121 protein-coding genes, 1 other RNA gene and 1 pseudogene (2 of these 123 cut by a window edge) are annotated in these 109,289 nt (G+C 63.0%); 78 read left to right on the top strand and 45 right to left on the bottom strand.

Annotated elements, in window-relative coordinates; all coding sequences use genetic code 11:
• Both acs and ACVCMJ_RS07140 read left to right on the top strand, forming a co-directional pair.
• Window positions 1-1,149 carry the 3' portion of an acetate--CoA ligase gene (gene acs, locus ACVCMJ_RS07145; RefSeq protein ID WP_447080743.1) on the top strand. 900 nt of this gene lie to the left of the window's left edge, so 1,149 of the gene's 2,049 nt are visible here — the last part of the coding sequence; its start codon lies beyond the left edge, outside the window; its stop codon occupies window positions 1,147-1,149.
• 153 nt (window positions 1,150-1,302) lie between these two features.
• A complete protein-coding gene (locus tag ACVCMJ_RS07140; RefSeq protein ID WP_447080742.1) occupies window positions 1,303-1,506 on the top strand; it encodes a hypothetical protein in 204 nt (67 codons plus the stop codon).
• 37 nt (window positions 1,507-1,543) lie between these two features.
• On the opposite strand, the gene ACVCMJ_RS07135 is transcribed toward ACVCMJ_RS07140, so the two are convergent.
• On the bottom strand, window positions 1,544-3,193 hold the full coding sequence (locus tag ACVCMJ_RS07135; RefSeq protein WP_447080741.1) for an electron transfer flavoprotein-ubiquinone oxidoreductase: 1,650 nt from the start codon (window positions 3,191-3,193) through the stop codon (window positions 1,544-1,546).
• 167 nt (window positions 3,194-3,360) lie between these two features.
• On the opposite strand from ACVCMJ_RS07135, the gene ACVCMJ_RS07130 reads away from it, so the two are divergent.
• The 8 genes from ACVCMJ_RS07130 to ftsB all read left to right on the top strand — a co-directional run bounded on the left by ACVCMJ_RS07130 (window position 3,361) and on the right by ftsB (window position 11,363).
• Window positions 3,361-3,771, top strand: coding sequence for an acyl-CoA thioesterase (locus ACVCMJ_RS07130; RefSeq protein WP_447080740.1), 411 nt, complete (start codon window positions 3,361-3,363; stop codon window positions 3,769-3,771).
• A gap of 83 nt (window positions 3,772-3,854) precedes the next feature.
• Entirely contained in the window at window positions 3,855-4,553 is a 699-nt protein-coding gene (locus ACVCMJ_RS07125) for a CoA transferase subunit A (protein ID WP_447080739.1), read from the top strand.
• A gap of 11 nt (window positions 4,554-4,564) precedes the next feature.
• Entirely contained in the window at window positions 4,565-5,218 is a 654-nt protein-coding gene (locus ACVCMJ_RS07120; protein WP_447080738.1) for a CoA transferase subunit B, read from the top strand.
• Between the two features lie 11 nt (window positions 5,219-5,229).
• Window positions 5,230-7,029, top strand: coding sequence for an aminopeptidase P family protein (locus ACVCMJ_RS07115; RefSeq protein WP_447080737.1), 1,800 nt, complete (start codon window positions 5,230-5,232; stop codon window positions 7,027-7,029).
• Window positions 7,030-7,074: 45 nt separating this feature from the next.
• Window positions 7,075-8,727, top strand: coding sequence for a CTP synthase (locus ACVCMJ_RS07110; RefSeq protein ID WP_447080736.1), 1,653 nt, complete (start codon window positions 7,075-7,077; stop codon window positions 8,725-8,727).
• A gap of 9 nt (window positions 8,728-8,736) precedes the next feature.
• Entirely contained in the window at window positions 8,737-9,588 is an 852-nt protein-coding gene (gene kdsA, locus ACVCMJ_RS07105; RefSeq protein WP_447080735.1) for a 3-deoxy-8-phosphooctulonate synthase, read from the top strand.
• Window positions 9,589-9,745: 157 nt separating this feature from the next.
• Complete coding sequence (gene eno, locus ACVCMJ_RS07100) at window positions 9,746-11,032, top strand: phosphopyruvate hydratase (protein ID WP_447080734.1); 1,287 nt, start codon at window positions 9,746-9,748, stop codon at window positions 11,030-11,032.
• A gap of 19 nt (window positions 11,033-11,051) precedes the next feature.
• Window positions 11,052-11,363 (top strand): cell division protein FtsB, encoded by a 312-nt coding sequence (ftsB, locus tag ACVCMJ_RS07095; RefSeq protein WP_447080733.1) that lies wholly within the window; start codon window positions 11,052-11,054, stop codon window positions 11,361-11,363.
• Window positions 11,364-11,659: 296 nt separating this feature from the next.
• On the opposite strand, the gene ACVCMJ_RS07090 is transcribed toward ftsB, so the two are convergent.
• From ACVCMJ_RS07090 to rpmB, 12 genes are all read right to left on the bottom strand, one after another.
• On the bottom strand, window positions 11,660-12,646 hold the full coding sequence (locus tag ACVCMJ_RS07090; RefSeq protein WP_447080732.1) for a hypothetical protein: 987 nt from the start codon (window positions 12,644-12,646) through the stop codon (window positions 11,660-11,662).
• Between the two features lie 218 nt (window positions 12,647-12,864).
• Window positions 12,865-13,803 carry an Hsp33 family molecular chaperone HslO gene (hslO, locus tag ACVCMJ_RS07085; RefSeq protein WP_447080731.1) on the bottom strand — a complete coding sequence of 313 codons (939 nt, stop codon included), beginning with the start codon at window positions 13,801-13,803 and terminating at the stop codon, window positions 12,865-12,867.
• A 20-nt stretch (window positions 13,804-13,823) separates the two neighbouring features.
• The gene (locus ACVCMJ_RS07080; protein WP_447080730.1) at window positions 13,824-14,351 is read right to left on the bottom strand and encodes an RDD family protein; all 528 of its coding nucleotides are present in this window, start codon (window positions 14,349-14,351) and stop codon (window positions 13,824-13,826) included.
• 147 nt (window positions 14,352-14,498) lie between these two features.
• Complete coding sequence (locus ACVCMJ_RS07075; protein WP_447080729.1) at window positions 14,499-14,690, bottom strand: hypothetical protein; 192 nt, start codon at window positions 14,688-14,690, stop codon at window positions 14,499-14,501.
• A gap of 129 nt (window positions 14,691-14,819) precedes the next feature.
• A complete protein-coding gene (locus ACVCMJ_RS07070) occupies window positions 14,820-16,415 on the bottom strand; it encodes a THUMP domain-containing class I SAM-dependent RNA methyltransferase (protein ID WP_447080728.1) in 1,596 nt (531 codons plus the stop codon).
• A gap of 6 nt (window positions 16,416-16,421) precedes the next feature.
• A complete protein-coding gene (locus tag ACVCMJ_RS07065; protein WP_447080727.1) occupies window positions 16,422-16,877 on the bottom strand; it encodes a CopD family protein in 456 nt (151 codons plus the stop codon).
• The gene (locus ACVCMJ_RS07060) at window positions 16,841-18,100 is read right to left on the bottom strand and encodes a glutamate-5-semialdehyde dehydrogenase (RefSeq protein ID WP_447080726.1); all 1,260 of its coding nucleotides are present in this window, start codon (window positions 18,098-18,100) and stop codon (window positions 16,841-16,843) included. The genes ACVCMJ_RS07065 and ACVCMJ_RS07060 overlap by 37 nt, the downstream gene beginning before the upstream one ends.
• Window positions 18,101-18,128: 28 nt before the next feature.
• Window positions 18,129-19,181 (bottom strand): DNA polymerase III subunit delta, encoded by a 1,053-nt coding sequence (holA, locus tag ACVCMJ_RS07055; protein WP_447080725.1) that lies wholly within the window; start codon window positions 19,179-19,181, stop codon window positions 18,129-18,131.
• Window positions 19,178-19,810, bottom strand: a complete 633-nt coding sequence (locus ACVCMJ_RS07050; protein WP_447080724.1) for an LPS-assembly lipoprotein LptE — start codon at window positions 19,808-19,810, stop codon at window positions 19,178-19,180. The genes holA and ACVCMJ_RS07050 overlap by 4 nt, the downstream gene beginning before the upstream one ends.
• A 5-nt stretch (window positions 19,811-19,815) precedes the next feature.
• Window positions 19,816-22,467, bottom strand: a complete 2,652-nt coding sequence (gene leuS / locus ACVCMJ_RS07045) for a leucine--tRNA ligase (RefSeq protein WP_447080723.1) — start codon at window positions 22,465-22,467, stop codon at window positions 19,816-19,818.
• 143 nt (window positions 22,468-22,610) lie between these two features.
• A complete protein-coding gene (gene rpmG, locus ACVCMJ_RS07040; RefSeq protein WP_291769992.1) occupies window positions 22,611-22,778 on the bottom strand; it encodes a 50S ribosomal protein L33 in 168 nt (55 codons plus the stop codon).
• 21 nt (window positions 22,779-22,799) lie between these two features.
• Entirely contained in the window at window positions 22,800-23,036 is a 237-nt protein-coding gene (rpmB, locus tag ACVCMJ_RS07035; RefSeq protein ID WP_066453342.1) for a 50S ribosomal protein L28, read from the bottom strand.
• Between the two features lie 291 nt (window positions 23,037-23,327).
• Between rpmB and ACVCMJ_RS07030 the strand changes: the two genes are divergently transcribed.
• From ACVCMJ_RS07030 to ACVCMJ_RS07015, 4 genes are all read left to right on the top strand, one after another.
• Complete coding sequence (locus tag ACVCMJ_RS07030; protein ID WP_447082692.1) at window positions 23,328-24,539, top strand: class I SAM-dependent methyltransferase; 1,212 nt, start codon at window positions 23,328-23,330, stop codon at window positions 24,537-24,539.
• Window positions 24,540-24,877: 338 nt separating this feature from the next.
• A complete protein-coding gene (locus ACVCMJ_RS07025; protein WP_447080722.1) occupies window positions 24,878-25,927 on the top strand; it encodes an ABC transporter substrate-binding protein in 1,050 nt (349 codons plus the stop codon).
• 10 nt (window positions 25,928-25,937) lie between these two features.
• Window positions 25,938-26,792, top strand: a complete 855-nt coding sequence (locus ACVCMJ_RS07020; RefSeq protein WP_447080721.1) for an ABC transporter permease — start codon at window positions 25,938-25,940, stop codon at window positions 26,790-26,792.
• Window position 26,793: 1 nt separating this feature from the next.
• Window positions 26,794-27,996: a quaternary amine ABC transporter ATP-binding protein gene (locus ACVCMJ_RS07015; RefSeq protein WP_447080720.1), complete on the top strand. Its 1,203-nt coding sequence runs from the start codon at window positions 26,794-26,796 to the stop codon at window positions 27,994-27,996.
• 108 nt (window positions 27,997-28,104) lie between these two features.
• Here the strand turns inward: ACVCMJ_RS07015 and ACVCMJ_RS07010 are convergent, their stop codons facing one another.
• The 4 genes from ACVCMJ_RS07010 to radC all read right to left on the bottom strand — a co-directional run bounded on the left by ACVCMJ_RS07010 (window position 28,105) and on the right by radC (window position 32,527).
• Entirely contained in the window at window positions 28,105-29,505 is a 1,401-nt protein-coding gene (locus tag ACVCMJ_RS07010) for an MATE family efflux transporter (RefSeq protein ID WP_447080719.1), read from the bottom strand.
• Window positions 29,502-31,256, bottom strand: a complete 1,755-nt coding sequence (locus ACVCMJ_RS07005) for an ArnT family glycosyltransferase (RefSeq protein WP_447080718.1) — start codon at window positions 31,254-31,256, stop codon at window positions 29,502-29,504. Before ACVCMJ_RS07005 ends, ACVCMJ_RS07010 begins: the two co-directional genes overlap by 4 nt.
• Before the next feature lie 119 nt (window positions 31,257-31,375).
• On the bottom strand, window positions 31,376-31,636 hold the full coding sequence (locus tag ACVCMJ_RS07000) for a type B 50S ribosomal protein L31 (protein ID WP_447080717.1): 261 nt from the start codon (window positions 31,634-31,636) through the stop codon (window positions 31,376-31,378).
• A gap of 213 nt (window positions 31,637-31,849) precedes the next feature.
• Complete coding sequence (radC, locus tag ACVCMJ_RS06995; RefSeq protein WP_447080716.1) at window positions 31,850-32,527, bottom strand: RadC family protein; 678 nt, start codon at window positions 32,525-32,527, stop codon at window positions 31,850-31,852.
• A gap of 51 nt (window positions 32,528-32,578) precedes the next feature.
• On the opposite strand from radC, the gene ACVCMJ_RS06990 reads away from it, so the two are divergent.
• From ACVCMJ_RS06990 to ACVCMJ_RS06980, 3 genes are all read left to right on the top strand, one after another.
• Entirely contained in the window at window positions 32,579-33,055 is a 477-nt protein-coding gene (locus ACVCMJ_RS06990) for an FKBP-type peptidyl-prolyl cis-trans isomerase (RefSeq protein ID WP_447080715.1), read from the top strand.
• Window positions 33,052-34,056 (top strand): 4-hydroxy-3-methylbut-2-enyl diphosphate reductase, encoded by a 1,005-nt coding sequence (ispH, locus tag ACVCMJ_RS06985; RefSeq protein WP_447080714.1) that lies wholly within the window; start codon window positions 33,052-33,054, stop codon window positions 34,054-34,056. The genes ACVCMJ_RS06990 and ispH overlap by 4 nt, the downstream gene beginning before the upstream one ends.
• Before the next feature lie 75 nt (window positions 34,057-34,131).
• A complete protein-coding gene (locus tag ACVCMJ_RS06980) occupies window positions 34,132-35,565 on the top strand; it encodes a YdgA family protein (RefSeq protein WP_447080713.1) in 1,434 nt (477 codons plus the stop codon).
• Between the two features lie 49 nt (window positions 35,566-35,614).
• Here the strand turns inward: ACVCMJ_RS06980 and ACVCMJ_RS06975 are convergent, their stop codons facing one another.
• On the bottom strand, window positions 35,615-36,103 hold the full coding sequence (locus ACVCMJ_RS06975) for a hypothetical protein (protein ID WP_447080712.1): 489 nt from the start codon (window positions 36,101-36,103) through the stop codon (window positions 35,615-35,617).
• 412 nt (window positions 36,104-36,515) lie between these two features.
• On the opposite strand from ACVCMJ_RS06975, the gene ACVCMJ_RS06970 reads away from it, so the two are divergent.
• The 6 genes from ACVCMJ_RS06970 (at window position 36,516) to ACVCMJ_RS06945 (ending at window position 44,458) form a co-directional block, all read left to right on the top strand.
• Window positions 36,516-37,877, top strand: a complete 1,362-nt coding sequence (locus tag ACVCMJ_RS06970) for a substrate-binding protein (RefSeq protein WP_447080711.1) — start codon at window positions 36,516-36,518, stop codon at window positions 37,875-37,877.
• Window positions 37,878-37,965: 88 nt separating this feature from the next.
• A complete protein-coding gene (locus ACVCMJ_RS06965; protein ID WP_447080710.1) occupies window positions 37,966-38,832 on the top strand; it encodes a branched-chain amino acid ABC transporter permease in 867 nt (288 codons plus the stop codon).
• Window positions 38,829-40,718: a branched-chain amino acid ABC transporter ATP-binding protein/permease gene (locus ACVCMJ_RS06960; protein WP_447080709.1), complete on the top strand. Its 1,890-nt coding sequence runs from the start codon at window positions 38,829-38,831 to the stop codon at window positions 40,716-40,718. Before ACVCMJ_RS06965 ends, ACVCMJ_RS06960 begins: the two co-directional genes overlap by 4 nt.
• Window positions 40,705-41,409, top strand: coding sequence for an ABC transporter ATP-binding protein (locus ACVCMJ_RS06955; RefSeq protein ID WP_447080708.1), 705 nt, complete (start codon window positions 40,705-40,707; stop codon window positions 41,407-41,409). Before ACVCMJ_RS06960 ends, ACVCMJ_RS06955 begins: the two co-directional genes overlap by 14 nt.
• A gap of 108 nt (window positions 41,410-41,517) precedes the next feature.
• Window positions 41,518-42,165, top strand: a complete 648-nt coding sequence (gene ribA, locus ACVCMJ_RS06950; RefSeq protein ID WP_447080707.1) for a GTP cyclohydrolase II — start codon at window positions 41,518-41,520, stop codon at window positions 42,163-42,165.
• A gap of 238 nt (window positions 42,166-42,403) precedes the next feature.
• The gene (locus ACVCMJ_RS06945; RefSeq protein WP_447080706.1) at window positions 42,404-44,458 is read left to right on the top strand and encodes a putative bifunctional diguanylate cyclase/phosphodiesterase; all 2,055 of its coding nucleotides are present in this window, start codon (window positions 42,404-42,406) and stop codon (window positions 44,456-44,458) included.
• Window positions 44,459-44,469: 11 nt separating this feature from the next.
• Here ACVCMJ_RS06945 and ACVCMJ_RS06940 read toward each other — a convergent pair whose 3' ends face one another.
• The gene (locus ACVCMJ_RS06940) at window positions 44,470-46,053 is read right to left on the bottom strand and encodes a glycosyltransferase family 39 protein (protein WP_447080705.1); all 1,584 of its coding nucleotides are present in this window, start codon (window positions 46,051-46,053) and stop codon (window positions 44,470-44,472) included.
• A 58-nt stretch (window positions 46,054-46,111) separates the two neighbouring features.
• Here ACVCMJ_RS06940 and lipA point away from each other — a divergent pair, with 58 nt between their 5' ends.
• Complete coding sequence (gene lipA, locus ACVCMJ_RS06935; protein ID WP_447080704.1) at window positions 46,112-47,104, top strand: lipoyl synthase; 993 nt, start codon at window positions 46,112-46,114, stop codon at window positions 47,102-47,104.
• 72 nt (window positions 47,105-47,176) lie between these two features.
• On the opposite strand, the gene ACVCMJ_RS06930 is transcribed toward lipA, so the two are convergent.
• Window positions 47,177-48,085, bottom strand: coding sequence for a LysR family transcriptional regulator (locus ACVCMJ_RS06930; RefSeq protein WP_447080703.1), 909 nt, complete (start codon window positions 48,083-48,085; stop codon window positions 47,177-47,179).
• Window positions 48,086-48,177: 92 nt separating this feature from the next.
• On the opposite strand from ACVCMJ_RS06930, the gene ACVCMJ_RS06925 reads away from it, so the two are divergent.
• Entirely contained in the window at window positions 48,178-49,035 is an 858-nt protein-coding gene (locus ACVCMJ_RS06925; RefSeq protein ID WP_447080702.1) for a pirin family protein, read from the top strand.
• A gap of 114 nt (window positions 49,036-49,149) precedes the next feature.
• Here ACVCMJ_RS06925 and ACVCMJ_RS06920 read toward each other — a convergent pair whose 3' ends face one another.
• On the bottom strand, window positions 49,150-49,464 hold the full coding sequence (locus tag ACVCMJ_RS06920; RefSeq protein WP_447080701.1) for a hypothetical protein: 315 nt from the start codon (window positions 49,462-49,464) through the stop codon (window positions 49,150-49,152).
• A gap of 165 nt (window positions 49,465-49,629) precedes the next feature.
• On the bottom strand, window positions 49,630-50,298 hold the full coding sequence (locus ACVCMJ_RS06915) for a dienelactone hydrolase family protein (protein WP_447080700.1): 669 nt from the start codon (window positions 50,296-50,298) through the stop codon (window positions 49,630-49,632).
• A gap of 242 nt (window positions 50,299-50,540) precedes the next feature.
• Between ACVCMJ_RS06915 and fliD the strand changes: the two genes are divergently transcribed.
• Both fliD and ssrA read left to right on the top strand, forming a co-directional pair.
• Window positions 50,541-51,962 carry a flagellar filament capping protein FliD gene (gene fliD / locus ACVCMJ_RS06910; RefSeq protein ID WP_447080699.1) on the top strand — a complete coding sequence of 474 codons (1,422 nt, stop codon included), beginning with the start codon at window positions 50,541-50,543 and terminating at the stop codon, window positions 51,960-51,962.
• A 108-nt stretch (window positions 51,963-52,070) separates the two neighbouring features.
• Window positions 52,071-52,435, top strand: a transfer-messenger RNA (tmRNA) gene (gene ssrA / locus ACVCMJ_RS06905).
• A gap of 100 nt (window positions 52,436-52,535) precedes the next feature.
• Here the strand turns inward: ssrA and ACVCMJ_RS06900 are convergent.
• The 13 genes from ACVCMJ_RS06900 to ACVCMJ_RS06840 all read right to left on the bottom strand — a co-directional run bounded on the left by ACVCMJ_RS06900 (window position 52,536) and on the right by ACVCMJ_RS06840 (window position 60,398).
• Complete coding sequence (locus ACVCMJ_RS06900) at window positions 52,536-53,687, bottom strand: Arm DNA-binding domain-containing protein (RefSeq protein ID WP_447080698.1); 1,152 nt, start codon at window positions 53,685-53,687, stop codon at window positions 52,536-52,538.
• A 245-nt stretch (window positions 53,688-53,932) separates the two neighbouring features.
• Entirely contained in the window at window positions 53,933-54,226 is a 294-nt protein-coding gene (locus tag ACVCMJ_RS06895) for a hypothetical protein (protein ID WP_447080697.1), read from the bottom strand.
• Window positions 54,227-54,233: 7 nt separating this feature from the next.
• Entirely contained in the window at window positions 54,234-55,892 is a 1,659-nt protein-coding gene (locus ACVCMJ_RS06890) for a ParB/RepB/Spo0J family partition protein (RefSeq protein WP_447080696.1), read from the bottom strand.
• Between the two features lie 8 nt (window positions 55,893-55,900).
• The gene (ssb, locus tag ACVCMJ_RS06885; protein ID WP_447080695.1) at window positions 55,901-56,335 is read right to left on the bottom strand and encodes a single-stranded DNA-binding protein; all 435 of its coding nucleotides are present in this window, start codon (window positions 56,333-56,335) and stop codon (window positions 55,901-55,903) included.
• Window positions 56,319-57,401, bottom strand: coding sequence for a reverse transcriptase domain-containing protein (locus ACVCMJ_RS06880; RefSeq protein WP_447080694.1), 1,083 nt, complete (start codon window positions 57,399-57,401; stop codon window positions 56,319-56,321). The genes ssb and ACVCMJ_RS06880 overlap by 17 nt, the downstream gene beginning before the upstream one ends.
• Window positions 57,402-57,672: 271 nt before the next feature.
• Window positions 57,673-58,047, bottom strand: coding sequence for a four helix bundle protein (locus tag ACVCMJ_RS06875; protein WP_447080693.1), 375 nt, complete (start codon window positions 58,045-58,047; stop codon window positions 57,673-57,675).
• An 18-nt stretch (window positions 58,048-58,065) separates the two neighbouring features.
• The gene (locus ACVCMJ_RS06870) at window positions 58,066-58,524 is read right to left on the bottom strand and encodes a DUF1566 domain-containing protein (RefSeq protein ID WP_447080692.1); all 459 of its coding nucleotides are present in this window, start codon (window positions 58,522-58,524) and stop codon (window positions 58,066-58,068) included.
• A gap of 37 nt (window positions 58,525-58,561) precedes the next feature.
• A complete protein-coding gene (locus ACVCMJ_RS06865) occupies window positions 58,562-58,921 on the bottom strand; it encodes a DUF1566 domain-containing protein (protein ID WP_447080691.1) in 360 nt (119 codons plus the stop codon).
• A gap of 7 nt (window positions 58,922-58,928) precedes the next feature.
• Entirely contained in the window at window positions 58,929-59,282 is a 354-nt protein-coding gene (locus tag ACVCMJ_RS06860; protein ID WP_447080690.1) for a DUF3310 domain-containing protein, read from the bottom strand.
• On the bottom strand, window positions 59,279-59,470 hold the full coding sequence (locus tag ACVCMJ_RS06855; protein ID WP_447080689.1) for a hypothetical protein: 192 nt from the start codon (window positions 59,468-59,470) through the stop codon (window positions 59,279-59,281). Before ACVCMJ_RS06855 ends, ACVCMJ_RS06860 begins: the two co-directional genes overlap by 4 nt.
• Window positions 59,471-59,475: 5 nt before the next feature.
• Window positions 59,476-59,736, bottom strand: a complete 261-nt coding sequence (locus tag ACVCMJ_RS06850; protein WP_447080688.1) for a hypothetical protein — start codon at window positions 59,734-59,736, stop codon at window positions 59,476-59,478.
• A 113-nt stretch (window positions 59,737-59,849) separates the two neighbouring features.
• Window positions 59,850-60,107 (bottom strand): hypothetical protein, encoded by a 258-nt coding sequence (locus ACVCMJ_RS06845; protein WP_447080687.1) that lies wholly within the window; start codon window positions 60,105-60,107, stop codon window positions 59,850-59,852.
• Between the two features lie 66 nt (window positions 60,108-60,173).
• On the bottom strand, window positions 60,174-60,398 hold the full coding sequence (locus ACVCMJ_RS06840; RefSeq protein WP_447080686.1) for a hypothetical protein: 225 nt from the start codon (window positions 60,396-60,398) through the stop codon (window positions 60,174-60,176).
• Window positions 60,399-60,670: 272 nt separating this feature from the next.
• Between ACVCMJ_RS06840 and ACVCMJ_RS06835 the strand changes: the two genes are divergently transcribed.
• A complete protein-coding gene (locus tag ACVCMJ_RS06835) occupies window positions 60,671-60,934 on the top strand; it encodes an Arc family DNA-binding protein (RefSeq protein WP_447080685.1) in 264 nt (87 codons plus the stop codon).
• Between the two features lie 120 nt (window positions 60,935-61,054).
• On the opposite strand, the gene ACVCMJ_RS06830 is transcribed toward ACVCMJ_RS06835, so the two are convergent.
• The 3 genes from ACVCMJ_RS06830 to ACVCMJ_RS06820 form a co-directional block, all read right to left on the bottom strand.
• The gene (locus ACVCMJ_RS06830; RefSeq protein WP_447080684.1) at window positions 61,055-61,810 is read right to left on the bottom strand and encodes a hypothetical protein; all 756 of its coding nucleotides are present in this window, start codon (window positions 61,808-61,810) and stop codon (window positions 61,055-61,057) included.
• A 554-nt stretch (window positions 61,811-62,364) separates the two neighbouring features.
• Window positions 62,365-62,811, bottom strand: coding sequence for a PH domain-containing protein (locus ACVCMJ_RS06825; protein ID WP_447080683.1), 447 nt, complete (start codon window positions 62,809-62,811; stop codon window positions 62,365-62,367).
• 121 nt (window positions 62,812-62,932) lie between these two features.
• Window positions 62,933-63,349, bottom strand: a complete 417-nt coding sequence (locus ACVCMJ_RS06820; protein WP_447080682.1) for a hypothetical protein — start codon at window positions 63,347-63,349, stop codon at window positions 62,933-62,935.
• An 83-nt stretch (window positions 63,350-63,432) separates the two neighbouring features.
• Between ACVCMJ_RS06820 and ACVCMJ_RS06815 the strand changes: the two genes are divergently transcribed.
• Window positions 63,433-63,678, top strand: a complete 246-nt coding sequence (locus ACVCMJ_RS06815) for a Cro/CI family transcriptional regulator (protein WP_447080681.1) — start codon at window positions 63,433-63,435, stop codon at window positions 63,676-63,678.
• A gap of 36 nt (window positions 63,679-63,714) precedes the next feature.
• On the opposite strand, the gene ACVCMJ_RS06810 is transcribed toward ACVCMJ_RS06815, so the two are convergent.
• Window positions 63,715-63,939, bottom strand: a complete 225-nt coding sequence (locus ACVCMJ_RS06810; RefSeq protein WP_447080680.1) for a hypothetical protein — start codon at window positions 63,937-63,939, stop codon at window positions 63,715-63,717.
• Between the two features lie 304 nt (window positions 63,940-64,243).
• Here ACVCMJ_RS06810 and ACVCMJ_RS06805 point away from each other — a divergent pair, with 304 nt between their 5' ends.
• From ACVCMJ_RS06805 to ACVCMJ_RS06675, 27 genes are all read left to right on the top strand, one after another.
• Window positions 64,244-64,708: a phage regulatory CII family protein gene (locus tag ACVCMJ_RS06805; RefSeq protein ID WP_447080679.1), complete on the top strand. Its 465-nt coding sequence runs from the start codon at window positions 64,244-64,246 to the stop codon at window positions 64,706-64,708.
• Window positions 64,709-65,133: 425 nt separating this feature from the next.
• Entirely contained in the window at window positions 65,134-65,667 is a 534-nt protein-coding gene (locus tag ACVCMJ_RS06800) for a hypothetical protein (RefSeq protein ID WP_447080678.1), read from the top strand.
• A gap of 543 nt (window positions 65,668-66,210) precedes the next feature.
• On the top strand, window positions 66,211-66,429 hold the full coding sequence (locus tag ACVCMJ_RS06795) for a hypothetical protein (protein ID WP_447080677.1): 219 nt from the start codon (window positions 66,211-66,213) through the stop codon (window positions 66,427-66,429).
• A gap of 403 nt (window positions 66,430-66,832) precedes the next feature.
• Window positions 66,833-67,033, top strand: a complete 201-nt coding sequence (locus ACVCMJ_RS06790) for an HNH endonuclease (RefSeq protein WP_447080676.1) — start codon at window positions 66,833-66,835, stop codon at window positions 67,031-67,033.
• A 163-nt stretch (window positions 67,034-67,196) separates the two neighbouring features.
• Window positions 67,197-67,706: a P27 family phage terminase small subunit gene (locus ACVCMJ_RS06785; protein ID WP_447080675.1), complete on the top strand. Its 510-nt coding sequence runs from the start codon at window positions 67,197-67,199 to the stop codon at window positions 67,704-67,706.
• Entirely contained in the window at window positions 67,703-69,385 is a 1,683-nt protein-coding gene (locus ACVCMJ_RS06780) for a terminase large subunit (RefSeq protein WP_447080674.1), read from the top strand. The genes ACVCMJ_RS06785 and ACVCMJ_RS06780 overlap by 4 nt, the downstream gene beginning before the upstream one ends.
• Window positions 69,385-70,728 (top strand): phage portal protein, encoded by a 1,344-nt coding sequence (locus tag ACVCMJ_RS06775; protein ID WP_447080673.1) that lies wholly within the window; start codon window positions 69,385-69,387, stop codon window positions 70,726-70,728. Before ACVCMJ_RS06780 ends, ACVCMJ_RS06775 begins: the two co-directional genes overlap by 1 nt.
• Complete coding sequence (locus ACVCMJ_RS06770) at window positions 70,715-71,446, top strand: head maturation protease, ClpP-related (protein ID WP_447080672.1); 732 nt, start codon at window positions 70,715-70,717, stop codon at window positions 71,444-71,446. Before ACVCMJ_RS06775 ends, ACVCMJ_RS06770 begins: the two co-directional genes overlap by 14 nt.
• A 64-nt stretch (window positions 71,447-71,510) precedes the next feature.
• Window positions 71,511-72,722, top strand: a complete 1,212-nt coding sequence (locus tag ACVCMJ_RS06765) for a phage major capsid protein (RefSeq protein ID WP_447080671.1) — start codon at window positions 71,511-71,513, stop codon at window positions 72,720-72,722.
• A 44-nt stretch (window positions 72,723-72,766) separates the two neighbouring features.
• Window positions 72,767-73,102, top strand: a complete 336-nt coding sequence (locus ACVCMJ_RS06760) for a hypothetical protein (RefSeq protein WP_447080670.1) — start codon at window positions 72,767-72,769, stop codon at window positions 73,100-73,102.
• Window positions 73,102-73,527: a head-tail connector protein gene (locus ACVCMJ_RS06755; protein WP_447080669.1), complete on the top strand. Its 426-nt coding sequence runs from the start codon at window positions 73,102-73,104 to the stop codon at window positions 73,525-73,527. The genes ACVCMJ_RS06760 and ACVCMJ_RS06755 overlap by 1 nt, the downstream gene beginning before the upstream one ends.
• The gene (locus ACVCMJ_RS06750) at window positions 73,527-73,889 is read left to right on the top strand and encodes a phage head closure protein (RefSeq protein ID WP_447080668.1); all 363 of its coding nucleotides are present in this window, start codon (window positions 73,527-73,529) and stop codon (window positions 73,887-73,889) included. Before ACVCMJ_RS06755 ends, ACVCMJ_RS06750 begins: the two co-directional genes overlap by 1 nt.
• Entirely contained in the window at window positions 73,886-74,314 is a 429-nt protein-coding gene (locus tag ACVCMJ_RS06745; RefSeq protein ID WP_447080667.1) for an HK97 gp10 family phage protein, read from the top strand. Before ACVCMJ_RS06750 ends, ACVCMJ_RS06745 begins: the two co-directional genes overlap by 4 nt.
• Window positions 74,311-74,922, top strand: a complete 612-nt coding sequence (locus ACVCMJ_RS06740; protein ID WP_447080666.1) for a phage tail terminator protein — start codon at window positions 74,311-74,313, stop codon at window positions 74,920-74,922. The genes ACVCMJ_RS06745 and ACVCMJ_RS06740 overlap by 4 nt, the downstream gene beginning before the upstream one ends.
• On the top strand, window positions 74,919-75,104 hold the full coding sequence (locus ACVCMJ_RS06735; RefSeq protein ID WP_447080665.1) for a DUF2635 domain-containing protein: 186 nt from the start codon (window positions 74,919-74,921) through the stop codon (window positions 75,102-75,104). Before ACVCMJ_RS06740 ends, ACVCMJ_RS06735 begins: the two co-directional genes overlap by 4 nt.
• Window positions 75,105-75,106: 2 nt before the next feature.
• Window positions 75,107-76,603, top strand: a complete 1,497-nt coding sequence (locus ACVCMJ_RS06730; protein WP_447080664.1) for a phage tail sheath subtilisin-like domain-containing protein — start codon at window positions 75,107-75,109, stop codon at window positions 76,601-76,603.
• A gap of 62 nt (window positions 76,604-76,665) precedes the next feature.
• Window positions 76,666-77,019 (top strand): phage tail tube protein, encoded by a 354-nt coding sequence (locus ACVCMJ_RS06725; RefSeq protein ID WP_447080663.1) that lies wholly within the window; start codon window positions 76,666-76,668, stop codon window positions 77,017-77,019.
• Window positions 77,016-77,312: a phage tail assembly protein gene (locus ACVCMJ_RS06720; RefSeq protein WP_447080662.1), complete on the top strand. Its 297-nt coding sequence runs from the start codon at window positions 77,016-77,018 to the stop codon at window positions 77,310-77,312. The genes ACVCMJ_RS06725 and ACVCMJ_RS06720 overlap by 4 nt, the downstream gene beginning before the upstream one ends.
• Window positions 77,313-77,453: 141 nt before the next feature.
• Window positions 77,454-79,292 carry a phage tail tape measure protein gene (locus ACVCMJ_RS06715; RefSeq protein WP_447080661.1) on the top strand — a complete coding sequence of 613 codons (1,839 nt, stop codon included), beginning with the start codon at window positions 77,454-77,456 and terminating at the stop codon, window positions 79,290-79,292.
• Complete coding sequence (locus ACVCMJ_RS06710) at window positions 79,292-80,593, top strand: DNA circularization protein (RefSeq protein ID WP_447080660.1); 1,302 nt, start codon at window positions 79,292-79,294, stop codon at window positions 80,591-80,593. Before ACVCMJ_RS06715 ends, ACVCMJ_RS06710 begins: the two co-directional genes overlap by 1 nt.
• Window positions 80,594-80,595: 2 nt before the next feature.
• Window positions 80,596-81,693 (top strand): phage baseplate assembly protein, encoded by a 1,098-nt coding sequence (locus ACVCMJ_RS06705; protein WP_447080659.1) that lies wholly within the window; start codon window positions 80,596-80,598, stop codon window positions 81,691-81,693.
• Window positions 81,693-82,247, top strand: coding sequence for a phage baseplate assembly protein V (locus ACVCMJ_RS06700; protein ID WP_447080658.1), 555 nt, complete (start codon window positions 81,693-81,695; stop codon window positions 82,245-82,247). Before ACVCMJ_RS06705 ends, ACVCMJ_RS06700 begins: the two co-directional genes overlap by 1 nt.
• 2 nt (window positions 82,248-82,249) lie before the next feature.
• Window positions 82,250-82,651, top strand: coding sequence for a phage GP46 family protein (locus ACVCMJ_RS06695; protein WP_447080657.1), 402 nt, complete (start codon window positions 82,250-82,252; stop codon window positions 82,649-82,651).
• Window positions 82,641-83,687: a baseplate J/gp47 family protein gene (locus ACVCMJ_RS06690; RefSeq protein ID WP_447080656.1), complete on the top strand. Its 1,047-nt coding sequence runs from the start codon at window positions 82,641-82,643 to the stop codon at window positions 83,685-83,687. The genes ACVCMJ_RS06695 and ACVCMJ_RS06690 overlap by 11 nt, the downstream gene beginning before the upstream one ends.
• Complete coding sequence (locus ACVCMJ_RS06685; RefSeq protein ID WP_447080655.1) at window positions 83,678-84,274, top strand: YmfQ family protein; 597 nt, start codon at window positions 83,678-83,680, stop codon at window positions 84,272-84,274. The genes ACVCMJ_RS06690 and ACVCMJ_RS06685 overlap by 10 nt, the downstream gene beginning before the upstream one ends.
• Window positions 84,275-84,282: 8 nt before the next feature.
• The gene (locus ACVCMJ_RS06680) at window positions 84,283-85,257 is read left to right on the top strand and encodes a hypothetical protein (RefSeq protein WP_447080654.1); all 975 of its coding nucleotides are present in this window, start codon (window positions 84,283-84,285) and stop codon (window positions 85,255-85,257) included.
• 792 nt (window positions 85,258-86,049) lie between these two features.
• The gene (locus ACVCMJ_RS06675) at window positions 86,050-86,784 is read left to right on the top strand and encodes a DUF4376 domain-containing protein (RefSeq protein ID WP_447080653.1); all 735 of its coding nucleotides are present in this window, start codon (window positions 86,050-86,052) and stop codon (window positions 86,782-86,784) included.
• Here ACVCMJ_RS06675 and ACVCMJ_RS06670 read toward each other — a convergent pair.
• Window positions 86,767-87,753: a tyrosine-type recombinase/integrase gene (locus tag ACVCMJ_RS06670; protein ID WP_447080652.1), complete on the bottom strand. Its 987-nt coding sequence runs from the start codon at window positions 87,751-87,753 to the stop codon at window positions 86,767-86,769. The genes ACVCMJ_RS06675 and ACVCMJ_RS06670 overlap by 18 nt on opposite strands.
• Window positions 87,754-87,896: 143 nt before the next feature.
• Between ACVCMJ_RS06670 and ACVCMJ_RS06665 the strand changes: the two genes are divergently transcribed.
• From ACVCMJ_RS06665 to ACVCMJ_RS06645, 5 genes are all read left to right on the top strand, one after another.
• Window positions 87,897-88,178, top strand: coding sequence for an HP1 family phage holin (locus tag ACVCMJ_RS06665; RefSeq protein WP_447080651.1), 282 nt, complete (start codon window positions 87,897-87,899; stop codon window positions 88,176-88,178).
• A 40-nt stretch (window positions 88,179-88,218) separates the two neighbouring features.
• Window positions 88,219-88,641: a lysozyme gene (locus tag ACVCMJ_RS06660; RefSeq protein ID WP_447080650.1), complete on the top strand. Its 423-nt coding sequence runs from the start codon at window positions 88,219-88,221 to the stop codon at window positions 88,639-88,641.
• A 5-nt stretch (window positions 88,642-88,646) separates the two neighbouring features.
• Window positions 88,647-89,111: a DUF2514 family protein gene (locus tag ACVCMJ_RS06655; protein WP_447080649.1), complete on the top strand. Its 465-nt coding sequence runs from the start codon at window positions 88,647-88,649 to the stop codon at window positions 89,109-89,111.
• 223 nt (window positions 89,112-89,334) lie between these two features.
• Window positions 89,335-90,318 (top strand): hypothetical protein, encoded by a 984-nt coding sequence (locus ACVCMJ_RS06650; protein WP_447080648.1) that lies wholly within the window; start codon window positions 89,335-89,337, stop codon window positions 90,316-90,318.
• A 90-nt stretch (window positions 90,319-90,408) separates the two neighbouring features.
• Window positions 90,409-90,897: a hypothetical protein gene (locus tag ACVCMJ_RS06645; protein WP_447080647.1), complete on the top strand. Its 489-nt coding sequence runs from the start codon at window positions 90,409-90,411 to the stop codon at window positions 90,895-90,897.
• 159 nt (window positions 90,898-91,056) lie between these two features.
• Here the strand turns inward: ACVCMJ_RS06645 and ACVCMJ_RS06640 are convergent, their stop codons facing one another.
• Window positions 91,057-91,416 (bottom strand): Rap1a/Tai family immunity protein, encoded by a 360-nt coding sequence (locus ACVCMJ_RS06640; RefSeq protein WP_447080646.1) that lies wholly within the window; start codon window positions 91,414-91,416, stop codon window positions 91,057-91,059.
• Window positions 91,417-91,844: 428 nt separating this feature from the next.
• Between ACVCMJ_RS06640 and ACVCMJ_RS06635 the strand changes: the two genes are divergently transcribed.
• Complete coding sequence (locus tag ACVCMJ_RS06635; protein WP_447080645.1) at window positions 91,845-92,075, top strand: hypothetical protein; 231 nt, start codon at window positions 91,845-91,847, stop codon at window positions 92,073-92,075.
• Between the two features lie 3 nt (window positions 92,076-92,078).
• Window positions 92,079-92,459, top strand: coding sequence for a type II toxin-antitoxin system death-on-curing family toxin (locus ACVCMJ_RS06630; RefSeq protein WP_447080644.1), 381 nt, complete (start codon window positions 92,079-92,081; stop codon window positions 92,457-92,459).
• A gap of 409 nt (window positions 92,460-92,868) precedes the next feature.
• Here the strand turns inward: ACVCMJ_RS06630 and ACVCMJ_RS06625 are convergent, their stop codons facing one another.
• A complete protein-coding gene (locus tag ACVCMJ_RS06625) occupies window positions 92,869-93,210 on the bottom strand; it encodes a carboxymuconolactone decarboxylase family protein (RefSeq protein ID WP_447080643.1) in 342 nt (113 codons plus the stop codon).
• 591 nt (window positions 93,211-93,801) lie between these two features.
• Here ACVCMJ_RS06625 and ACVCMJ_RS06620 point away from each other — a divergent pair.
• Both ACVCMJ_RS06620 and ACVCMJ_RS06615 read left to right on the top strand, forming a co-directional pair.
• On the top strand, window positions 93,802-94,071 hold the full coding sequence (locus ACVCMJ_RS06620; protein WP_447080642.1) for a BrnT family toxin: 270 nt from the start codon (window positions 93,802-93,804) through the stop codon (window positions 94,069-94,071).
• Entirely contained in the window at window positions 94,055-94,327 is a 273-nt protein-coding gene (locus tag ACVCMJ_RS06615; protein WP_447080641.1) for a BrnA antitoxin family protein, read from the top strand. Before ACVCMJ_RS06620 ends, ACVCMJ_RS06615 begins: the two co-directional genes overlap by 17 nt.
• A gap of 84 nt (window positions 94,328-94,411) precedes the next feature.
• Here the strand turns inward: ACVCMJ_RS06615 and ACVCMJ_RS06610 are convergent, their stop codons facing one another.
• Window positions 94,412-94,600 carry a YqaE/Pmp3 family membrane protein gene (locus ACVCMJ_RS06610; protein ID WP_447080640.1) on the bottom strand — a complete coding sequence of 63 codons (189 nt, stop codon included), beginning with the start codon at window positions 94,598-94,600 and terminating at the stop codon, window positions 94,412-94,414.
• A gap of 193 nt (window positions 94,601-94,793) precedes the next feature.
• On the opposite strand from ACVCMJ_RS06610, the gene ACVCMJ_RS06605 reads away from it, so the two are divergent.
• A complete protein-coding gene (locus ACVCMJ_RS06605) occupies window positions 94,794-95,060 on the top strand; it encodes a hypothetical protein (RefSeq protein WP_447080639.1) in 267 nt (88 codons plus the stop codon).
• 3 nt (window positions 95,061-95,063) lie between these two features.
• Window positions 95,064-95,564, top strand: a complete 501-nt coding sequence (locus ACVCMJ_RS06600; RefSeq protein WP_447080638.1) for a YaiI/YqxD family protein — start codon at window positions 95,064-95,066, stop codon at window positions 95,562-95,564.
• 127 nt (window positions 95,565-95,691) lie between these two features.
• On the opposite strand, the gene ACVCMJ_RS06595 is transcribed toward ACVCMJ_RS06600, so the two are convergent.
• Entirely contained in the window at window positions 95,692-96,060 is a 369-nt protein-coding gene (locus ACVCMJ_RS06595; RefSeq protein WP_447080637.1) for a LysR substrate-binding domain-containing protein, read from the bottom strand.
• On the opposite strand from ACVCMJ_RS06595, the gene ACVCMJ_RS06590 reads away from it, so the two are divergent.
• The 3 genes and pseudogenes from ACVCMJ_RS06590 to ACVCMJ_RS06580 form a co-directional block, all read left to right on the top strand.
• The gene (locus ACVCMJ_RS06590) at window positions 96,044-96,418 is read left to right on the top strand and encodes a hypothetical protein (RefSeq protein ID WP_447080636.1); all 375 of its coding nucleotides are present in this window, start codon (window positions 96,044-96,046) and stop codon (window positions 96,416-96,418) included. The genes ACVCMJ_RS06595 and ACVCMJ_RS06590 overlap by 17 nt on opposite strands.
• Before the next feature lie 96 nt (window positions 96,419-96,514).
• On the top strand, window positions 96,515-97,531 hold the full coding sequence (locus ACVCMJ_RS06585; RefSeq protein ID WP_447080635.1) for an aldo/keto reductase: 1,017 nt from the start codon (window positions 96,515-96,517) through the stop codon (window positions 97,529-97,531).
• A gap of 116 nt (window positions 97,532-97,647) precedes the next feature.
• A pseudogene (locus ACVCMJ_RS06580) lies at window positions 97,648-97,833 on the top strand (alcohol dehydrogenase catalytic domain-containing protein); the annotation flags it as partial.
• Between the two features lie 105 nt (window positions 97,834-97,938).
• On the opposite strand, the gene ACVCMJ_RS06575 reads toward ACVCMJ_RS06580, so the two are convergent.
• Window positions 97,939-98,670, bottom strand: a complete 732-nt coding sequence (locus ACVCMJ_RS06575; protein ID WP_447080634.1) for a GntR family transcriptional regulator — start codon at window positions 98,668-98,670, stop codon at window positions 97,939-97,941.
• Window positions 98,671-98,827: 157 nt separating this feature from the next.
• Here ACVCMJ_RS06575 and ACVCMJ_RS06570 point away from each other — a divergent pair, with 157 nt between their 5' ends.
• The 8 genes from ACVCMJ_RS06570 to ACVCMJ_RS06535 all read left to right on the top strand — a co-directional run.
• On the top strand, window positions 98,828-99,874 hold the full coding sequence (locus ACVCMJ_RS06570) for an Ldh family oxidoreductase (protein WP_447080633.1): 1,047 nt from the start codon (window positions 98,828-98,830) through the stop codon (window positions 99,872-99,874).
• A 62-nt stretch (window positions 99,875-99,936) separates the two neighbouring features.
• Entirely contained in the window at window positions 99,937-101,127 is a 1,191-nt protein-coding gene (locus ACVCMJ_RS06565) for an iron-containing alcohol dehydrogenase (RefSeq protein ID WP_447080632.1), read from the top strand.
• A gap of 2 nt (window positions 101,128-101,129) precedes the next feature.
• Window positions 101,130-102,602: an NAD-dependent succinate-semialdehyde dehydrogenase gene (locus ACVCMJ_RS06560; protein WP_447082752.1), complete on the top strand. Its 1,473-nt coding sequence runs from the start codon at window positions 101,130-101,132 to the stop codon at window positions 102,600-102,602.
• A 118-nt stretch (window positions 102,603-102,720) separates the two neighbouring features.
• Complete coding sequence (locus ACVCMJ_RS06555; RefSeq protein ID WP_447080630.1) at window positions 102,721-103,692, top strand: TRAP transporter substrate-binding protein; 972 nt, start codon at window positions 102,721-102,723, stop codon at window positions 103,690-103,692.
• A gap of 230 nt (window positions 103,693-103,922) precedes the next feature.
• Window positions 103,923-104,432, top strand: a complete 510-nt coding sequence (locus tag ACVCMJ_RS06550; protein ID WP_447080629.1) for a TRAP transporter small permease — start codon at window positions 103,923-103,925, stop codon at window positions 104,430-104,432.
• Window positions 104,433-104,445: 13 nt separating this feature from the next.
• On the top strand, window positions 104,446-105,744 hold the full coding sequence (locus ACVCMJ_RS06545; protein ID WP_447080628.1) for a TRAP transporter large permease: 1,299 nt from the start codon (window positions 104,446-104,448) through the stop codon (window positions 105,742-105,744).
• Between the two features lie 35 nt (window positions 105,745-105,779).
• Entirely contained in the window at window positions 105,780-107,810 is a 2,031-nt protein-coding gene (locus ACVCMJ_RS06540) for a hydantoinase/oxoprolinase family protein (protein WP_447080627.1), read from the top strand.
• Window positions 107,807-109,289, top strand: partial view of a hydantoinase B/oxoprolinase family protein gene (locus tag ACVCMJ_RS06535; RefSeq protein ID WP_447080626.1) — the 5' portion only. 179 nt of this gene lie beyond the right edge of the window; the window shows 1,483 of its 1,662 coding nt (coding positions 1-1,483); it begins with the start codon at window positions 107,807-107,809; its stop codon lies off the right edge, out of view. The genes ACVCMJ_RS06540 and ACVCMJ_RS06535 overlap by 4 nt, the downstream gene beginning before the upstream one ends.

Raw genomic sequence — 109,289 nt, 5'->3', positions numbered from 1 at the left:
CACCGCACGGGCGGCTACCTGGCCTATGTGACCGGCACTTCAAAGTGGGTGCAGGACATTCATCCGGAAGACACCTACTGGTGCATGGCCGACATCGGCTGGATCACGGGTCACTCCTACATCGTCTACGGCCCACTGGCGCTGGCGGCCACCAGCGTGGTCTACGAAGGCGTGCCCACCTACCCGGACATGAACCGCCCGTGGCGCATTGCCGAGCAATTGGGCGTGAATATCTTCCATACCTCGCCGACCGCCGTCCGGGCACTGCGCCGCGTAGGGCCGGAAGAACCCATCAAGGGACCGCAGAACTTCAAGCACATGACGACGGTGGGCGAGCCCATCGAGCCCAGCGCCTGGCGCTGGTACTACGAGCAGATCGGCAAGGGCAAGGCGGTGATCTGCGATACCTGGTGGCAGACGGAAAACGGCGGCTTCCTGTGCAGCACGCTGCCGGCCCTGGACAAGATGAAGCCGGGGAGCGCCGGCCCGGCCTTGCCGGGCGTCTACCCGGTCATCTACGACGAAGACGGCAACGAGCTGCCGGCCGGCTCGAACAAGGCGGGCAACATGTGCATCCGCAACCCGTGGCCCGGAATCATTCAGACCATCTGGGGTGACGACAAACGCTTCGTGAAGACCTACTTCGAGCGCTATTGCAAGAACCCGGACAGCAAGGACTGGCGCGACTGGCCCTACATGTCGGGAGATGGCGCCATGCAGGCCCAGGACGGGTATTTCCGCATTCTGGGCCGTATCGACGACGTGATCAACGTATCCGGCCACCGCCTCGGGACCAAGGAGATCGAGTCGGCGTGCCTGACGGTGCCGGACGTGGCCGAGGCCGCGGTGGTGGCGGTCAACGACGAGATCAAGGGCAAGGTTCCGGAGGTCTACGTTTCGCTGGCGGCGGGATCGACGGCCTCTTCCGACGCCATCGTGAAGGCGGTCAATCAGGCTTGCGAGGACATCATCGGCAAGATCGCCAAGCCGAGCCGGGTGCACGTGGTGCCCGACATGCCCAAGACGCGGTCGGGCAAGATCATGCGCCGGGTGCTGGCGTCGATCTCCAATGGACGTGACGTGGGCGACGTGACCACGCTGGCCAACGCCTCGGTGGTGGAAGACATCCGCAAGCAGGTCCAGGGCTGACCCGCGAAAGCCGGCCCGCTCCGGTCACATGACTGAGGCAGGCCCGGCGGTCCGGCTCACCGGGCGGCTGTCCTCCCCGATTCCTGTCTACCCCTGGGGGCCTCGACCCCCGGGGGTAGAATGCATTCGGACGCACCAAAAAGGAACTGAACGATGACGCAGCTTGTGGACGACGAGGCCCGGCGGTTGCTGGCCGAGGCCGTGCGCGACGCCTGTGTGCGGGCCGCGCTGGATGGCTACGAGCAGGCCGGCATGAGCGGCCTGTGCGCCGAGGGCCGCTGGGAAATGGCGGTCGATTCGATGAGATCGCTGGATCTGGCAGCCGTGCTGCCCGCCCAGGCAAACGCCCAGACCTGAAGGCGGCCGCCGCCGGGCATGCCGGCGCCTGCTGGCTCTACATCCCGTTGTAGACCGGGCCCTCACCGCCCTGGGGCGTCACCCAGACGATGTTCTGAGTGGGATCCTTGATGTCGCAGGTCTTGCAGTGAACGCAGTTCTGCGCATTGATCTGCAGGCGGTCTCCGCCCGATTCGGTCTTCACGTATTCGTAGACCCCGGCGGGGCAGAAGCGCGCCTCCGGCCCCGCGTATTTCGCCAGGTTCACGGCCACGGGGACGGTGTCATCCTTCAGTGTCAGGTGGACCGGCTCGTTCTCGTCGTGGTGGGTGTTCGAGATGAATACCGAGCTGAGCCGATCAAAGGTCAGCTTGCCGTCGGGCTTGGGATACGAAATGCGCGGGCATTGCGAAGCGGGCTGCAGGCAGGCGTGATCGGGTTTGTCGTGATGAATGGTCCAGGGGATGTTGCCCTTCAGCAGCCACTGCTCCACCCCCGTCATCAGCGTCCCGACCGTGCGTCCTTTCTTGAACCACTGCTTGAAATTGCGCGATTTGTTCAGCTCGGCGTGCAGCCACGAACGCTCGAAAGCGGCCGGGTAGGCCGTAAGCTCGTCGTGGCGGCGGCCCGCCGCCACCGCCTCGAAGGCCGCCTCGGCGGCCAGCGCGCCGGTCTTGATCGCGGAATGGCTGCCCTTGATGCGGGATGCGTTCAACACGCCGGCCTCGCAACCCACGAGCACGCCGCCCGGAAAACACATTTTGGGCAACGAAAGCAGGCCGCCCGCCGTCAGCGACCGCGCGCCGTAGGCGATGCGCTTGCCGCCCTCGAACGTGGTCCGGATGGCCGGGTGCGTCTTGTAGCGTTGGAATTCGTCGAATGGGGACAGCCAGGGATTGGCATAGTCCAGCCCCACGACCAGCCCCACGGCGACGAGGTTATCGCGCAAGTGGTACAGGAACGAACCGCCGTAGGTGTCCGAGTCCAGCGGCCACCCGGCGGTGTGCATCACCAGCCCCGGATGGGCCTTCCCCGGCTCGACCTCCCAGAGTTCCTTCAGGCCGATGGCGTAGCTTTGCGGGTCGCGGCCGGCATCCAGGCGGAATTTTTCGATCAACTGGCGTCCGAGGTGGCCGCGCGAGCCTTCCGCAAAGATGGTGTAGCGGCCCAGCAGCTCCATTCCGGGCTGGTAGGCGTCCGTAGGCGTGCCGTCCCGCGCCACGCCCATGTCGCCGGTGACGATGCCGCGCACGGCCGTGCCGCTCTCGTCGTAGAGGATCTGCGCGGCGGCAAAGCCCGGGAATACGTCCACGCCCAGAGCCTCGGCCTGCTCGCCCAGCCAGCGCGTGACGTAACCCAGCCGGACGATGTAGTTGCCGTGGTTGCGGAAACAGTCCGGCAGCAGCCATGCCGGCGTGCTGCGGGAGGCGGTCTCTGTGAGAAACAGGAAACGGTCTTCCGTTACGGCGACATCCAGCGGCGCGCCCCGTTCCTTCCAGTCGGGGATCAATTCCGTCAGCGCGCGCGGATCCATGACGCAGCCCGAGAGCACCTGCGCGCCGATCTCGGCGGCCTTTTCCAGCACGCAGACGCTGACTTCCTGGCCACGTTCAGCAGCGAGCTGCTTGAGCCGAATGGCGGCCGACAGGCCGGCGGGTCCTCCGCCGACGACGACCACGTCGTATTCCATCGATTCGCGTTCAGTCATGGCTAGGTGGCTCCCGGAATGGATTGGCGTGGGGGGCCGGTGGGCCGATAGCCCCCGGTTGATTGCCGGCCATTGTATTGCAGATCGTTATACTGGCGCTTGTCACAGCCGCTGCCGCGGTCACCATCAGGAGTCGGGCGATGCCGTCGGAACCCATTGATATTCAAATGCCTTCCGGGGTCTTCGAATCCCGGATCGAGCTTCGGTGGGGCGACATGGACTCCCTGCATCACGTCAACAACACGCTCTACTTCCGCTATTTCGAGGAAGCCCGTGTTCGCCTGTTCGCCCGGATGCACCCGGACGGCTTTTCGCAGCGGGCCCTGGTGCTCGCCCACACCTCGTGTGATTTTCTCAAGCCTCTGTTGTATCCTGCCTCTGTCATCGTGGGGCTGAAACGGGCGCGCACGGGGCGCAGCAGCATGGAACTCGACGGCTGGATCGTGGATGCTGAAGACCGCCAGTGTGTTCATGCCCGGAGCCGCAACGTCCTGGTCTGTGTCGATGTGCGGACGCAGCGGCCGGTTCCCTGGACGCCCGATGAGCTCCAGGCCCTGCAGGGCTGTTTTTCTGAATGACGGGTGGTCATTTCGCGGGTTCCTGAACCCTGCGTGGGGCCGCCTCCGGATTCTTGGTTGATTGGTCTTGAAGGAAACGTCGTATGGATAAAGTCTATAAAACTGCCGCCGACGCATTGCGCGGCGTGGTGGCCGACGGTCAGATGATCGCCGTGGGCGGGTTTGGCCTGTGTGGCATTCCCGAAGCCCTGATTGCCGCACTGCGGGATTCTGGGGTGCATGATCTGACCTGCGTCAGCAACAACGCCGGGGTGGACGATTTCGGGCTGGGCAAGCTGCTGGGCACGCGCCAGATCCGGAAAATGATCGCGTCGTATGTCGGCGAGAACAAGGAATTCGAACGCCAGTTCCTGGCGGGCGAACTCGAACTCGAATTCACGCCCCAGGGCACGCTGGCCGAGAAGCTGCGCGCCGGTGGCGCCGGGATTCCGGCCTTCTTCACTGCAACCGGCGTGGGTACCGTAGTGGCCGAGGGCAAGGAAACTCGCGAATTCGATGGCCGCGCCTACCTGATGGAACGCTCCATTGTGCCGGACGTGTCGCTGGTCAAGGCCTGGAAGGCCGACCGCAGCGGCAACCTGCAGTTTCGCCGCACGGCCCGCAACTTCAACCCGAACGTCGCGATGGCGGGCAAGATCACCATCGTTGAAGTCGAGGAAATCGTCCCCACAGGCAGCTTCGATCCCGATGAGGTGCATCTGCCCGGCATTTTCGTGCATCGCATCGTACTCAATGCGCATCCCGAAAAGCGCATCGAACAACGTACTATCCGCAACGCATAAGGAGCACCACGATGGCATGGGATCGTGAACAGATGGCTGCGCGCGCAGCCAAGGAACTGAAAGACGGTTTTTATGTAAATCTGGGGATCGGACTGCCGACCATGGTGGCCAACTATGTCCCCAAGGGTATCGAGGTCTGGCTCCAGTCGGAAAACGGTCTGCTGGGTATCGGGCCGTTTCCCACCGATGACCAGGTCGACGCGGACCTGATCAATGCAGGCAAGCAGACGGTCACGACGCTCCCGGGTTCGTCGATCTTTGCGTCGGCGGATTCGTTTGCCATGATTCGCGGCGGAAAGATCAACATCGCCATCCTGGGGGCCATGCAGGTCTCCGAGAAGGGCGACCTGGCCAACTGGATGATTCCGGGGAAGAAGGTCAAGGGCATGGGCGGCGCCATGGATTTGGTCGCAGGCGTGGGCAAGGTCGTCGTGCTCATGGAGCACGTGGCACGCGCCAGGGATGGGTCCGAAAGCCTGAAGCTGCTCCCGGAATGCACTTTGCCGCTGACCGGCGTGGGCGTCGTGGATCTGGTCATCACTGACCTGGGTGTGATGGAAGTCACCCCCGATGGGCTGCGCCTGACCGAACTCGCTCCGGGCGTGACGGTGGACGAGATCAAGTCCAAGACAACCGCGAAACTGGACGTGTCGGCAGTCGCCTGAAGGAAGCTTGCATGAAACCCCTGGCAACGGCGGCCGCCCGCGTCGAAGCATTGCGTGGACAACTGGTACGGGCGGGCCTCCAGGCCTGCTGGGTGCCGACGGCTGATCCACATCTGTCGGAGTATCTTCCGGAGCACTGGATGGCGCGGGCCTGGCTGTCCGGGTTCGACGGCTCGGCGGGCGGCGTGCTGGTGACGGCGGATTTCGCCGGTCTCTGGACCGACAGCCGCTATTGGGTGCAGGCCGAGCATCAACTCCAGGGATCGGGCATCACGCTCATGCGGGCCGGGGCGCCGGACGTGCCGGATGTGCTGGCCTGGATGTGTGCCCATCTGCGGGCCGGGGATCGGGTGGCGGTGGACGGCCGGGTGCTGGATTGTGCCACCGCGCAGCGCTGGCACGATGCGCTGCCGGGCGCCGGGCTTTCCCTCGTGCTGGATCAGGACCCCGTGGGCGCTGTCTGGGCGGGGCGGCCGGTGCTCCCGCGGGCCCCGGTCTATGAACACCAGGCGCCTTATGCCTGCCGCTCCCGCGCCGACAATCTGGCTGCCGTGCGCCAGGCGATGCGGGCACATGGCGCGACGCTGCATCTGATTTCGTCGCTGGATGACATTGCGTGGCTGCTCAACCTGCGCGGCGCGGACGTCGGCCACAATCCGGTATTCCTCGCCCATGCGCTGGTGGCGGCCGACGAGGTCCATCTCTACGTGGCGCCCGGCAAGATTCCGGCGGACCTGGCGGCGGCGCTCGCTGCCGACGGGGTCGCGTTGCGCGACTATGAGGCGCTGGCGGCGGACCTGGCGGCGTTGCCCGTCAATACGGCGCTGCTCGTCGATCCGGCGCGGGTGACGGCCGGTACGCTATCGCACGCGGCACAGGCTCGCCTGGTCCAGGCCATCAACCCATCGCAGCTCCTGAAGTCCGTCAAGACCACCGCGGAGGCGCAGCACATCCGCGAAGCCATGGCCCAGGACGGTGCAGCGCTGTGCGAATTCTTCGCGTGGTTCGAGGCGGCGATGGCCGCCGGCGAATCCGTGAACGAGCTGGATGTGGATACCCACATCACGGCAGCGCGGGCGCGGCGGCCGGGATTCGTCACCACCAGCTTTGCCACCATTGCCGCCTTCAACGCCAATGGTGCCATGCCGCATTATCAGGCTAGCGCCGAGGCGTTTGCCCGGATCCATGGCGATGGGCTGCTGCTGATTGATTCCGGCGGACAGTATCCGGGCGGCACGACGGACATCACCCGGGTGGTGCCCGTGGGATCTCCATCACAGGCCCAGAAAGAGGATTTCACGACGGTGCTGCAAGGCCACATCGATCTCGCCATGGCCTGTTTCCCGGCAGGCACGCCGTCTTCGGTGCTGGATACGCTGGCGCGCATGCCCCTGTGGCGGCGGGGGCTGGATTATGGACACGGCACCGGGCATGGCGTGGGCTATTTCCTGAACGTCCATGAAGGCCCGCAGTCGATTTCGGTGCGGGGGCATGCCCGCCCCCACCAGGACATGCTGGCGGGGATGCTGACCTCCAACGAGCCGGGCTTGTACCGGCCGGGCCAGTGGGGCATCCGCATTGAAAGCCTGGTGCTGGCGGTGCCGGCCGAGCGCACGGAGTTCGGGGATTTCCTGCGGTTCGAGACGGTCACGCTGTGTCCCATCGACACTCGCTGTGTGGTGCGTGCCCAATTGTCGGACACCCAGCTCGCCTGGTTGAATGCCTATCATCGGCAGGTGCGCGAGCGGTTGTCGCCGTTGGTGTCGGGGGCGGCGCGGGATTGGCTGTTGGTTCGAACCGAACCGTTATAATCCAAATTTCCTGCTTCGCCCGGTGGTCCCGGGCGCCTATCCGACATGACCAAGTACGTATTCGTCACAGGGGGGGTGGTATCCTCCCTGGGCAAGGGCATTGCTGCGGCGTCACTCGCCGCGATCCTGGAATCCCGCGGGCTGCGGGTCACGATGCTGAAACTGGACCCCTACATCAATGTGGATCCGGGCACGATGAGCCCTTTTCAGCATGGCGAAGTCTTCGTGACCGAAGACGGTGCCGAAACCGACCTGGATCTCGGCCACTACGAGCGGTTCGTGTCGACCAAGATGCACAAGGTGAACAACTTCACCACCGGCCAGATCTACGAATCCGTGCTGCGCAAGGAGCGGCGGGGCGATTATCTGGGCAAGACGGTCCAGGTGATTCCGCATATCACCAACGAAATCCAGGACTTCGTGGCACGCGGGGCCAAGGCCGCCTGGAATGGCCAGGCCGACGTGGCCATCGTTGAAATCGGCGGCACGGTGGGCGACATTGAATCGCTGCCCTTCCTCGAGGCGGTGCGGCAGATGAGCCTGCGGCTGGGCCGCAACCAATGCGCTTTTGTCCACCTGACGCTGGTGCCGTTCATCGCTTCGGCGGGCGAGCTCAAGACCAAGCCCACCCAGCACTCGGTCCAGAAGCTGCGCGAGATCGGCATCTATCCCAACGCGCTGCTGTGCCGCGCCGATCGTCCCGTGCCGGAAGAGGAACGCGCCAAGATTTCACTGTTTTCCAATGTGCCCCAGGATGCCGTCATTTCCGTGGCCGACGCCGACTCCATCTACAAGATCCCGGCGATGCTGCATGAGCAGGGGCTGGACAGCCTGGTCTGCGACGCGCTGGCGCTGACGCCGCCGCCGGCGGATCTGACGGTCTGGGACCGGCTGGTGCACGACCTCGAAAACCCGCGTGATGCGGTCACCATCGGGATGGTCGGGAAATATGTGGATCTGACCGAATCCTATAAATCCCTGTCCGAGGCGCTGATCCACGCCGGGATCCACACCCATTCGCGGGTCCACATCGAATATCTGGATTCCGAGGAAATCGAACGGGACGGCACCGCCTGCCTGGCGGGCCTGGATGCGATCCTGGTGCCCGGGGGGTTCGGCAAGCGGGGCACCGAAGGCAAGATCAAGGCCATCCAGTACGCACGTGAAAACGGCATCCCCTATCTGGGCATTTGCCTGGGAATGCAGCTTGCGGTCGTGGAGTTCGCACGCCACGTTGCGGGTCTGGGCGGGGCCAACAGTACCGAATTCGATCCGTCGGCGCCCCATCCCGTGGTGGCGCTGATCACCGAATGGCAGGATCGCGAAGGCCGCGTCGAACACCGCGATGGCGAGTCGGATCTGGGGGGCACCATGCGCAAGGGCGCACAGCGCTGTCCGGTCCGCCCGGGTACGCGGGCTCACGAAATCTATGGCGACGAGGTCAACGAACGGCACCGCCATCGCTACGAAGTCAACAACGTCTATGTGAACCGGCTGGAGCAGGCCGGCATGGTCATCAGTGCCCGTACGCCGACCGAGAACCTGCCCGAGATCATGGAAATCCCCAGCCATCCATGGTTCGTGGGGGTGCAGTTCCACCCGGAGTTCACCTCGACGCCGCGCGATGGGCATCCGCTGTTCACCGGCTTTGTCCAGGCGGCCCTGGCCTATCAGCAGCGTCAGGCCACTCACTCGTAGGAGCCTTCCATGCAACTGTGTCACTTCGAGGCAGGCCTGGATCAGCCGCTGTTCGTGATCGCGGGCCCGTGCGTCATCGAGTCCCGCGAACTCGCGTTCGAGACGGCGGGCATCCTGAAGGAAATGACGCAGTCGCTGGGCATCCCCTTCATCTACAAAAGCTCGTTCGACAAGGCCAATCGCAGCTCCGAGACATCGTTTCGGGGCCCGGGCATGGATCGCGGCCTGGCCATTCTGGACGACGTGCGCAAGGCGCTCGATGTGCCCGTGCTGACGGATGTCCATGAGGCCGGCCAGGCGCGCGAAGTCGCCGCTGTGGCGGACGTCCTGCAGACGCCGGCCTTCCTGTGCCGCCAGACCGATTTCATCCACGCCTGTGCGGCCACCCTGAAGCCGGTCAACATCAAGAAGGGGCAGTTCCTGGCCCCCGAGGACATGATCCAGGTCGTGACCAAGGCACGCGCAGCCGCCATTGCCGCCGGCGGCGACGGGCAGAACATCATGGTGTGCGAACGCGGCGCTTCTTTTGGCTATCACAATCTGGTCTCGGACATGCGTTCGCTGGCCATCATGCGGGATACCGGCTGCCCGGTGGTGTTCGATGCCACCCATTCGGTGCAGTTGCCCGGCGGCCAGGGCACGCGATCCGGCGGGCAGCGGGAATTCGTGCCGGTCCTGGCGCGCGCCGCGGTCGCGGCTGGGGTGGCGGGAGTGTTCATGGAAACGCATCCCGACCCGGACAAGGCGCTGTCCGACGGGCCCAATGCGGTTCCGCTGGATCGGATGCGGGAGCTGCTGGAAACGCTGGTTGCGCTGGACCGCTGCGTCAAACAGGGCGGCGCCCTGCAGCGCGGCCTTTGATGGAGGTTGCGGCGTAGCCGCGCGGTACGATCGTTGCCCGCACGCAGGGCGAGCGCGGGGCGCCCGGTCATCGCGCATGGGGTCACCCAGCCCGAACCCGGTACAATACCCAGGACTTTCGAATCGTATCCACCCTCACAGGCAGGACTGTCAGACCATGAGTGCAATCGTAGACATCATCGGGCGCGAGATTCTGGACTCGCGCGGCAACCCCACCGTGGAATGCGACGTATTGCTGGAATCCGGCGCCATGGGCCGTGCCGCCGTGCCGTCGGGGGCGTCTACCGGCTCGCGCGAAGCCATCGAGCTTCGGGATGGCGACGGTTCCCGCTATTCGGGCAAGGGCGTCCTGCGTGCCGTGGAGCACGTGAATACCGAGATCTCCGAAGCGCTGATGGGGCTGGACGCCCAGGAACAGAGCTTCATCGACCGGATCCTGATCGACCTGGATGGCACGGAAGACAAGAGCCGCCTGGGCGCCAATGCGATTCTGGCGGCCAGCATGGCGGTGGCCCGGGCAGCCGCGGATGACGCCGGCCTGTCGCTGTACCGGTATTTCGGCGGCAGCGGCCCCATGCAGATGCCGGTGCCCATGATGAACGTCATCAACGGCGGCGCGCATGCCAACAACACGCTGGACCTGCAGGAGTTCATGATCCTGCCGGTGGGGGCCTCGAGCTTCCGCGAGGCCTTGCGCATGGGCGCGGAGGTCTTCCACGCCCTGAAAAAGATCATCGGCAAGGCCGGCATGTCCACGGCGGTGGGCGACGAGGGTGGTTTTGCGCCCAACGTGCCCAACCATGAGGCGGCGATCGAACTGATCCTGAAGGCGATCGGCGAGGCGGGCTACGAGGCGGGCACCCAGGTCCTGCTGGGTCTGGATTGCGCCAGTTCCGAGTTCTATCGGGATGGCAAATACCACCTGGCCGGCGAGGGCGGCATTTCGCTGAATTCGCGCGACTTCGCCAATCTGCTGGCCTCCTGGTGCGACAAGTATCCCATCGTGTCCATCGAAGACGGCATGGCCGAAGACGACTGGGACGGCTGGCGGCTGCTGACCGAACAGCTCGGACGCAAGGTCCAGCTCGTGGGCGACGACCTGTTCGTGACCAATACCCGGATCCTGCAAAAAGGCATCGCCGAGGGCGTCGCGAATTCCATCCTCATCAAGATCAACCAGATCGGGACGCTGACGGAAACCTTTGCCGCCATCGAAATGGCCAAACGAGCGGGTTATACGGCCATCATCTCGCACCGTTCGGGCGAGACCGAGGATTCCACGATCGCCGACATCGCCGTGGGGACCAACGCCATGCAGATCAAGACCGGTTCCCTGTCGCGCTCTGACCGGATGGCCAAATACAACCAGCTTCTGCGGATCGAGGAAGAGCTGGCCGAGGTCGCCGCCTACCCGGGCACGTCGGCTTTCTACAACCTGCGCTAAGCCAGCCCACACGGCCGCCATGCGCCTGCTCTGCCTGATTCTGCTGGCACTGACGCTCGCCACCCAGTATCCCCTGTGGTGGGGCAAGGGCGGGTGGCTGAGTCTGCGCAGCCTGCAGGCCCAGGTCGATGCCGAGTCCGACAACAATCAGGCGCTGACCGCCCGGAACAATGCCTTGGCCGCCGAGGTCCAGGACCTGAAGACCGGGACCTCCGCCGTCGAGGAACGGGCGCGCAACGAACTCAACATGATTCGCGAAGGCGAATATTTCGTGCAGATCTTGCCGCCCGAAAGCGCTTATTCCGCGAACCCCGGCTCCACCACCCGGTAGGTTGCACCGGCGGGCGCGGCTCGCACCGCATTGCCGATGCCCGGATCATCCGCCGCCATCACGGTGGTGGGGCATCTTGCCCGGACAGCGAATCTCTGCGGCTCCAAGGCCACGAACTCGTCCAACTGGACATTCTAGTGTCCCGTTTGGCTAATTCGAATACTTGTCTTCGGCGCCTGGGCTCGCCATACGGCGTTGCAAATCCTCGCGATAGCCACTGCTATCGCTGCGGTTTGCGCCTTGTCTGGCAAGCCCATGCATCCGAATATAAGTGCACAAATTAACCAAACGGGACACTAGGAGACGCAAGCGTCTTCGAGGACGGTCTCGCCGTCCGGATCGGTCGTTGATGTCGGATGCTCCCCGTCCGGGCCGGGTACGCCCGGCTCGTCGAAAGCGCCCGGGATGGCGTCCGCGCTGTCGGCTCCTTCGCCATTCGCACTACCCGTCCCGCCGCCATTTGTGCCGCCGGAGCCTCGGGCTGCCGGTGTGCCCGGAGTGGAGACGGCGGCATCCGCATCCGAGCGGGACGCCCGCGCCTGGAACGATAGTGCTTCATGGGTGATTCGGCCGTCGGGGAGATCCGGCCATGCGGCGGGGTGGGACTGCATGGCGACGGTCACCATCCGCCGGAAGGGCAGATACCCCGCCGCCATCCAGTGACGGTTGCGCGCATCCTGTGCCAGCGGTGCCAGCGATTTCAACAGCGCGGAAGCGCCGGGGAAAAGAGGCTTGTGGGGCCACCTCAGCGTGATCCTGAGCGTGTTCGCCTCGTAGATGGTGAGTCCGGACTGCGGTCCCCGACCCTGCGGCCATCCCCGGGCCTGTCGGGCGGCATGTTGCGCCGCCTGGTGATCATTGCGGATCAGCGCCTTCCCGCCGCCTCGCGATCCTTGCAGCGTGGGGTCGGCGTGGTCGCCAAAGGCTGCACGGCCCGGAAGCTGGATGGCGATGTGCCAGGGCCGGCCCAGGTCCCGGCGGCGTCTGGCCAGGATCGCGTGGACTTCGCCGGCTGCGGGGTGGATGCGGCGCAGGCCCTGTTCAAACGCGCGCGCCATGGCGTCGGGTTCGGCCTGGCGCGTGGCGCCGACGCGGGCCGCGTCCATCAGAATCAGGCTCAGCGACTGGCGAAGCTGCATCCAGTGCGCGAGCTCCACGCCGCCCAGTCCCAGCCAGATCACCGGAACGGCCGTTGCCAGGAACCCGATCAGCCCCAGGCCGCCTTGGGCGGGAGGCAACACGGCGCTGGGGTGCGGGTACGTTGTCGGGCGACTGATCTTCATGGCATCCATTCTCTCCCCGTGCCGACGCCGAGGGTACTGTGGAAACTTCGGCTGGATGAATCGGTCCCGCCAGGCGACCGTGGACGAATCCGTCGACCGCACGACGCCGCAATCGCTGCCGCTGTGGAGGGCGACACCCCGCAGTGGTGCTGCAAGCGGCCGGGATGAAGGTCAGCGTGCCGTCCGGGCAGCCCGCGGCACCGGGATCGCGGAGAGGCCTAATGCAGCCGGCCCGATCCGGATGTCGGCGGCTGCATGCCCTCGGCGAACAGGGCGGCGCAGTCCACGGCATCGAAGTCGTAGGGCTTGCCACAGAAGTTGCAGCCGATGTGAACGTGGCCCTGTTCGGCCAGGATGCCATCGATCTCGGCCCGACCCAGTGTGCGCAGCATGTTGGCCACGCGCTCGCGCGAGCAGGGGCAATGCCAGCGTACCGCCTGGGGCGCAAACGACACCAGGTCATCTTGCCAGAAGAGGCGGTGGATGAGCGTGTCCGCAGGCAGCTCCAGCAGTTCCGGGTCAGACACCGTATCAGCCAGCGTGATGCAGTGTTCCCAGGTCCGGTCGTCGTCTTCCGTATGCCGCTCGGGGGCGTGGCTGCCGCTGTGCTGGCTGCTGGGCATTCGCTGCAACAGCAGGCCGGCGCAGAACTGGTCGCTGGCCGCCAGCCAGAGCTGGGTGTCGAGCTGCTCGGAGTGCTTCATGTAGTATTCCAGCGCGTGCGCCACGCTTTCCCCCTCCAGCGGCACGATCCCCTGGTAGAGGCCCGCGCCTTCGCCGCGAGTGGCGGGATCCAGCATCACGGTGAAGCGGCCCTTGCCGTCCGGGTTCATGAGCGCCTGCAGGCCGGTATCCTCTGGCAGGTCGGCGGCGGCGTCTCTCAGGTGAGCCGTGGCTCGCAATTCCAGCCCACCGGTGCATTCGGCCACCATCAGGCTGACGGGGCCGCTGCCCTGGACCTGCAGGACCACGGAGCCGTCGAATTTCACGTTGCCGGCCAGCAGCACGCAAGCCGCGGACAGCTCGCCCAGCAGGCGAATCACGGCCGGGGGCAACGTCTGATGCGCCAGCCCCTCCTGCCAGGCTTGCGACAGCCTGAGCGACTGGATGCGGGTGCTGTGATCAGTGGTCAGGTATTTCTTGAGCGTGTCGGTCATGGATGTTTCCGGAGTGCCGCTCAGGGTGCGGACGCTGGGGCGGGCGGCTTCAGATCGTGCAGTTCGGTACCCAGCAGCCGGTCATGCAGGAACTGTCCCTGCGGGTCGAACCAGGTCCAGGCGAAGATGGAAAACGGCGCGAGGACGATGAGCATGTCGAACGCCGGCCAGTTCAGCGAACGGGAAATCGCGCCCACCACCAGGGCCGTGATCAGCGGCAGCGGCCAGATGAGCAGATACCGCAGCAGCAGCCGGGAGCCATGCAGCGGGCGGGCATCGCGGTCGGTCAGACGGATGGCCCAGGTCTTCATGGGCAGCGTCTGGCCGCCCCTGCGCCAGCAGGCGATAAAGTACAGGCCGATGGCCAGGAACAGGAAAGCCTGCCGGCTGTGGCGCAGCATCAGGCCGCTGCGGCTCTGCGTCAGCGTATCGAACACGTAGCCCGCCAAAAACACGACACCGAAGAGCAGGACGCCTTCGTACATCATGCAGGCCAATCGCCGCAGGCGCGCCGGGGCAGTCGGGACGGGCGAAGAGGTGTCAGGCATGGGTCGGGGCCTCTGGACAGGACAGGCGGGAAGCAGGCGCGATGAGGGGGATTATCCAGGCAAATCCTGGCGCTTCGAACCTGAAATTATCGCCCAGAAATGCAGAAGCCGCCCGGCAGGGGCGGCCTCGGTGTTCTGCCGGTACGCTCAGTGGGCGGTGCGGGCAGTGTGATGCATCAACTGGACTTCAGGCGCCTTGAACAAGCGGGCGATCTTGTGGAAGGTCCGCACGATCGCGCGGTCAAGGGCATAGCTTTGTTGATTATCGATCGCTTCCTGCAGGAGTTCGCGTTCCAGGGCGTCGGTCAGGCGGACGTCAATGCTTTCCAGGTTCTTCATAGCAAGCCTCTTTGCTTCAGAAAATGAGCGTTTCGCTCGAACTGAAAGCATTATAGGGTTAACCCTAATATGAAGCAAGCTCGGTGGTGGAAAAGAGACGTCCGTGTGGGACCCGGCGGCCTGTACGCTTCATGAGGCTTCGAGCTCCGCGGAGCCGCTGTCCAGAGTGTCGCGGTACCCGGCGCTCACGAGATCGAACTGGAACAGGCGGCAGTCCAGGTCCCCGTTGTACAGCGGGTGCCGCCGGCGCGCCTTGAGCCGCAGGTGCTTCGGGAAGTCCATGTCGCTGGTGATGACATTCAGCTGCCAGCCGCCATAGTGCCGTTTCAGGTGGGTGGCCCATTGTGGCCAGAGATCGGTGTCGTCTTCGGTCAGGCGCTCGCCGTAGGGCGGGTTGGTGACGATCCAGCCGGCGCTGTCGGGGGCCGGCATGTTCCGGGCATCGCAGACCTCGAAGCGGATGGCCTCGGGGGCCAGATGGGCGCGTTCCACGTTCGACCGGGCTGCGGCAATGGCGGCTGGCTGCAAATCACCGCCCACCAGCGGCTGCTCGAGCCGCGTGGCGATCCTCGCCCTGGCGTCCTCTTTCAGGTCGCGCCAGAGCCGCGCGTCATGGGGCCGCAGGCGCTCGAAGCCAAAGGGCCGCCAGATGCCGGGGGGCACACCCAGGGCGATCCAGGCGGCCTCGATCAGGATGGTGCCGCTGCCGCAAAACGGGTCCAGCAGAGGAGATTCCGGCGTCCAGTCGGACAGCGCGAGGAGTCCCGCGGCGAGGTTTTCCCGCAAGGGCGCCTCGCCCTTGTCCAGGCGCCAGCCGCGCTTGAAGAGCGACTCGCCGGAGACGTCCAGATACAGGGTGGCGGTGTGCGCGTCCAGAAACAGGTGGACCCGCGCGTCCGGGCGGACCGTGTCGATGTCCGGGCGGGCGCCCTCGCGCTCGCGCAGGCGGTCACAGATGCCGTCTTTGGCGCGCAGATTGCAGTATTGCAGGCTTTGCACCGGACTGCGGATGGCCGAGGTGTCCACGCGCAGTGTCTGCTCCGCACCGAACCAGCGCTCCCATGGGGTCTCGCGAGCCAGCTCCAGAATGTCGTCTTCGGTATGGATTTCCGCGTGCGCGACCTGCACCAGGATGCGCGTGGCCAGGCGCGAGTACAGGTTCGCGCGCAGGATGCCGGTCCAATCCGCATGGAAGTGGCAGCCGGCTCGGCCGGCCCGCACGGGCTCGTAGCCCAGCGCCTGGAGTTCCAGCGACAGGGCTTCCTCCAGCCCGTGGGGGCAGGGCGCGAAGACCGGAAAGGTTTCGGCGATGCGCGGCGTTCGGGCCGCCCGCGGCTTGCGCTCGACGCGGGGCACGGCAGGGCCTTCCGTCGGTATCGCCTCCATGCGCTCGGCTGGGGCGGGCAGCGGTGGTTCACGCCGGGGTTCCCTTCGGGGGCGGGGTCCGCCGGCGTGTGCGCCATGTGGCCGTTTGCGATCGTCGCCGCGCGGTGCGGCGCCGCCGCCCGCGGCGCGCGGTTGTTTGCGCTCCTCACCATTGGGCGCGGCGCGGCTGGCCGCGGCCGGCATCGCAGGACGGCTGGCTTGCTGGGCGTGCTGCTGCAGCGCGGCTTGCCGCGCACGCGCGCCGGAGCGCTGGCGTTCCTTGCGCTCGGGCGCCGGAGACGCGCTGCTTGGGGAGCGCGGTTTGACGCTCAAGGTCTTGCGGGAGGGTGTATCGCTCATGATGACTCAGAAGGGTTTGATGACCACCAGGATCAGGATCAACAGAAGCAGCACCACAGGAATCTCGTTGAACGCCCGGAAAAATCGGTGCGACCGGCTGCATGTGCCCGATTCAAAGGCGCGAAGGTAGTGCCGGCAGGCCAGGTGGTCGATGATCAGCAGTCCGACCAGCAGCAGCTTGGCGTGCATCCAGCCCTGCCCGTGACCGATGCCGTATCCCAGCCAGAGCCAGAGACCCATGACCAGCGCGAGGACGCCCAGCGGCGTCATGAACCGGTAGAGCCGCCGCGCCATTCCCAGCAAGGTGGCGCGGGTGCCCGAGTCGCTGGCCTGGGCCAGGTTGACGTAGATTCGCGGCAGATAGAACAGTCCGGCGAACCACGAGACGACGAAGAGAATGTGAAAGGTCTTGACCCAGAGCACGCTCAACCCCGCAACTGGCCATCGCCGGTCAGTACCCATTTCTGCATGGTGAGTCCTTCCAGGCCGACGGGACCGCGGGCGTGCAGGCGGTTGGTGGAAATGCCGATTTCCGCGCCCAGACCGTACTCGAACCCATCGGCAAAGCACGTCGGCAGGTTCACGTACACGGAACTGGAGTCGACTTCACGCTGAAAGCGCTGCGCGGCGGCCAGATCCTCGGTCACGATCGATTCGGTGTGCTCGGAACTGTAACGGGCGATGTGGTCCATCGCCTGTTCGAGCGAGTCCACCACACGCACGGCGAGAATGGGTGCGAGGAACTCGGTGGCCCAGTCTTCGTCGGTGGCCGGCACGGATTGCGGCAGCAAGGCCGCCGCGCGGGGATCGGCGCGCAGCTCCACCCCCAGTTCGGAGAAGCGGGCTCCGGCGCGTGGCAACCATTGGGGCGCAATGCGCTCGTGAACCAGCAGCGTTTCCATGGCCCCGCAAATCCCGGTGCGGTAGGTCTTCGCGTTGATGGCGATGGCCAGGGCCTTCTCGGGATCGGCGGCCTTGTCGACGTACAGGTGGCAGTTGCCTTCCAGGTGTTTGATGAGCGGCACGCGCGATTCCGCCGACAGCCTCGCGATCAGGCCTTTGCCGCCGCGCGGGATGATGACATCGATGAAGTCGGTCAGCGTGACCATTTCGCCCACTGCCGCCCGATCCGTCGTGGGGACGACCTGCACGGCGTGGGCGGGCAGCCCGGCGGCGCGCAGGCCCTCCTGGATGATTTCGCCCAACGCACGGTTCGAGTGGAACGCCTCGCTGCCGCCGCGCAGGATGGTCGCGTTGCCGGATTTCAGGCACAACGCGGCCGCATCGATGGTCACGTTGGGACGGGACTCGTAGATGATGCCGATGACGCCCAGCGGCACCCGCATCCGCGCCACGCGCATGCCGTTGGGCCGCGTGATGGTTTCGCTCAGGCTGCCGATGGGATCCGGCATGGCGGCGATCTGCGCCAGGCCTGTGGCCATGGTCTCCAGCGCTCTGTCCGACAGACGCAGGCGATCCATCAACGGCGCGGCCAGTTGCTGGTCGGCGGCGGCCTTCAAGTCATGGGCGTTTTGCGCCTGCAGCCAGGCGCGGCGGTTCCGCAATCCGTCGGCCATGGCCAGCAGCGCCATGGACTTTGCGGAACCCGGGGCCACGCGCAGCGCGCGCGCGGCCTCCCGGGCCTGGCGGCCCAGGGTCTGCATGGAAAAACCGCTGTCGTTCATAAAAAGCCTGCGTGTCATTCAGAGAGAGTCAGGGCCGTGGGAGTCCCGCCGTGGCCATGCGCATCACCAGTCTGGCAAGCTCATCCCAAGGGTCGCCGAGCCGGCCCGCAACCGGTACGCCTTTGATCATACGATCGATTTCGTGGACGTGGCGCAGCGCCAGCGGCCAGACTGCGGGCGGAATTCGCCGCAGCGCCTGGCGGGCCAGTTTTTCGCGGGCACCGAAGAGCCGGTTGGCCCGCAGACCGGCCTCCAGGCCCGCTGTTCCCAGGTCGCACAGCCGGCCCAGGATACGGATTTCTTCGCCCACGGCCCACAGGACGAGGAGCAGGGCCTCGCCCTCGGCGCGCAGGCCTTCGAGCACGGTCGAGGCGCGGTCAGCCTGTCCCAGCAGCATGGCGTCGCGCAGATCATAGAGATTGTAACGGGCGACGTTCAGCACGGCCGACTGGACCTGCTCCGTCGACAACGCGCCCGGCGGGTAGATCAGTGCGAGCTTCTGGATTTCCTGGTGGGCGGCCAGCAGATTGCCCTCGACTTTGTCAGCCAGCCAGGCCAAGGTTTCCGGGTCCGTGCTCTGTTCCTGGCGGTGCAGCCGATCGTCGATCCAGCCGGGCAGGTCGTCGCGCGCGATGCTGGGAATGTCGATCCAGCGCGCCTGCTGGCGCAGGGTGGTGGCCCACTTGCTTTGCTGTGTGGCGCGGTCCAGCGCCGGCAGCTGGATCAGGATGCGCACATCGGGCAGATGGCCGTCAGCAGCCATTGCCGCGAGGCCCACCAGTGCCTCGGCACCCGTCTTGCCCGGCTTGCCGCCCGGCAGGCTGATCTCCAGCAGTCGCAGGTCGCCGAACAGCGAGGTGTTTCGGGCCGCCGCGAGCACGGGGCTCCAGTCGCTGCGAGCGTCCATGACCCAGTGGCTGCGTTCGGTACAGCCCAGCCGGGTGGCGCTGGCGCGGAAGGCGTCCACCGTTTCGGTCAGCAGCAGGATTTCCTCGCCGGCCAGGACACAGCAGGCCGGGAGTTCCTGTGCTCGGGCCAATTGCTCCAGGCTGCGGTTGAAATCCCGAGCCCGGCTGCTCATCGGTACAACGAGCCGGGCATGCCGGGCATGCCGGTCGCGCCGGAATCCCGCCGCCGGCGGATTTCAGTCCCGGGGATGGGCGCCACGGGGAGGCTGTCGGCGCCGCGGTAGGCAGCCTGCACGTCCGGAGCGCTCATGCGGCGCAGGATCTGGTCGATCAGGCTGTTGCGCATGTCGCTGAAGGTGCGCGTGATTTCGCTGTCCTTCGCCTGGACGATGTTGACGTTGTATGGCAGTTCACGTACGCTGCGCAGCACGGTGGGCGCGAGCAGCACGTGGCCGGCCTTGTCCAGCAGTTCGAAGCTGAAGTTCAGATCCAGTTCATATTCGTCGACCTGGCCCTGGGGGTCGATCGAGAGTTGCCGCAGGCTCTGCTCGTCGGAAATCTGGTGCAGGTAGACCTCGGCCTCGTTCCGGTTTTCGACGAAGTGGGTATCGGGGGAATTGGCTTCCACGACACGTCGCAGACGCGCGCCGAAATCCGTGTCCAGATTGATGTTGGTGTAAAGAGTCTTGAAGGGCAGCGGTGTCGCGGCCTTCAGGTGAAAGCCGCAGGCGCTCAGGGCGGCCAGGCACGAAAGAGCCAGGCACAGCCTGCGCCTGCGTCGGAATTGTTCGGAAAAGGCCATGCGCGTCACCCCACCACGTTCACCAAGCGCCCCGGGACCACCACGATGCGCTTGGGAGAGCGGCCTTCGAGAAAGCGCTCAACGGCCTCGTGGCCGCGGGCCAGCGCGTCGATGGCGGACTTGTCGGCATCGTGGGGGACGGTGAGCTGGCCGCGCATCTTGCCGTTGACCTGCAGCACGAGATCCACGGTCTCGGCCTTCAGAGCCGACTCGTCGACATGCGGCCATGGCGCATCCAGCAGGTCGCCGAGCGTGTCCGCAAATCCCAGGTCGCGCCACAGCCGCCAGGTGATGTGAGGCACCACGGGATACAGCACGCGCAGCAAAATGGACGCCGATTCGGTTATTGCCGCGTCGTCGGCACCCTCGTGGGCGGCCGCCTCAATCGTGTTGAGCATCTTCATTGCCGTGGAGACCACGGTGTTGTACTGGATGCGCTGGTAGTCGTAATCGGCCTGCCGCAGCAGCGTGTGGATCTGGCGGCGCAGCGACGCACCCTGGTTGCCGAGTCCGCTCCAATCGGTCGTGGGAAGGCTGGCGCGGATGGCCTCGTGGTGGGCGTGACAGAATGCCCACAGCCGGCGCAGGAAGCGGTGTGCGCCTTCGACCCCCGAGTCCGACCATTCCAGCGTCTGTTCCGGCGGGCTGGCGAACATGACGAACAGCCGCGCTGTGTCGGCCCCCATGGTTTCGATCAACGACTGCGGATCGACGCCGTTGTTCTTGGACTTCGACATGGTTCCGATGCCGCCGTAGTCCACCATGGAACCGTCGGCCTTCAGGCGGGCTCCCGTGATGGCACCCTTGTCGTCGGTGATGTTCTCGACCTGGTCGGGCCAGAAGTATTCGATGCCGCCGCGTTCATTGCGCCGTGAATAGATATGGTTCAGGACCATGCCCTGGCATAGCAGCCGCGTGAACGGTTCGGAAAACTTCAGCAAGCCCAGGTCGCGCATCACGCGCGTCCAGAAGCGTGCGTACAGCAGGTGCAGCACGGCGTGCTCGATGCCGCCGATGTACTGGTCCATCGGCATCCAGTAATCGTTTCGAGCGTCGACCATGGCCTGGTCGTTGCCGGGCGAGGTGTAGCGCATGAAATACCAGGACGAGTCGATGAACGTGTCCATGGTGTCGGTTTCACGCCGCGCCGGCTTGCCGCAGCGCGGGCAATGGCAGGACAGGAAAGCCTCGTTCTTCGCCAGCGGGTTGCCGGTGCCGTCGGGCACCAGGTCTTCGGGCAACCGGACGGGCAGGTCCTTTTCCGGCACGGGAACGGGGCCGCAATCGGCGCAATGGATGATGGGGATCGGGGTTCCCCAGTAGCGCTGGCGCGAGATGCCCCAGTCGCGCAGGCGCCAGGTGGTGCGCAGCTCGCCCAGCCCCATCGCCTTGAGGTCGGCCGCCACGGCCTGGATGGCCGCGCCGGTGGTCAGGCCATCGTATTTTCCCGAGTTCACGGCATGGCCGATCTGCTTGTCGGCGTACCAGTCCTGCCATGCCTCGGTGGAGTATGTCTGGCCCTCGGCCGCGATGACCTGACGAATGGGCAGATCGTATTTGCGGGCGAAGGCAAAATCGCGCTCGTCGTGCGCGGGCACGCCCATGACGGCGCCGTCTCCGTAGCTCATGAGCACGTAGTTGCCCACCCAGACCGGGACCGGCTGGCCGGTCAGCGGGTGCGTGACCGTGAGCCCGGTAGGGAGGCCTTCTTTTTCGCGCGTGGCGAGCTCGGCTTCGGTCGTGCCGCCCTTCCGGCAGGCTTCGATGAAGGCGGCCAGTGCCGGGTCGGCCAGGGCCGCCTGCGTGGCGATCGGGTGCTCTGGCGCCACCGCGCAGAACGTCACGCCCATGATGGTGTCGGCACGTGTGGTGAAGACGTGCAGCAGCCCGTCCTGAATGAGCGCGCCACTGTTGTCGCGGATGTCGTGGCGGAAGGCGAAGCGCACGCCTTCGCTGCGGCCGATCCAGTTCTCCTGCATCAGACGCACCCGCTCGGGCCAGCCCGTCAGGCTCTCGTCTTCCAGCGACGACAACAGTTCGTCGGCGTAGTCAGTGATGCGCAGGTAGTAGCCGGGGATCTCTCGCTTTTCGACCAGCGCGCCCGAGCGCCAGCCACGCCCGTCGATCACCTGTTCGTTGGCCAGCACCGTCTGGTCCACCGGGTCCCAGTTGACCACCTGGGTCTTGCGGTAGGCGATGCCCTTTTCCAGCATCTTCAGGAACAGCCACTGGTTCCACTTGTAGTAGTGGGGGTCGCAGGCGCACATCTCGCGCGACCAGTCGATCGCGAGCCCCATGGCCTGCATCTGCTGCTTCATGTAGGCGATGTTGTCATACGTCCATTTGGCCGGCGGTACACCGTACTTCATGGCGGCGTTTTCGGCCGGCATGCCGAACGCGTCCCAGCCCATGGGCATGAGCACGTTGTATCCGCGCATGCGCAACTGGCGCGTCATCATGTCGTTGATGGTGTAGTTGCGCACGTGCCCCATGTGCAGCTTGCCGCTGGGGTAGGGCAGCATCGAGCAGGCGTAGAACTTCGGCTTTGGGGAACCATCCGCGCCGGTCGCGTTTTCCGTGACGCGGTAGACGTCGTCTGCACGCCAGTGTGCCTGGGTGTCGGATTCGACCTGGGTGTGGAGGTAACGTTCCTGCATGGGGCTGTCTGTGGAGTGAATGAGAAAAGGCAAGCCCTGCATTATAGGCTGTGGGGCCGGCGTCTGGTCCGGCAAAAAAAACCCCGCGACGAGTCGCGGGGTCTTCGAGAAACCGGTGAGACGGTCCGGCAGAGGCAGCCGGATTATTTCAGCTTGGTTTCCTTGTAGTCGACGTGCTTGCGCGCGACCGGATCGTACTTTTTGATCAGCATTTTTTCCGGCATGTTGCGTTTGTTTTTCGTCGTCGTGTAGAAGTGGCCCGTTCCCGCAGAGGATTCGAGCTTGATCTTTTCGCGAGCGCCTTTTGCCATGATGTGCTCCTATGCGGCCATTCAGGCCAGTTCGCCGCGTGCGCGCAGGTCGGCCAGAACGGAATCAATGCCGTTCTTGTCGATGGTGCGCAGGGCTTTGGTGGATACGCGAAGGCGCACCCAGCGATTCTCGGATTCGACCCAGAACCGGCGCGATTGCAGGTTGGGCAGGAAACGACGCTTGGTCTTGTTGTTCGCGTGCGAGACGTTGTTGCCCACCATTGGGCCTTTGCCGGTTACTTGGCATACGCGTGCCATGGTCCCACCTCTGTTTGTATGTCAGGAAAGCCCCGCATTCTATACCGAAAACCTCTGGTAAATCAAGCAGGTCCTCTAGAACGCCGGAGAGGCCGCGGGCGCGGTCGCGCAGCGAGCCCCACGAGGCTTCGCGGGGCGTACGGCCGCGCGAAGAGCCGGGAACGGGGAGCGCCCGGGGCGCCTGGAGACGCCGATATTTGGCGCTATATTAACAGGGTCCTTTTTGAACTGAGGGAGGCTCTGTTGACTGCGATCACGCCCATCATTGAGAAGAAACTCGGATCATTGCCCATGCCGGTCTCGCTGGAGATGCCGGACGGGGAGAAGATAGGTGCCGCTGATGCGACCATCCATCTGCGGATCAAGGATCCGTCGGTCCTGACCCACTTTGCGGCCGGCCAGGTCGGGGTGCTGGGCGAGGACTATGTCGAGGGAAAGTTCGATTTCGAGGGCTCCGTGCGCGACCTGATGCGCATGGCCGCCACCATCCTGCCGGGTTCCCCCATCGATGCTGCCCAGCTTGGCTGGCTCTCCGGATTCGTGCGGCGCATGATTTCGGTCTGGCACCATTCGATGGAGCGCGACGCGCGCCAGATCGAATTCCACTATGACTTGTCGGATGATTTCTACGCGCTGTGGCTGGATCCGCGGCGGGTGTACTCGTGTGCCTACTATAAGGAGCCTGACTACACGCTGGCCCAGGCCCAGGATGCCAAGCTCGACCATATTTGCCGCAAGCTGGCGCTGAAGCCGGGCGAGCGGTTTCTGGATTGTGGCGGCGGGTGGGGGGGGCTGATGCTGTGGGCCGCCGAAAACTATGACGTCGATGTGACGGGCATCACCTTGTCGCACAATCAGCATGCGTACGTGAACAATCTGATTCAGCAGAAGGGCCTGACCGGGCGCGTGCGCTTCGAACTGCTGGATTACCGCAAGCTGGACGAATCCAGGCCATTCGACAAGATCGCCTCGGTGGGGATGTTCGAACACGTGGGCCGCGCCCAGTTGACCGGGTATTTCGCCAAGCTGCGCCGCCTGGTGCGCCCGGGGGGCCTGATCATGAATCACGGCATCACGGCCGGTGGCCTGAGCAACACCGAACTGGGCAACGGAATGGGGGATTTCATCGAGAAGTTCATCTTTCCGGGCGGCGAGCTTTCCCACATCCACTATGTCCTGCAGACCATCTCCGAGGCCGGGCTGGAAATGGTGGACGTGGAGAACATCCGCCCGCACTATGCCCGCACGTTGTGGGCGTGGAGCGATGCGCTGGAACAGCACCTGGACGAGGCGCGCTCATTGCTGAATACACCGTCGGGGGAGCGCTCATTGCGCGCCTATCGCATGTACCTGGCCGGGTGCGCCATGGGATTCGAGCATGGCTGGGTCGCGTTGCACCAGATTCTGGCCCAGGATGTCCCCACCGGACGTTCAGACGAGCTCGACTACCGGCCGGATCTGTCCTACCCCTGGCGCCGCGACTATATGTACACGGACCGTTGATCCGCGCGGATCCGTGCCGTTTTCCGGTCCGCCGTCGGGCTGCCTGTTCGGTCGGACCGGGCGGGCGTCTCGCGGCGCGTCCGAGCCCGCGGGCGACCGGAAAACGGGATCAGGGTTTATTTTCTGCGATCCTGAGTGTAAAGTAACGCTTCTGCTGTAGTATTGGATGTCAATTCTGGCGGCGCCGATTCTGGCCCCGCCTGCCTACCCGGTGCCTTGTGGCACCTGCAGTGTCGGTATGTATTGGCGGCCCCCCTGGCCGTTTTCCGCACACCCTCCCCTAAGCTATGGCGTCGGATGCCCGCATCCGGCGTCTCCGTAACCCAAAGGAGGCTTCAATGTCTATTTTTCGTTCCCGGTCGTCGTGTGCGACTTCACCCCGGTCCGCTTTGCTGCCGGGTCTGGTACTGGCCACGTCGCTCGCCGTGCTGTCTGTGGCGCCTCTCGCGGCACAGGCGGCCGCCACTCCCGAATGCGAGCTGCAGCGCCCCATGCGCTTTGGCGGCATGAATTGGGAATCCAATCTCATGCTGGTGGAAATCGAACGCTTCATCGTCCGGCACGGCTACGGCTGCAAGACCGAGGTCCTGCCCACCGATACGCTGCTGGCACTGGCCTCGCTGGAGCGCGGCGATCTGGACGTCAACAGCGAGCTCTGGCTGAACAGTACGCTGGAGCCCTGGGACAAGGCAAAGGCGACCGGCAAGGTCAAGCGCATCGGCGACATCTTCAATGGCCGGGAGGCCTGGTACATCCCCAAATACACCGCCGAGCGCCTGCCGGGCCTGAAGAAGGCCTCCGATCTGCCGAAGTACTGGAAGGAATTCCAGGACCCCGAGGAACCGTCCAAGGGCCGCTTTTATACCTGCCCGGCCGGCTGGGCCTGCGAAATCATCAACGGCAACCTCTACAAGGCCCTGGGCTTGGAGAAAACCTACACGCTGTTTTCCCCCGGCACCGGCGCCACCCAGAAGGCCGCGTTGATGTCGGCGTACCAGCGCAAGCAGAACGTCGTGTTCTATTACTGGTCGCCGACTCCGCTGGTCGGGGCGCTGGACCTGGTGAAGCTGGAGCTTCCGCCCTACGATCCGGTCAAGCAGAAGTGCCTCACCGATGCCGACTGTCCCGATCCGCAGGCCACCGACTTCCCGGACAATCCGGTGTTCACGGCCGTGAACACCAAGTTCGCCGAGCAGGCGCCGAAGCTCATCGCCTTCCTGGCCAAAGTCAAGATCCCGCTGGCGGTCGAAAACGAAGCCATGGCCTATATGGAGAAGAACGAGGCCGAGCCCCGGGATACAGCGCTGTGGTTCCTGAAAAACAAGCAGGACGTCTGGACCCGGTGGCTTCCAGCGGACGTGACGGAACGGGTCAAGGCTGCACTCTGAGGAGGCGGCCATGTTCCCCGAACTGATTTCCGCGCGCGATCTGCAGCGGCCCATCGATGCGTTCGTCAATGGGCTGGTGAACCAGTATTCCGACGTTCTGCGGGCGCTGACCCAGCCGCTGCTGGACCTGCTGGTCTGGGCGGACCACCTGCTGCGGGATTCGCCCTGGTGGGCCATCATCGCGGTGATCATGGGCATCGCCTGGCTGGCCAGCCGCAAATGGCGATTCAGCCTTGCCATGGGAGCATTGCTGGCGCTCCTGGGAGCCATTGGCCTCTGGGAACCGTCCATGCAGACGCTCTCCCTGATGCTGGTGGCCGTGTCGATTTCCGTCCTGCTGGGGATCCCGATAGGGATCGCCATGGCAAGCTTTCGCGGGGTGCGCGCCGTGATGCTGCCGATTCTGGACGTCATGCAGACCATGCCGAGTTTCGTGTACCTGATCCCGGTGGTGATGCTGTTCAATCTGGGGAAGCTCGCAGCGCTGTTTGCCACCGTGATCTATGCCGTGCCGCCGGTCATCCGGCTCACCGATCTGGGTATCCGGCTGGTGGACGCCGAGGTGCTGGAGGCCTCCCGCGCGTTCGGTGCCAGTCGCAGCCGCCAGTTGTTCGGCGTGCAGCTTCCGCTGGCGCTGCCCAACATCATGGCCGGCATCAATCAAACCACCATGATGGCGCTGGCCATGGTCGTGATCGCTTCCATGATCGGGGTGCGCGGCCTGGGATACGAGGTGCTGCAAGGCATCAACCGCCTGCAGGTGGGCCGTGGCCTGCTGGCCGGGCTGGGCATCGTGATTCTGGCCATCATTTTCGACCGGATCACCCAGCAGTTCGGCCGACGCCGCCAATCGCGGGGGAGCTGACATGAACAAGATCGAAGTGCACAACATCTACAAGATCTTCGGACCTCGTCCAGAACGATGGATGGGAGCGGTGCGCGATGGAGCCTCCAAGGACGCCTTGCTGGAACGCAGTGGCCATACGCTGGGGCTGCGCAATATCAGCCTGTCGATCGAAGCCGGCCACATCCACGTCATCATGGGGCTTTCCGGTTCCGGCAAATCCACGTTGATTCGCCATTTCAACCGCCTGATCGAACCCAGCGCGGGGAAGATCCTGGTGGACGGCGTCGACGTGATGGGACTCAAGCCGAGAGAGCTCGAAAAGTTTCGCCAGCGGAAGATGAGCATGGTGTTCCAGCGCTTCGGGCTGATGCCGCACCGGACGGTGCTGGAGAACGCGGCCTACGGCCTGGCGGTGCAGGGCGTGCGCCGGGCGGAGCGCGAATCGCGGGCGCGCCAGTGGCTGGAACAGGTGGGCCTTTCCGGCTTCGAATCACAGTACCCGCACCAGCTCTCGGGCGGGATGCAGCAGCGGGTGGGCCTGGCCCGCGCACTGGCCACCGATGCGGAGATCCTGTTGATGGACGAGGCCTTCTCGGCGCTGGATCCCCTGATTCGCCACGAGATGCAGGATCAGTTGCTGGCGCTGCAATCCCGGTTGAACCGGACCATCGTGTTCATCACGCACGATCTCGATGAAGCCCTTCGCCTGGGGAACCGGATCGCCATTCTCAAGGATGGCGAGCTCGTCCAGGAAGGCACACCCGAGGACATCCTGCTGTCGCCGGCCAATGACTATATCGAGTCATTCCTGCAGGACGTCAACCGGGGCAGGGTGCTGAATGCCTCGCATGCCATGGTGGAGCGCACGCTGACCCTGACCATGCGGACCCAGCCCGTCCATGCGCTGGAGCGTCTGGTGGCGCGGGGTTACGACTACGTGACGGTGCTGGATGGCAAGCGGCTGGCGGGTGTGCTCATGCGCGCCGACGCCCAGCGTGCAGTCCGGGAGGGCGCGCGCGACGTGTCGCGCTATCTGTCCGACATGGCCTCGGTGCCCGCATCGGCCGGTCTGGACGAGGTCCTTGCCCGATTGCTGCGCAATCCGGAGCCGGTGGCCGTCACGGACGACCGGGGGGAATTCGTCGGCGTTCTCTCGCGCACCAAGGTGCTGGAGCTGGTGACGCCCAATGGGACCGGCGACTTGCCTCAGCAGGCAGCCTGAGCGCTGGTGTTTCGTTCGGTCGCTTTGTGTCGTTGAATTCGGGACGCCCGGCCCCCGCGCGGGCGATCGCGATGACCGTCGCCGCGGCCGCTTCGTTTCGTGGTGGCGTCAGGCCGGTCGGCGGGCGTATTGGCGCAAGACGCGCCCGTACCAGCCGAACAGCGTCAGTGCCGTGAGCGCCAGCCCTGCCATGGCCATGAGCCACATGGTTGCAGCCCCCACCGGGGCTCCGGGCATGAGCCAGGCCGCGATGGGGGCGAGACTCCCGGCTGCGGGGCCGTATCCCAGCCACCAGCCGCCCACCAGCCCCAGGCCAATCAGCGACGTGACCTGCAGGATCAGGGGCACCATGGCGACCTTGTAGGCGCGCAGCAGATAGGAGCTCACGCAGTGCATCGCGTCGCAGAAGTGGAACCAGGGCGCGATCTGGAGCAATGCCAGCGTCAGCACGGCCACTCTGGCCTCGTCCGTGTAGGCGGCCACGATGGAGTCGGCCCCCATGATCAATACGGCATCGGTGAGCGCCGCCCCCGCCACGACCAGCAGGATGCCGTGCCGGCCGGTGGACCGTGCCAGGCGCAGGTCATTGCCGCCCACCGCCTGTGCGACCAGCGAAGCGGTGGACAGGCTCAGCGACATGGGAAGCATGTAGCACAGCGCGATCAGGTTGCCCAGGATCTGCTGGGCGCCGCTGGCATAGACGCCGTCGCGGGCGACCAGCAAGGCCATGAAACTGAAGGCGCAGATCTCGATCAGATACGATCCGCCCATGGGCAGGCCGAGGCGCAGCAGTTCCTTCTGATCCGCCAGGCGCGGGCGGACCAGTCGGAGTGACAGCGCCCGGAAAGCGGGCCGCCTGCCTATCATCCACAAGCCCGCCGCCAGCATGAGCCAGTCGACCAGCAGCGTGGCGAGGCCCGCGCCGATCGCGCCCATGGCGGGGATGCCCCAGCCGCCGAAGATGAACCACAGGTTGAAAACCAGCTTGAAGACGATGCTGCCCAGGTTGATGGCCATGACTTCGCGCGTCTGGGAGATGGCGGTGGCCATGGCGTAGATCGTGCGAAAGAGCAGCGCGGCGGGGAGGGCGCCCGCCAATGCCAGCAGATAGCCGGCGATGCGGCGGCGGACCTCCGGTTCCACCTGCCCGGACAAGGACAGCCAGATGTCCGGAAAGAGCAGCGTCGCGGAGCCCAGCGCGGAGAGGCCCAATGCCAGCCAGACTCCCTGGCCCCACGCATGCCCGGCGTCGGAGAGGCGCTGTGCGCCAAAAAGCTGTGCGATGATCGGAATGAGGGCATGAACGACGCCCATCAGGCCGATGAACACGGTGATGTAGATGGAGGCCCCGAGCGCCATGGCCTGCAGGTCGGCGGCACTGGTGTGTCCGACCATGGCGGTGTCGAGGACGGCAAAGATGATGCCCGCCCAGGCGCTGACCAGGATGGGCCAGGCCTGCTGGAGAATGGTGCGCCAGGGAGCGGGTACGGCGGTGAGACCTGGAATCATGAAGCCGGTTTCAGCCGCAGCAGCCGGAACATTTCGTGCCGGTCCGGTCCGCGCCGGCCCTGCCATAGCGCAGGGTGGTCCGCGTATTCGGCCGTTCCGGCCCGCAGGCTGTCGGGGCTGAGCTGCTGCAGCAGCAGCGGGCACCGGGAGTCGAAGCTGAAGGCGATGTCATCGAAAACCAGGAACGAGGCGCGCTGGCCACTGCCGAGATTCAGAGTCCGGACGCATTCTCCGGGTTGGCGATACAGCGTCAAGGCCTGCGCCAGCGACGCGGATACGTCGCGATAGCTTCGGATGTAGTCCAGCACCGGCATCCAGAGAGTGGCCAGCAGCAGCCAGGTGGTGATCAGGCCTCCGGCCGACAGGGCGGTGCCTCGCCACAGGCCCTTGGGATGGCTGTGCAGGCGCCAGTACACCAGGGTGATCCACGCCAGTGTGCCCAGGCCGGCGATGAGTGTGGCAGGCCATGCCACGTGGACATAGTAGCCCTGTGTCTGGCGGCTGATGTTGTCCGCGATCTGGTGAGGCCAACCCGCCTGCAGGGCGATCCACCCCAGCCAGACCGTGGCAGCCGTCAGCGAGAAGCACATGACTGCGAACCAGTCCAGCGTGTTCACGACGCCTCGGCGCAGCGTGGGCAGCGCAAAGGCGGCCAGCACGGCGCATGGTACGGCCAGCGTGCTGTACTCGGGTTCGAACGGATCCGTGTTGACCAGCAGCACCAGGGCGGCCGCCGTCAGGAAGCCCAGCGGGATGCGGATGTGGGGGGCGCCGAACCAGCCCCGCCAGCGCCACAGTGCCAGCACGGCGAGCGGCCAGGTGGGCCACAGGAACCAGGGCAGGTCGCGGGCGATGTTCGCCCAGGCGCGCGGGTGCGGCAGGCTGAAAGCGCGTTCCGTCCAGCGCAGCCAGCTCGTGGTCCAGTACGTCCCGAATTCCCGGGCCGGTATCCACCACAGCAGGATCATCGTGGCGCAGATCAGTGCGCTCACGACCAGCCATTTGCGCTCGCCGGCCAGCAGTCCCCCCGGCAGGAAGATCAGCGGAATGGCGAGCATGAGCGGTAGCGCGCCCACCCAGCCTCGGGCCAGGAAGGCCGCCCCCAGCGCGACCCCGAGCGTGATGGCCCCGGAAACGGGGTGGTCCATCATGCGCGCCACGGCGTAGTAAGCCAGGGCCTGGCAGGCGATCAGCGCCGGGACCTCGGAGGTCTCGTGCATGCGCCAGACGATCCCGACGGTCGCCACGATGAGCAGCAGCGCGGCATCGGCCAGCATGCGGCCATAGTCGCGCGCATCCGGTTCGCCTCCGAAAGGCAGGGCCAGCGGTTGCGCCTCCGAGCGCCGGCCCAGCAGGTAGGTTCCGTACCAGATCGAGGCGGTAAGGATGCCGAACCAGAGGATGTTGGGCAGCCGCGATGCGACGATAGCCGAGTCCAACGGGTTGAAGAACAGCTCGAAGAACGGCCGGAAGATCTGGATGAAGACGGCGCCGACCCAGGTGACCAGCGGGCCGTCCTGTGCCTGGGCGAGATGCCCGATCTGGGGCAGCAGCCAGGCGTGTTCCTGGCCGGAGAGCGCCGTGAGCATGGTGGCCAGGCCGGTGACGTCGTCCGTTTTCCAGGGGTCGCGGTAGAACAGGCCGGCCAGGATGTAGACCAGGCCGACCGCAGCCAGGAACAGGCGCGGGAGCTTGGCTGCCGCGATCGCCGGCAGGCGGGCAGGGGTGGAGCGGATGACTTCAGGAGGCACCGGAAAAGGTCTCACGAGTCGCTAGGGGAAAACCCATATTAAATGAAAAGAGGCAGCCTGAAGGCTGCCTCTTGCGTGAAGAACCCGGCGCGCGGCGCCGGGGTTCCTGGGGCGCAGCGTTATTTCTTGACGGTGCCGGCGGTGCGGGCAAAGCGCGCGCGAAACTTCTCGACGCGGCCCGTCTCCACGATGCGCGTCTGGGCGCCGGTGTAGAACGGGTGCGACTCGGACGTCACATCGCACTTGAAGAGCGGGTAGGATTTGCCGTCGATCTCGGTGGTCTCGCGTGAAGCGAGCGCCGAACGCGAGATGAATTTGTGGCCGGTCTGCAGATCCTGGAAAACGACCTCGCGGTATTCGGGGTGAATGCCTTCTTTCATGGTGTACTCTCGACAATGGTGGGGGTCGCCAGCCAGATGACCGTGGGGCGGGTGCAAACCAGGCGCAACCCCTGTGCCGGTCCAAACCAGCACTCGGCGGCGCCAGCCCGAAGACGCGCAAAGAAGCCGCGCGAAAATGGCCCTGACTACGTATCCAGATTGAGCCGTGCATTTTAGAATGCCGGGCGACGAAGCGCAACCACGGGCGATCAGTCAGATCTGGCCGCGCTCGGCGAGCGAGCTGACCTCGGTGGCGCCCACGACCAGATGGTCCAGCAGCCTGACGTCCACCAGCGCCAGCGCCTGCTTGAGCTGGTGCGTGAGGCTGATGTCGGCCGGGCTGGGTTCGGCCAGCCCGGACGGGTGGTTATGCGCCAGGATCAGTGCCGCCGCATGGTGGGCAAGTGCCGCCTTGACGACTTCGCGAGGGTAGATCGATGCCTGCGACAAGGTGCCTCGGGCGATTTCCACGCAATCGATGAGTTGGAGCTGGGTGTCGAGGAACAGGGCAATGCAGTGCTCCACCCGCAGATGTGCCAGGCGCATGGCGCAGAATTCCTTCACTCTGCCCGGCTGGTTCAGGATCTGCGCATGGCGCAGGGGTTCTTCGAGTGCCCGGCGGCCGAGCTCCTGGACCGCCAGCAGTTCGCAGGTCTTGGCCGTACCCAGGCCGGGAAAGGCGAGCAGGGCGGCCGATTCGGCGGCGAGCAGGGGCTGCAGGCCGCCAAAATGCTCGATCAGCTCGCGACCGATCGTGACTGCGTTGCGCCCGCGTGTGCCCGTGCGAAGCAGCACGGCCAGCAGTTCGGCGGATGTCAGTGCATGAGCGCCGTGCCGCAGCAGGCGTTCGCGGGGACGCTCATCGCAGGGGGATACCGTGTCTTGTGGCATGATAGGCCCTAAAATTGGCATGTTTGACTCGAACCGCTACGGTGACACACTTTGATTTCCGCAACCGATGTGGTGAACGCTTTTGTCCACCCCGATTCCTACGTAACGCTGCACTATCGCATCGAGCCCCTGACGGGCCCCGCCGCCGGCACGGCCTTTGTCGATACCTTTCTGGATCGCCCGGCCACCCTGCAGATGGGGGTGGGCCAGTGGGCGCCCGGCCTCGAGGCGCTCTTGCTGAACCGCGCGGAAGGCGACCATTTCACGGTGGACCTTCCCGCGGACCAGGCCTACGGTGACCGCAATCCGGAACTGCTGCGCTGGATTTCGCACGAGGAAATGGTCCAGAACGCGCCCCCCGGCACTGAATTCGAGGCGGGAGACATGGTCGAATTCGTCGCCCCCAACGGCGGGCGCTATTCCGGCGTCCTCAAGACCTTGCAGGACGATGCGGCACTCTTCGACTTCAATCACCCGCTGGCTGGTATCGCCTTGCAGGTCGAGATCCGGATTCTGGGGGTCTTATGAGCACATCGCCATCGCCTGACCGTTCCGCGGCGGACGAGCCCGAAATCCTGCTGGCCCAGCCGCGCGGCTTTTGCGCGGGGGTGGACCGGGCCATCAGCATCGTCGAGCGAGCGCTGGAAATCCATGGCTCGCCCATCTATGTGCGCCACGAGATCGTCCATAACCGGTATGTGGTGGACGATCTGCGGTCGAAAGGCGCGGTGTTCATCGATGAGCTGGCGGACGCCCCGTCGGGCGCGATCGTGATTTTCTCCGCGCATGGCGTGTCCCGCGCCGTTCGCGCCGAGGCCGAGCACCGGGGTCAGCGGATCTTCGATGCAACGTGTCCGCTGGTCACCAAGGTCCACGTCGAGGTTGCGCGCATGCGCAAGGAAGGCCGCGAGGTCATCATGATCGGCCACAAGGGCCACCCCGAGGTCGAGGGCACGCTCGGTCAGGCGGACGGCGGCATGTACCTGGTCGAAACCGTGCGCGACGTGGAAACCCTCGAGGTCCGCGATCCGCACAGCATCGGATTCGTGACGCAGACGACACTGTCCATCGATGACGCGGTCGAGGTGGCCGAGGCATTGCGCAAGCGCTTTCCCGGCATTGCGGAACCGAAGAAAGGCGACATCTGCTATGCGACTCAGAATCGCCAGGATGCCGTGCGCGTCCTGGCACCGCAGTGCGATCTGGTCATCGTCGTGGGCAGTCAGAACAGTTCCAATTCGAACCGCCTGCGCGAGGTCGCCGAGCGCAAGGGTGTGAAGGCGTACCTGCTGGACCGGCCCGAGATGATCGATCCGGCCTGGCTCGTGAATGCCCACCGCGTCGGTGTGACGGCCGGGGCGTCGGCACCAGAGGCCCTGGTGCAGCAGGTCATTGGCCGCCTGAAGGAACTGGGCGCCCGTTCGGTGAGGCCGCTCAAGGGCGTGAAAGAGCAAGTCTCCTTTCCGCTGCCCCGCGAGCTTTCCCGCAAGATCACCGCTCAGCCCTCGGACGCGGCCGACGTTGCATAGCGTCCCGCCTGCTTCCTTCAAGTGGCCCCTTTGAATCAACCCTATGGGACAGTGGGCCATCAGGCCCCTGGAATCATGATGAATCACCGCAATCTGAAAATTGCCGGCGGCTCCCTGGCCGTGCTGGTCCTGGCCTATGCCGGCGCGTCCTGGTATGCCGGCCGTCTGGCCCGGCAGACCATCGAATCGTGGGTGGCCCAGACCAACCAGAACATGGCGGCCCAGTGGGCGGCGAAGACGCCCGGCCCGGCGCTGCGGATCCAATCCTATGAGCGCGGCCTGTTCCGCTCGGACATCCGGTTCCTGCTCGAATATCGGGATGCGCGGGGCGCCCATCACGAACTGGGGCTGCGGGATGCGCTTCAGCATGGGCCATGGCCGTGGGGCGCATTGCGCGCAGGGAGCTGGCGGCCGCTGGCCGCCTATAGCCGCGTGACGCCGGCGCCGGATGGCGACTGGAAGCAGTGGACGGCGGCCATGCCGGAGGGGACGCCTCCCTGGGTGGCCCGTTCGCGTATCCACTTCACGGGTGACGTGACCACCGAAGTTCAGTTCGCACCCGTCAAGACCCCGACGGTCGATTTTGGCGGCGGCGCGTTGCACGTGGGCTATGCGTCCAAGGAACGCCGGACGCAACTTTCCGGCCATGTCGATACGCTGGCCTTGACCGACCCGGCGGTACAGGCGACGCTCAGGTTCAGCGGGCTGGACCTGAGCGCCCGCAGCCGCAACAGCGGCGAGTCGGACTTTCAGTCGCACCAGGAAATCCGCCTGGCGGGGCTGGAGCTTGCGGCGGCCGATGGACAGCCCATCGTCCTGAAACAGCAGACCCTGACGCTGGATGTGGCGCAGACGGGCAGTCTGATGGACAGCCAGGCCACCTTCGACGTCCGCCACCTGTTGCTCGGAACCCAGGATGTGGGCGCGTTGGACGTTGCCACGTCAGCACAGAACCTGTCGGTGCCGGCGGTGCAGTCGCTGGCCCGCACGCTGGCGGCGATCGATGCGGCGCATGAGCCGGGCACCGAGCTTTCCGCCGGGGAGCGGCAGCAGATCCGCGCCGGCCTGTTGCCTCTTCTGGCGGCTTCGCCGCGCATCGCGCTGCGCAAGCTGCGCTGGGCCAATGGCCAGGGCACGTCCGAACTCAGCGCCCAGGCCGATTTCCGGCCGGTGGGCGATGACGCTCCCCAGGACCTGGGGGCCGTCGTGGAGCAAGGCATCCGCGGTCTCTCGCTGCATGCCCAGCTTTCCAAGCCCATGCTGTTGCAGGTCCTGCGCCAGACGCAGTCGGGATCGGATGCCGATATGGCCGTGGCCCTGGTGAGCATGGTGTTCGACCAGTATGCCGGTCGCCTGGCGCGGGCGGGCGTGGTTCGACAATCGGATAAAGGGTTGGTGCAGACGGATCTGGCGTACGCCGACGGGCAGGTGACCGCCAATGGCGTGAAGATGACCCCGGAGGAATTCAGCCAGCGGCTGGCTGACGTGGCGGCGGGCAGCCTGCGTTAAGAACACCGCACGCGAACCCGTGTCCCGCCGGGACCGACCCGGCGGGACACTAGGGGCGAGGCGCGCGCTTGTAGACCTTCTGGCCGTCGAATTCCCAAATGTCCAGCTTGTCGGGATTGGCGGGGTCCGGCGTCTCCATGCGCAACATCCGGCCCTTGGCACTCATCCGGATATCGTTCGAGCATGACCCGAAGGGGTCCGTGATCCGGTAGCCCTGTTCGCTGATCACCACCCAGTAAAAACTGATCGGGCAGTTCGTCTGCCCATTGTCCAGGCTGACCAGGGCCATCTGCTGGCGGCCGACTTCGTAAGCGTACGGGATGTTCAGAACCCCCTGCAGGCGGGGTGTCGTGGGCGTGTGGTTGAAGGTGAGCGTGGCGCCGTACATATAGTCGCTGGGGCGCACCGCCAGCGTGCCGTACGGCGTTTCCAGGCTGGCGCGCTGGGGACTGACGGGCCATTGGTCCGCAGCGGCGCCGACCGCCACCGAGGCTGTACCCAAGGCAGCCAGGCACAAGAGGCCAGTGGAAAACCGCATGATGAAGGCCCGCAACGTGTTGGATAGGGAAGCAATTTTCGATGCGTTATTACAGGGCATTTCGCGGCCTCGCGCAATAGCCCGAAGGGCTGTCGGATCATTGGATCAGTCCCGCTTTTTGGTTTCAGTTCAGGGAAAGCCATAGCTGACGTTTTCCCTAGGGTGCCGCCATTCAAGGCATTACGTAAGTTTTGCGTAAGTTTCAAATCCCCTAATGACGTCACGCAGAGATCCGGGGCCGGCCTTGCTGATCCCGTGACCTGCCGGAATAAAAACAAAGCTGTTCATAGCCATAAAAACAAATCGCGGGTCAGGCGGGATTCCGGATGGATCCGGAACTTGCCCGGAAGCTGAATCGCAGTACTCAGCCGGGCCCTTGGTGCCCGGGACACTCAAATCAGGAGACAAACCGATGGATGACAAGAAAACTTTGGGCCAGGCCCTGCAGACTCGCGTCAAACGCCGTTCCGTACTGAAGGCTGGAGCCGCCGGGGTGGCCGGCAGCATGCTGGTGCCGGGCGCCGTGCGGGTGGCCATGGCAGAGGACAAGGCGCCTCTGGGGGCCTGGCCGGCCGGCTCCCAGGGAGATTCTGTGTTCGTTGGCCTGACCGTGGACCTGACCGGGCCGTATTCCGCCCAGGGCGCCGAACAAAAGAACGCCTACGAACTGGCCGCCGAAATGATCAATGCCGGCGATCCACGGATCCAGAAGATCTCCCCCCTGCTTAAAAAAGGGGTGATGGGCAAGACCATCAAGGTCGGCGCAGCGGACTCCGAAACCAAACCGAACACGGCTGTGCAGGCCGCGACACGTTTCATTCACGACAACAAGGCCCTGATGGTGGCCGGCAGTACCAGCAGCGCGGTGGCCATTGCGCTGCAGAAGGTCTGCAATCGCGAGCACACGCCTTATTTCACGGCGATTTCGGGTTCCACCGAGACCACCGGCGTGGACTGCCAACGCTACGGTTTCCGTCCCGGCTATTACGCGTACATGTCCTGCAAGGCCATTGCGCCTGTCGCCGCCAAGGAATTCGGCAAGAACCGCAAGGCCGCCTACCTGACCCCGGACTACACCTACGGCCATACGACCACCAAGTCGATGATCGAGTTCTCCGAAAAAGAAGGCTGGAAGACCGTCACCAACCAGGTCCACCCGCTGGGCGCAAAAGACTACAGCTCGTACCTCATCAACATCGCCAACACGGACGCGGATGTCCTGGTGGTGGTGGCGTATGGGGCGGACGCCGCCAACGCGATCAAGCAGGCCAAGCAGTTCGGGCTGCTCGACAAGATGAAGGTGCTGCTGCCCTACATGTCGGGCTACCTGGAAAAGGAAATCGGCGCCGATCTCATGCAGGGTGCGCTCGCGGTCAATGGCTTCTGGTGGACCATGCAGGACACCAATCCGCTGGCCAAGGACTTCGTCGAGGCCTATGACAAGAAGTTCGGTGCCAAGCCTCGTGACGCCGCGCTGTATGCCTATCTGGGCCTGATCCTGTGGGCGGACGCGGTGGAGCGCGCCAAGAGCTTCTACCCGCCCGACGTGGTGAAGGCGCTGGAGGCCGGCGTGGTTCGTGATACTCCGGTGGGCAAGATGACCTTCCGCGCCGAAGACCACCAGGGCGACGCCAGCTTCCCGATCATGCGCGGCAAGAAACCGGCCGACATGAAGAATCCGGATGACTTCTTCGATGTCATCGAAGTCGTGAATGGCAAGAGCGTGTTGCCGCCGGTGGGGCTGCTGGGCTGCAAGCTGGGCGGGTACGTCTAAGTCCTGAGCCTGTCCGTCGCCCGGCTGTTGCGGGTGCCGGACAGGTCCGGATTTTCAGGTCTTTGTAGGAGGCAACTCGATGCCGAGCATGTCTTTAGTCTTCTCTCAACTGTTCAACGGGCTGTCCGTGGGCTTGCTGCTTGCGCTCATCAGCACCGGTCTGACCATTATCTACGGCACGCTCGGTGTCATCAATTTCGCGCACGGCGCCCTGTTCGTGGTGGGCGCCTACGCTGGCTACACCACTTATGCGCTGACGGGCTCGTTCGTGCTGGCGGTGGCGGGCGGTTCGGCAGTCGCGCTGGCCGTGGGCCTCGTCATGGAACGCGGCCTGATGCGCCAGTACTACAGCCGCCCCCCGGAGGACCAGATCCTGGTGACCTTCGGCATAGGCATCGTCCTGGTGGAAATCGTCCGGGGCCTGTATGGCGGCGTCAGCCTGTCGGTTGCACCCCCATCCTGGGGCACGGGCATCGCCCGCATCGGCTCCCTGATTTATCCGCTCTATCGCCTGGAGACGCTGGGCATTGCCGCGGTGACGCTGCTGCTGCTGTATTTCGTCCTGTACCGGACCAGCCTGGGCCTGATCGTGCGCGCCGGCATCGAAGACTCCCAAATGGTCAATGCACTGGGCATCAACGTCAAGCGCACCTTCCTGGTGGTGTTCGGGATCGGCGCCATGGCGGCCGGTTTCGCGGGAGTGGTCAACGCCCCCATCGTGGCGTTGACGCCCGACATGGGCTTCCGCTACCTGGTCGATTCCTTCGTGGTGGTGGTGATCGGCGGCGTGGGATCGTTTCCGGGCGCTGTGGTCGGCGGCATCATTGCCGGTGAAATCCTCAGCCTGACCGCCATGGTCAATCCGCAGTATTCGGATGTGATGCTGTTTGCAGCCATGGCGCTTGTCCTGATTTTCCGTCCCCAGGGACTCATGGGCCAGGAGGGTCGGGAATGAGCACTCTTCAAACAACGACCCTACAGGGTGACGCGGCCGTCGCACCAAAGCAGGCCGTCAATTCTTCGCGAGGTGGCATCATGCGCAGACAGTTGCCCGAAATGCTGGTGGGCCTCGGCCTGCTGGCCGCTCCCTTCATTCTGCCGGTGGTGGGCATGAGTCCGGATCTGCTGACGCGGATCCTGATCTGGGGGTTGTTCGGGCTGGGTTTCGATCTGCTGTTCGGCTATACGGGCCTGCTGTCCTTCGGGCAGGCCGCGTTCTACGGGACGGGCGGCTTTGTCACGGCTTACCTCCTGACCAGCGGGGTGGTGTCCAACCTGCTGCTGGCGCTGCTCATCGGCACCGTCATGGCATCCATCGCCGGGCTGGCGATCGGGTACCTGACCTTGCGGCGCACGGGGATCTACTTCGCCATGAGCACGCTCGCCTTCGGCGAGATGTTCTACTTCCTGGAGAATTCCTCGTTCAAGGAATACACCGGTGGCGAGAACGGCATTGCGGGCGTACCGCCGCCCGAACTTTCCCTGGGGTTCGTGAACATCCACATTTCCAGCGGCTGGCCCATGTACTGGTTCGTGGCGATCTTCTTCTTCGTGGGCTACCTGATCGCGCGGCGCATCGTGCGTTCGCCCTTCGGCACGGTGCTCAAGGCCATTCGCGGCAATCCCAAGCGTGCGACGGCACTGGGCCATTCCATCCAGTCCTACAAGCTCACGGTATTCGTGGTGGCATCCGCCTATGCCGGGCTTGCGGGTGGCCTGCTGGGGGTATTCCAGTCATACATGCCGCCGGATGCGTTTGCGCTGGATACCTCGGCGCAACTCGTCATCCAGACAGTCATGGGAGGCGCGGGTACGCTGCTCGGGCCGCTGCTGGGAGCCACCATCTGGCTGTATCTCTACGAGGGCCTGCAGCAGCTCGGCGACATCGGTGCCTACTGGAAGCTGATCCTCGGCATCATCTTCGTGATTCTGGTAACCGTATTCCGCCACGGGGTGGCCGGCGGGATCCTGGATTTTGTGCGCCATCGCCGCGCGCGGCCGCTGGCTGCCGATGAAGAGGGCAGCGACCGCGTGGCCGGTGCGCTGGATATCGTGCCGCCGCTCTCGTCCACGCAGGCCGGGTCGCCGGTGCTGGAAGCCCGTGGGGTGACCAAGCATTATGGCGGCCTGAAGGCCAATACCGACATCAATTTCACGCTGCGCGAGGGCGAACTGCACGGAGTCATCGGTCCCAACGGGGCCGGCAAGTCGACCTTCTTCGCCATGCTGGCGGGTGAGCTGGCCACCACCTCCGGGAAGGTCTTTTTCCGGGGGAAGGAGATCACCGGTATCGGCGTGACCGAGGTCTGCCAGCTCGGAATGAGCAAGAGCTATCAGATCAATCAGCTCTTCGAGCACCTGACGGTCCGCGAGAACGTCATGATCCCGGTGCTGGCGCGGTTACGCGGCAAGTACCGGAACGACATGCTGCGCGGCCTGCATTCCGACGAGCTGGACTCCCAGGTGAATGCGGCGATCGGCATGGTCGACCTGACGCGCCAGGCCGATACCCGCGTGTCGGACATGTCGTATGGCGAGAAGCGACGCCTGGAAATCGGCCTGGCGCTGGCCACCGGCGCCAATGTGCTGCTGTTTGACGAGCCTCTGGCCGGCCTGGGGCCGGAAGAACGCGTGCTGGTGGTGGCGCTGCTGAAGTCGGTCCGAGAAGGGCGCAGCATGGTCATCGTCGAACACGATATGGACGCCATGTTCGAGCTGGCCGAGCGCATCACGGTGCTCTACGAAGGCCGCAAGCTGGCCGAGGGCGGTCCGGACGAGATCCGCCGCAATCCGGATGTCCAGACGGCCTATTTGGGGGGGATGGACGATGAGTCTGCTTGAAATCGATCGGATCAACAGCTTTTATGGCGACTCGCACATCCTGTTCGATGTCTCGATGCGGGTCGAGGAGCACGAGGTCGTCGCACTGCTCGGGCGTAATGGCGCTGGCAAGAGCACGACGCTGAAGTCCCTGATGGGCATGGTGCAGGTCAAATCCGGCACCATCCGCCATCGCGGCGTGGAAATCCAGCACCTGCCGCCCTATGCGCGCGCCCAACTGGGGATCCAGCTCGTCCCCGAGGAGCGCCGCGTGTTCGGCTCAATCTCGGTGCAGGAAAATCTCCAGCTTGCCGCCATGACCGCTGAAAAGCCCCGCAGCCTGGATGAAATCTACGCGACATTCCCGCGCCTGGCCGAGCGCAAGCGCAATCGCGGCAAGCAGCTCTCGGGCGGCGAACAACAGATGCTGGCCATTGCACGGGCCATGATTCGAAACGCCGAAATCATTTTCCTGGACGAGCCCTTCGAGGGCCTGGCGCCGCTGATCGTGCGCGACCTGATCTCGGTGTGCCGCCAGCTCGCCGATTCCGGGCACACCATCGTGATCGTGGAGCAGAATGTGCGGGCCGCGCTGGCGCTGTCCGACCGCAGCTACATCATCAACAACGGCCACGTGGTCTACGAGGGCACGCCCAAGGACCTGCACGAGAACGGTGACATCATCGAGCGGTATCTGGGGGTGAAAGCATAGGAATCCGGCCCGCAACCGGGCTGACTCGGCAACCGCCGCAGCCCCACCGCGGCGGGCCCGTGCTCTGCTGGTGGTAATCTATACGCCACCCCAACTTGACCCTTTGACATGTCGTTCCCCTCGGGAGTTTCCACGGATTCGAACGCCGATATCCTGCGGTTCGTCGCCTCCAGCCAGTTGCCCACGCCGTGGGCTGTGTTCCAGATCCATGCCTTCGCTGAAACAGCCAGCGGCAAGGAGCACGTTGCCCTGACGCTGGGCGATGTCAGCACGGATGAGCCCGTGCTGGCGCGCATCCATTCCGAATGTCTGACCGGCGATGCGCTGTTCAGCCAGAGATGCGACTGCGGGGCCCAGCTCGAGGCGGCGTTGCAGCGCATTGCAACCGAGGGTCGAGGCATTCTGCTGTATCTGCGCCAGGAAGGGCGGGGCATCGGTCTGCTCAACAAGATCCGCGCCTATCATCTGCAGGACGAGGGGGCGGACACGGTGGAAGCCAATGAGCGGCTCGGGTTTCCGGCCGACCTGCGTCGCTATGATATCTGCCGGCCGATGCTGGCGCACTTCGGCATCCGCCGCGTGCGGTTGATGACCAATAATCCGCGCAAGGAAAGATTCTTGAACGGGATCGGCGTGACGGTGACGGAACATATTCCGCTGCAGGTCAATCGCAATCCGTACAACGAGTTCTATTTGCGCACCAAGGCCAGCAAGCTGGGGCACGAGTTCAAGGAATACTTCGGCGAAGCGCCCTGATGCCGATCCGGCCGCTCTGTTGCCATTGGTCCACGAATAACCCTCCACGGTGGTTTTATGGATGGTCATTCGCGTAACAAGATGATAAAAAGGAAAGTATTGCCGAGCGTTCAGGATTTGCGGTGAAACCAGATATGCGTTCCCTCTCATCCCACTGATGTTGCCCCTGTCTTCTTCGTTGCGGCCGGCCTCGACCCCGCATTCGCGCGGCGTTGTACCGGCTCCGGTTCCCGAGGCATTGGATCGCTCCCACATTCTGGCTCTGTTGCGCTTGGGCGACTTTTCCCAGGACTCTTTCCTCGCCACCAATTCGACCGGTTCCGTCCTCTACCTCAATCGCGGCGCTGAGCGGCTGTTCGGCTATAGCCGCGAGGCCGCGCTCGGCCTGCATATCGGTGTGCTGCTGCCCGACATCCGGCGGGTCAACGAGCGCCTGAGCTCTTCGGGGGCGCGCGACAGTCTGCTGTGGCGGGGCCGGGGAGTGGATCGCCAGCGCGGAATCCTTGCCCTGGTCGGGGCCGCCACCCATATCCCGGGCCCGGCCGGCGACAGTTTCCTGTACGTGATGCGCCAGCGCCAGCCCGGACAGGCCGACGAGGGGCGCCAGTCGGAGCTGGCATCGCTGGTCTACCACAACACCAGCGAGGGCATGCTGGTGCTCGACCCCAAGGGTTTCATCCTGGACGTGAATCCCGCCTTCGCGAAGCTGCGGGGGCGAGCCGCCAGCGAGGTCATCGGGCGCCATGTACGCTGCCTGAATTCTCCCTGCCATGACCGCGATTTCTATCGTGCGGTCTGGCGCACCGTCATGGAGACCGGAAGCTGGCAAGGCGAACACTGGGGCCAGCACGCCAACGGCGAACTCTACCCCGAATGGCTGAGCATCAATACCTCCTTCACCGAGGACAGCCGTGTCTACCGCCGGGTGATGATCTTTTCCAACATCACCGAGATCAAGCAGGCCGAAGCAATCATCTGGAAACAGGCGAATTTCGACCGCCTGACCGACCTGCCCAACCGTCAGATGTTCCATGACCGGCTGGAGCAGAGCATTCGCAAATCGCGGCGCTCCGGCAACCGCACCGGCCTGCTGTTCCTGGACCTGGACCGGTTCAAGGAAATCAACGACACGATGGGCCACGCCATGGGCGACGAACTGCTGAAGGAAGCGGCGCGCCGGCTGAGCAGTTGCGTGCGCCAGAGCGACACGGTGGCGCGGCTGGGCGGCGACGAGTTCACCATCCTGCTGAACGACATCCGTGAACCGCGGGATGTCGAGCGGCTGTCGCGCAGCGTGCTGCGGCGGCTGGCCGAACCCTTCCGGCTGGGCGTGGAAACCGTCTTCATCTCGACCAGCATCGGCATTACGTTCTATCCCGACGACGCCACGGACGCCGAGACGCTGCTGAACAACGCCGATCAGGCCATGTACGCCGCCAAGGCCGAGGGACGAAACCGCAGCTGCTATTTCACGGCTTCCATGCAGGAACAGGCCCAGACGCGCATGCGGCTGGTCAACGACCTGCACCTGGCGCTGGACCAGCAGCAGTTTTCGCTGGACTATCAGCCCATCGTGGATCTGTATACCGGGCGGGTCGCCAAGGCCGAGACGCTGCTGCGCTGGCATCATCCGGTCATGGGGCGGGTGCCGCCCGCGGAGTTCATCCCGCTGGCCGAGGAAACCGGGATCATTCGCGCCATCGGTGATTGGGTGTTCTGCGAGGCGACCCGGCAGGTCGCGCAGTGGCGCAGCCGTTTTGGCCAGGATATCCAGGTCAGCGTCAATATCTCCCCGGCGCAGTTGCGCCACGAGGGGCTGGATCACGCCTTCTGGCAAAGCCATCTGAACACGCTGGGCCTGTCGCCCGAGCACGTCATCGTGGAAATCACCGAGGGTCTGCTGATCGACTCGGACGACAACCGCATCCAGAAGCAGCTCGCCCTGTTCCGCGACTCCGGCATCCGGGTGGCGCTGGATGATTTCGGGACCGGCTATTCATCGCTGTCCTATCTGCGCAAGTTCAACATCGATTTTCTCAAGATCGACCAGTCGTTCGTGTCCCACCTGGGCGCGTCGGGCCCCAATCTGGCGCTGTGCGAGGCCATCATCCTGCTGGCCCACAAACTGGGCCTGCAAGTCGTGGCCGAGGGCATCGAAACGCGGGAGCAATTCCATCTCCTGCGCGATGCGGGCTGTGATTACGGGCAGGGCTATCTGTTTGCACGTCCCTTGCCCGCCGATGATTTCGCGGCCCTGCTGCTGGGTGATATGGCCCTGAGCGCGGAGATCTGAGGCCTGCAGCGTCACCGTGGCGCGGGCTGCAGGCAGTCGGGTCCGGCCGGAATCACGGCCCAATGCAGGTCTATCATGGGCCCTTTCGGCCCCCACCGCACATCATCCACGCCTTTCCAGGGGGCTGCATCGTACAGCGCCCGCACCGCGGGCGTTGCGGGGCCGCGGCCCGTGTCGCTGAAGGCCACCAGGGCGCCGCATCGCAATGCCGTACCCGGGGCAAACCAGGGCGATTCGGCATCACTGGCGTCGATGTAGACCTGCGTGGCCGGATTGGTGTGGATGGCCATGTTGCCGCCCAGCCAGGTGTTGGCCACGATCACCCGCAGCGGGCGCCCCGGTTGGTGCGCGCTCCAATGCGACCACGCCTGCGCGGCTAGTGCCTGTGCCGGGTAGTTCGATCGGCTGGCGCGGCCGGTCAGGTCCGCCAGCGGCCCTCGCGCGAGGGCGTAGCCCATCGCCATCGCGATGTGCAGGCAAAGCGCAATGATGAGGATCCGGCGAAGCTGGACGGCTTCCTGCCCGCGCAGCCACCAGAGGCCATAGAAGCCCGCCATCACAAAGAACGTACTGGCCCAGGAGGCCTCCAGCCGCGTCCCGAGAGCGGCGGAGATCAGGACGGTGCACACAAAAGGCGCGAGTCCGACCCAGAGCAGGAACTGGCGATCTTCTGGCGTGAAATCCCGGAAGTAGCGGCTGCCGGCGGCGGGAGACTGAAAGTGCTCGTCGTTGGCGGCGTAGCCCGGGGCCCGGTCGCCGCTGCGGCGGTGCCAGACTGACCACGCGGCGAGCGCCACCAGCATGGGGGCCAGGCGGCCGGCCTGGTCCAGCACGAATGACACCATGTCGCCCAGCGCCTTCAAGCGCCCGCCCGCCTGCAGTGAGTCGTCGGCGTAAAAGAGCGGTTCGAAGTGGTGCTGCGCGAGCCACACGATATGCGGGCTCAGGACCAGGCAGAAGGTGGCGGCCGCCCAGGCGATGCCGCACCAGCATGGGCGCTGGCGCAGCTTGCCGGCGCGCAGCAGATACAGGAAGAATGCCGCGAACTGGATCAATGCGCTGTACTTGGTGAGCATGGCCAGTCCGCAGACGGCGCCCAGGAGCATCCAGTCACGCCGGCGATCATCCCGCAGCGCGCGGTAGAACAGCCAGATGGACGCCGTGATGGACCAGAGCTGCGCGGTATTGTGGTTGTAGATCGTGCCGCGTAGCGAAAAGTACGCCGTGACCGACACCAGCAGCACGGCGATGAACGCCCGATGCCGGGTCGTGATTTCGCAACCCAGCTTCCAGATGAACCACAGGCCCAGCGCCGAGAAAAGCTGCCCCATCAGGAAAGGTAGCCAGGCGGGGCGTCCCAGAAGCTCGGTGGCGAAATGCATGAACCAGGACGGCAGCGGGGGATGCTTGGTGTAGCCCAGCTCCAGGCTGGCGGCCCATACCAGCTCTTCCATGCCGTCCAGGTCGGGCGCCTTGTGGCTGATGGCGCACAGTATTGTCCACAACGCGATCATGGCCAGCAGGCAGGCCACGACCAGCGCGGAACCGGGGCGGCGCGCGAGCAGCGGAATCTTGGGCGGCGTGATGGCCAGCATGGCGGCCAGTATACTAGCGTCCTGTCTGGCTTTTACTCCGTGAACTTACAGGTTTCCCATGACGACCGAAGTCCCCATCATCCGCGCACGCGTCCGCTCCGGTGCGAAATTCGTCAGTCCCCAGGGCACGAAGGCCGTGAAGGACGGCATGCGGCCCAGCGATCTGACCGGCGTTCCGGATTCGGCTCCCAAGCCGAGCTGGCTGCGGGTGCGCGCGCCAGCGGGGGAACAGTACCAGAAGGTCCGTGACATCGTGAAGACGCACCAGTTGAACACGGTCTGCGCCGAGTCCAAGTGTCCGAACATTGCGGAATGCTGGGGTCGCGGCACGGCGACCCTGATGCTCATGGGGTCGGTGTGTACGCGCGCCTGCAAGTTCTGCGCCGTCAGTACGGGCAATCCGCACGGCTGGCTGGACCACAACGAGCCGGCCAGCGTGGCGGACGCCGTGGTGTTGATGCAGCTCAAATACGTGGTGCTCACGTCAGTGGACCGCGACGATCTGCTCGATGGCGGCGCGGGGCACTATGCGGCCTGTATCCGAGCCATTCACGAACGCTCGCCCGGCACCGCGGTCGAGGCCTTGACGCCGGACTTCCAGGGCAATCATGGCTGCGTGGCCAAAGTCCTCGATGCGGGCCTGGTAACGTTTGCGCAGAACATCGAGACCGTGGAGCGCCTCACGCACGTGGTGCGCGACGTGCGTGCCGGCTACCAGCAGACGCTGGACGTGTTGAAGTACGCGAAGGAGTATGCGCCGCAGACCCTGACCAAGACCAGCATGATGCTGGGGCTGGGCGAGACGGACGAGGAAATCGAGCGGGCCATGGACGACATCCGCGCGCACAATGTCGACATTCTGACGATGGGGCAGTACATGCGCCCGACGCAGAACCACCTGCCGGTGCAGCGCTTCGTCACCCCCGAGCAGTTCCGCGCCTATCGCGCCATGGGGCTGGCAAAGGGCTTTCGCGAAGTCGTCTCCGGCGCGCTGGTGCGTTCCAGCTATCGCGCCGAGCGTGTGCTGGAGCACGACAACGTCGGGCTCTGAGCCTGCCCTCCATGACCGGGCCCACCGCGGGCGGGCCGGGTCGTCCCGGTCCGTTTGGTCGCTGTCGTCAGGTCAGTCGTCTCCGCAAGGCATCGGATTCACCTCGCGGCACATTTGCTGCAGGATGGCAGCCAGTTCCTTGCATGCGATGCCCGGAAATTCCGGATGCGCAAAGATGCGGTACAGCATGGCGTAGCGGTGGCGGCCTTCGACCAGCGGCAGCGGCTTGAGCCGTCCCTCGGCCAGTTCGGTCCGGATGCGCAGCTCCGGATACCAGGCGAAGCCCAGGCCGGAGCACGCCGCCAGGATCGAGGCGGGGAGATGGCTGAACGTCCACCGCTGGTCGGCGTCCAGCCACCCGGCATCCTGCCGCTGACTGCCTGAATCCCGAACCACGAGCTGGCGATGCTGGCGCAGATCGGCCCATTCCAGTGGGCGGCCCAGCGCGCTCAACGGGTGTTCCGGCGCGGCGACCGCGACGAACCGTACCTGCAGCAGCGGCTCGCCGCTGAATCCCTGTGGAATGCGCGGACTGATGACCAGATCGGCCTCGCGGCGCAGCAGTGCCTCGTCTGTGCCGCTGAGCACGGTTTCCTGGACCTCGATGCGGGTGGTTGCACAGCCTTCGCCAAAGCGCTTCAGCGCCTGCAACAGCAACCAGTCCGGGAACAATCCGTCGACCGCCACGCGCAACAGAGGCTCGCGGCCGGCGGCAAGCTGGCGCGCGGCCGATTCCAGGCCTTGGGCGTGTTCGACCAGCAGGCGCGCCCGCTGCAGCAAGATCTGCCCTGCGGGGGTGGGGACGGCGCGGCGCCCCTGCTGCCGGAAGACGCGCAGCCCTAATTGATCCTCCAGCCGCTGGATGGCATAACTGACCGAAGACTGGCTCTTGTCCAAGGCTTCGGCGGCCTGCGCGTATCCGCCGTGGTCCACCACCGCGAGCAATGCCTGCCATTGAGAAATGGGAATGATGTCCGCCATATCAATCCATTAGATCAAATAACACCGGAATTTGCCATTGATCATCTATTTATATGATTCATAATGCTCCTATCCACGTTTTGGAGTCAATCATGACAGTACGTTCAGTCACGCGCATCACGCCGGCACAGGCGACGCAGGATGGGGCGGGCGTGCGCCTCTTGCGCGCCCTGGGGTATCAGCACCAGGTCCGCATGGATCCCTTCCTGATGCTGGATGCATTTTCTTCCGACGATCCCCAGGATTACATCGCCGGCTTTCCCGCGCACCCGCATCGCGGCTTCGAGACCATCACCTACATCGTCGATGGCCATATGCGCCATCGCGACCATCTGGGCAACGAAGGCGATCTGAGGGCGGGCGGCGTCCAGTGGATGACGGCGGGGCGCGGCATCATCCACGAGGAAATGCCCCAGCAGGAAAACGGGCTTCTCCGGGGTTTCCAGATCTGGCTCAATCTGCCGGCGGGCGAAAAGATGCAGCCCGCGCATTATCGCGATATTCCGGCGTCGGAAATCCGGGTGGCGGAACTGCCGGAAGGCGGATTCATCAAGCTGATTTCCGGCACGATTCCGTGGGCGACTTGCCCCCTGAAGGGTGCCGAGCAGGGAGAACGCCAGACGCAGCCCGTGATCGCCGACGTGTGCGTGATGGCCGGGCAATCGGTGGATCTGCCGGTGCCCGCCACGCATAGTGCCTTGCTCTATGTGTTCGAGGGTCGACTTCTGGCCGGCGATCGCCGGGTCGAATCGGGCAACGTGGTCTGGCTCGCGGAACAGGGCGAAACGGTTCGCGTAGCGGCCACTCCCGATGCCGCTGTGCGAGTGCTGCTGCTGGCGGGCAAGCCGTTGCATGAGCCGATCGCGCAATACGGTCCGTTCGTCATGAACACCCAGGAGCAAATCGAGCAGGCACTGCGCGATTACCGCGATGGGGTGCTGGCACAGTAAGTAGCGCAACGGGCTCGCTACGCGGGCCTGACGAAAAACGCCCCAGGAACCGGATCTGTATCCGGTCCCTGGGGCGCTGTCTTTCACAAGTCGTGCGGCGCGCGCTGCGCCGATCTAGCGGCGCCAGTGGCCGCGATCACCCCGGTGCCCGTTCCATCGCGGGCCCCCGCGGTGGTCCCAATGGCCGCGGCCGCGCCAGCCGCCGTAGTAGGCGGGTCCCGGCACGTAGACGGGTTCAGGCACCACCACGACGGGTGGCCGGGTGTAGTAATAGCGCGGCGGCGGTGGCGGCGGGTAGTAGGCGGGCCCCCCCCAGACCACACCGGGCACACCGATGGAGATCCCGAGGTTGACACCTCCGGCCTGCGCCACCGGCCCTGCGGCCATGGCGCCAATGACCAGCGCCGCTGCGAGCATTGCTTTTTTCATGGCGGTTCCTGTGGATGATGTGAATGTCGTTGAGGCCATTGTCTCCGATCCCGGCTGGAGATTGTGAGTTTCCCATGGACAGACGCATCCAAACGCTACCTGCAGGGGCGCTTTCCCGGGGTGTGGAACAACTGTTCACGTTTGTTGCGGTTGCATACCGCGTCTTCAGCGATGGCGGTCGAAGAACGCCAGCGTCCGCTCCCAGGCCAATTTCGCGGCACCGGCGTGGTAGGCGGAATTGCCTTCCCGCCCGAATGCGTGCCCGGCGCCCGCGTAGGTGTAGATCGGGAGCTCGGGATGTGCCGACTTGATGGCCTCCACGTCTTCCCGGCTGATGTGCTGGTCTTCTTCGCCGAAGTGCATCTGGACGGGAATACGCGGCTTGTCCTCCCGGTGGTTGACGATACCGCCGCCGTACCAGCATGAGGCCGCGCTGAAGCGGTCGCTCATGCACGCAGTGCGCCAGGTCAGATAGCCGCCCCAGCAGTATCCCGTTACCATGCACCGGTCCTGTGGCGCCATGGCCGCGGCCGCAGCCTCGATGTCGAGCAGGGCGTCCTCGTCTGTAATGCCCTTGCGCAGGGCCATGCCGCGATGCCGGCCCGGCAAATCGTAGTCCAGTTGCACCCCGGCTTCCACATTGGGCGCTCGGTCGAAAAGGGATGGGCAGATGGCCCGATAGCCGTGGTCCGCGAAGTGTTCCGCCATCTTCCGGATGTGGGCATTGATGCCGAAGATCTCGGGCAGCACGACAACCCCGCAGGCGGCGTCTTCCGGGCCCGTGATCCATGCCGTGAATCGGTGGCCATCCTTGGCTGTAAGCAGCATATCCATGAGTGGGATCCTTGTTCGTTGGTCGAATGTCCGTCCGGCTCCCATCGTACGCCCGACGCGCTCGCAACGAAAACTGATGCTGTCAATTTCCTGAATGGACTCAAAGAGTTACGGCGATTACACACAGTCTGCAAAGATTGACAGAAACCTTTCGCGCGGGCGATGGAACCGGACGCATAATGACACATCCAGTCAAACGATCGGCCGGTACTGTCACCGGCCCCCCCGCCCGGAGCCCCGACATGGCCACATCCGTTTCACCCGTTGGTTCGACCGACACCTCTCAGTTTTCATCCCTGGGGGTGGGTTCCGGCCTGCCGCTGGACACCCTGATGACGCAATTGCAGACCAGCGAGCAAGCGGCTCTGCAGCCCATCCAGTCGCAGGAGGATATCACCAACGCGACATTGTCGGCCTATGGCCAGGTCCAGAGCGCCGCCACCGCCCTGCAGACGGCGGCGGAGACGCTGACCACGGCTGGAACCTTCAATGCGCTGCAAGCGACCACCACCGGGTCCGCCTTCAGCGCCACGGCCGGATCGGGCGCCGTAGCCGGGCAATACAACGTCACGGTTGACCAGCTTGCCAAGCCGCAGACGCTCGTCACGACGGCGCAGGCCAGCGCAACAGCCGCCAACGGGACCGGGGGCACGATCACGCTCACCCTCGGAGACGGTTCAGTTCATACCCTGGACCTGACGGGCAAGAATACGTCGCTGAACGGTCTGGTCAGCGCCATCAACCAGGATTCGAGCTTGGGCGTGTCCGCGACCCTGGTCAACGACGGGTCGTCCTCGCCTTATCACCTGCTGCTGATTGCCAACAACCCGGGTGACCAGGGCGCCGTCAAGAGCATCAGCAGCGACAATGGCAGCATCCAGGGCCTTCTGGGCTTCACGCAGGGTTCCACATCCAACGTCACGGAGGATCCCGCCGTGGACGCGCAACTGCATATCGACGGCATTGCGGTCACCAGCCAGAGCAATACCGTCCAGGACGCCATTGCCGGCGTCACGCTGACGCTGAACGCCGTCGATTCCACGCCCGCCACGCTGGCCGTCACCCAGGACAACACCCGCGTCACGCAGGCGGTGCAGGGCTTCGTCACGGCGTACAACACCCTCCAGTCCACCGTCCAGTCGCTGACAGCCTACGATACGACGTCGAATTCCGGCAGCGTGCTGACCGGCGATTCACTCGCCCTGGAGGTCGAAGGCCAGACGCAGAACGCCCTGGATACCGTCTTGCCGGGCGGCACCCTCGGTTCGCTGTTCCAGTTGGGCGTCAGTTCGGACCCGACGACTGGCAAGCTGTCCTTGGACACGACTGCCCTGACGCAAGCGCTGGCGAAGGATCCCACGGACGTGCAGAACGTGCTGGGTGGTCCGGCCGGCGTGGGGAGTGCCGTACAGACGCTGACCACCAACATGCTGGAGACCGGCGGCCTGTTCTCGAACGCCGAGGACGGGTTGAACCAGACGTTGAAGGACCTGCAGTCGCAGTACACGGAGACCTCGAACCGGATCACGGCGGACATGGACAACTATCGCCAGCAATTCACGGCGCTGGATTCCATGGTGGCGCAGATGAATTCGCTGAGCTCCTACCTGACCCAGCAGTTGTCGAGCCTGAGCTCGTCGAGTTCCGGCAAGTCGGCAGGGTGATCGTCCTGTGGGGGACGTGGGCTTGTGGTTGCGACTGTCCCGGTGCAAACCCGCAGGCGGGATGCCGGCATTCCACTATCCGGAAATTGCAGGTAAAATGATGGTCATGGGGCCGACTTGGCTTCGACGTGGGTCGCAAAACAGGATAGTGCATACCGAGCCCCAGTTCGCTCGTAAATCCACTGGAAAACTACAAACGCCAACGACGAGCGTTTCGCTCTGGCCGCTTAGGCGGTGAGCCGCTGCACCGACTGGTCCCTGGGTCGGGTGGGGTAAAACCTACAGCAGCGTCATCTACAGGGAATCGGGTTCGATCAGGTCACTGGGTCGGGTCTTAAACCAAAGTGAATCGCCAAGGAAGGGCCTGTCGTCCGGCATGATCCAAGGTTAAAACTTAAAGTAGGCCGACTAAGTATGTAGAGCTACTTGCAGAGGGCTTGCGGACGGGGGTTCAATTCCCCCCGGCTCCACCAGTTTTCTCAATAAAATCAATATGTTGTAATTTTACAGTGTCATTATTTTGGGGTTGTTTGGGGCTGTTTTGGCTCCGTAATGACACGATAAATGACACGCTCAGCCGGCAGCACGGAACGCCTCTTCGGCTCGACTGCCGGCTTTTTCATCTGCGGCCGGCATCCACTTCCCATAGACGCGAATAATCATGGCCCAGTCGCTATGCCCCATCTGTTTGGCGACCCACATAGGGTGCTCGCCGGCGGACAGCATCATGGATGCATAGGTGTGCCGGGTTTGATAGGGGCGCCGATACCGGACCTGCGCCTGGCGTAGCAGGGGGACCCAGTACTTCCTTATCTCCTGGTCGCCGGTCCATTGCGTGGCCTTCACCGGGTGCAGGAAAACTGGCCCACCCTTCATGTACGTGTGTGTTTTCTGTGCTACCAGCGCAGCACGCGCGGGGCCTAATAGCTTGACTTCACGGCGGCCGGCGCGGGTCTTGGTGTCCTCGACTTCACCCTTGGCTGCTTGCGTCAGGGCTTTATCCACGATGATGACGCCGCGCCGAAAGTCAATGTCGTCCCAGGTGAGCGCGATCAGTTCGCTGGTGCGCAGGCCGGTCCACAGCGAGAATCGCACCTGGTTGGCCATGGTCGGCAAGCATTTGCCAATAATCGCCTGCTGTTCTTCCGGTGTGAACGGATCCACGACGTCGCGACCGCGCGGTGGCTGCTTTTTGCGGTATGTCCACCTCGCCAGTGGGTTGTCCTCGATCAGCTCGTCGTCCATCGCGTCTGAAAGGGCTTTGCGCAACACGCTTTGGATGTTGGCCAGGCGCTTATTCGTCGCCGTCAGTTCGTCCAGCCATTCGCGGATATCGCGGCGCTTGACGTCCGTGAGCTTCAGTTGCCCCAGGCGTGGAATCAACTGGTAATCAACGATTTTTCGATACCCGTCATGGGTTGACGCTTTGAGATACTTCTTCTGATCGCGCAACCAGTCGGTCAGGTACTTCTCTACACTGAGGATCTGGCCGGGCAGATCTGCGAATCTCGCAGCATTCGCGCTGTCAGGAAACGTGGCCGCGTAGTCGAAGGTGCCAGCTTCGATCGCGACCAAAACGGCCGCCCGGTGGCGCTCGGCGCGTTTCAGGTTAGCGGGGGTGGGCTTGAGCCGAATTTTCTCGCGGCAGCGCCGGCCCTTGTACTGGAACGTGATCTGGATGCTGCTTTCCGAGGCGGCGGCAACGCCCCTTCCGTCCCTACCCATGAGTCATATCCTTCCGTGTCAATCAGAATGCGGCCGTCAGGTGCCTTGATCCATTCGAGGCTCTCCCGCCAGACCTCGTCACGAATCTTGGTGCGGATGGCATCTTCGGAGTATCCGGACATCTCAGCAAAGCGGCGGATCGTGACGTAGCGAACTGTCATCTTACCCTCCGATCCTCCGGAACCCGATAGCCCAGATCAACGGGTTCGCGCCCTTCATCGCGCGGGCGGCGTCGGTCTCGGCGGTCATGATGCGATCCCCAGTTTCGTGATTTTCCGGCGCGGCACGTCGGCCATCTTCAGGGGCTCGCGCAACAGCCACACGCGTCCCGCGCCGTCGTCGCATTTGACGATGTGCCGCACGCGATAGCCGGTCTTCCCATGCGCCTCCAGCCACTTGCGCAGAGCCTGCGAGATGCTGTTGGTCTTGGCCGAGTCGCACTTCACGCACTGGCCGGGCAGCAGCGCGGCGAAAACTTCGTCGTACTTGCTGCCGACTTTGCGCCGCGTCGGATACGGGGTGGTATCGATTTCGAGCATGTGGGCCTCAGGCAGCTATGGCGTTGATGTCAGGCTCTTTCGGCAGGCCGTTGGTTGTCGGTTCGGCCTGGTCGGCTGCAGCCTTCTTGGGCGTCCTGGGCCTGACGGTCGGCGCCTGGGTGCGAGCCTTGACGGCCTTGGGATCCACGCCATACTGCGCGCAGGCCGCGAGCAGCTCGTCGGGGGTGTCCAGATCGGTCCCCCAGGATCCGCAGTATGTGTCCGGCGCTCGGATGCACATCAACATGAGCAGGGCGAGTTCGGAGACATCCTGCTGATGCACCAGGTGCTCGACCGCCTCCAGATCCTGTGCCGGCCACGCCCACAGTGCTGCAATCGTAGAGCGGAGGTCGTGGCCAATGTCGCGGTACATCTTGTACGCGATCTCGCGCATTTCCTCGATCGTGAGGATGCCGCCGGCACCAAGGTGCGCGCGGGCATTGTGGTGGATCTCTGTGAGCAGCGACCGGCGGTAGGCACGCTCGGCTTTGGCCTTCTTCTCCTTGGCGCTATTCTCGGCGCTATACGACGATGTGGACCGGCTCATCTTGACGCCAGCAGCCTTCAGCGCCTCCCGGGCGGCGTCCTCTGGGACAGCCTCGATCAAATCGCCCGTGTGTGGATCTTCGATCAGCACCGTTTCGGGCATATCCTTTTTCAGGACGTTCTTGATCTTCTTGTCGCTCTGCATCCACCACGGGCTTTCGTTGACGTCGATGTAGCCCTTCATTTCGCTGTAGCGACTGGGCTTGATCTTCTCCGCCGCCTTGCCACTGATGACCTTTTTTCCGGCATCAAGCGCAGTCTGGCGCGCGCGGGCCCGGAATGCTTCCTTCTTGGCCGCGAAACACACGGGGTCCGTGCAGACGTCTGCATTGCCTACATCGCTGAACATATCCGGGTTGGCGCCCGTGCGCTTGGGGCACGTCGTGCAGGGGCCCGCGTCGGGCAGCAGCGCTTCGTCGGAGAGACTAAAGGGCGCCTGGTCCAGGCGCGTCATGTAGTGGTCCTGGATGTGCCTGGCAGCTGCGCGGAAGGACATTGGCTGACCCTCGTTTGGCCAACTGCCATTGGTGATCTCTGCCAGAGCCTTGTCCTGCAGGTCCGGCACCGGGATGCGGGCGAGCAGCAGAGCGGTGGACGGGTTCAGGGTGCCACCATAAAAGGCCTCCCGTGCTGCTGGCCGCAGGGCGCAGAGCTTCAGGCGGGCGTAGATGTAGGCCCGCGATTTCCCCAGTTTTGCCGCCACCTGGTCGACCGTGTAGTTCGGATCATCCTTGCGCTGGGCGAGCAGCGCTTCGTAGCTCTCGGCCTCCTCAAGCGGGTGCAGATCCTCGCGCTGCAGGTTCTCGATGATCTGCAGCTCCAGGACGTCCATGTCGCTGATCTCGCGGACCGTCGACGGAATCGTCACGAGACCAGCGAGCTTGCTGGCGCGGTAGCGGCGCTCGCCGGCCACGATCTCATAGAGCGGTACCGGGTCGAGCGGTGCGTCTGGTGCCGGGCGCAGCAGGATCGGCTGCATGATGCCGTACTTTTTGATGCTCTCGGCGAGCTCCGCCAGGCCTTCCTCGCGGAAGGTTTTGCGCGGGTTGGTTTTCGAGGCGACGATGCGGTCGAGCGGGATCTCGACGGGCAGGGCGGACGTGATGGCGGGAGTGTCCATGGTGGCTCCTAGAACGGGCAATCATCATCCAGGGTCGCGGGAGCCTTGGATGGGGTGGGGGTGCGGGATTGAGAGGACGCAGGCGCAGCGCGGCCGGCGTCGTCATCGCGGCTGCCCAGCATCTGCATCTGGTCGGCGATGACTTCAGTGCTGTAGCGGTCTTGGCCGGTTTGTTTGTCCTGCCATTTGCGAGTCTTTAGGCGACCCTCGATGTAGACCGGCCGGCCCTTGGTGAGGTACTCGCCAGCGATCTCAGCCAAGCGGTTGTAGAAGACCACGCGATGCCATTCGGTTTCTTCGCGGCGTTCACCGGTGTTGCGATCTTTCCAACTGCTGCTGGTGGCCAGCGACACATTGCAGATGGCAGCGCCGTCCGCGTTGTACCGGACTTCGGGGTTGCGGCCCAGGTGTCCGACCAAGATGACTTTATTGACTGATGGCATGGGCCGTCCTGTAGGTTTTGGTGAGATCGGATTTGATGGAGTGGCCGCGCCGGCGCAGCTCGTTGGAAAGCCGGGCCCGGTCGTGGTGGCTGTGGGTGGCCTGGCGCAGCAGCCCGTAGTAGCTGTTCGCTGTCTCGAAAAGCTCGCGGGATGCGGTTTCGCGGATGCGCGCGATCGCGAGGTTGTAGGTCCGCCGGCGCAGGGTGCGATGCCAGGGTTTCACGACCTGGCCAATGAAGTCGATGCCGCGCGCGACAGGCTGCCGGATTGTCTTGCGCGGGTTGAGCTGCGCGGCCAGGCGGCTCACCAGCAGTTCCTGGATCTGGACGTGAGCGTCGGTGAGCCACTGGGCGGACTCGTGCAGCAGCACGAAATCATCCACGTAGCGGATGTAGTGCCGGCAGCGCAGGCCGTGCTTGACGAACTGGTCCAGCACATCCAGGTACACATTTGCGAAGAACTGCGAGGACAGGTTGCCGATGGGCAGCCCCAGGTGGGCTGGATGATTGCCCAGCCGCTTGTGCGGCGGCACCAGATCCAGCAGACGCGGGTCGCCGCGCAGTTCGTAGTTCAGGCGCGGGTCGTGAAACAGGATGGTCTCGGCCAATTGCATCCACCACGGCTCGTGGATCCGGCGCGCGAGCAGCTCACGCAGAATGTGTTTGTCGATCGCGACGAAGAAGTTGGCCAGGTCACACTGCAGATAGTGCGCAGGCCGGCTCCAGTTCTGCGTGATGCTGCGCACCTTGGACTCCAAGCGCTGCGCAGCGTACAGCGTGCCGCGCCCGGGGATGCAGGCGCAGGTGTCGGCGACGAACCGAGCGTAGAAGCGAGGCGCGATGCGGTTGTGAAGCAAGTGATGCACGATGCGATCGCGGAAGGCTGCAGCCCACACCTCCCGCGGGCGCGGATGCGTGATGATGAAGCAGACGGAACGGCCGGGCCGGTATTGCCCGCTCACCAGCTCGTCGTACAGATCCCGAAGGTTTGTCTCCAGGCGCTCTTCGAATGCCAAGGCGCTCGCCGTCTGGCGCTTCGTGCGCCGGCAGTCGAAATAGGCGTTCACGAGATCCGCGAACGAAGGGAGATCAGCAGATGCGCTCCAATCTGCGGACGGCCACGGCGCGAAGCCGATTGTTCTTGTGGTTGTAGTTCTGGTTGCCGTTGTTGAAGTTCTGGTACCAGGCGTAGCTGGACCCATCGTGCTTTCCACGTCGCCTGGCCGAGCTTTCAGCCAGGAAACTGCGCCAGGCCGTGCCGGCGTGCTGCCGGAGGTTCCTGCGGTGCGCATATCGGTGCCCTTGTGGGGCAGCGGCACGACCAGATTGAAATGTCGCTCAGTCATGAGGGCCTTGGCCTCCATGAAGCGGGCGAACTGCGGCGCGACGCCATCCATTGGCCTGCTTGCCGATGCTGGTCGTGAGCTCGATTGCGGCTGCGTAGCCGCTGCGCGCGATCAGACGCTTGTCCTGGGCAAGCCTGAGCATCAGTTCGATCACCTGCAGGCGCTCGATGAGCGCGACCAGGTGCGGACCTTTGTCCTGCGCGACGTTGGCGCGAAACACCAGGATCGTGATCTCGATACACTCGTCGGCGATCTTGCCGCCGATTGAGCGCTTGAAGTCACGCCGCATGTTGCGCACCAGGTCGGTGACTACGTCGAGCAGCTCGTAGGCGGCCCTATAAATGGGCAGTCGGGTATGGATGGCCATGCTGATCAAATGGCTAAATTACTCAATGACCAATCTGCGGACGGCCACGGCGCGAAGCCGAAGGTTCTTGCGGAAGTAGGTCTGGCTGCCGTGGCTGAAGCTCTGGGACCAGGCGTAGCTGGACTCCTTCGCGTGCGTTTCGGCTGACCAGTACGCGGCCGGCTGAAACCCGCGCAGGTTGGCAAACAGCAGCGACTGCTCATGGCGCGTGGGCAGATCCCCGCCTACGCCCTTGGCCCACGCCAGCGCGTTTTCATGGTTCAGATCCTCTTCGTCGCCGGCGAGCAGGATCAGGTGATGCGACGGCTGGCCGTCGTCATCCAGGACGATGCCGGCGTATTGCTCGCCGGCGGCAAGCTCAATCGTGGCTTGCGGAATGCCGTAGGATGTTGGAGCCTGCTGGCGCACGTAGGCGTCGATCAGACCGTTCACGCGCGCCTGTTCGGCCTGGATGGATTCGAGAGTGACTGTGGTCATGGTTGCCTCAAGTCGTAAGGGTCAAATGGATGAAGGACTAAATGGGCAATCTGCGGACGGCCACGGCGCGAAGCCGATTGACCTTGCGGCTGAAGTACTGGTAGCCGTTGAGGAAGTCCTGGCACCAGGCGTAGCTGGATTCCGTGTGGTGGACCTCATTGGTCCAGTAGAAGTCCTTCTTCATCTGATCGCGGTTGTGCTCCCAGATCAGGCCCAGCTCGACGCGGGTCGGCAGGTCGCCGCCCTGGCTCTTGGCCCAGGCCATTTGGTCCTTCCAGGGCGCGTCGTCGTTGTCGGCGGCCAGCTGGATGACGTGGTGCAGGTTGCCCTGCTGGTCGCCGATGGCGCCGATGTAGGTCTCGCCGTCGGCGAGCGGGGGAAGTTGCAGTGCTTGCATGACAGGGTTACTCCTGTGGGTTGGGATTCTGTGGGGTGGGCATGGGATTGGGACGCTCCAGTTCGGCGACCAGCGTTTCGAGGTAATGCATCGCTTTGCGCAGATCCTCGATGCCACCCTTGACCCGAAACCGGGCGATGTACTTGATGGCATTGCCGCGCAGGTAGCCCTGGAATTCTTCGGGGCTCATCCAGGCCCGCATGGCGTCCCAGGGCTGGATGCCCATGTCGGTGTAGTGATGGCCACCGACCTGGTAGCTCTGTGATGAGGGAAGGGCGCCTGCCAGATCCTCACTGGCGATGAACTGCTCCAGCGACGATTTGAGGGCGGCCTTTGATGGACGCGGCGCGGATGTGGTCACGATTGGGTTTCCTGGGGTTGGTAGGTTTCGCGCGCGAGCGAGTCCGTGCTGCGCTGCAGACGCTCGACGGAGTCGACCAGCCGCGTGCAGACGTCTGCACTGCTGATATCGATGTTGTGTGAGCGGATGAGCTGCAGCAGCGCGCGGCTCGCCGCGACCTGGCGCTTGGCGGTGCGTCGATTGATCATGGCGTTCATGGATTGTTGGTACCGGCCCGCAGGGCCTGATGGTCGAGATCCCCGACCAGGCGCCGGAGGCGTGCTGCCCAAGGTGCCAGGGCGGCGGATGATGGCAGGGCGGGGGTTGGGTTGGCCTGGCGACGCATGGCGTCGACGGTCAGCTCCAGACAGCGAGCGAGGGCCGGGCTTGCCAGCGCCGTATCGAGATCGATACGACAGCCAGCTTCGCGCAGCGCGCGTTCCAGCTCGACACGGTCCGGTGCTGTTTCGACCATGTCAGCATCCGAGAAAGAAGGCCACGGCGATCAGCGCTGCGCAGCCGAAGATCACAAGCAGCGCGATTGCAATCAGGATGTCGTACACCCAGGTATTGATGTCCGGCTCCATTTCAGTACCCGGCGAGCAGAAGGCCAGCGACGCCCGCGAGCCCGATGAGCGTGAGCGGCCACCCCCAGCGATGGAAGGGGAATTCCTCCGCCAACTGAACGGGCGGCAAAATCCGGATTGGTTTTGTGGACTCGCGCGGGATGCCGATCCGCGTGCCGCTCTCCAGGCGACGGCGTACGTAGGCAGGTACGTCCACGCCAACGCCGTAGCGGGCTGCGCGGCGCCGGGCAAGCAAAAAGCGAGGATTGATGGGTTGCATTGCTGTCTCCCGTGTTGTTGGGAGACATTATTAGGCACAGCCTTATGTCATGTCAATAGGCGTAGCCTAATTTAATTCCGTTTGGCCGGGCCTTATGCCGTTCTGTAGATCCAGACGATGCTGAAGCGCCGCGTCGCGCAAGCTCTCAATGATGTCCGTGCATTGAGAGCCACTCATCTCGCGCACGATTTCTTCCCAACTGAGCAGGAGCAGCTCAAGGCGGCTTTCCAGAATTTCCGCCTGCCGCCTCAGTTTGTGTGCGACGTCCCCGTCCATCTCGATGCACTCCATGCGATGCTCCAGAACCTATCTTTCCACCCATAATACTGTACGTAAACGCAGTAAAAACATGTGCGTCAGCATGGATATTGGCGTCATGGTCACGAGCGGTAATACCGATGCGGGTTTTCGGCCGCACTGAGGGAAAACCCCACCGGTCATGGCGACCATGACGGAACGTCACGCCATTACATCATCAGGTCGCCGTAAGCAAACAGGCGAATAGAGGCCATTGCTGGCACGGTGCCAGCATTCTCCGCGACTGCAATAGTATTCTCGCTGCCATGAAACGAGAGACCGCGATCGTCCCGAAATGGGCGGACAAGGGGACCTACAGGTTTCCGCCTGGCGTGCGTGAGCGCTTGAAGGAGGAAGCCACCAAGCGCGGCCGATCTGTCAATACGGAGTTAGTGGAACGTGTCGTGCGGTCTTTGGATAAGACCGACGAATCGGAAATCAGCGAGCTGCGGGAATACATTCGGGAAGAGTTCGAGGACCTGCGCCGCGAAATCTCCAAGTTGCGAGAGCTGGTGGTGATGAAGAGGTAGCGCGCTCCGGCTAGCCCTCGAAGCGAAGAAGTAGGGCGCAAATAGGTGGCGGCGCCGCCTACAGTGGGGCGGACCACCTGGATCCACCTGCTCCGGCGGCCTGCCAGGCCGATCTGGGTTCTAGTGAAGGTAGGACTTTATCAAAGATCCAAAATCGGAAGCGCTGAAAGCCACGGTCTTCCCGGTGTAGTAGTTGGCACGTTCGAATTGTTTGGTGCCCACCGACTTCTGGCTCTCGACGGCTGCTATAACTGTGGCTGGAATCTTCTCGGCGCGGTATTGCATGTGGATGATCTCGGCTTCTAAGAGGCGCTGAATCCCGCTAGCAGCGATGATAATAAGAGGTGCATCGGGGGATGAGATTACGTGATCGGCAACGAAATCCCCAGAGATCCCCAGTGAGACATCGGATTCATAGGTAAACCCGGCGGCTGCAGCAGCAGACTCCACAGCTTTGGTCACCTGTTCTTTGAAGTCGCTCACGCGCCGCGCGGGCCGAGAGGTCGCGAGGGCAAAGAGTTGTTGGGCCGACTCCGCAACCCGAAATATGCAAGGGGCAATCAAACGCTCGTCGTGCGCGAAAGCCATAAGCGTTTCGTCTTCACTCAGGCGGACGGGAGACTGACCCTCGAGGTCCTGAGCCCAGCGCAACACGCTCTCTGCGGTAGGGTCGCCTTCTGCCATGCTGGCGTAAAGCGATGCTTCGCCGTTCTCATCGACCTGATACCCGCCACTCATAGGGCGAACCCGCACCACCACCCGATCTCCACTGCCGCTGTACTCCAGGGGCGTGACTATGCGTTGCACACCAGCTTCGTCCTGGTGTACCTCGAAAAGTGCACATATGGCGTGCTTGAGATTCGCTGTCACTTCCATAGCGGGATGGTTACTGTGTCGTTCGGGTCGGCTATAGAAATCCCACAGGCCTTGCAAAACTCATCGATCAACGCGTCTCGGCCATCTTCGGTCCGAGGGTCTAAGTCCCGGCGTGTGCTGATTTGCAGCTCGGGGGCCCCGGGGAGCATCCTGTCAGTGTAGTCTAGCTCGGTCCTGCATGGCATCTTCGCGTGAAATCCCTTATGGCTTGGGTGCCAATGGAACTCGAACAACGGATACAGGGATCCTCCGCGGAGGTTGCACATAAGGTGGCCGAAAAAGGCGGAATCACTGAGGATTTCGCCGTCTCGGTACATGAATACTACGCAATGCGTTTCGGACAAGTCGATGAGATCTGTAGCATAGAGACGGGACCCTCCCATTCTATGGAAAGGCTTAGGCAGTTTTCCGCGCTTTAGTCCCTTGAAAACCGGCCGCACAGCAAGCCTCTTGGCAGCGTTCTTATGGCTTCGCAAATCTGCAGGCGTCATCGTATATATCCCTTTCCCCACAACCGAGATCCCTCGGCAAGCGAGGGTCAGAAGTTCCTGGCCTTACGACTGCACCAGCATTTCTTCGTGCTGAGAAACCTGGCTGCTGCCGCCTCTCCGAGCCGCATCGAAGGCTCGCCGGAACTCCATCGGCTTAGAGATCCCCTTGAACGGTGCCTGGGGATTGCCGGCGCCGGCAAGCACAATAGCCCCGAAGTCGCACATGCGTCCAAGTAGCCCCTGCTGCACTCTGATGCTTTCGATTCGGTTCAGATCGATCTCCACGGTGTCCCGACTGATGAACCCCTTCTTTGCTATCACCCTCTGGTTCGTGATAGCCATTTCGGTTGAGATATAGCGCACAAAGAGGGCCAGTAAGATGAGCAAGCCGACGACGACAAAGCTTAGGATCACGCCCACAATGATCTCCGGAAGCATGCTCCAGACGCTGATTTTGGCCGAATAGGTGACCCGCTCACCAGGCATCAGGTTTTTGTTGATGTAGCTCATTTCTCTCACATTCCTACACTGTCGTTAATGGTTTGTTACCTTCCACGGTAAAGTAATCCTCTAGGGCGGCGCTCTCAATCAGGGTTTCTCAGCGTGTCGCCGCCTCAGAATGCTCAGCGCGTCAATCTCTGTCAGCCTCAAAGCCCTTCAGAACGGCGTCGATCATGTCGTCAAGTTTTTGCCGTTGCTGCGCGGTGAGGGCATGGACTCGCTCCGGCGTAGATTTACTGAAGGGCCACCAGTGCACGCTATTTCGTACCGCCTGAGCATCCTCATTGCGCATCCGAGCGGAGAGCCCGGACGGCCATTCGTTCTCGGTCAGTCCCCAGTGTTGGGGGCCGACTACATCGGCAAAGTATGCCCAGAGGGCAGGCAACCGTTCTTTCGCGATCGAACCCTTTTTCACCCAATCCACGAGCGATGGCGGCCTCACATCGAAGTGGCGCGCAATTTCGGCTTTCGAGCGCGCGCCTCCTGAAGAGATCTTCAGGGTGATGGCCTTATCTATGGCTTGCCCAAATTCTTTGCCTTTAAGCATTGCCTAATAAACCACGCCGCGTCTTGATTAGGCAATTCCTATGTTGTAGCATTAGGCGTAGCCTTACATAAACAGGAATATACATGTCGGGAATTTCCGATGCGTGTGAGCAGCTTGGCGGGCTCTCGGCCCTCGCACGCGCCATAAAGGTAACGCCTCCGACCGTTCACCAATGGATCTCGGGTCGCCGACCAATACCGGTGCTGCGCTGCATGGACGTCGAGCGGGCCACAAACGGCGGTGTTCGTTGCGAAGACTTGCGCGCCGACGTCGATTGGTCGGTGCTGCGGCGGCCTACACCTTCGCGCGATGAGGTCTCCCATGCCTGACCCATGCATCGTCGTTCTGCTCCGCTGGGCTCAGTTTCAGTGCACTGCATGTGGCGGATCATGATCGACGCCATCCTCTGTCTCGGGCGGCATGCCCGCATCAAGATGCAGTGCACGGAAAACCTCAGCTACCACTGTGGCCGGTGTGCTGCCCAGCGTCTCCTGGGTGATGTCCCGGGCCTGTGCAAGCAGCCTCGCGATCTGTTCTTTCAGTGTCGTATCCATTTCCGCAGTCTCGCCGATGGCGTGGCGCGTTTCCATTCGTGTTTCCCGCGTGTGCCGATTTTGTCCTGGTGCATGTCTCCATCATTGCCCGGCGCACGCCTGGGCGCCATGTCAACTTCGAGGTACCAATGACAACAGCCAGCCCTTTTATTCGATCCGGTTCCCGCCTCCGGCTGCCTAGCGGCAGTCGAGCAACCATCGTTCGCTGGGCCAGCCGGCACATCGACCCCAAGAACAGGGCCGAAGGTATGGAGCGAATTGCGATCGTACAAATTGAAGGGGGCATCGGGAACGCAGAATTCTCCGAGCGCTTCATGCAACTGTGCCAGGTGGTGTCGTCATGAGTGTCCTGGGCGCATACGCATACGAGGTCGCCGCGTTCCAGACGATCAGCCAGTGGAACGGCGGGGCGCACGCTCTGGGCCCCATCGTAGGCATCAACGGGTCAGTGTTGGCGCACAAAGTCAGTCTGACGGACGATGCCAATCAACTCACGGTGCCGCAGGCCCGCACCGTCATGCAGGCTACTGGTGACTACCGGATGCTCGTCGGGCTCGCTCAGGACCTCGGCCATGTCTGCACGCAGCAGGATAACGACAAGTCCGCCGTGTCGCTGGAGCTGGCGATTGCGCAGGCGACGAAAGAGTTCGGCGAGTACCTGTCCGCCGTGAGTGCCGCGGTTACGGATCGGGTGGTCACGACGAACGAGCTGCGACGCATCGATCGTGAGCTGGGCGAGCACCAGGCCGCCGTCAACCGCCTGCGGGCTGTATGCGCGGCGCTGTTGTCACCCAAAGGGCGCTGACAATGGCCAGGCCGCTGGGCGACATATCGGCTGCTGTGCTGGCCAGGCTCGCTCAAGATGGGCCGACCACCATGCGTGAGCTCGCGCTTGCTGAGCAGATCCATATTCGCGCGCTCTGGTGGACGATGGAGCGCCTGGTGGCGTCTGGGCGCGTGATCGTCACGGAATCGGCGAGCGTGTCCTGGGCCCGGCGTCCGGTCGCGCGCTATGCGTTGCCGATGCGGCCTGGCCTCACAACATCGATATCTCAACTGTGGCGCTCGACATGACCGAGCCGCCCCGAACTTCCCAGTCCCTGACCGCACGCATTGCGGTCGATCGCCACCGGCCGCCTTGATCGGCTGACGGGGTCTCTTCATTCGTGTGATCTGTCGCTGTGCCTTCTGGCACCGCGCGGGTTTCTTTTTGCCTAAAAAAGGTGATTTATGCACACGCTATTCGATGAGCTGACGGCGTCAGCTCAGGATGCCGCGCAGCAGGCGATCGAGCGCGCCCGCGCAGTCGGGCCATCGTTCGAGGACTTCTGGGCTGCGTGGCCCAAACGCGAGGCCAAGAAGGACGCCAGGCGGGCCTGGGACAAGCTGACGACCGCCAACAAGGCTGCGGCCCTGGCGGCACTACCGGCGCACGTTGCGCGCTGGCGGCGTGAGGGCAGGGCGCGCAATCACATTCCGCACCCCGCGACCTGGCTCAACGGTGAGCGTTGGGAGGATGAGCTGGGTGAGGTATTCGCGCCTCGCCAGGCGTCCGCGCGACCAGGTATGCGGCAGCACGAACCTGACATTGAAAGGCCGTGGCCATGCACTTGGTCGGGGATTGTCGATAAGGGCAGGGCCCTGGGATTGGAACAAGGCGTTGATGAGGTGGCACCGGCATTCAAGGCGCGCGTGTACGCGGCTGCAAGCCTCGACGATGCACAGCGTGCTCGGATTCTGGCGGACTGGGGCGTGCGCGTGTAGAGGCGCCTGGCGTGGGCCCCGCGCATTGACACGCAACTGAGCCTGCATGGGCTGACAGGGCAAGAAACACAGAGCGCACCCGGGAGCTCTTGATATTCCGGTACCGGTACCGTCTCAGCCGTGAGCTGCGACTAGGGGTGCAACTCCCCGAACAATCCGGCGGGCTGGCCGCATCCACAGGCCCGGGGGGCGCGGTACGCGTGAAGTGTGGATCCGGCAGTGCCGGGCGAACGGTCGGTTCTCTCTGTTCTCCGACGTCTTTTGGCGCTGGGGGGTAGGGGGGGCCTTTGGCGAACGTTATTCACAGATTCTGGAGGACATAGGCATGCGGCAACCCATTTTCGGCCAGGTCTCGGCGGAGCGACCATGAACGGGCCGCGGCGCATTCCAGAGATTCAAGCGCGGTTGGACCGCTGGGCGATCTGGTGTGACAGGTCCGCATCGGGCGGCGGCGGCTCGGCCTCGTGGCTGGCGTATATGGTCGACCTGGCGGCCGGTCGGCGGGTGCACGATGGGGACCGATCGTACGGGTGCGAGATTCCGGTGGATAACATCGAGTGTTCGCGGACCAACCAAGCGGTCCAAGCGCTGCCGATGGAGCTGCGCCGGGCGGTGGGTGCGTGGCATGGTGCGCGCTCGGGCACGCTGGACGAAGTGGCGCGACGACTGGGCGTGGTGCGGGGTACGCTCCACCGGCGACTGTGCCAGGCTGACCAGCGCATCGCCGAATGGCTGGCTGGTGCCCAGCACAGTAACATTTAGAATTACGCGAGGTATACCGGAACGCGTAGTATCTGGCATATTCCGCAGGAAGTCGCGACTACAACGCGATCGGCCAAGGCCTGGTGACCACAATCACCGGGCCTTTTTCATTGGAGAATTGGTCATGAGTTACCTCATATCGACGGGCCTAGTGGCCTTCGTGTTTGGTGTTGCGGCAACGCTCGTTGCCTTGAAGGCCACCGGCCGCCTCTGAGTGTCCCGGCAGTCTCCCAAGCCTTGCGCTCATTCGGCCTGCCCGGCGCTGGTGTATGACGGCTCGGGCTGGTGCGACAAGCACAAACCAGTTGAGGGCAAGTTCAGTGACGAGCGTCGAGGAACCCGACACGAGCGCGGGTACGGATCGGACTGGGACAGGCTCCGCATACGGATCCTCGAACGCGACATGTATCTGTGCCAGGTCTGCCAGGCGGCAGGACGCGTGAGCCCAGGCCGCACAGTGGACCATCGCATCCCCAAGTCGGCCGGTGGTACTGACGATCCATCGAACCTGCAGACCATCTGCGATGCCTGCCACCGCGTGAAGACGCAAGGCGAGGCAGCTCGGGGTCGTGGACGGCCCTGGGTGGCCGCGCGGGGCCGCTAGCGTTGCGGATCAGCAACGTTTTGCGTGTTGTTGCGAGAAAACGACGGTAGGGGGGGTCGAAAGTCTGGGGAATCCTGGCTTGCGTACCGGTCGCCCCGCCTTCTTTTGCGCAGGTTAAATTTTCGAATAGGGGGGGGGTTGAATTTGCCCTCCCAGTGCAGTGATGTCAGGTCATCTTCAGATGCTCTCGTCGATTCAGGTGGGCGAGAGCGGGAAAGGTGTGCCTGGCGCGCCGGCACAAGCAGTTCCGGCCGAGGTCCCCGCGCCTCCAGCGAAGCTCTCCTCGAAAGAGAAAAAGGTCTGGAACTACATCGGCCAGGCGCTTCTGGAATACGGTCTGGTGCATCGCACGGATGCGTTGCTGCTCACTGTCATCTGTCGTACGTTTGTGCGCTGGGTAGAGGCCGAAGAGGCGCTCTCCGCGCTGATCGCTGAGAACGACGGCTATATGGTGGAGACGCCAAACGGCTACGCCCAACCGCACCAGTTGTTTTACGTGTCGCGGACCCTGAAGAAGGAACTGCTGCAGTGGCTGCCCGAGGCGGCGCTCACGATCCCGTCCTTTGCGAAAGCCGTGGAAGAGCGCCAGGCCCCGACGCAGGGGACCCTCTTTGAGGACCCGGTCGCAAAGCATCAGGCCGGCAAGCCTCACGTCATGCGAGCGGTCCAGTGAGTGCGGTGCGCGAAGTGGTCCAGTCGTTCGATTGGGATGTCTACGGTCGCGCGGTTCTCGCCGGCGACGTTCCCGTGTCGCGTTGGACGCGGCTTGCCGTCGAGCGCCACTATCGCGACTTGGAGACGGGGCCGGCGCGCGGCTTGTGGTTTTCAGAGGCGCTCGCGCAGCATGCGCTCGAATCGTTCCTGTTCCTGCGCCATTCGAAGGGCGAGTGGGCTGGCCAGCAGTTCGAGCTCTCGCCGTGGCAGCAGTTCTGGGTGGCGGTGGCCTTTGGCTGGATGCGCAACGATGGCACGCGGCGCTTTCGGGAGGTGTGGCTGGAGGTCCCCCGCAAGAATGGCAAGACCACGCTGCTGGCCGGTGTCGGCATCTACCTGTTTCTGTTCGATGGCGAGGGCGGTGCCGAGGTCTACGCCGCAGCCACGAAGATGGACCAGGCGAAGATCCTGTTCGGCGAAGCGGTGCGCATGGTTCAGTCCTCGCCGCTGCTGCGCCGGCATGTCGGCGAGCGGGTGAACGAACTGTACATTCCGATCCCCGGGCGCGCCGATGTCTTTCGACCGCTGGGCCGCGACAGCAAGACGCTGGACGGACTGAACCCGCACGCGGCGCTGCTTGATGAGGTCCATGCGCATCCGACACGCGAGCTGTACGACGTGATCAAAACGGGTCTCGGCGCGCGTCGGCAGCCGATGATCTGGGAGATCACCACGGCCGGCGAGAACTTGAGCGGCTTTGGCTACAGTCAGCACGAGTACGCGGAAAAGGTTCTGGAGGGCGTGCTTGAGGACGATTCGATCCTTGCGGTCATCTACACCGTCGATCATCCGGAACGCTGGACAGATCCGCTGGAGTGGGAGAAGGCCAATCCGAACCTGGGGGTATCAGTCTACCTGGAGGGTTTGCAGACGTCTGCACAGCGCGCGCAGCGGCTGCTGAGCGAACTGCCGAACTTTCAGACCAAGCGGCTGAATATCTGGCTGCGCGGTGGGTCCAAGTGGATCGCGGTGGACGACTGGAAGGCCTGCGGTGACGCTGAACTGCGTATTGAGGACTTTGCGGGCGAGCCCTGCTGGGTGGCCCTGGACCTTGCCGAGAAAAAGGACATTGCCGCCGTCTCGGTGGTGTTCCGCCGCGAGAACGATTACTACGCATTCTTTCGGCTCTATCACAATGAGGATCAGGTCAATGCACCGGAGAACCGCCACTTCTACACCTGGGCGCATTCGGGGCACCTGGATGTGTCGGCCGGCAACGCTACTGATTTTCTGCATATTCGAGCCGAGCTCATTGCGCTGCGCGATCGCCACGAGGTGCGCGAGGTCCTATATGACCCGAAGTTCGCTGCCTATTTTGCAGCGCGCCTGGCTGAAGATGACGGGTTGCTCATGGTGGAGGTCCCTCAGACGTCGAGCCGGTTCACGCTGCCGATCGTCTCGATCGAGAACCTCGTGCTCACTGGGAACCTTCACCACGATGCGAATCCGGCCGTCGCATGGATGGTGAGTAACGTGGTCATGCGCGAATCGAAGTTCTCGGGCCTGCGGCACCCGACCAAGGAAAAGCCGGAAAACAAGATTGACGCGGTAGTGGCGCTCATCATGGCGATGGGCCGCGCGATGAATGAGGACCCGGACACGGGCGTTATCTCTCAGGGCTTTGTGGTGATCGACTGATGTTTGGCTTTCTGACACGCTCGCACGAGTCCGCCAGGCAGGCCAGGCGCGACCCGGTTATCAACCTGGCCGACGGGGAGACCGTGGTGTCCTCCGATGCCGTGAAGATGTTCGAGATCTTCGGCGACCCCCGCACGGCGTCCGGCGCTGTCGTGAATACCGTCACGGCCATGCGGGTGTCGGCGGTCTACGCGTGCGTGAGCCTGCTCGCCGGCGCCATCGCCCAACTGCCGCTGCCCGTCTATGCTCGGGTTGACGCCGAGCGTGAGCGCGTCGCGGACGATCGCTGGCGCCTTCTGAACCGCGCGTTCTGTGATGGCTGGTCGGCAACCGCGGGGTGGGAGTACCTGGTCGCTCAGATGCTTCTGCGCGGCGATGGTATCGCGCTCATTCGTCGCGGGCCAGGCAAAAACGCGGCGGATGTCGCTGAAATCGTTCCCTGGGCGCGCGATCGTGTCAACATCGAGCGGTTGCTGGGGCGAGATCCGCGCGAACCGGGACGGTTGCTGTACACGTTCCAGGCGGACAACGGGTCGTTCACGGTCGACCAGGCCGATGTGCTGCACCTGCCCGGCTTTGGCTTTAATGGCCTGCAGTCGATGTCCGTCATTCAGTGGGGCGCACGCAACGGCATCGGTATTGCGCTGCAAGGTGACGAGCAGGCTGGAAAGTCATTCGCCGAGGGCGGAAAGCCCGAGGTCGCAATCACGACGCCCAACAAGATGGGGGCCGACCAGCAGGCGGATTTTCGTGACGCATGGGTCGCGAAGTACGGTGGCATTCAGGGCAACCGTCGCATACCGCTTATTCTCACCGAAGGCCTGTCGATCAAGGAACTCAGCGTGTCGGCGGTCGATCAGCAGTTGCTGGAATCCCGCCAGTGGCAAGTAATCGACATCGCTCGCGCCTTTGGAGTGCCGCCGCACATGATCGGCGAGACGACGAAGGCCACGAGCTGGGGCTCGGGCATCGAGCAGATGTACATCGGGTTCGTGCGCAACACGCTGGGCCCGCACTTGAAGCGCATCGAAGATGAGCTGAACCGCAAGCTCTTCACGCGCCCCGGCGAAGACCGTTTCGTGGAATTCAACCTCGAAGGGTTTCTGACGGGCGATAGCAAAGCACAGTCCGTGTATTTCGGACGCGCGCTGGGCGGGCCAGGCGCTCAAGGCTGGATGACCGTGAACGAGGTGCGGCGTCTGAAGAATCTCGCGCCGATCGCGGACGGTAACGCGATCTTCAAGCCAGGACCAGCGGGGGCCACACCAGACACAACCGACCCCGGGCTTGATCCGGGCACGAACCCGAAAGACCAAAAGGATGATGGCAATGAAAATCCCTAAACTGCTCCAGCTGGCGCGCGATAACGCCGCCGGCTCCAAGCCGATGCGCTGCGAATCGAGCAACAGCGAGGCGACGATTTACCTGCACGGTGTCATCGGTGGGTGGTGGGGTGATATCGACGAAGTGCAGTTTGCGCAGACGATGGCCGGCCTCGACGTGGAGACCATCCACCTGCGGATCAACTCCCCGGGCGGCGATGTGTTCGCTGGCCGCGCCATGATGACCGCCATCGCGCAGCACAAGGCCCGCGTGGTCGGACATGTGGACGGTCTGGCGGCCTCCGCGGCATCGGGCCTTTGCATGGCTTGTGACGAAGTGGAGATGTCGCAAGGCTCCCAGATGATGATCCACGAGGGGTGGACCGTCACTATCGGCAACAAGCGAGATCATGGCAAAGCAGCTGATCTGCTGCAGCAAATCGATACGGCCTTGGTAAACGACTACGCCAGGCGCACGGGGAAGAGCGCCGCCGAGATCGACTCCATGCTCGAAGCGGAAACGTGGATGAGCGCCGATGAGGCGGTTGCGCAAGGTTTCGCTGACCGCTCGGTGGATGTCGTCGAGGAGCGGACCCAGAACGCCTGGAACCTTGCGGCCTACAAGAATCCCCCAAAAGGTCTGATTGAGAACGCGCGGCCCAAAGCTGCGGTAGACCTCGCGGCTCACCGAAACGAGCTGGAGCGGCGATTCTCGCTGCTTGAGCGCGCCCCTGCGTAAGCGGCTCCCGCCCGCAGTTGTTCCGCCGCCTTCGGGCGGCTTTTTATTGCAAGGAAATCACACCATGTTCAATCTGCAAGCAGAGCGGGAGCGTCGTAATACGCTGGCGAAAGAAACCCGCAATCTCCTGGACCAGAACCCGGGCGCAAGCTGGAACTCTGACCACCAGAAGAAGTATGACGAAAACACAGCGGAGATCGAACGCATCGACGCGTCGATCGAACGTCATCAGAAGCTCCTCGACCTGACCGCTGAGGAAAACGCGCGCGATGCAGTTCGCGGCGCCGCACCCGCCGCGAAGAAGGACCAGGCCGTCGTGCTGTTTGACCGGTGGTGCCGGGGCGGCGATAACGCTCTCACGCCCGACGAATGGCGGGCAGTGCGTAACACCATGTCCACCACGACGGATTCCGAGGGCGGCTATACGGTGCCCACCACGGTGGCCTCCACGATCCTGGATGCGCTGAAGGCCTATGGCGGCATGCGCGCCGTCGCTGAAGTCATTCGCACCACCACGGGCGAAGCGATGAACTTTCCGACGTCGGACGGTACGAGCGAGAAGGGCGAAATCGTGGGCGAGAATACTGCGGCCACGGACGCTGATATCTCGTTCGGCGTGAAAAACCTGCCGGTCTACAAGTACAGCTCGAAGGTGGTCACCATTCCGTGGGAGTTGCTGCAGGATTCGAGCTCGGACATCGAAGGGTTCGTGCGTAACCGTCTTCAGGTGCGCCTGGGGCGGATCACCAATGCGCACTTCACCACGGGTTCCGGCACGGGGCAGCCCACCGGCCTTATCACCGCAGCGTCTGTCGGGGTCACCGGCGCTGTGTCGGCAACTGCGAAGATCACCTATGACGATCTGGTCGACGTGGAGCACTCCGTGGATCCGGCATATCGGCGTAACGCCTCCTGGATGATGCACGATGACATGCTGCGCCTTATCCGCAAGGTGAAAGACCTCGACGGCCGTCCCATTTTCGTGCCCGGTTACGAGCAGGGAAATCCCGGCGGCGCCCCGGACCGGCTGCTCAACCGTCAGATCACCATCAATCAAGACATGGCTTCTCCGGCCGTATCGGCGATCTCACTCGCATTCGGCGACTTCAGCTATTACAAGATCCGCGACGTGCTGGCCGTGACGCTCTTTCGGTTCACCGATTCGGCCTACACCAAGAAGGGCCAGGTCGGGTTCCTCGCCTGGATGCGTTCGGGCGGCAACCTTGTGGACGTGGGTGGCGCAGTGAAAACCTTTAAGCACGGCGCTGCGTCGTAACAGTACTGGAGGCGGCGCTCGCCGCCTCCGTTAAGGAGAGTGCAATGGCACCAAAAACGAAAGACACGGTTATCGCAGACCCGGCCGACACCGCCCAGGTCCCTGAACAGGCGCAGGCCAACCTTGCAGTCGATCAGTCTGCCCAGGTATTGCCCGGCATTGTGGACCCCGCTGTCGCGGTGACCGATCAAACGACAGGTCAGGCCCCGAAAGGAGAGAGCGATCCCGTTGACCGCATCGAATGCGCGGTGCGGATGGATTGCATCTACGGCCGGCATGACGACATCATCACGCTCACGCGTGACGAGGCGCGCGCGGCTGAGGTTGGCGGCTACGTCGATACCCATCCGAACGCGATCGCGGCCATTCGGGGTGCCTGATGTTGCGCTGCATCAGCGATGTTCTGCCAGATGCGGAACCCGTCACGGTTGCCCAGGCGAAAGAGTTGCTGCGCATCGACGATGACATTTTCGATGCGCAGCTGCCGACCCTCATTGCCTCAGCTCGTGAAGTGGTGGAGCGCCAGACCGGCTGGGCACTGGTCGCTGCCGACTATGAGTGGACGCCGGTGGGCGATCGGCGCGCACCGCTGCCTCTATTGCCGGCAACGGTCACCAGCGGAGTCGATGTATACCCGGTGCTTCTCACAACGAGCCCTACGCGGACTCCAGTCGCGCTTCGCGCCGCGATTGTGCTTCTGGTGGGTGACGCGCTGCGAAGTCCCGAGGCGGCTGTGTCTCAGGACATGGTGCAAAACCCCGCATTCGAACGCCTTATCTGGGCCTATCGCAGGATGGACATGTAATGCCTGATCGTTCCGTCGATTTTCCGCTGCCTGGGGCCGGAGACCTTGATAAGCGCGTGCAGATCCGGCTGCGCGAGGATTCGCCGACCGGGATCGCGGGCGTCGATACGCAGTATCCGGTTGTCTTTACGCGCTGGGCAAGCCTGAAGCCGGTGGGGACCGCCGTTTGGGCCGCCTCCGTTCAGACCGATGAGCGCGTCACGCACCGTTGCATCATCCGATACATGGATGGCATCACGGACCATCACGAGGTGGTCTACCGAAGTCGCGTCTACCAGGTGCGGCGCTGCGCGGATCTTCAAGGCAAGCGTCGATTCCTGGTGATGGAAGTCGAAGAGCTTGGCGAGGATGCGGCGCTATGACGACAGGGATCGACGCAAAGCTCACCGTCGAGGGGTTCGATAACATTCCCCGTGTGCTGTTTAACAAGCGCAAGATGCGCCGGGCCTTTCGTCAGGCCGGCAACGTGGTCGCGAAGCGCGCGCGGCGCAACATCTCGGGCTCTGGCAGCGGATACCCTGCCAAGCGCACGGGTCGCATGCGCAAGTCACTGAAGGTGCGTGTGGGCTCGGGCGGCATGTACGCGAAGGTCGCACACGTGATGCCGGCGCCGGCCAGCACCTGGCGAAGGGACCCTCGCAACCAGGCCTTCTACCCCGCGTTCCTGTTTTCGGGCACGTCGCGCGGCGTGCGCCGTCACCAGAACTGGATTGGCGATGCGCTCGCCGCCTCGACAAGCGAGGTGCGCAGCACTCTGCAGACAGGTCTGCTGGAGGCACTGTCGTGAAGCTCTCCGATGTGGTGGCGCACCTGCGGCAGTATTGCCCGACGTTCGACGGGCGTGTGGCTGTGGCGCTCGAGTTCGAGCCCGATCGCGGTCAGGTGCGGCTTGCGGTACCCGCGGCTGTCGTCATGCCAAGCGATGATGAGGCCCAGCCTGTTGCGGCCTACTCGCAAAACGTGTCGATTCAGTCGGTGGCGGATCGCTTTGTGGTGGTGCTCGTGGTGGCCAGTGCCGACCCAAAGCGCGGCGATACGACAGCCGACGTGCTGCATGACTTGCGTGCGGAGCTTTGGCGGGCGCTTATTGGCTGGCGGCCAGGTGCGGGGTACGAGCCGATCGAATACGTGTCGGGCGAGGTCTCGCACATGGACCGCTCGGCCACGTATTACGCCATGACCTTTTCAGCCGAATTCACGGTCGGCTACCCGAACGGTCTGCCTGATGGCGCCACTCCGGAGACCTGGCAGGAATACGAACTCGCCGGGCTGCCGGCCCTGGAGGGGCTTGATGTGGATGTGGATGTGATCGATCCCATCGCCGACCCGAACCTCAAAAAGCCCGGCCCTGATGGTCGGATTGAATTCAACCTTCAAGAGGACACGCAATCATGACGCGTATGCATGTGGTGCCGGTCGACGGCCGATCGGTACCGGACCTGGACCGTGGCGGGCTGCTCGCCGCCGACGGCCGCGAGGTTGAGAAAAATCAGTACTGGATGCGGCGCCTGGTGGCAGGCGACGTGGTGATCAAATCCGCACCCGGCCGGGTCGTGGATAAAAAGAAGGAGGCCTGACGATGGCTGTGAGCATGAATCAGATCCCGGCTGACATCCGGGTCCCGCTCTTTTATGCGGAGATGGACAATTCCCAGGCCAACAGCGGCGCCACGCAGCTGCGCCGGCTGCTGATTGGGGTCGCAAACGATGATGTGACGGTGGCCTCCGGGATTGTGCTGCCGGCATCCTCTGATGAGGTCGCAGTGCTCGCCGGCACGGGATCCGTGCTGCATGAAATGCACAAGGCCCACCGCGCAATCGACGTGATGGGCGAGACCTGGGTGCTTCCAGTGAAGATCGCAGCGGGCGCAAAGGCTTCCGGCAAGGTGACCCTGGCCGGTACCGCGTCGGCAGGCGGCGCACTGAACGTGTACGTGGGCGATGCAAAGGTCGCGGTGTCGGTAGCGCAGGGTGATGCGGCCGCTGACGTGGCCGCGGCACTGGCCGCCGCCGTGGGAGCCGCTGGACTTTGCGTGAGCGCGAGCGCGAATGCAGGCGAAGTGACCCTCACGACCCGGTTCTCGGGCGTGATCGGCAATGACTTGCGCATCGCCGTGAATTTGCGCGGCGCCGCCGGTGGCGAGACTTTGCCCGCCGGCATCACGGCTGCCGTCACCCAGATGGCGGGCGGCACGGGCGTGCCGGATCTGGATACGGCGCTGGCGGCGCTGGGCGATGCGCCGTTCGAGTTCATCGTGCATCCGTTTTCCGACTCCGGTGCTCTGGCTAGCCTCAAGAGCCTCATGGATGACACCTCGGGCCGGTGGGCGTGGTCCAAGAAAATCTATGGCCACGTCTATGGCGCAAAGCGCGGGACGTTGGGGGACTTGGTCGCCTTTGGGCGAGGGGCCACGAACGACCCGCACGGCACCGTGGCGGCGGCCGAGCCTGAGGTTCCCACCACTGTCTGGAAGTGGGTGGCCTCCTTTGCCGCGCGTCAGGCGGTCTTCATTTCCGCCGATCCCGCGCGTCCCACGCAGACGGGCGCCATGGGCGCGGCCATGCCGGCACCCGAAGGCAAGCGCTTTGGGCTCACGGAAAACAACTCGCTTCTGTGGGCGGGCGTGGCCACCACCTACTACGAGGGCGGATCGGTGCGCATTCAGCGGGCCGTCACCCTCTATCAGAAGAACGATTTCGGACTGCCCGACGACAGCTACCTCGATTCCGAGACGATGCATCAGTCGGCGGCGATCCTTCGCCGTCTGGAATCCATCATTACGAGCAAGTTCGCGCGCCATAAGCTCGCTGACGACGGGACGCGCTTTGGGCCTGGCCAGGCAATCGTCACACCAAAGACGATCCGGGGCGAGCTCATTGCCGAGTACGCGCGCATGGAAACCGTGGGGCTGGTGGAGAACGCGGCACTTTTCGCGAAGTACCTGATCGTGGAGCGCGATGCGACCAATGCAAACCGCGTGAACGTGCTCTTCCCGCCCGACTACGTGAACCAGCTGCGCATCGTGGCGCTGCGCAATGAATTCCGCCTGCAGTATCCGGCGGAGCTGGCGGCTTAGGGCGCCTTGTCATCAACCGATAGGCCCGCCTGAGTTGCGGGCCTTTATCTTTGGAGCAGGCCATGGGCCAGAAAACCGCAGGGACCGTCTACGTCAAGGTGGACGGCCAACAGCTTGTGATTACGGGCGGCGTCGAGTGCCCGACGATGGATGTGACGCGCGAGACGATCGATGGCGCCCCGGGCTACTACTCGGAAAAGGACCGCACGCCCTATATCAAGGTCGATGCGTTGCACACGCCGGACTTTCCGCTGGATGTGATCGCCAAGGGGACCGACATGACCGTGCAGGCGGAGTTTGCCAATGGCAAGGTCTACGTGCTCTCGGGCGCGTACCAGGTCGGGGAACCCGCGAGTTCGGGCGACGATGGCAAAGTGTCGCTTGAATTCAACGGCAACAAGGGGATGTGGCAATGAGTGCGTACAAGCTTGCCACGCCGATCAAGGCCTACGGCGAAGAGGTTACCGAGATCACCTTGCGCGAAGCGACGACCGCCGATGCTCGCGCGATTGGATCGCTGCCGTATGCCGTAGTGGGCGAGGACGGCGCCGTGCAACTCGCGCTCGCCGTGTGCGCCAAGTACATTTCGCGCCTGGCCGGCATTCCGCTTTCAGCGGTCGACCAGATTCCGCTGGCGGACTTCCACGCCATGGCCTGGGAGGTGGCGCAGGATTTTTTGGCACAGGGGCAGGCGGTCTCAAAGGCGTAGCTGAGCTCGTCGACTACGCCTATTCAGCGGCGTATTTCTGGCGGCTGGATCCGTTCTCGGTGATGGACCGGCCGCTCTCGGACCTGATGGAACTGACCCAGCAGGCGCACCGCTTGCACGATGAGATGACAAGGGGTTGATGTGGCAAAGGAATTCCAGCTCAAGGCCCTCATCCTGGGAGTCGACAAGCTCTCGCCGGTGTTGGACCGTGCGCGCAAGCATGCAATGGGGTTTCGCAAGGGGTTGCTGGCCTCTGGTCTTGGGCGCCCGATCAGCCTCTCCAGTGTGCTGCAGGGCGGGGCGCTGGCTGCGCCGTTTGTCGCCGGCGCCAAGGCTGCGGTGGATTTTGAATCCTCCATGGCCGATGTCCGCAAGGTGGTGGACTTTGATACGCCGCAGCAATTTGCCCAGATGGGCCGCGATATCGTGGACATGTCAAAGCGCTTGCCCATGGCGGCCAAGGATATCGCGGCGATCGTTGCCGCGGGTGGCCAGTCCGGCATCGCTCGCAAGGATCTGGCCGCTTTTGCCGAGGACGCTGTGAAGATGGGCATCGCCTTTGATGCGAGCGCTGACGAAGCCGGTGACATGATGGCCAAGTGGCGCACGTCGTTCAAGCTCACGCAGCCGCAGGTGGTGGACCTGGCCGATAAGGTGAACTTCCTGTCCAACAACACGGCGGCCAGCGCGCAGCAGATCAGTGCCATCGTGACGCGCATCGGGCCGCTGGGTAGCGTCGCGGGTCTTGCCTCTGGCGAGATCGCGGCCATGGGCGCCACCCTCGCCGGCATCGGCGTAAACGAAGAGCAGGCCTCGACGGGGCTTAAAAACTTCATGCTGGCCATGACCTCGGGGCGTGCAGCGACCAAAACGCAGCAGCAGGTTTTCAAGGCACTGCGGTTAAACGCTCAGGCGATTGCCGCCGGCATGCAGAAGGACGCCAAGGGCACCATGCTGAAGGTGCTGGACGCCATCTCGCACGTGGATCCCTCCAAACAGGCGGGTGTGTTGCAGCAGCTCTTTGGCAAGGAATCCATCACGGCCATCGCACCGCTACTCACCAATCTGGATCAGTTGCGCGCGAATCTTGATCTGGTGGCGGACAGAACCCAATATGCGGGCTCCATGCAGAAAGAGTACGAGGCGCGTTCGGCCACGACGGCCAATGCCATCCAGCTCATGTGGAACCGCGTCAACGCCCTTGGCATCACGATTGGCAACATCCTGCTGCCACCTATCAATCAGTTCCTCGCTTTTGCTGGGCCGCTCGTCGACATGATCACGGCATTCGTGCAGGCAAATCCGGGGTTGGTGACTGGCGTGCTGGGTGCGGCCGGTGCGTTCGTCACGCTGCGCTTGGGTGTTGCGGGTGTCGCCGCTGCGATGCGGATTCTGTCGATGGTGCTGAGCATGAGTCCGATCGGTATCGTGATCCGCGCCCTCGCTCTGGGCGCGGGCCTCATCATCGCCAACTGGTCCACCATCGGGCCGTGGTTCGCGGATCTGTGGGCCTTGATCAAGGCACCGGCCATGGCCGTCTGGAGTTGGCTGAAGGAGGCGTTCTTCAATTGGTCTCCGCTTGGCATCGTCATCAAAAATTGGGAACCGATCGTGGCCTGGTTCAAGAGTCTGTGGGATCGCGTGAAGGCCTTCATCGATCCGATCCTGAACGGTATCGACAAGGTGAAGGCGGTGACTTCGGGCATTGGCGACACCGTCTCGAACGCTGCATCGAGCGCAAAAGAAACCGTCTCGAACGCTGCATCCAGTGCCTGGAACAAGGTGACGGGTTGGTTTGGTGGCGGTGACCAGGCGCCTGCGCAGGCACCGGTTGCGGGCGACACGCGCCTGGACGGGCAGCTCACCGTGCGCTTTGTCGATGCCCCGCCGGGTACGCGGATTGATCCCATGCAAACCAATCAGCCACGGCTGCGCACGAGTGAACGTGTCGGCTACCGGACGCTGGCGGGAGCGCACTGATGGGATGGCGTGAGAGACGGCAACCGGCATCCTTCAAGGGGGTGCCCTTCGAGGTGGCAACCGATAGCCAGCCCGCGGGCCCTCGCACTCAGGTGCATGAGTATCCGCAGCGCGACAAGCCGTTCGTGGAGCCTCTGGGTCTGAAGGCGCGCGAAATCAAGGTCGCGGCGTTCGTCGCCGGCGATGATTGTCTGGATCGCCGCGACGCGTTGCTGAAAGTCATCAATGAGCCGGGCGCGGGCGAACTCATCCATCCGTGGCTTGGAAGCCTCACCGTCAGCTGCACGGGTTGCGACTATTCGCATGATCGCGGCGCCATGGGTGTGGTGCGGTTTGATCTCACATTCGTTGAAGGTGAGTCGGATCCGTCATACCCGGTCGCGGGCGAGGATGTGGCCAGCGTCCTGAATAGCGCTGCTGACGGCGTGCAGACGTCTGCACTGGGCCGGTTCACGGACGCGCTGGATGCGATCGACTTAAGCCAGGTGAATCTGCCGGCCGTCATGCCGGCGGTCAGCGCGATCGTCGCAACGCTGCAGGATGTGTACGGCTCGGCATCGGGTGTGCTGGATTCCGCCGATGGCGTGATCGGGCGATTGCTGGCTGGACCGCTCGATTTCGCCAACACCCTCTTTGGGGCTGTGCGCGAGGCGGTGTCCTCATTCTCGGGCTTCTATGGTCGGGTGAGCGGCGCCCCGTCGCTTTTCGGCCTTGGCGGACGCGTGGACGCGCTGCGGCGTCTGGCGGATGTCGCAATTCCCGCCGGCGGCATCAATGGGACATTTGTGCGCGCGACACAGGCGCTCGGCCAAGATGTGGTCGTGGCCGATGTCATTCGCGGTGTATCGACGTTTCCGGCAAGGGTGCCCGCGTCAGCGGTGGCTGGTGTGATGGCGGTGGGCGGCATGACGCCTCGCGCCGTTGATGTGGCCGTCTCCGGGGCCCACACGGTGGTCGGTGATGTGCTCGGCGCATCGGGCGTCGCCCCACCAGTTGCCGACGATGTGCTCGCGCTGCGTGGCGAGCTCACCGATGCGTTCTGGTCGGTCGCCGAACAATCGCCGGCTGCGCACTATGAACGGCTGGCCGCCGGACGTGCAGCCGTTGCGCGTCAGCTCACGTCTGTCGCCCGCCTCGGTGTGCAGCTTACGCAAATCGAAAATCCGGCGACTGTGTCGGCGCTCGTGCTCGCTTATCGGCGCTACGGTGATGCCACACGGTCCGCGGACATCGTGGCTCGTAATGGCGTGCATCATCCGGGGTTCGTGCCGGCGGGTGCGTTCACCGTGCCGAGGGTCTGACCATGGACGATCGCAACCACGTCACGTTGACGGCGGACGGCCGCGAGTACGGTGGCTGGAAGTCGGTGTCGATTGCAGCTGGCATCGAACGCCAGGCGCGAAGCTTTGATCTGGCGATTACCTGGCGCTGGCCGGGCTCAGGTGCGGCGCCTGCGCGAATCCGCAACGGCTCCAGGTGCGAGGTGCATATCGGCGCCGATCTGGTGGTGACCGGCTACGCCTACGCCGCTCCGGTGTCGTACGATGCAACCCAGGTGATGACGTCCGTGTCCGGGCGGTCACTCACCTCGGACCTCGTGGACTGCAGCGCCGCGCGTGGCCAGTGGCGAGGCCAGTCTGTTGCTGCCATTGTGCGCGCGCTCGCGGCGCCGTATGGCCTCGTCGTAGTGGATCAGGGCGGTGATGGTCTGACGGTCGCTGACCACCAGACCGAGCCAGGAGAGACGGTCTTTGCATCCATCGACAGGCTGTTGCAGATGTCGGCGCTGCTCTCCACCGATGATGCGCAGGGGCGCGTCGTGATTGCGGCCCTGGGGGCGGCGGGTTCGGCCACCGATGCGCTGCAGCTCGGTGTGAACGTCCTGTCGGGGTCCGCCCCGCTCGACTTTTCGGATGTGTTCTCCGCGTATGAGTGCGTGGGTCAGCGTGCCGGCACCGATGATGTATTTGGCGAAGCTGCGGCGGAGGTGCGCAGCGCTGTCTCCGATGATCGCGTCGAGCGGTACCGCAACCTGACCGTACAGCCGTCGGGGCAAGTCACGCCGCCCATGGCAGCCCGGCGCGTCGCCTGGGAACGTGAAAGCCGGATGGCCAAGGCGCTCGCCACTGAATATGTCGTGCAGGGCTGGCGACAAAGCGACGGCCGGTTGTGGGTGCCCAATCAGTTCGTGCGCGTACGTGATTCGATGATCGGGTTTGACCGCGACATGCTGGTGGGCGAGGTGACCTACACGCTGGACGATCAGGGTATGAAAACGCGTCTGTCGGTCGCCCCGCCAGGCGCTTACTCGCCCGAACCCAAAGCGCCCAAGAAGGGCAAGAAGGGCAAGGGCGGCGATGCGTTCGAATACCTGTTGCCCGAGAACTGGGAGAAAAAGTGATGGCTGGTCGCATCATGGATTTCATCGCGCGTGGAACCGTGGCGCTGGTGGATGCCAGCCGCCGGCTGCAGGCCCTGCAGGCGCGCCTGACCGCCGGTGAGGTGAAGGACGCGGTGGAACATTTCGAGCCGTATGGCTACACGAGCAATCCGCTGGCCGGTGCTGAGGCGATCCTTGCGTTCGTCGGTGGCGATCGCTCGCACTGTGTCGCGCTCATTGTCGCGGATCGTCGTTATCGGCCAACGGAATTGCAGCCAGGCGAGGTGTGCCTGTTCACGGATGAAGGTGATGAGATCCGCTTTAAGCGAGGACGGATCATCAGCGTCATCGCCGGCGCCAAAGTGGACGTGACCGCGCCCGAGGCGGCGTTCCATTGCTCCGCGAAAGTCACGCTGGACACGCCGCTCGTTCATGCGCTGGGAGACTTTAAGGCCGATGGCCAGGTCAGCGATGCGGCGGGCTCTATGCAGGCCATGCGCGACGTCCACAACGTCCACGACCATACTGAAAATGACGCGGGCGGCCCGACCGACCCGCCCAATCAGCGGATGTGACCATGACAGTCAAGAATTTTGTGCGTTCCACGGATGCGCTCGAGCGCGCCGTGGTGATCAGCCTTTTTACCTGGCGGCGCGCTGAGGCCTCTGACCCGGTCGATGACGATGAGCGCTATGGCTACTGGGGCGACTCATACCCGGATGTCCCGCGCGATCGCATTGGATCACGCTTGTGGCTTTTGCGGCGTCGAACCATCACGGCACAGACCGTGCGAGATGCTGAGCGTTACGCCCGCGAGGCGCTTGCCTGGATGACCGAAGACGGTGTCGTGCGGGGGGTCTCGGTGCGCGTCGATCGCCCGAGCTCGACCCGGCTCGATCTCTTTGTCACGCTCACGCTGGATGGCGCCCAGCGTGAAATGCAGTTCTCCGATGTCCTGGAGGTCCTCAATGCCCTTTGAAATTCCAACCCTGCCGGCGCTCGTCGCGCGCGCAGCCGATGATCTGGCCCGCGGCGGCGTGGACGGCGTGCTGCGGCGATCCGATAGTGCCGTGCTTGCGCGAGTCATGTCTGGTGGCGTCTTCGGACTCTACGGCCTGCAGGCCTGGCTCGCGCGCCAGATCCTGCCGGATACGTGCGAAGAAGAGTCGCTCGGTCGTTGGGCGCAATTGAAGGGCGTCGTGCGCACGCCCGCAACTCGCGCGGTCGGGGCCGTGGATGTCACGGGCACCGTCGACGTCATCGTGCCGGCGGACTTTGTATGGCAGACGAATGACGGCGTGCGATTGGTCGTCACGGCGGATACCGTGCTCACATCAGGCACCGTGAGCGTTCCAGTGGCAGCTGAGGATGCCGGACAGGCGGGCAATCTCGCCGCCGGTGTGCTTATCACCGCGATCTCGCCGCGCGCGGGCGTGTCTGATCGGGCTGTCGTCGCAGCCGCTGGAATCACGGGCGGCACCGATGTCGAGCAGCTCGAGCGCTGGCGGCGCCGCGTCCTGCGCTCGTTTCGCGTGCAGCCTCATGGTGGCGATGCGGCGGACTATGAGACCTGGGCGCTGGAGGTGGCCGGCATCACGCGCGCGTGGGCCCGGCCGCAGTGGTTGGGCCCCGGGACCGTTGGTGTGTTCGTCGTGCGCGACGATGATGATGTCATCGTGCCCGACGCATCCGAGCTGGCTGCGGTCAAAGCGCATATTGATGCCGTGCGGCCAGTGACGGCCGAAGTTTATGTGATGGCGCCGACGCTCCTTGTTGTGCCCGCCACGATTGCGCTCACGCCTGACTCGGATCTGTTACGGGCGAAAGTCGAGGCAGCGCTGCAGGATCTGTTTATGACGGAAGCAGACCTCGGCGGGCGGCTTTACCGCACACACATTGCGGCCACCATCAGCAACGTGCCCGGCGAAACCGATCACGTGCTCGCCGCGCCGGTCGCCGACATCGTGCCCGCTGCGGGTGAATTGCCCGTCCTCGGAGCTATTACATGGCTGTGAGGTCTGAATCCGATTACCGCTCGCAGCTGCGCGCGCTGATGCCGCCTGGGCCGGCGTGGGATCCTGATATCTACCCGGTGCCGACCATGGTGTCGGATGCCGCCGCCGCCGAGCTTGCGCGTGTCGACGCCAGGGCCAATGCGCTGCTCACCGAAATGTTCCCGGGCACGATCCGCGAACTGCTCGCGGACTGGGAACGCGTGATGGGGTTGCCCGATGCATGCCTGGGTGCAACCGCTGCGCCTGGCGAGCGGCTGACCGAGGTGGTGCGGCGCTTTGCCGAAGTCGGGCGCCAGGATGTCGCCTACTTTGAAGCGGTGGCTGCGCGGCTGGGTTACCCGGATGCGCGCATCGAGGAGTGGCGCACGCCGCGCATGGGTCGCTCGCGGTTTGGCGCCGCCAGGTTCGGTGACTGGGGTGCGCAGTTTGTCTGGACCATGCATATGGGCGCGCGGCTGCCTGGCGGCGCACGTTTCGGGGCCAGTCGTTTTGGTGAGCGGTTTGGCGCAAACCCGAACGACATCGTTGAGTGCGTGGTGCGGCGCTATGCGCCTGCACACACGATCGTGTTTTTTGATTACAGCTGAGGATCACCATGGATTATCCAATTAGCGTACCCGGAATCGGCCTTGTTGGCGGTCGATTCGTCGATGAAAACCCTGTCACTGGCCAGGTGGGATCCATCATTTCGTCGGCGTGGGCGAATGCTGTCATGGATGAACTGCTCGCAATCCTGGCGCATGCCGGCATCACCCCAGATGAAGACACGCTCGATCAGGTGCAGCAGGCGATCTGGAAGCCCGCAAGCGAGTCGTTTGCTGGGGTCGCCGCTCTGGCGACGGCTGCCGAGGGACAGGCGGGCGTTGACGCCGCGAAGATCATCACGGCGGCGGTGCTGAAGGCGGTGCTGGATGCGCGGCCGGTAGGCGTTCCTGCTGCCACGTTCGCTGAAGTCGATGCTACTACGTCGGATCAGGGTCCCGTGTTGCTGACGGACATGGCGGGTGAACTGTACACATGGCAGTTCAGCCCGTACTTCAATGGTTACCGCAGCGCACGGTGCGGGCTCATTTATGGCGGTCCGTGGGACGATCCGGATCCGTGGGAAGCTCTACTGACCGGCGGCGTCTGGTCCGTGGACGATCCACGCCAGGCGCGATTGATTGCAAAGTTCCGGGAAAAGGGTCGGACGACGCCTGCGGTCAACTGGGCGAAGGGTGTCGGCTTAATTTCCGACATCGGTAACGGGAACTGGAAAGCCCCAGATTACCAGGACGTCTTCTTGCGAATGAGCGGAACTGACGCTGACACTGCGAATGCGAGGCTGGCAGGAGCCCACCAGAATGATGCCTTGCAGAACATCGTCGGAACTCTGAATGCGTCGAATATTCGGAACGGCGTCGCTACTGGCGCATTCGCCGCGAATCTGGCCGGAGCACAGGCCGCCGGTTCAATTAGCGATAGCCTTTCCGACACAACAGGCTTCAGTTTTGATCCTTCGCGTGTCGCCCGGACGTCCGTCGAAACGCGTGGGTCCAACACCGCTGTCGCTCCGGTCATCCTCATTTAAATCAGGATCACAGGCGCCACGCGAGTGTGCTTTGGGGCCGTTTCCATACCGACGCGAGGGCTTCCATGGACACCGTCGCTGATGGCCTCTTTGACGTATTCACCGCCGGTGTTTCGCACATTATTGGGACCTGCCTGAGGCCAATTACCCGGTGACGCGACGACATTGTTGAACTGCCTATCGCCGGCATTAGCGTACGTCGAATGCCAGTGTCCCTGTACGGTGTCGCCCTTAGAGCTGCCGGGCCCCGCCGCATTCGCAGCGCCGCAGTCAGATCAGAATGCACGGAGCGACACGAGTATGCGCGGGCGCTGTTTCCATGCCAACCCTCGGTGCTCCGTGGACACCATCGGTGATCGGTTCTTTCACGCCAGATCCATCGCCTGAAGTTGTGTTGCCCGCGTTGAAAATACTAGTGCTTGAACCGCTCCCGCCCTCGGACGATGTGTAGTGCTGATGATGGTGTCCCTGCAACTCATCAATCTTGTAGATTCCGGGCCCCGCCGCATTCGCAGCGGAGAGGTCAGATCAAAATGCACGGAGCGACACGCGTGTGTACCGGCGCCGTTTCAGCGGTGCCGTACGACTTGGATTGCAAGATCGTGCCCTGTTGGCCCATATCGGCAGCTCGTGCTGTGTTGCCGGTGGCGGCAATATATCCGTGTCCGATGCCGTGGCTATGCGTTTCCATTGTGTGGGTTTTGTAGACGCCAGTGGGCGCCGGATTCGCAGTTCTGTAGTCACTTAACTTTTTCAAACCCTGTTGCCCTGCCTGTCGGGGCTGGAGTCGTTATGCTTACCGTCTATCAGATCGATCATCGAGCTCTGCTGCTGGGCGACCCGCCGTATGCGCGTCAGGCGCCCGCGAAGGGACATCTGCAGGTCCTGGTCGCGCCGCCGGCGGTCCCAGCCGGTCATGTCGCCCGCTGGGTAACCGCTCAGCATCCCGTCATCGACACGAAAACCTATGGCGAGCCGGCCACAGGCACTTGGGAAACTATCGAGGATCACCGCAAAGACAAACTGTGGCTGGGACATGGCCAGCCATACGTCGTGAATGAGGATCACGACGGCCAGGCTTATGACGGCCTGGGATCACTGCCAGCGTGGTTGTACCCCGAAGAGCCGCCGGCACCCGAACCGACTCTGGCCGAACTGCGCGAATCCAAGCAGGCGAATGCCACGGCGAAGCGCTGGGAGGTTATGACAGGCGGTATCACGCTGCCCAGCGGCGTACGCGTGGGCACCTCAATTGACGACCAGAACCGGATTACATCCGTCGTGGCCAATGCTGCGCTGGCAGGCCTATCGGATGCTGATGAGGTCGATTTCAAGGCGGAGTCCGGCTGGGTGCGCATCACGGTGGCCGACGTCAAGCAGATTGCCGGCTCAATCGGGCAGTTTGTCCAGGGGTGCTACACGGCCGAGCGGACGCACCATGATGCCATCGCGGCGCTACCGGCTGATCGTGCTGCGATCGAGAGCTACGACATCACGACCGGCTGGCCATCAAGCGGCCAGGCGTAGCTGCTCGGATTGCCAGCGGCCGAGCTTTGAACGCATGAGCTGCTGTGCCAGATCTCGGCCTCTGGGGTTGTAGTAACGCAGGAGCATGCGGGTGTCCCGGTGACCAGTGACTTTCGCGAGCGCGTGGGCTGGATACACGTCAGACAGGATCGTGGTGGCCTCGTGGCGTAGGTCATGCAGTCTCAGGTCGACAAAGTAGGCCCGCACCGGCCGCCGGCCGTGCTGCTTGCACAGGACCTCATACTGTCCGCGGGCGCGATCCCGGGCGCGAGCGAACGCGCGGGTGGCAGCGCCAGGCGTCACGTTGAATACGCGGCCGCGCATCGGGCGGCCAGCGAGCCATTTGCGCAGCGCGTCGCGGGCGAACGGGGAGAGCGGCACGTATCTGGTGTCACCGTTTTTGGTATCGACCAACGTCACTACGCCGTGTGTCAGGTCGATCTGCTCACGGCGCAGCATCACGATCTCTGATCGGCGCATGGCGGTCTCGCTGGCCAGTCGCAGGATTGTGGGTAGGGCTTCGGACCTGGTGGCGCGGATGAGCCAATCGAGCTCGCTGCGCGGACATTCCATCGGCGACAGGCCGTTCAACCGGATCCGGGTGAACAGGCGCCGATCGCGGGCATCATCCACGACGGGGCGCGTCACCAGTTGCACGGGATTTGCCAACCAGTGCAGGCCCCACTCTTTGCGGGCCACTGTGTAGAGGTGTGAGAGCAGCGCTAGCCGCCGGTTCACGGTGCCTGGCTTTCGTTCACTCAGCCAGTGGTCGCGCAGGCGCTGGAGATCCAGCGCAGTGATACGCGCCAAGTTGCGGCTGGCCAAGCCCGTGCGCAGCCAGATCCGTGCCACCGATTGTTCCTGTGTGTGGGATTTCTTCCTGACCGACACGTCGGCCAGATAACGTTCGAGGGCGGCGGCGAGGGTGGGGCAGTTGCGCACCAGGCGCAGGCGGCGGTGATCGTTCATGACATCAAAAAGCCCCCGTTGTAGGGCGCGTAGGCAGATTTATCAACCACCCGCCTTGTGCGGGTATTTTTTAGTCCAAAAGGAAGATCATGGGTCTAAGCGCAGTGGACGCAACAGCCGCGAGTGTAGCGAGCAAAGCGAGTGTGGCGACTTACGTTACAGCAGCGTTCACTGCGCTGTCCGGATGGTTCACATCACTCGATTGGGTCAGTCTGGCGAGTCTCGGAATCGCTGCCGCAACCTTTCTCACGAACTGGTTCTACAAGCGCAAGCACTACGGCCTGGAGCGGCAGCGAGTAGCGATTGACGAGCAGAAGGCTCTGGTCGAGGAAGAGGAGCGGCGGGCGCGCATTCGTCGCGAGGATTTTCTGGCCCAAGCGCGCGTCCACCTGATGGAGGGCGGCCATGATCCCGATAAGGCTTAAGCGGTCGATACAGATCGCGGCCGCCGGCGGAGCTTCGGCCATGGCCGCCGTGCTGATCCAGTGGCATGAGGGCATCCGGTATGTTCCCTACACGGATCCTGGCAACGGGACGCTGACCGTCTGCTATGGCCACACAGGGCCGGATATCGTGCTCGGCAAGCGGTACACGCCAGCAGAGTGTCAGACGCTGCTGCGCGCCGATCAAGCCAAGGCGGAGGCGGCTGTTGATCGCTTGGTCAAAGTGCCGATCGACAAATACCAGCGGGCGGCGCTGATCGATTTCGCGTTCAACAAGGGCCCGGGCAATCTCGCTTCGTCCACGCTGCTGCGGCTGGCGAACGCAGGTCAGGCCATGGCTGCCTGTGAGCAGTACGCACGGTGGGTAAAGGCTGGTGGCCGCGTGCTGCCGGGTCTGGTCAATAGGTCGGATGCTGATGCGTGGGTGTGTGGGGGGGCGCAATGATAGACGTGAGGACGATAGCGATCTCTGCACTGGCCGGTGCTGCGCTGGCGGCCACCGGCGCCGTGACTGCGACACGCTGGTACTACCGTGCCGAGATCGCGAACATGCAGCGCGATCGAGCACAGCAACTGGCAGACGCCACGCAGTTGGCCAGGATGACAGAGCAGGCCCGCTGGGCCGCAAGAGAAGGAGTGATCAATGATGCCAAGAAACAGGCCGCCGCTGCGGCTGCTGACGCTAATACTGCCCGCGCTGCTTCTGAGCGCCTGCGCCAGCAAATCGCCCAGCTACAACGTCGTGCCCGAGACGCCGCCACTGCCGGCGGAAGCCAGGCAGCCGGTGACCCCATCGGAGTGCTTGCCGTCGTGCTCGGCGAACTTGACGACCGCGCGGGAGTCCTGGCGAAGTACGCTGACGCCAGCCGAATAGCAGGGCTTGCGTGTGAGAGGGCGTATCAGTCGCTGCGGTGAGGAAACATTGACCTTGTTCCAGCCTCCCTCCAGGCCCGGTGTTGCTGTCCTTCGCGGACAACTGTATATTTATACAGTTTTAAACGTGTGCCCATCTGATTACTATTTGTTTCATCAGGAGGTGAGACGAATGACATCAGAGCGTAAACCAGTCAGAGTGCATTACCGGCGGTACGTCCGAGAAGGTGCGGACCCAGGCCTTGAAGAGATGATCCATCGAGCGATGAACGCGCGCGATGCCGCTACGGGGGCGATGGTTCGCGAGCGTTACACCATGAGGGTTCAGACTCAGGCGGCCGACAGTTTCCTCGCCAACATCTTTTACGATCAGGGAGGCGCCGGGCAGACGCTTGCCTTTGGTGACGTTATGCATTTCACCAAGGGATACATGCAGGCGGTGCTCGAGATGTCCGATCAGGCGGCTTCGCAGCTTACCGTGGCACAGATGGCCGCACCTGCCAAGAGTGAGTACGTGCACTCGCAGATGTTCTGGATGGTGAAGGGAGATCATGTGTTCATCATCCAAAGCACTTCGTTACAGACCGAGGCGCTGGAGCGGTATCTTGCTTGGTTATTGTCCACATATGTTCCAGGTTGGACCGCGAATGTGACGCTTGCAGCAAAATTTGACTCTGCTGTCGTTGCTGGCGATTTGGGTGATATAAATGAAATAGTGATCGGCGGAGCCCTGAGTGGAGCGCAGGCCCCCACCCAAACAGTTGGTGCCGAACCGGCGCCGGATGAACGTGCGGTATCTCGAGTTCGGGAGGTGACCACAAGCGAAGATCTCATGTCTCGCGTCAGTTCTGGTCAGGAGATGGTGCGCGGTGTGTTAGAGGCTCTACTCAATCATGACTCAGCGGCTGCCGACCAGGTTCTTCAGTCCGTGCCCGCGGACGCTGAGCTGCATGTTCAGGTTCATATTGGCTACAAGACGCGTCGTCGTAAGGTCGATCGAACTCCGTTGAGAAACTTGGAAGTGGGTCTTCGGCATATCCCTGACAGCCAACTCAGTGTTTTGGCCAAGGGGTCAAAGACGGCGCCCGATGGAAGTGTACGGCTGCATCATGACGCTTCCGTCAAATTGATCAAGTCGCGCAACGGAGACTCGGAGATCGTTGGGTCGCTCCTCGACCCTCAAGATGTGCTGCGCGCCATGTGGCAGGCATATGGGAACATGATCGCAGATGGGAAGATTGTCGACTAGGTCGTTATCATGAGGCGCTTGTATCCAGTCATCGCTTTGTCTATCAGTGTGGCGTCAGGCTACTTGGTAGACCTGAGCGTGTGGATTGGAATGCGGGACGGATTGATTGCGTTCTTGGGACTGACATCGGCCGCATTGCTGCAGCTTATTCCTGTGACAACGAACTTCCTCTCGGGTGATGAGCTGACTGTGGTCGAAGCTGACAAATTATCCAGTGCACTTCAGCGGCAGCAGAACTTTTGGGTAGGGATGCTCGCCGTAAATGTGATCACGGTGACTGTTCTGGTGCTTGCCACGTTGTTAGAAAAAGCTCTTGTCGTCCAGATCCCACACCTAGGTGAAGTCGATTTTTCCGTCGTCTTTAGCGGCCTGGTTGGAGGGCTGTTGGCCTTCATTTTGATGCGCCTGATTTCTGTTCTGGAGGGGGTTCTAAGCCTACAGAGAATTCGCACATCGTTGGTGATAGACGCTGCGAAACGCAGGGCAGCGCGTAAGGCGGAAGAGATCCAGAGGCAATTGGCGGCACCTGTGAACATCGTTCCCTCCGACTACGGGCGAGTTATCCGTCCACCTCATTGACCCCCGGCTTCTGAGTGGGCTCGCATTGGTGGCTGGGTCCCTGCATGTTAATTTCCGGCGCCTACGTTGTAGGTCGAAAAAGTTAGCATTGGCTGCCGGTCTCTCTAAGGAGGGGCCGGCGGCTTTTTGCGTTTGTGGGGCCGCAGATGGTCGCGGTGGCTACTTGCAGGGGAACGCCTGCCTTAGTGCCGCAATAACCAGCATCCCTGCTGACATATTCCAGCTTTCAGGATTCGCGAGAAGATGCTTCCTTACTACACCCATCAGTTGGCCGAGCTTGGCGTTCGACGGAGGGCAAAAGAACAGTCCATTGACAGTGTCACTGACGCCGGAGATGTATCCAATAAGAAGCGCCTCGTCGTGGACGTCCGACCATGATTTGCTGCCGTGCTCAACCCTATAGTTCCCGTCAGACCATGCTTTTAATTGGGATCCGTCAATATAGGTGGCCGATGCAACGGTCCCGCATAGCGTCAGACCAGAAATGAAAATAGCAGCGAGCGCTTGTGATCGCATCATTGACCCCTCCGAAAGTTATTGTTTTCATCATTGTACGAGGGCGGGCGGTGCCCTTGTCGCCCGTCCACTCGTACCATCCGTCCGGGGGCATGATGATGCGGCGCGCCAGAAGAGGGCACCACTGCGCGTATGGCATGGCCGGAGTTGGACCGGTAATGACACGATTACGCCACGGTATGTTCGGACAACCGCATAGACACGGAAAAGAACGCGGGTTCAATTCCCCCCGGCTCCACCAGCTACCACCAGGGCTCGGAACATCTCCGGGCCCTTTTCTTGCCTGTCATTTCCGCACCAATAACTTGTGCGCATCGGTTCGTTGTCAACCAAGGTGTCCGGTCAGGCATCTAACGCCATTTGAGGGAGTGGCATAGCGTCCCATCTTGCTCTATCATGAAACATCAAGATTGATCATGATGGAGGTGGTCATGACAACTGTCATCCGTGAAAAATTCTCCTCTCAGGCTGCGCCAGATATCCTGGCGGCCTTGCGTCAGATCGCCGAGAGCCAAGGCCGTCAGTTCCAGGCGGTGCTTGACGAGGCCCTGCGTGACTACATCGACCGCCAGCAGAAGGAACGCCCCCGCCGCCACGTCATGGACTCGTTCGCATCGAGCCTGGACGAGTTCGACAGTCTTTACCGCGAACTGGCCAAGTAAGCCGTGGCCCACGATTACCTGACCGTGGCCGATGTGCTTGGGATGCACACGGTCTTGGTGCAACGGTATGGTGGTGCATCAGGCGTGCGCGACCCCGGAGCGCTGGAGGCGGCGCTGTTTCGCCCGCAGACGGGCTACTACGACGACATTGTGGCTGAGGTGGCTGCGTTGCTTGAGAGTCTGGCGATCAACCACCCATTCGTGGATGGCAACAAGCGCATCTCTTTTGCCGCGGTCGACGTGTTTCTGCGAATCAACGGCTGGCGCCTGCAGTGCGCGCCGATGCAGATTCACGCGGAGATGATTCAGATGTTTGAGTCAGGGACGTTCGACATCGCCCATCTCGATCCTTGGCTCCGGTCTTTCGCTGTCGCAGCGGAGTGATGAACAATTTCACTCCGCTGGCGCGCAAGCGCCAGGAGGTCATTTCCCTCGGCCGACGCCAACGGCTGCTTTTTTGTCCGCACCCCCCACCGCCATGAGCCTGAGTTCGGTCTCCGTGATCACCAACGCACTCAGGTTGCGCAGAGCGAAACTGTAGCGGTGTGGCAGGCGCTCTGGCTTTTCAACGATGTCGAATAGCCAGGCCGCTAGAACAGTGATACCCAGAGCGGCGGTCTCGGCGAAGTTTAGTGGTATGAAAGCCCACTCGCCGACGACGACACCTGCGATAGCGCCGGCGAGACACCCGACGCCTCCGCCCACCTAGCTACCCGTCAGGGTTCAGGGTAGCCCGCTGCACTTGTTCTTTAAGTTTCCGCTCATTGCTCGCAGTCCGAGACTTTCGCAGAAATCACTCTTTCGCTGGCAGGACGTACGATGCGAACAGGGCATCCACTGGCGTGTTGAATACTTTCTCCGCGATCATGCTGTGCGCGGCGATACAGTAATGACAAGTGTTTTCTCGGCTGATCGTCAGCAATATGACTTCCTGCTCGGCGGGAGTGAAACTGGACTCCTTTCGGAACCAATCGTAGCCGTGCAAGTATGTTGAAAGGGCTCCGGGCGCATGGACCATTTCGGCGTACATGTTGGGTACGCGCCCCTGCTTCTTGCGCACGTTTCTGAGAAGCTCTCCGCCTTTTTCTCCGGCATCTTCTTCGGACAGTAACCCCAGGGTCAGTCTGGCATTCATAATCTCTCCTTATCAAGAGCGTGATATCGTCGCGGCAAAGCCATGGACGCACACTGTCAATTGCGCTTTCGCTTGCCAAGCGCCTGTGTGTTTAGAGGTCAGGAGCCACCAAAACGGTTCGACCCGTGCGCATACATGTCCGCTTGATTTTTCCGTGGGCACGTGTGCATGAAGACCTTATCACCAAGTCGCACGGCGCGTTCGCACACTTCCGGGGAGAACTTCATTTGGTTCGCCATGACTCCGTTCTCTCAGGGGTTGGAGCCTCATCAAAACCCTGGGCGATTCAGTCACGATGCCGGAATGGCTGGTCACGATGCCGGAATTGGAGAAAATAGCTTGTCCGGCGCCAGGTGGTCACGATCACCGGAATCAGTGGTCACGATCATCGGAATACGCGACCGCGCGCACCGTCGATAGCCTGGAGGCTATGCTCACCGAGCTCATCAGGCGCCTGGACGCGAAGTAGCGCTGAGCCGCGCAAGGAGGCGAGCGGTCCGATGTCTGCGAAGAGGGAGTGGTGTCGGCCTGGGCACTCGTAGCTACAAAAACAGCTTGCTCAATAGTGTTTCCGTAACTACAATAAAGACTATGGAAATCACCTTTGATCCAGCCAAAGACAAGAGCAACCAACGCAAACATGGTGTGTCTCTGTCGCTCGCCCAAGAGATCGACTGGCCAGAGGTGATGGCTAAGCCCGACGCGCGCCGGGACTACGGCGAGGTGCGGGAAATCGGCTACACGGTCATAGACGACCGCTTGTATTGCGTGGTGTTCACGCAGCGCGGCGACAGCATGCACATCATCAGCCTGCGCAAGGCCAATTCGCGGGAGGTACGGAACTATGTCGAACAAACGTAAGCTGATCTTGCCGACGCCTGAAGAAGACGCGGCGATCAATCGAGGCATCGCGGCGGACCCGGATACCTTCGAGCTGGGCGCGGAGGAATTTAAGCGACTGCGGAGAGTGGGGCGCCCGCGCCTGGACAATCCCAAGGTTGCCGTGACGATCCGCTATGACAAGGCTGTGATCGACGCCTTCAAGGCCGGCGGCCCGGGGTGGCAGACCCGGATGAATGAGGCTCTGAAGAAAGCCGTGTCCAGGAAGCACGCATAGACAGCGAAGAGCCGCTCTAGTGGCTGTGGACGGTGGGCGACCAGGTGCTGGGGGGGTGCGCGTATCCATTCGCCGCGGCGTTGTTCAACGCCCCAGTGCCTTCGCGATCTTTTTGTCAGTGTTGTATTGGCTAAGCGAGTACACGGCCCAGATCGCCGCCGGGATCCAGCCGATCACGGTGAGCTGCAGAATCAGGCAGATGATCCCAGCCAGGGGGCGGCCGATGGTGAAGAAAGCCAGCCAGGGCAGGAGCAAGGCGATGAGCAGGCGCATGGAGGGTCTCCGATGTGGGTTGACGGGGCTAGTTTAATTCACACCGCACCATGCCAACCCCCGGGACTGCACCGCCGCCAGGCGGCCTGCTCCAAGATACACAAATTCCATCAGTCGCCTCCCGGCGTCCTGGATATCCTCTAAGATGCGGCTTGGCGAATTTGCCATGTCAGACCTCGGCACCGACCCCCCCATGAAAAAAACAGATCTGGAAAAGCAAAAAGCCCTGAAACTGATGGGCAAGCTCAATGCTGCCATCCCGCCGGGTCGCTACGCGGGCGCTGCGCCTGCTCTGGATCGTCGCGAACAGCGGCGCCTGGACCATGCCGCCGGCCTGGTGTCTTTCCCCGTCAAGCTGCGCCAGCCGCTGATTTCGGCCTTGAACGCCAAGGCACAGGCCGATCACGTCAGCGTCAATGAATTGGTGAACACGCTGCTGGCCGAAGCGCTGAAGGGCTAGCTCGTGCATATATGGGTCGATGCCGACGCCTGTCCGGCCGTCATCAAGGACATCCTGTTTCGGGCGGCCCAGCGACTGCAGCAACCGCTTACGCTGGTGGCCAATCAGATGCTGCGCACGCCACCATCGCCCTGGATCCGATCCGTCCAGGTGCCGCAAGGATTCGATGTGGCGGACAACTACATCGTCGAACACGCCTCGCCCGGTGATCTGATCATTACCGCGGATATCCCTCTGGCGAGCGAAGCCCTGCGCAAAGGCGCGCTGTTGCTCAGCCCACGTGGCGAGTGCTACACCGCCGACACCATCAGCGAACGGCTCACGATGCGAGACATGATGGATGAATTGCGCAGCGCGGGTATCGATACGGGCGGACCGGCCGCCTTCGGGCAATCGGACAGGCGTGCCTTTGCCAATGCGCTGGACAAGCTGTTGCAGAAGGCGCTACGAATGCAGCCATCGATTCGCGACACGCCCGCGCGTAGCGATCTATCCCGCACATGACCATGCGGCGTCATCATCGCTTGATGGGGCGCTAACGGACAATCTCAGAGCGCGATAACGACACGGCGGCCATTCACACGCATGTGCCGGTTCGCGGAAGGGCGTACTTACCGGTGGCCGTGGCGCTTCAAGCCGGTGTGTCACGTCGGGCAGACGTGGCATCGCGATGGCCGGGCCCATCACGCAATGCCTCTACCACGAGCGAGAATGCTGGTGAGGGCTGCCGACGGCTGGGGTAATAAAGGTAGTACCCCGCAAAGGGGGCACACCAGTCCTGCAACACGCGTACCAGGCGTCCTTCCTCTATGTGCGGATCGAATTCTCCGTCTGGTAACCACGCTACGCCCAGTCCCGCCAGGGCTGCGTCCACGATAGCGGGCGAGGTGTTGATGATGAGTTGACCCTCCACGCGAACATTGACCTGCTGACTTTTGCGCTGGAAATCCCAGACGAAGAGGCCGCCCCCGGACTGCATCCGCATGTTGATGCATCTCATGGCGGCCATTGCGATATCTTTGGCCGAATTCGGTGGCTGGCCGGCCGCTGTGGTGGTATTACTGGGCTTCTGGGGGCTGATCGCCACTGCCGCACCGGTAGGGTGGTGGGTCTGGGTACCGCGCACGTTTCCGCAGGACGCTGAAGCGGGCGGCGGCTTGATGGTGGCAATGGTCCAGTTTTCAATCGCACTGGGCTCTACCGCGGGTGGCCTGCTCTTCGATTACAGCGGCTACCAGAGCATGCTCGCGGCCAGTGCCGCCGTCTTGCTGGTGGCAGCCTACCTGATCTTCCTGACTGCGCGTGCCGAGATGACGCGATCTTATGAGTCATGCAGCCTTCAGGGAGCAATGCCATGACGATCAACCTCTGGCAGCGCGGGAATGCTGACGCGTGCGTTCGTGAATTCATCAAGATCTCATGGTCCGGCCTCGATTTTGAACAGGAGCAACAACATGCAAATGCGTAATCTTGGAAATCTGGAAGTTTCATCCATTGGCCTAGGCTGCATGGGCATCAGTTTCAGCTATGGCAGGCCGCTGCCGAAGGACGAGGGCGTCAAGCTGATCCGCGCGGCGGTGGAGCGCGGTGTGACCTTCTTCGACACGGCGGAGGTCTACGGCCCGTTCACCAACGAGGAGGTGGTTGGCGAGGCGCTGCGCCCATTCCGCGATCGGGTCGTGATCGCCACCAAGTTCGGTTTCGACATCGATGACGAGACTGGCGAGAATCGTGGCGTCTGCAGCCGGCCCGAACGCATCCGCCAGGCCGTCGACGGCTCGCTCAGGCGGCTTGGCATCGAGACGATCGATCTGCTGTATCAGCACCGGGTGGATCCGAACGTGCCGATCGAGGATGTGGCCGGTACGGTCAAGGCGCTGATCGCCGAGGGCAAGGTCAGGCACTTTGGCATGTCCGAGCCCGGGGTGCGGACGCTGCGTCGCGCCCACGCGGTGCAGCCTGTGACGGCCGTGCAGAACGAATATTCGCTGTGGTGGCGTGCGCCAGAGAGCAACGGTATCTTGCAGGCCTGCGACGAACTGGGCATCGGGTTCGTACCCTACAGCCCGCTTGGCAAGGGGTTTCTCACGGGAACGATGGGCAAGGACACCAAGCTCGGCGACGATGATTTCCGCAAATCGGTACCGCGCTTCTCACCTGAAGCCATGCGGAAGAACCAGACCTTGGTCGACCTGTTGAGGCGGGTTGCCGGTGACAGGGGCGCGACACCTGCGCAGATTGCATTGGCATGGCTGCTCGCGCAACGGCCATATATCGCGCCCATCCCGGGCACGACCAAGGTTCATCGGCTGGAAGAGAATCTCGCTTCGGTCGATGTTGAGCTCTCGCGAGCCGATCTGGCGGATATTGGGAAGGCCGCCGCACAGATCCTCATCGAGGGTGAACGTTACGCACCCTCGCAGTTGGCGATGGTCGGGCGCGAGGCCCCGCCACGCCAGACACATGCGTGACCTGCGCCATCACGCAAGGAATCCATACATTTGGCGGGAAGCCTGACCGGCCGCTGGTGGTGGTTCCGAGCGTGACGCAGTTTTTTAAACGATCCATAAATTCAAGGAACACCACCATGACCATCAAAGCCTACGGCGCCCGCGCCGGCAATCTGCCTCTGGAGCCTCTGACTATCACGCGCCGTGCACCGGGCGAACATGACGTGCAGATCGACATCGCCTACTGCGGCGTCTGCCACTCGGACCTGCACCAGGTCCGCTCCGAATGGGCCGGCACGCTTTACCCCTGCGTGCCCGGTCACTCGACGCGTTCTTTGCCCTCCTCAAGGGCGACGTGAAATACCGTTTCGTCATCGACTGCGCGTCACTGGCGGCCTGAGCCTCGGGGAGGAACACGAGTCGGCGTGTCAGTTCGCAGCGGCCCCATTCGCTATTGCGATCTCGTGATAGAAGGGCATCATGCGGTCGCGTGAAGCAATGATGTGGGCCCTCATGGCCGCGCGTGCCGCCGCGGCGTCTCGATCTTGTATGCCATGGACGATTTCTTTGTGCTCGTCGATGGCATCTTCAGCGACAGAGGCGTGGTAGCGCAGCCGGAACAGATGCATATGAGCATGCAGTCCTTCCAGGATGTGCCGCATGATCTCGTTGTCGCCGATCTCGATGATGGTGGCATGGAAGGCGTCATCGAGAATTGCGAAGCGCCCGTAGTTCTTCCGGGTATCTTCGTAGACCAGATTTTCCATCTCGTCGCACAGGCGGCGCAGCTTGCGCACGTCCTCCGCTCGCGCGTTTTCGGCCGCCAGGGCAGCGGCTTCCGGTTCCAGGAGCTCACGGACCAGGTAGGTTTCGCCGAAATATTTCTCGGTCGGGATCGGAGCAACCCAGAATCCCGCATTGTGTTTTCCCGCAATGAGCCCCTCCGTTTGCAGACGAATGAGCGCGGCCCGGACCGGCGTTTGGGATACGCCGAAATTTCGGGCGAGCGTGTCGACGGTCAGTCGGCTGCCCGGGGGAAGTTCCAGCGATACCAGCTGTGAAATGAGCGTTTCGTAAACGTCATCACTCAGGGATCTCTTGCTGTGATGCTCATCCTGCTTGTCGCCCGCTATGTTCATGGTGCGAGATTTGAGTGTCATGTCACTGGAAGAAGGGGGCTGCTTCCTGATAGAGGAGCGGCACAAGGTGGATTATAGGTGGCCCAGGGGGTCTGGGAGTACTGGATCCTATCGTTTTCCCTAGGATCGTATATAGCGCTTGCTGACCCTGATCGAATCATATACGATTTTGTGAATCGTGTTTTTTGATCTTGATGAAGGGGCGTGGTTGATGGGGGCGAGCACCGTCAGACTATCGATCGGGGAGATCACGCAGCGGGGCCGGTCCGCCCTGCACGCTGCGGGTGTGCCGGCCGACCATGCAGAGATGCAGCTGGCACTCTTGCTGGACGCGGAACTGCGCGGGGTGCGTTCACACGGTTTGCTCCGCCTGCCGAGAGTCATCGAGCGGGTTCGCAACGGCGTATGTGACCCGGTCACGACAGGGCTGGGCTCCTGGAAAGGGGGGGCGCTGTACGAAGTCGATGGCCGCCACGGACTGGGGCCTGTCGTCGCCTGTCACGCGCTGAATGCGCTGTATGAACGGGTCCCCACGACAGGGGTGGCGATGGCCGCGGTGCGTGATTCCGAGCATCTGGGCATGCTTGCCTGGTACGCGAAACAGGTGACCGATCGAGGCCTGATACTGATCGCCCTCACCGTCAGCGAAGCGTTGGTCCACCCATGGGGTGGCAGCCGGGCCATGTTGGGGACGAATCCGATCTCGATCGGGATACCGGCCCAGCCCCACGCTTTCATCCTTGACATGGCCACCAGCCTGGTGCCCATGGGGAAGATTCATGATCATGCCAACCGTGGCCTGCCGATTCCGCCCGGGTGGGCGGTGGGTGCGGATGGCCGACCCACCACCGACGCCGAAGTGGCAAAGGGCGGTGCGATCGCGCCCTTTGGCGGCGCGAAGGGATATGGGCTGGGGCTGGGCTTCGAGCTGCTGGTGACGGCCTTGGCGGGCAGCGCCATCGGCACGGATGTCGTCGGCACCTTGGACAGCACCCGGCCGTGCAACAAGGGCGATGTCCTCATCGTCATGAAACCCGGATCCCATACATCGACGTTGATTGATCACTATCTGGAGGCGCTGCGCGCGTCTCCAGCGACAGATCATGAACGTCCGGTTCGTGTGCCCGGTGATCGAGGATGCGAGACGCGGGGGCTTCATGAGCGGGACGAGATAGAAGTGGATGGTGGGGTATGGGCACGGATCGAACAGATGGCGAGCGCCTAGTGCGACCGCCGCTGCATGGTGAGGCTTACTGCTGAGGCTTAATGATGAGATATCGGTACGGGGTGACTCGCCTTCCGGGGCGCGTGATATTTGGGGCGGGGCAGCGGGCCGCCTTGGGCCGTGTGGCTGCATCGCTGGGCCGCCGCGCCCTGATTTGCACGGACAGCCGCCTGGGGCAGCTGCCAGTGGTGGGCGAGCTGGTGGACAATCTCGCCGCGCACGGCGTGACGGCTCGCGTTTTCGACGGCACGGAGGCGGAGCTGCCGCTGGAGGGAATCCGCGATTGCGTGTCACGTTATCGCGACTTCGATGCTGATGTGTTGGTCGGCTTGGGGGGTGGCAGCTGTATGGATCTCGCAAAGGTCGTCAGCTTGCTGATGACCCATCCCGAACCGGCTTCCCAATACTACGGCGAGTTCAAGGTGCCGGGCCCGATCAAGCCGGTGATCGCCATGCCGACGACGTCGGGCACTGGGTCCGAAGTGACACCGGTCGCTGTGTTGGCCGATCCCGAACGGGCCGTCAAGGTGGGGATTTCCAGCCCTGAGCTCATTCCGACCGTGGCAATTTGCGATCCGGAACTGACCTTGAGCTGCCCCAAGGGGCTGACGGCAATCACCGGGGTTGACGCTTTGTCACATGCGATCGAATCCATCTCGGCCATCCGGCGAGAACCTGATCCTGAAATGGTCATGGAGCGTGTTTTCGTCGGCAAGAACACGCTGAGTGATCACTACGCCCTCCACGCGATCAGGCTGATCACCGAAAATCTGGCTCGGGCGGTGGAGGATGGGTCGGACCTGGATGCGCGCAGCGCCATGATGCTGGGGTCCACGTACGCGGGCATGTCCTTCAGCACGGGCGGCACTTGTGCGGCACACGCCATCCAGTATCCCGTGGGCGCCCTGACGCATACACCGCATGGGCTGGGGATTGGCGTGCTTCTTCCCTACACCATGGACTTCAATCTGCCCGCTTCGGTCGAGGTTTATGCGGATATTGCGAATGCCATGGGGATTTCCGCCGAACACGGTGCCGAAGACGCTGCCCGAAAGATGATTTCGGCCATACGCACCCTGCTGGAGCGCATCGATATTCCGCGAAGCCTCAAGGATCTCGGCGTGAAATCAGACGACCTTGACGCGATCGCGGAGCAGGCGGCGCTCGCGATCCGGTTGGTCGACAACAATCCGCGGAAACTTGATGTGCCGGCGATCCGCTCGATCCTGGATGCGTCGATGGAGGGAGCTTGAATATGTCAGCGCAGAAAGAACGATTTTCCATGGTCATTGAAATGAATCCCGATTTGTTCATTGGTGGCCAATGGCGCAAGGGTTCCCGCCAGGGGCGGATCGATGTCGTCGACCCTGCAACGGGAAATCGGATCGGGTCCGTTGCCGATGCGGATGCCCGGGATGCCATCTCCGCGGTGGATGCCGCGTTCTCGGCGGGGCGGGCGTGGGCGTCCAGACCGGCCCGCGAGCGTTGCGAGATTCTGCGCAAGTGTCATGAGCTGATCATTCGCGATACGGATGCGTTGGCCCGACTGATATCACTGGAAAATGGCAAGGCACTGAAGGATGCACGAGGCGAGGTGGCCTATGCCGCGGAATTTTTCCGCTGGTTCTCGGAAGAGGGGGTGAGAATCAAAGGAGACCTGGGCAATGCCCCTTCGGGAAATAACCAGATTCTGGTTCAGTATCAACCCATCGGCGTGTCGTTACTCGTCACCCCCTGGAATTTCCCGGCTGCGATGGCCACGCGCAAGATCGCGCCAGCGCTCGCGGCCGGTTGCACCTGCATCCTGAAGCCCGCAACAGCGACACCCTTGACTGCCTACGCAGTGGCAAGAATCCTGGCAGAGGCGGGAGTGCCGGACGGGGTCGTCAATGTCGTGACAACCTCGAAAACGGGTGAGGTGGTCGATACCGTCCTGAAAGACCCGAGAGTCCGCAAATTGTCGTTTACCGGATCGACCGAAGTCGGCCGCACCCTGTTGCGTGAGGCGGCGAATCAGGTGATCAGCAGCTCCATGGAATTGGGTGGCAACGCGCCGTTCCTGGTTTTCGAGGATGCTGACCTGACGCAGGCGATCCAGGGCGCCATGGTGGCGAAGATGCGCAACGGCGGCGAGGCCTGTACGGCAGCCAATCGATTCCTGGTCCACAGGTCCGTGGCCGAAGATTTCACGAATCTGCTGGTGGAGGCGATGTCAGCCCTCAAGCTCGGACCAGGCATCAGCGAAGAGACCGATTGCGGAGCGATGATCAATGCCGACGCGGTCCAGAAAGTGCAAGAGCTGGTGGACGATGCCAAGGCATGCGGTGCACGTGTCCGCTGTGGCGGGCAACTGAAACAGGGGGGTGGACTGTACTACCCGCCCACGGTTCTGGATCGCGTTCCGACGACTGTAAAAATGTTCCATGAGGAGATTTTTGGACCAGTGGCGCCGATTTATGTGTTCGACGACGAGGAAGAGGCGGTCACTCTGGCCAATGATACGGAATATGGCCTGGTGGCTTACCTGTATACACGGGACCTGAGCCGCGGCCTACGGGTTTCCACCGCTTTGGAAGCAGGGATGGTGGCCCTGAATCGCGGCCTGGTATCGGATCCCGCGGCACCGTTTGGCGGTGTCAAGCAAAGTGGACTCGGCCGCGAGGGGGCGCAACACGGGATATTGGAGTTCCTGGAGCCGAAATATATCGCGACAAGCTGGGGAACCTGAGAACGGAATTCGTTTTGTACCGGCTCTTGGGTGACGAGCGGTCGCACAAAATGCCTGCCTCGAGCCGAGCAGTTGAAATTAAAAGCCACGTATATATCAACCACCAAGGAGAGACGTCATGAAAAAGCTGGGAAGAGGAATGTTGAGCGCCCTGCTCCTGATCGGAGCGCCCGCGGTTGCCCAGGTTCACTGGGACATGCCGACGGCATATTCAGGGGACAATTTTCATACACAGAATATCAAGCAGTTTGCTCGTGACGTCGACGAGGCGACCAACGGTCAGTTCAAGATTACTGTCCATGATAGCGCTTCTCTGTACAAGGCCACCGAGATCAAGCGAGCGGTGCAGACCGGCCAAGCCGAAATCGGCGAGATCTATCTGGCCAATTTCAATAACGAAAATGCGATCTACGGACTGGATACCATACCCTTTGTTGCCGCCAATTACGGCGAAGCCCGCAAGCTGAACGATGTTGCGCAGCCCGTGCTGGATAAACTGTTTGCCAAGCAGCGAATGAAGCTTTTGTTTTCGGTCCCTTGGCCTCTGAATGGAATATACAGCGTCAAGACGATCAGTTCAGGCGCGGACCTGCGCGGCATGAAATGGCGCGCATATAACTCCGTGAGCGGGCGCATGGCGGAATTGCTGCATGCCCAGCCGGTGACGATACAGGCCGCTGAATTGTCGCAGGCCCTGGCTACAGGGGCGGTGGAGGCGTTCATGACCTCGAGTGCGGCGGGCTATGACAGCAAGGTGTGGGAACAGGTGAAGTATTTCTACAACAGCAACATATCCATGCCGAAGAATTTCGTCATCGTGAACAACAAAGCCTTCGACGCGCTTGACGACGGTATGAAGAAGGCGCTTCTCGATGCGGCCGCCAAGGCTCAGAAGCGTGGATGGCAGGTAAGCGAGGAGAAGAACCAATGGTATCTCGGACAGCTGAGTGCCAATGGCATGTCCGTTGAGACGCCCACGCCCCAGTTGGAGGCCGATCTGAAGAAGATAGGCCACACCATGTTGAATGAGTGGCTGGAGAAAACTGGTGCTGAGGGCAAAGCCATCATCGAGGCTTATCGGGCGAAATAAGGCATTCAAAACGTTGCCTGGCGGTATCCGGACCGGGGAGATGATGATGGGCGAGATCGCTATGCGCGTCCTGAATCGAGCCGACTTTCATCTCCCCCGACTTCGTTTGGCGTAAAAAGCTTTCGCCCTACTGATTGAATCTGGCGAGTTTGCCTCATGACGTGAACCTGCCCCTCCGTGCCTCCTCGCAAGAGAGCGATGGACCTGACCGCCTATATTGAGTCGAACCTATGAGAAACATTCTGGATGGAATCTACATGGCCACGGGATGGTTGGCTGCGATATTCATGGTTGGCACCCTGGCGATGGTCCTGGCCGGCGTGCTGGGACGCGTGATGGATTTTCAGTTACCGGGTACGGACTCTTATGCCGGATTCTGCATGGCGGCCACGTTTTTTCTTTCTCTGGCACACACTTTCGTGAAGGGAGAGCATATACGCGTATCCCTGATACTGGAACGCCTGACTTCCAGAAAATTGCGTGTGCTGGAGGCGCTCTGCCACCTGCTGGGGACGGTCATCGCGTGGCTGCTCGCCGGGTTCTCGATCCATCTCGCCTGGACCTCCTACGAGCTGAATGACATCTCGCAAGGGATGGACGAGATGCCGCTGTGGATACCTCAAATTGCCATGGCGTTGGGAAGTGTCGTCCTCGCGGTGGCATTGACGGACAGACTATGCGGCGTCCTCTTTGATCGTCATTGGCAGCCACAGCGGTCAGACCTGAACTTCAGCGAGTAACCAAGGACCCATCATGGAAGTACTGACGATATCGGCGCTGATCGTGGCCCTGTTCGCATTGCTGGCATCGGGCGTCTGGATCGGGCTTGCACTGATCGGTGTCGGCTGGATTGCGATGGAGCTGTTCACTTCGCGCGAGGTGGGCAGCGCCATGGCCATCACCATATGGGGGACATCTTCGGCGTGGACGCTGACAGCGCTGCCGCTGTTTATCTGGATGGGGGAGATCCTGTTCCGATCGCGTCTTTCCAAGGATATGTTCAGCGGGCTGGCACCTTGGCTGGAGTTCCTGCCGGGGCGCCTGCTGCACACCCAGATCGTCGGCTGCACGATCTTTGCGGCGGTCTCCGGATCGTCCGCCGCAACGTGCGCGACGATAGGAAAAATGTCACTTCCGGAACTCAAGCGTCGCGGCTATCCGGATCATATGGCAATCGGCACGCTGGCTGGCGCGGGAACGCTCGGCTTGTTGATTCCCCCGTCCATCATCATGATCGTGTACGGCGTCACCGCGAACGTATCGATTGCCAAGCTTTTCATCGGCGGCATCCTTCCCGGCATCGTTCTGGCACTTCTGTTCATGGGGTACATCGTCTTCTGGGCACTATTCCACAAGGATCAGGTTCCAAGTCCTCTGAGGAAATATCGGTTCATGGAGCGGATAGCGGCTTCGCGGAGCCTGATTCCGGTGGTGCTGCTCATCGGAGGGGTCCTGGTGACGATCTATACCGGCATCGCCACGGCGACTGAAGCCGCCGCGATCGGCGTGGTGGGGTCCCTGCTGCTGACGGCGAGCCAGCGCATGTTGACCTGGCGCGTATTTTTGGACGGGGTGCTGGGCGCCGTCCGGCTGTATTGCATGATCGCGCTGATTCTGGCCGGCGCCGCTTTCTTGACCCTTGCCATGGGATACATGGGGTTGCCCCGGCAATTGGCGGAATGGATAGGCTCTCTCGGCCTCTCCAATTTCAATCTGATTCTGGCCCTCCTGGTGTTCTACATCATATTGGGGTGCTTTCTGGATGGTGTCTCGGTCATCGTCTTGACGATGGGCGTGATTTTGCCGACGGTCCAGCTTGCCGGCATTGATCTCGTCTGGTTTGGCATCTTTCTGACGCTCACGGTCGAGATGTCGCAGATTACGCCGCCCGTGGGCTTCAACCTGTTTGTCCTGCAGGGAATGACGGGCAAGCAGATATTATGGATAGCGCATGCCGCACTGCCGATGTTTCTTCTGCTGGTAACTGCTGTTTTGCTCGTCTATTTCGTTCCGGGATTGGTTACCTGGTTGCCCATGCATATGAAAGGCTGAATTTTTCTCGCATACTGGATTATGGAACGTCATTTTTGGGTGGAAGGAACATGAGAGTTGGGGTGGAAGTTGGAGGCACGTTTACTGACCTCGTCGCCATAGAAGAGGGTCGCGTCAAAATCACGAAGGTGCCCAGCACGGCAGCGCCGGAGATAGGGGCGTTCCACGCGCTGGAAAAGGCGGGATTGGTTGCGGCCGAGATTGCGGATTTTGCTCACGGCTCGACGGTGGCCACCAATGCGGTGCTTGAGCGCAAGGGAGCCTCTGTGGCTTTCGTGACGACACGTGGGTTTCGTGATCTGCTGCACCTGCAGCGACATGATAGGCGGAATATCTATAACCTCCAATATCAAAAGCCGGCGCCTCTCGTCAAACGCGAGTTTTGCCTGGAGATTCGAGAGCGGATACTGGCGGATGGCAGCATCGAAACGCCCCTGGACGTTGATGCCGCGGCCTTGGAATTGGCTGGAATGATCGGCGAGTGGAAGGTCGACGCAGTGGCCATCTGCCTGCTGAACGCATATATCAATCCGGTGCATGAACAGGCCTTGGCGCGGGCGATCCGATCTCGCATGCCGACGTTGACGGTCACCTGCTCCAGCGACGTCGTGCGGGAGTTCCGGGAATATGAGCGGGCATCGACCACGGTAATGTCCGCATATGTCCAGCCGGTGGTGGCGGGCTATCTCTCCCGGTTTCAGGAACGGTTGCGCGCGCAAGACTTTTCCGGGCGCTTCACGGTCATGCAATCGAACGGCGGCCTCTTGCCAGCAGGGATGATGACAAAGAACGCCATCGCCGCCTTGCTATCCGGGCCGGCGGCAGGCGTGGTGGGAGCGGCGAGACAGGTGGCCCACTCGGGGTTCCGCGATCTGATCACTTTCGACATGGGCGGCACCAGTACCGACGTGTCGCTGGTGGTCGATTCGAAGCCGGAGCTGACGACGGAGACCCAGATAGACGGATTGCCCATTCGTACGCCGATATTGGATATCGTCACGGTGGGCGCCGGGGGCGGCAGCATCATCTGGCTCGATGATGGCGGCATGCTGCGAGTCGGGCCTCGCAGTGCCGGCGCCGTTCCGGGGCCCGCCTGCTATGGCAAGGGTGGTGAGCACCCGACGATCACGGATGCGCATGTCATCTGCGGCTCCATCCATCCGGATACTTTGCTTGCCGGGCAGATAAAGATGAACAGGCATGCCGCTCATGCGGCATTTGAACCCATCGCCCGGCGCTTGAACCTGTCGGTCGAAGATACGGCGGAAAGCGCCGTTCGATTGGCGAATGCGAATATCGTGCGGGCCATTCAACTCGTCTCGACGGAGAGGGGACGCGATCCGCGGGATTACGTGATCGTCCCGTTCGGGGGGGCTGGCGCACTGCATGCGACCAGCATCGCGGAAGACCTGGGGGTGCAAAAAGTGATCATCCCGCCGAATCCGGGCGTGATCTCGGCATTCGGCCTCCTCGCTTCCGACTACGTCAAGCACGGCAGCTTGACGCATCGCCTGGGCCTGAATGCCAGCACGCCCGACCTCGTGCGCGCCGATTTTCATGCATTGCGCGATGACCTGGAAGGGCAGATGCGGGAGATGGGGGTGGGTGGTCCGTATCGATGGACCTATGGCATCGACATGCGTTTCGTGGGACAGGCGTTTGAAGTGACGGTCGAGTTTGATGATGCCGTTGTGCGCGAGATGGACGAGAACGAGATCAGGAGCCGCTTCATTGACAAGCACCAGCGCACCTTTTTCCACGGTGAGCATTCAAGTCGATCGGTAGAGGTCATTTGCATGCGCCTCGAGTGCCGCAAGGAACTGGTCGAATTTCCGCGGATCTCCCGGGGCAGGGGCCATGAGCGGGAACTGCCCTCCGCCGAGCTTTATCTGGGTGGCAGGTGGATCGAATGCAGGCGCATCGCGGATGGCGCGCTCACGCAGGATCAGGAGATATGTGGTCCCGCCATCATCTACGGGGAAACCGCATCCATTGCGATCGGACCCGGCTGGAGCGGCCGTATTGATTCGAATGAAAATCTGATTCTCGGGAAGGACCAGACATGAAAGTCTCACCCATTGATTACGCAATAATCAGTCAGGCGATGCATGCGGTCGCCAGCGAGATGGGAGCCAAGCTGGTTCGGTCGGCATATTCGACCATATTGAGGGAGGCAAGGGACGGTGGGGCCGCGCTGCTGGACAGCTCCGGACGCGTCATCGCGCAGGCGGACCTGATACCCATACAGCTGGGGCCAATCGGGAGGACCATCCAGCCCTGCCTCGATCTCTTTCCCGCTGACACCTTGCAGGAAGGAGATTTTCTGATCAGCAATGATCCGTATAACGGCGGCCAGCATCTTCCGGATGTCTTTATTTACACGCCCATATTTTTCGAGGGGCAAGTCGTTGGTTTCAGCGCCAGCGTGGCGCATCACCTGGATCTTGGCGGGGGGAGCGCGGGGCTGGACAGTGAGGCCACTGATATTTTTCAGGAAGGCCTGCGCATACCCCCGTCGCGCTACAACATCGATCGAGACTGGAATGGTGGCCCTTTCGAGCGTCTGCTGATGGCGAATGTGCGTGTCCCGGACCTCACGCTTGGAGATTTCAACGCACAGCACGCGGCCAATGCTGTCGGGGTTACCCGTATCCGGCAGCTCTGTGAGAAATACGGTGCGGAATCCGTTTGCGAGGTCATGGATGAATTCATCAACTATACCGAGCGACGCATGCGTTCCGCCATTTCACAGATACCGGACGGCGTGTATTACGGAGAAGATGCAATCGACGATGATGGCGTGACTGATGAACCCCTGGAAATCAAGGTCAAGGTCGAAGTCAAGGGTGAGGACGTGTATGTGGATTTCGAGGGAACCTGTGCGCAGGTTCCCCGCAACGTGAACGTCCCGCTGTCGTCCACTTATGCGGCGGTACTGAGTTGCATCAAATCCATCGTGACCAGTTCGGAAATTCCGTTCAATGAGGGCGTGAACCGTCCGATCCACATTTCGGCGCCACTTGGCAGCATTCTCAACCCGCAATTCCCGATGCCGGTGCGCGCCCGTCTCGAAGGCAGCTACCGTGCATTTGGCGCGATCATGCGGGCCTTGAGCGCCGCCGTGCCCGATCGTGTGATTGCGCAAGGTTTCGATACCACGACGGCGATTTGCCTGTCGACGCAGGAAAACAGGAAGTTCAGGGTGAGCCTGGAGGTGCTGGGCGGCGGTTACGGCGCTTCTGCCGTTCATGACGGATGTGATGCCGTCGATTCGCCGCTCTCGAATTGCTCCAACACGCCGATTGAAGTGATGGACATGGAATATGACTATTTCAGGGTCTCGGCCTATCAGCTTGAATCGGAGTCCTTTGGGCATGGACGATTCCGGGGTGGGGCGGGATTCAGTCGACACTACAAAATTCTGAAGGACGGGGTCAAGCTCGCGATCTACTCGGATCGCTTCCGCCTGCGACCGAATGGCCTGATGGGCGGGACGCATGGCGTGCCCGGATACTGCCAGATTCATCGCGGCGAGCAGCGCATCC

The organism is Castellaniella sp. UC4447_H14, assembly GCF_052978285.1.
Note: the sequence above shows the minus strand (reverse complement) of the source record. Positions and strands in the feature narration are given on the sequence as shown.

Excerpts from the sequence above, each read along its gene's own strand:
- ACVCMJ_RS07110 (WP_447080736.1), top strand. The coding sequence starts at position 7,075 with ATGACCAAGTACGTATTCGTCACAGGGGGGGTGGTATCCTCCCTGGGC.
- ACVCMJ_RS06810 (WP_447080680.1), bottom strand. The coding sequence starts at position 63,939 with ATGGAAACGCGCCACGCCATCGGCGAGACTGCGGAAATGGATACGACA.
- ACVCMJ_RS06590 (WP_447080636.1), top strand. The coding sequence starts at position 96,044 with ATGTTGATGCATCTCATGGCGGCCATTGCGATATCTTTGGCCGAATTC.
- ACVCMJ_RS07120 (WP_447080738.1), top strand. The coding sequence starts at position 4,565 with ATGGCATGGGATCGTGAACAGATGGCTGCGCGCGCAGCCAAGGAACTG.
- kdsA (WP_447080735.1), top strand. The coding sequence starts at position 8,737 with ATGCAACTGTGTCACTTCGAGGCAGGCCTGGATCAGCCGCTGTTCGTG.
- ACVCMJ_RS06760 (WP_447080670.1), top strand. The coding sequence starts at position 72,767 with ATGGCACCAAAAACGAAAGACACGGTTATCGCAGACCCGGCCGACACC.
- ACVCMJ_RS06820 (WP_447080682.1), bottom strand. The coding sequence starts at position 63,349 with ATGCTTAAAGGCAAAGAATTTGGGCAAGCCATAGATAAGGCCATCACC.
- ACVCMJ_RS06650 (WP_447080648.1), top strand. The coding sequence starts at position 89,335 with ATGAACGCGCGCGATGCCGCTACGGGGGCGATGGTTCGCGAGCGTTAC.
- ACVCMJ_RS06660 (WP_447080650.1), top strand. The coding sequence starts at position 88,219 with ATGGCCGCCGTGCTGATCCAGTGGCATGAGGGCATCCGGTATGTTCCC.
- ACVCMJ_RS07125 (WP_447080739.1), top strand. The coding sequence starts at position 3,855 with ATGGATAAAGTCTATAAAACTGCCGCCGACGCATTGCGCGGCGTGGTG.
- ACVCMJ_RS06750 (WP_447080668.1), top strand. The coding sequence starts at position 73,527 with ATGCCTGATCGTTCCGTCGATTTTCCGCTGCCTGGGGCCGGAGACCTT.
- ACVCMJ_RS06975 (WP_447080712.1), bottom strand. The coding sequence starts at position 36,103 with ATGCGGTTTTCCACTGGCCTCTTGTGCCTGGCTGCCTTGGGTACAGCC.
- ACVCMJ_RS06620 (WP_447080642.1), top strand. The coding sequence starts at position 93,802 with ATGGAAATCACCTTTGATCCAGCCAAAGACAAGAGCAACCAACGCAAA.
- ACVCMJ_RS06585 (WP_447080635.1), top strand. The coding sequence starts at position 96,515 with ATGCAAATGCGTAATCTTGGAAATCTGGAAGTTTCATCCATTGGCCTA.
- ACVCMJ_RS06670 (WP_447080652.1), bottom strand. The coding sequence starts at position 87,753 with ATGAACGATCACCGCCGCCTGCGCCTGGTGCGCAACTGCCCCACCCTC.
- ACVCMJ_RS06785 (WP_447080675.1), top strand. The coding sequence starts at position 67,197 with ATGTCAGGTCATCTTCAGATGCTCTCGTCGATTCAGGTGGGCGAGAGC.
- ACVCMJ_RS07135 (WP_447080741.1), bottom strand. The coding sequence starts at position 3,193 with ATGACTGAACGCGAATCGATGGAATACGACGTGGTCGTCGTCGGCGGA.
- ACVCMJ_RS06635 (WP_447080645.1), top strand. The coding sequence starts at position 91,845 with ATGACAACTGTCATCCGTGAAAAATTCTCCTCTCAGGCTGCGCCAGAT.
- ACVCMJ_RS06625 (WP_447080643.1), bottom strand. The coding sequence starts at position 93,210 with ATGAATGCCAGACTGACCCTGGGGTTACTGTCCGAAGAAGATGCCGGA.
- ACVCMJ_RS06770 (WP_447080672.1), top strand. The coding sequence starts at position 70,715 with ATGAAAATCCCTAAACTGCTCCAGCTGGCGCGCGATAACGCCGCCGGC.
- ACVCMJ_RS06960 (WP_447080709.1), top strand. The coding sequence starts at position 38,829 with ATGAGCACTCTTCAAACAACGACCCTACAGGGTGACGCGGCCGTCGCA.
- hslO (WP_447080731.1), bottom strand. The coding sequence starts at position 13,803 with ATGACCGACACGCTCAAGAAATACCTGACCACTGATCACAGCACCCGC.
- ACVCMJ_RS06640 (WP_447080646.1), bottom strand. The coding sequence starts at position 91,416 with ATGATGCGATCACAAGCGCTCGCTGCTATTTTCATTTCTGGTCTGACG.
- ACVCMJ_RS06680 (WP_447080654.1), top strand. The coding sequence starts at position 84,283 with ATGGATTATCCAATTAGCGTACCCGGAATCGGCCTTGTTGGCGGTCGA.
- ACVCMJ_RS07130 (WP_447080740.1), top strand. The coding sequence starts at position 3,361 with ATGCCTTCCGGGGTCTTCGAATCCCGGATCGAGCTTCGGTGGGGCGAC.
- ACVCMJ_RS07140 (WP_447080742.1), top strand. The coding sequence starts at position 1,303 with ATGACGCAGCTTGTGGACGACGAGGCCCGGCGGTTGCTGGCCGAGGCC.
- ACVCMJ_RS06735 (WP_447080665.1), top strand. The coding sequence starts at position 74,919 with ATGACGCGTATGCATGTGGTGCCGGTCGACGGCCGATCGGTACCGGAC.
- ACVCMJ_RS06920 (WP_447080701.1), bottom strand. The coding sequence starts at position 49,464 with ATGAAAAAAGCAATGCTCGCAGCGGCGCTGGTCATTGGCGCCATGGCC.
- ACVCMJ_RS06690 (WP_447080656.1), top strand. The coding sequence starts at position 82,641 with ATGCCCTTTGAAATTCCAACCCTGCCGGCGCTCGTCGCGCGCGCAGCC.
- ribA (WP_447080707.1), top strand. The coding sequence starts at position 41,518 with ATGTCGTTCCCCTCGGGAGTTTCCACGGATTCGAACGCCGATATCCTG.
- ACVCMJ_RS06675 (WP_447080653.1), top strand. The coding sequence starts at position 86,050 with ATGCTTACCGTCTATCAGATCGATCATCGAGCTCTGCTGCTGGGCGAC.
- ACVCMJ_RS07025 (WP_447080722.1), top strand. The coding sequence starts at position 24,878 with ATGTCTATTTTTCGTTCCCGGTCGTCGTGTGCGACTTCACCCCGGTCC.
- rpmB (WP_066453342.1), bottom strand. The coding sequence starts at position 23,036 with ATGGCACGCGTATGCCAAGTAACCGGCAAAGGCCCAATGGTGGGCAAC.
- ACVCMJ_RS06685 (WP_447080655.1), top strand. The coding sequence starts at position 83,678 with ATGGCTGTGAGGTCTGAATCCGATTACCGCTCGCAGCTGCGCGCGCTG.
- ACVCMJ_RS06705 (WP_447080659.1), top strand. The coding sequence starts at position 80,596 with ATGGACGATCGCAACCACGTCACGTTGACGGCGGACGGCCGCGAGTAC.
- ACVCMJ_RS07015 (WP_447080720.1), top strand. The coding sequence starts at position 26,794 with ATGAACAAGATCGAAGTGCACAACATCTACAAGATCTTCGGACCTCGT.
- ACVCMJ_RS07020 (WP_447080721.1), top strand. The coding sequence starts at position 25,938 with ATGTTCCCCGAACTGATTTCCGCGCGCGATCTGCAGCGGCCCATCGAT.
- ACVCMJ_RS06890 (WP_447080696.1), bottom strand. The coding sequence starts at position 55,892 with ATGGACACTCCCGCCATCACGTCCGCCCTGCCCGTCGAGATCCCGCTC.
- ACVCMJ_RS07115 (WP_447080737.1), top strand. The coding sequence starts at position 5,230 with ATGAAACCCCTGGCAACGGCGGCCGCCCGCGTCGAAGCATTGCGTGGA.
- ACVCMJ_RS06555 (WP_447080630.1), top strand. The coding sequence starts at position 102,721 with ATGAAAAAGCTGGGAAGAGGAATGTTGAGCGCCCTGCTCCTGATCGGA.
- ACVCMJ_RS06915 (WP_447080700.1), bottom strand. The coding sequence starts at position 50,298 with ATGGATATGCTGCTTACAGCCAAGGATGGCCACCGATTCACGGCATGG.
- lipA (WP_447080704.1), top strand. The coding sequence starts at position 46,112 with ATGACGACCGAAGTCCCCATCATCCGCGCACGCGTCCGCTCCGGTGCG.
- ACVCMJ_RS06865 (WP_447080691.1), bottom strand. The coding sequence starts at position 58,921 with ATGCAAGCACTGCAACTTCCCCCGCTCGCCGACGGCGAGACCTACATC.
- ACVCMJ_RS06895 (WP_447080697.1), bottom strand. The coding sequence starts at position 54,226 with ATGCTCGAAATCGATACCACCCCGTATCCGACGCGGCGCAAAGTCGGC.
- ACVCMJ_RS07075 (WP_447080729.1), bottom strand. The coding sequence starts at position 14,690 with ATGAAGAACCTGGAAAGCATTGACGTCCGCCTGACCGACGCCCTGGAA.
- leuS (WP_447080723.1), bottom strand. The coding sequence starts at position 22,467 with ATGCAGGAACGTTACCTCCACACCCAGGTCGAATCCGACACCCAGGCA.
- ACVCMJ_RS06575 (WP_447080634.1), bottom strand. The coding sequence starts at position 98,670 with ATGACACTCAAATCTCGCACCATGAACATAGCGGGCGACAAGCAGGAT.
- ACVCMJ_RS06815 (WP_447080681.1), top strand. The coding sequence starts at position 63,433 with ATGTCGGGAATTTCCGATGCGTGTGAGCAGCTTGGCGGGCTCTCGGCC.
- ACVCMJ_RS06710 (WP_447080660.1), top strand. The coding sequence starts at position 79,292 with ATGGGATGGCGTGAGAGACGGCAACCGGCATCCTTCAAGGGGGTGCCC.
- ACVCMJ_RS07060 (WP_447080726.1), bottom strand. The coding sequence starts at position 18,100 with ATGAACGACAGCGGTTTTTCCATGCAGACCCTGGGCCGCCAGGCCCGG.
- ACVCMJ_RS06970 (WP_447080711.1), top strand. The coding sequence starts at position 36,516 with ATGGATGACAAGAAAACTTTGGGCCAGGCCCTGCAGACTCGCGTCAAA.
- ACVCMJ_RS06805 (WP_447080679.1), top strand. The coding sequence starts at position 64,244 with ATGAGTGTCCTGGGCGCATACGCATACGAGGTCGCCGCGTTCCAGACG.
- ACVCMJ_RS06845 (WP_447080687.1), bottom strand. The coding sequence starts at position 60,107 with ATGCAACCCATCAATCCTCGCTTTTTGCTTGCCCGGCGCCGCGCAGCC.
- ACVCMJ_RS06615 (WP_447080641.1), top strand. The coding sequence starts at position 94,055 with ATGTCGAACAAACGTAAGCTGATCTTGCCGACGCCTGAAGAAGACGCG.
- ssb (WP_447080695.1), bottom strand. The coding sequence starts at position 56,335 with ATGCCATCAGTCAATAAAGTCATCTTGGTCGGACACCTGGGCCGCAAC.
- eno (WP_447080734.1), top strand. The coding sequence starts at position 9,746 with ATGAGTGCAATCGTAGACATCATCGGGCGCGAGATTCTGGACTCGCGC.
- ACVCMJ_RS06900 (WP_447080698.1), bottom strand. The coding sequence starts at position 53,687 with ATGGGTAGGGACGGAAGGGGCGTTGCCGCCGCCTCGGAAAGCAGCATC.
- ACVCMJ_RS07065 (WP_447080727.1), bottom strand. The coding sequence starts at position 16,877 with ATGGGTACTGACCGGCGATGGCCAGTTGCGGGGTTGAGCGTGCTCTGG.
- ACVCMJ_RS06850 (WP_447080688.1), bottom strand. The coding sequence starts at position 59,736 with ATGGTCGAAACAGCACCGGACCGTGTCGAGCTGGAACGCGCGCTGCGC.
- ACVCMJ_RS06940 (WP_447080705.1), bottom strand. The coding sequence starts at position 46,053 with ATGCTGGCCATCACGCCGCCCAAGATTCCGCTGCTCGCGCGCCGCCCC.
- ACVCMJ_RS06930 (WP_447080703.1), bottom strand. The coding sequence starts at position 48,085 with ATGGCGGACATCATTCCCATTTCTCAATGGCAGGCATTGCTCGCGGTG.
- ACVCMJ_RS06875 (WP_447080693.1), bottom strand. The coding sequence starts at position 58,047 with ATGGCCATCCATACCCGACTGCCCATTTATAGGGCCGCCTACGAGCTG.
- ACVCMJ_RS06730 (WP_447080664.1), top strand. The coding sequence starts at position 75,107 with ATGGCTGTGAGCATGAATCAGATCCCGGCTGACATCCGGGTCCCGCTC.
- ftsB (WP_447080733.1), top strand. The coding sequence starts at position 11,052 with ATGCGCCTGCTCTGCCTGATTCTGCTGGCACTGACGCTCGCCACCCAG.
- ACVCMJ_RS07000 (WP_447080717.1), bottom strand. The coding sequence starts at position 31,636 with ATGAAAGAAGGCATTCACCCCGAATACCGCGAGGTCGTTTTCCAGGAT.
- ACVCMJ_RS06925 (WP_447080702.1), top strand. The coding sequence starts at position 48,178 with ATGACAGTACGTTCAGTCACGCGCATCACGCCGGCACAGGCGACGCAG.
- ACVCMJ_RS06800 (WP_447080678.1), top strand. The coding sequence starts at position 65,134 with ATGCACACGCTATTCGATGAGCTGACGGCGTCAGCTCAGGATGCCGCG.
- ACVCMJ_RS06550 (WP_447080629.1), top strand. The coding sequence starts at position 103,923 with ATGAGAAACATTCTGGATGGAATCTACATGGCCACGGGATGGTTGGCT.
- ACVCMJ_RS06775 (WP_447080673.1), top strand. The coding sequence starts at position 69,385 with ATGTTTGGCTTTCTGACACGCTCGCACGAGTCCGCCAGGCAGGCCAGG.
- ACVCMJ_RS07010 (WP_447080719.1), bottom strand. The coding sequence starts at position 29,505 with ATGATTCCAGGTCTCACCGCCGTACCCGCTCCCTGGCGCACCATTCTC.
- ACVCMJ_RS06825 (WP_447080683.1), bottom strand. The coding sequence starts at position 62,811 with ATGAGCTACATCAACAAAAACCTGATGCCTGGTGAGCGGGTCACCTAT.
- ACVCMJ_RS06610 (WP_447080640.1), bottom strand. The coding sequence starts at position 94,600 with ATGCGCCTGCTCATCGCCTTGCTCCTGCCCTGGCTGGCTTTCTTCACC.
- ACVCMJ_RS06830 (WP_447080684.1), bottom strand. The coding sequence starts at position 61,810 with ATGGAAGTGACAGCGAATCTCAAGCACGCCATATGTGCACTTTTCGAG.
- ACVCMJ_RS06755 (WP_447080669.1), top strand. The coding sequence starts at position 73,102 with ATGTTGCGCTGCATCAGCGATGTTCTGCCAGATGCGGAACCCGTCACG.
- rpmG (WP_291769992.1), bottom strand. The coding sequence starts at position 22,778 with ATGGCAAAAGGCGCTCGCGAAAAGATCAAGCTCGAATCCTCTGCGGGA.
- ispH (WP_447080714.1), top strand. The coding sequence starts at position 33,052 with ATGAGCACATCGCCATCGCCTGACCGTTCCGCGGCGGACGAGCCCGAA.
- ACVCMJ_RS06765 (WP_447080671.1), top strand. The coding sequence starts at position 71,511 with ATGTTCAATCTGCAAGCAGAGCGGGAGCGTCGTAATACGCTGGCGAAA.
- ACVCMJ_RS06980 (WP_447080713.1), top strand. The coding sequence starts at position 34,132 with ATGATGAATCACCGCAATCTGAAAATTGCCGGCGGCTCCCTGGCCGTG.
- ACVCMJ_RS07080 (WP_447080730.1), bottom strand. The coding sequence starts at position 14,351 with ATGCCTGACACCTCTTCGCCCGTCCCGACTGCCCCGGCGCGCCTGCGG.
- fliD (WP_447080699.1), top strand. The coding sequence starts at position 50,541 with ATGGCCACATCCGTTTCACCCGTTGGTTCGACCGACACCTCTCAGTTT.
- ACVCMJ_RS06955 (WP_447080708.1), top strand. The coding sequence starts at position 40,705 with ATGAGTCTGCTTGAAATCGATCGGATCAACAGCTTTTATGGCGACTCG.
- ACVCMJ_RS06965 (WP_447080710.1), top strand. The coding sequence starts at position 37,966 with ATGTCTTTAGTCTTCTCTCAACTGTTCAACGGGCTGTCCGTGGGCTTG.
- ACVCMJ_RS06870 (WP_447080692.1), bottom strand. The coding sequence starts at position 58,524 with ATGACCACAGTCACTCTCGAATCCATCCAGGCCGAACAGGCGCGCGTG.
- ACVCMJ_RS06605 (WP_447080639.1), top strand. The coding sequence starts at position 94,794 with ATGAAAAAAACAGATCTGGAAAAGCAAAAAGCCCTGAAACTGATGGGC.
- radC (WP_447080716.1), bottom strand. The coding sequence starts at position 32,527 with ATGCCACAAGACACGGTATCCCCCTGCGATGAGCGTCCCCGCGAACGC.
- ACVCMJ_RS06595 (WP_447080637.1), bottom strand. The coding sequence starts at position 96,060 with ATGAGATGCATCAACATGCGGATGCAGTCCGGGGGCGGCCTCTTCGTC.
- ACVCMJ_RS06560 (WP_447082752.1), top strand. The coding sequence starts at position 101,130 with ATGTCAGCGCAGAAAGAACGATTTTCCATGGTCATTGAAATGAATCCC.
- ACVCMJ_RS06745 (WP_447080667.1), top strand. The coding sequence starts at position 73,886 with ATGACGACAGGGATCGACGCAAAGCTCACCGTCGAGGGGTTCGATAAC.
- ACVCMJ_RS06695 (WP_447080657.1), top strand. The coding sequence starts at position 82,250 with ATGACAGTCAAGAATTTTGTGCGTTCCACGGATGCGCTCGAGCGCGCC.
- ACVCMJ_RS06700 (WP_447080658.1), top strand. The coding sequence starts at position 81,693 with ATGGCTGGTCGCATCATGGATTTCATCGCGCGTGGAACCGTGGCGCTG.
- ACVCMJ_RS06725 (WP_447080663.1), top strand. The coding sequence starts at position 76,666 with ATGGGCCAGAAAACCGCAGGGACCGTCTACGTCAAGGTGGACGGCCAA.
- ACVCMJ_RS07090 (WP_447080732.1), bottom strand. The coding sequence starts at position 12,646 with ATGAAGATCAGTCGCCCGACAACGTACCCGCACCCCAGCGCCGTGTTG.
- ACVCMJ_RS06545 (WP_447080628.1), top strand. The coding sequence starts at position 104,446 with ATGGAAGTACTGACGATATCGGCGCTGATCGTGGCCCTGTTCGCATTG.
- ACVCMJ_RS06835 (WP_447080685.1), top strand. The coding sequence starts at position 60,671 with ATGAAACGAGAGACCGCGATCGTCCCGAAATGGGCGGACAAGGGGACC.
- ACVCMJ_RS06645 (WP_447080647.1), top strand. The coding sequence starts at position 90,409 with ATGCGGGACGGATTGATTGCGTTCTTGGGACTGACATCGGCCGCATTG.
- ACVCMJ_RS06790 (WP_447080676.1), top strand. The coding sequence starts at position 66,833 with ATGTATCTGTGCCAGGTCTGCCAGGCGGCAGGACGCGTGAGCCCAGGC.
- ACVCMJ_RS07050 (WP_447080724.1), bottom strand. The coding sequence starts at position 19,810 with ATGGCCTTTTCCGAACAATTCCGACGCAGGCGCAGGCTGTGCCTGGCT.
- ACVCMJ_RS07030 (WP_447082692.1), top strand. The coding sequence starts at position 23,328 with ATGCCGGTCTCGCTGGAGATGCCGGACGGGGAGAAGATAGGTGCCGCT.
- ACVCMJ_RS07070 (WP_447080728.1), bottom strand. The coding sequence starts at position 16,415 with ATGAGCGATACACCCTCCCGCAAGACCTTGAGCGTCAAACCGCGCTCC.
- ACVCMJ_RS06720 (WP_447080662.1), top strand. The coding sequence starts at position 77,016 with ATGAGTGCGTACAAGCTTGCCACGCCGATCAAGGCCTACGGCGAAGAG.
- ACVCMJ_RS06840 (WP_447080686.1), bottom strand. The coding sequence starts at position 60,398 with ATGGAGTGCATCGAGATGGACGGGGACGTCGCACACAAACTGAGGCGG.
- ACVCMJ_RS06855 (WP_447080689.1), bottom strand. The coding sequence starts at position 59,470 with ATGATCAATCGACGCACCGCCAAGCGCCAGGTCGCGGCGAGCCGCGCG.
- holA (WP_447080725.1), bottom strand. The coding sequence starts at position 19,181 with ATGAGCAGCCGGGCTCGGGATTTCAACCGCAGCCTGGAGCAATTGGCC.